The sequence below is a fragment of the Pseudomonas sp. NFX224 genome, from assembly GCF_048565165.1.
Taxonomy (GTDB): domain Bacteria; phylum Pseudomonadota; class Gammaproteobacteria; order Pseudomonadales; family Pseudomonadaceae; genus Aquipseudomonas.
Map to the genome: position 1 here is coordinate 1827284 of NZ_CP183416.1, position 115343 is coordinate 1942626.

The following is a 115343-nucleotide window of genomic DNA, read 5'->3' on the forward strand; positions in this document are numbered from 1 at the left end:
TGCGCGGCCTGATGATGCTGACCCAGAACACCGCGCAGGCGATGGGCGTGTCCAACCGTCTCGATCCCAAGCAGAGCATCATGGGCGGCGCCAAGTACCTGGCTTATATGAAGGAACAACTGGACGACTCGATCCAGGAACCGGATCGCACCTGGTTTGCACTCGCCGCCTATAACGTCGGCAGCGGCCATCTGGATGACGCGCGCAAACTGGCGGCCAAGGAAGGGTTGAACCCCGACAAGTGGCTGGACGTGAAGAAGATCCTGCCGCGCCTGTCCGAGAAGAAGTGGTACAGCAAGACCCGTTATGGCTACGCCCGGGGCGGCGAGCCGGTGCATTTCGTGGCGAACATCCGTCGCTACTACGACATCCTGACCTGGGTCACGCAGCCGCAGTTGGAGGGCGATCAGGTCGCCGAGGGCAAACTGCTTGTTCCGGGGATCGACAAGAGCAAGCCGGCGCAGGAGCCTGCGCCGCTCTAGTAAACACCCACAGTGGTTTTGTGTTGGCTTTTAAGCCTTGGCAGCCGCCGCCAGAATCAACGCCTTCATCTCCGACACCGCCGACTTGAAGCCCACGAACAACGCATGGGCCACCAGCGCATGGCCGATGTTCAACTCATTGATGCCTTTGATCGCCGCCACGGCTTCAACGTTGTGGTAGTGCAGACCATGGCCGGCATTGACGATCAGCCCCTGGGCCAGACCGAACGCTACGCCATCCGCTACGCGCTTGAGTTCTTCAGCCACTTCAGTCGGCGTCTCTGCATCGGCGTAACGACCGGTGTGCAACTCGATGGCTGGCGCGCCAACACGGCGTGAGGCCTCAATCTGCCGTTCGTCGGCATCGATAAACAGCGACACTTCAGAGCCGAGCTTCGACAGGCGTTCCACCGCGGCCTTGATCCGCGCTTCCTGCCCCGCTACGTCCAGGCCGCCTTCGGTGGTCAGCTCCTGACGGGTTTCCGGCACCAGGCAAATGTGCGCCGGGCGAATACGCTCGGCGAACTGCATCATCTCTTCGGTGACGCCCATTTCGAAGTTCATGCGGGTTTGCAGCACATCCTTGAGCACCAGAACATCGCGCTCCTGAATGTGCCGACGGTCTTCGCGCAGGTGCACGGTGATGCCATCGGCGCCCGCCTCTTCCGCATCCAGTGCTGCCTTGACCGGGTCCGGGTAGCGAGTGCCCCGGGCCTGACGCAGGGTGGCAACGTGGTCGATGTTCACGCCAAGAAGAATGCGGGTGCTGGTGGTCACGGAAAGCGCTCCAGAAGAAGAGAAAGTTCGGTGCACAGCATACGGGGAGACTACGGCTTGCGAAACAACTCGCGACTGACCAGGGGACGACCGCCCAAGTGAACAGCCAGCGCCTGACGCATCAAGCGCTTGGCCGCAGACAACGCGCCCGGTGCGCTCCAGTCCGCTTCGGCCATGGCCAGCAGCTCGGTGCCATTGAACAGTCCCGGTTGCAGCAGGTAGACCCGTTCCAGCCCTGCATCGACTTGCAAGCGGTAGAGGCCGTCCGGTGCGATGGGTTCGCCGTGGATATCGGCGCTCAGGGAGAAACCGTAACCGAGGTCATCGAGCAGCCGCCATTCAAACGAACGCAACAACGGCTCCAGCGGACGACCTTCAGCCAGCGCCAGCAAGGTCGCCGCGTAGTGATCGAATACACCGGGATGAGGATCTTCGGCGGGCAACAGGCGAATCAGCAGTTCATTGAGATAGAGACCACTGAACAGCGCCTCACCATTGAGCCAGGTGGACACACCGGCACTCTCCATGCGCCCGACATTCTTCAGCTCGCCACGCCCACGGAACTCCACTTCCAACGGCACGAACGGCCGCGCCAGCGTCCCGGCCTTGCCGCGCGCACTGCGCAACACCGCCCTCAGCCGCCCTTGCGGCGTGAGGAAGTCCACCAAGGCGCTACTTTCGCGGTAGGCGCGGGAGTGCAGGACGTAGCCGGGTTGGGCGATGGGTTGGGACATGAAATTCTCAATGAAGGAGCGCGTTTTTTTCAGGCGCCCCAAAACCAATGTGGGAGCGAGCCTGCTCGCGATAGCGGTCTGTCAGTCAACATGGATGTTGAATATCAGGCCCTCATCGCGAGCAGGCTCGCTCCCACAGTAGATCTATGTTGGCTTACAAGTCGCCATAGCCCAACGAACGCAATGCACGCTCGTCATCGGACCAGCCACCCTTAACCTTGACCCACAGGTTGAGCATGATTTTGGAGTCGAACAACAGCTCCATGTCCTTGCGCGCTTCGGTGCCGATGCGCTTGATGCGCTCGCCCTTGTCGCCAATGATGATTTTCTTCTGGCCGTCACGCTCGACGAGGATCAAGGCATGGATGTGCAGGGTCTTGCCCTGCTGCTTGAACTCTTCGATTTCGACGGTGATCTGGTACGGCAGCTCGGCGCCCATCTGGCGCATGATTTTCTCGCGCACCAGCTCGGCGGCGAGGAAGCGGCTGCTGCGGTCGGTGATCTGGTCTTCCGGGAAGAAGTGATCGTTTTCCGGCAGGTGATCGGCGATCACCCGCTCCAGCGCATCGAGGTTATGCCCGTGCTGCGCGGAAATCGGAATGATCTGCGCGTTCGGCAGCTGTTCCTGCAACCAGGAAAGGTGCGGCATCAGCTCGGCCTTGTCTTCGATGCGGTCGGTCTTGTTCAGCGCGACGATCAACGGACCGGTCACGTACTGCACACGCTCGAGCACCATCTGGTCTTCTTCGGTCCACTTGGTGCGGTCGACCACGAAGATCACCACGTCGACGTCTTTCAACGCCGCCGAAGCGGTCTTGTTCATGTAGCGGTTCAGCGCCTTCTCGCCACCCTTGTGCATGCCCGGGGTGTCGACGTAGATCGCCTGCACATCGCCCTCGGTCTTGATACCGAGCATGTTGTGGCGGGTGGTTTGCGGTTTGCGCGAAGTGATCGCCAGTTTCTGGCCGAGGATGTGGTTCAGCAGCGTGGACTTGCCCACGTTCGGACGGCCGACGATGGCAACATAGCCACAGCGAGTTGCGTTTGTATCAGTCATTGCCATTCTCCACACCCAGGGCAATCAGTGCTGCGGCGGCCGCTACCTGTTCGGCAATACGACGACTCACACCCTGACCTCGGCTTTTTTCATTCAGTAAGATGATTTCGCATTCGACGAAGAACGTCCGGCAATGCGGCTCACCCTGGATATCCACCACTTCGTAACGCGGCAGCTCGCAACCACGGGACTGCAGGAACTCCTGCAGGCGGGTTTTCGGATCTTTGTTGGTGTCGACCAGTGTCAGGCCTTCGAACTCTCCAGCCAGCCAGGCCAGCACACGCTCGCGTGCCACTTCCATGCCGGCATCGAGATAGATCGCACCAATCAGCGCTTCAAGGGCATCGGCCAGAATCGACTCGCGACGGAAACCGCCGCTTTTCAACTCGCCGGACCCCAGGCGCAGGTAATCGCCCAGGTCGAAACCACGGGCCAGTACGGCCAGGGTCTCACCTTTCACCAAGCGTGCGCGCAAACGCGACAACTGGCCTTCGCGGGCCAGCGGGAAGCGATCGAACAGCGCCTCGCCGGCGACGAAGTTGAGGATGGCGTCACCGAGGAATTCCAGGCGTTCGTTGTTACGCCCGGCAAAACTGCGGTGAGTCAGGGCCAGGACCATCAGTTCCTGATCCTTGAAGGTGTAGCCGAGCTGACGCTCTAGACGGCTTAGGGAGACGCTCACGGTTTACCCACGCTGAGTTCGTGGTTGGATTCCACCGCCACCGCCGGGATTCGGCGCAGGCTTGGGACAATTAACGCTGTGTTCAAAAATAACGTCCTGAATATCATTGTTTTCATGCATTTGGCGCCGATTGTGCCGGCTCCAGAAATGCATTCGGCGCTGTGTTCAACAGCGCCGTGTTTGATTACTTGATCAGGCCAACCCGCGAGAAATTCGGCAGGTGACTGAGTTTGGGTTCCGGCCAGCTCATCCAGACCGCAAAGGCCTTGCCGACGATATTCTTGTCGGGAACCATGCCCAGCAGGTCCTTGGGAATGCTCGGATCATCCCAGTAGCGACTGTCGTTCGAGTTGTCGCGGTTGTCGCCCATCATGAAGTAGTGCCCGGCCGGCACGGTCCACGAACGGTCCGGCGTTGCCCGGTAGCGGCTCATTTCCTTGCGGATCAGGTGCTCGGCGACACCGAGTTTTTCCTTGTAGAGCTCGGCGCTGCCCAGCGTGCCCGGCTCGGAGCCGACCAGTTGCTCGGCAATCGACTCACCGTTGACGAGCAGACGCTTGTCGGCGGTGTACCGCACCGTGTCGCCCGGAAGGCCCACCACACGTTTAATGTAGTTGACGTTCGGATCGCTCGGGTAACGGAACACCATCACATCACCGCGTTGCGGCTCACCGACTTCGATGATTTTCTTGTCGATCACCGGCAGGCGGATCCCGTAAGAAAACTTGCTCACCAGAATGAAGTCGCCGACATCCAGGGTCGGTTTCATCGAGCCGGATGGAATCTGGAACGGCTCCACCAGGAACGAACGCAGCACCAGCACGATAAACAACACCGGGAAGAACGACTTGCCGTATTCAACCAGCAGCGGTTCTTTGTTCAGCTTCTCGACCACCACCATATCAGGCTGGCTGACGCTGCCCTGATAGGAGGCGATGGCGGCACGCCGACGCGGCGCCAGGATCAACAGATCGAGCAACGCCAACAGGCCGCAGACGAACACGGCGATGACCAGCAACAGCGGGAAATTTAGTGACATAGGACCTAACTATCCAACCTGAGCACGGCAAGGAAGGCTTCTTGTGGAATTTCCACGTTACCGACCTGCTTCATGCGTTTTTTACCGGCCTTTTGCTTTTCCAGCAGCTTCTTCTTACGGCTGACGTCACCACCGTAGCATTTGGCCAATACGTTCTTTCTGAGCGCCTTGACGGTTGTACGCGCCACAATCTGACCGCCAATGGCGGCCTGGATTGCCACGTCGAACATCTGCCGCGGAATCAGTTCCTTCATCTTCTCGGTCAACTGGCGACCTTTGTAGTGCGCGTTGTCGCGGTGCACGATCAACGCCAGGGCGTCGACCTTGTCACCGTTGATCAGCACGTCCAGTTTCACCAGACTAGCCGATTGGTAACGGTCGAAATGGTAGTCCAGCGAAGCATAGCCGCGGCTGGTGGATTTCAGCCGATCGAAGAAGTCCAGCACCACTTCGTTCATCGGCAGGTCGTAGGTCACCTGGACCTGAGTGCCGAGGAACAGCATGTCGACCTGCACACCGCGTTTTTCGATGCACAGCGTAATGACGTTGCCCAGGTGCTCTTGCGGCACAAGAATGTTGGCCCGCACGATCGGCTCGCGCATGTCTTCGATCGACGACAGATCCGGCAGTTTCGACGGGTTATCGACGTAGATCGTCTCGCCGGTCTTGAGCAGCAGCTCGAAGATTACGGTCGGGGCGGTGGTGATCAGGTCCAGGTCGTACTCGCGCTCCAGGCGCTCCTGGATGATTTCCATGTGCAGCATGCCGAGGAAGCCGCAACGGAAGCCGAAGCCCAGTGCGTCGGAGCTTTCCGGGGTGTACTGCAGCGACGAGTCGTTCAGGGTGAGCTTTTGCAGCGCTTCACGGAAGTCTTCGAAGTCGTCGGAGCTGACCGGGAACAGACCGGCGTAGACCTGCGGCTGAATGCGTTTGAAACCTGGCAGCACGTCGACGTCCGGCGTAGAGCTCAAGGTCAGGGTGTCACCCACCGGTGCACCGTGAATGTCCTTGATACCGGCGATGATGAAGCCTACTTCACCGGCCTTCAGGTCAACGGTAGCGGTGTGTTTCGGGTTGAATACACCGACGCTGTCCACCAGGTGGACCTTGCCGGTGGACTTGACCAGGATCTTGTCGCCCTTCTTGACGCGGCCGTGACGCACGCGCACCAGGGACACAACGCCCAGGTAGTTGTCGAACCAGGAGTCAATGATCAACGCTTGCAGCGGATCTTCGATGTTGCCGGTCGGCGCGGGAATGGTGGTGACCAGACGCTCAAGCACCTCATCGACGCCCAGACCGGTCTTGGCAGAACACGTGACCGCGTCGGTGGCATCGATACCGATGATTTTTTCGATTTCTTCCTTGACGCGGTCCGGATCGGCCTGTGGCAGGTCGATCTTGTTCAGCACCGGCATCACTTCCAGGCCCTGCTCGATCGCCGTGTAGCAGTTGGCAACGGACTGGGCTTCCACGCCCTGACCGGCGTCGACCACCAGCAGTGCGCCTTCACAGGCCGCCAGCGAGCGGCTGACTTCGTAGGTGAAGTCAACGTGGCCGGGGGTGTCAATGAAGTTCAACTGGTAGTTGATACCATCTTTGGCTTTGTAATACAGAGTAACGCTGTGCGCCTTGATGGTGATCCCGCGCTCACGCTCAAGGTCCATGGAATCCAGTACCTGGGCTTCCATTTCACGCTCGGCCAGGCCGCCGCACATCTGGATGAAGCGATCGGCCAGCGTCGACTTGCCATGGTCAATGTGGGCGATGATGGAGAAATTGCGGATATGACTCAAATCACTCACGGATCAACACTCAAAAAGGCTGCAGGCATAGCCCGCCGAAAAATAGCCGGGAATTGTACCTGATCCACGGTGCAAGCGTCACGTTCGCAGGTCAGACGGCGCGTACAAAAACGCCCCGGTCTTGCGACAGGGGCGTTTTTTTATGAACAGCGAGGTCAGGAAGCAGCCGCCATCAACCGGCGCGGCGCAACAACCAGAACCCGGCCAAGGCACAGACACTGGCCGGCACCAGCACCGCAAACAGCGGCGAGAAACCGAACACAAGGCTCGAAGGCCCCAGCAAATCCTGGGCAATGCGGAAGGTGAAACCTACCAGAACCCCGGTAAACACCCGCTGACCGAGGGTCACCGAGCGCAACGGGCCAAAAATGAAGGAAATCGCCATCAGCACCAGGGCAGCAGTAACGAGCGGCTGCAACACCTTGACCCAAAACGCCAGCCAGTAGCGACCATTGTTCAGCCCCTGATCCGCCAGATAGTGGATATAGCCCCACAAGCCGGTGATCGACAGGGACTCTGGCGCCATGACCACGGTGCTCAGTAACTGCGGGCTCAAGGCCACATCCCAGCGTTCGACCGGGGCGCTGACCACTTCAGTGTTCTTTTCATGAAACACCGTGGTGGTCACGTCGCTCAACTGCCAGTGATCCTTGTCGAACTCCGCGCGCTTGGCAAAGCTCGAGGACAGCATGTGGCGTTGATCGTCGAAGCGATAACGGGTTACACCATACAAAATGCCGTTGGGCTGCACGGAGTTGACGTGGATGAACTCGTCACCCTGGCGGTGCCACAGACCGTGCTTGGCGCTTTGCGCGTCGCCACTGCCCTGGGCCAGCGAACGGTTGGCCTGCGCGATGTTTTCGGTTGCCGGCGCGACGTACTCACCGATCAATACCCCCACCACCATCAGGATCAGCATCGGCTTCATCACCGCCCAGACAATCCGACCAATCGACACGCCAGCGGCGCGCATGATGGTCAGTTCACTGTTGCTCGCCAGGCTGCCGAGACCGATCAGGCAACCGATCAGCGCAGCCATCGGCAGCATGTCGTACAGACGACGCGGCGCGGTCAGCAACACGTAGCCCAGAACATCCATCAGGGTGTAGGTATCGCTGACTTCGCCCATCTCATCGATGAAGGCGAACAAGGTCGCCAGCCCGAGAATGATCCCCAGAACCGCGAGGATCGCCATGAACACGCTGCTACCGATGTAGCGATCAAGCTTAACCACGGGCCACCTCCAGCGCGCTGCGGCGACTCGCCATCTTCAAGCGCAGGGGTTCCCAGTAAAGCAGGCCCAGGCCAATGACCAGGAAGATCGCGTGCACCCACCACAAGCCCAGCGCCGGCGCAATCTTGCCCTTTTCGAGGGCGCCGCGAGCGGCAATCAGGATGGTCAGGTAAGCCATATAAAGAAGAATCGCCGGCAGCAGCTTGAGGAAACGGCCCTGGCGCGGATTGACCCGCGATAGCGGCACCGCCATCAGGGTCACGATGAACACCAGCAATGGCAGGGACAGGCGCCATTGCAGCTCGGTGCGGGAACGGATGTCGTCGCTACCCAGCAAGGACGCGGTGGTCATGGCGTCGCGATCGGTCACTTCGTCGCTGACATCCGGCTTGGGCAGCAGTACGCCGTACTCTTCGTACTTGATCGCACGATAGTCGGCCTGCCCCGGATTACCGTCATAACGGTAGCCGTTGTCGAGGATCAGGTAGCGGTTGCCGTCAGGACGGATTTCCTGGCGGCCCTTCTCGGCCACCAGCACGGAGATCCCACGGTCTTTCTTATCGGAACTGACGTTCTTCTGCGAAATGAACACACCCGCCAGATTGATGCGGTCATCCGACAACTGTTCGGTGTACGTCACCCGCGTACCGTCGCGCAAAGCCTGGAAACGACCGGGTTCCAGGGTGTCGAACTCGGTCAGGGCGTCTTGCTTGTTCAGCAGCAGCTGGAACTGATTGGCACCCTGTGGCGCCAGGCTCAGGCTCAACCATGCAACCACCAGCGCCACCAGCGTGGCCGGGAACAGGGTCATGCGGAACAGGCGTTGCTGGCTCATGCCGGTGGCCGAGAGCACGGTCATTTCACTTTCGAGGTACAGGCGACCGTAGGCCAGCAGGATCCCGAGAAACAGGCCCAGCGGCAGAATCAGCTGCAGGAAGCCCGGCAGGCGAAAGCCCATGATCAGGAACAACGAGCCCGGGTCCAGTTGGCCCGAGGCCGCTTGGGCGAGGTACTTGATGAAGCGTCCGCTCATGATGATGACCAGCAACACGGCGCTCACGGCACTCAGGGTCAACAGGACTTCGCGGGATAGATAACGGAAGACGATCAAACCAGACACTCCAGGGTTGTCAGGCTAAGGCGGCCAAACAAGCAAACTATCAGACAGCCCGCAAGGCAGAGCCGCCGAAAAAGATGGCGCATTATCCTGTGATTGGGTGCGCCTGTCACTGCGCAATGCATGGACACACCTGTAGGAGCGAGCTCACTCGCGATGGTCGTCAACGATTACGCGCTAAGCCTGTAAACCCGCGTGGCTCTCAGGTTCTTCGCCAGCAGGCTCGTGCCTACAATCGTACAACCGAGGGTTGTCAGGCGCCGGTAGCGAGGTTCAAACTGCGGCCTTCGTCGCCGGTCGTGACCGGCGCCTGCCTATCTATAAGCGAGCGACGTACACACGTCGTCGAGCGCTTGCGTGTTGACCATCAAATTCAGGGAACCGGACATGGAACTGGTTGTAAAAAGCGTTAACCCGGAAACGTTGAAAACCGCCACGCTGGTGGTTGCCGTTAGCGAAGGCCGCAAGCTCGGCACCGTTGCCAAACAGCTCGACGAACTCAGCGGTGGCGCCATCAGCGCCGTTCTGAAGCGCGGCGACCTGGCCGGCAAAGTTGGCCAGAGCCTGTTGCTGCACAGCCTGCCGAACCTGAAAGCCGATCGCGTGCTGCTGGTGGGCGTGGGCAAGGATGAAGAACTGGGCGACCGCCCGTTCCGTAGAATCATCGCCGGCGTACTCAACACCTTGAAAGGCCTGGGCGGCACCGACGCAGTACTGGCCCTGGACGAAATCGTGGTGAAAGGCCGCGACAGCTACGGCAAGACCCGTCTGCTGGCCGAAACCCTGGTCGACGGCGAATACAAGTTCGACCAGTTCAAGAGCCAGAAAGTCGAACCCCGCGCCCTGAAGAAAATCACCCTGCTGACCATCAAGGCCGCCCAGGCTGAAGTGCAGCGCGCCGTGACCCATGCCACCGCGATTGCCAACGGCATGGCATTCACCCGCGACCTGGGCAACCTGCCGCCGAACATCTGCCACCCGACGTTCCTCGGTGAGCAGGCCAAAGACCTGGGCAAAGAGTTCAAGGATCTGAAAGTCGAAGTCCTCGACGAGAAGAAGATCAAGGCATTGGGCATGGGTTCGTTCTACGCCGTCGGCCAGGGCAGCGCTCAACCGCCACGCCTGATCGTCATGCAATACAACGGCGGCAAGAAATCCGAGAAGCCATACGCGCTGGTCGGCAAGGGCATCACTTTCGACACCGGCGGCATCAGCCTCAAGCCGGGCGCCGGCATGGATGAAATGAAGTACGACATGGGCGGCGCCGCCAGCGTGTTCGGCACCCTGCGTGCCGTGCTCGAACTGAAGCTGCCGATCAACCTGGTGTGCATCCTGGCCTGCGCCGAGAACATGCCGAGCGGCAACGCTTCGCGTCCGGGCGACATCGTCACCACCATGAGCGGCCAGACCGTGGAAATCCTCAACACCGACGCCGAAGGCCGTCTGGTGCTGTGCGACGCCCTGACCTACTCCGAGCGCTTCAAGCCGCAAGCGGTCATCGACATCGCCACCCTGACCGGTGCTTGCGTGGTTGCCCTGGGCTCCCACACATCGGGCCTGCTGGGCAACAACGACGAGTTGATCGGCCAACTGCTGAGCGCCGGCAAGGCTGCCGACGACCGCGCCTGGCAACTGCCGCTGTTCGATGAGTACCAAGAGCAGCTGGACAGCCCGTTCGCCGACATCGCCAACATCGGCGGCCCGAAAGCCGGCACCATCACCGCTGCCTGCTTCCTGTCGCGCTTCACCAAGAATCTGAACTGGGCGCACCTGGACATCGCCGGCACCGCCTGGACCAGTGGTGGCAAGGACAAGGGCGCCACTGGCCGTCCGGTTCCTCTGCTGACCCAATACCTGCTGGACCGCGCCAAAGCCTGAAACCAATGAACCTGGGCGGTGTTGCTTTCGGGTGACGCCGCCCCGGCTCAGGAACCGCAATGACCAAAGTCGACTTCTATATCCTGCCCAGCGCCGATCCTTCGGCACGTCTGGACTTCGCCTGCAAGCTCACCGAAAAAGCCTGGCGCATGGGCCACCGCGTCTACCTGCACTGCAGCGATGCGGCCCAGCGCGATGATCTCGATGTGCGCCTGTGGGCATTCAAGGGCGAAAGTTTCGTGCCCCACGGCCCTGCTGAAAGCGAACCGGACAGCCTGATCGTGCTGGGTTTTGGCGATGACTGCGGTCAACATCAGGATTTGCTGGTCAACCTCGACCTGAAAGTCCCGGCCTTTGCCCAACGTTTCGCCCGTGTGGCGGAAGTGGTGGTCGAAGATCCGACGATCAGAGCGGCCGCGCGGGAGAGTTTCCGTTTCTACCGCGAACAGGGCTATCCTCTGCAAGATCACCGTTTACAGCGACTCTGAGCATTCCGATGGACACTCCAAAACCGCTGCAACAGTCCGCGCACCTGCTGGACGACCTTGAGTCGATCCGCCAATTGCTCGGCGATGACAACCTGCAACCACCGCTGCTGACCGACACGGTCGAAGAAGGTGACCAGGAACAGATCCCCATGTTGTTCGACACCGTCAGCGAACCCGCGCCGACTGTCGCACCGACACCTGCGGCCAAGCCGGCTGCCGAACCGGCACCGAACGCCGACAAGAATGCCGACGCGCTGCTGTACCTCGACAGCGAACTGCGCGCCGCCGCGCAATTGATCATGCAAGACGTGATCGACGACTTCGCGCCGCACATCGAAACCGAAATCAAGCGGCGCCTGAGCGCACGGCTTGAGCGGTTGCTGAGTCAGTACAACGACTGAATGATTAAAGATCCCTTTGCAAGACTCGGCCTGGACCGCGAAGTCCTGACTGTCAGCCAGCTGAACGGCCGCGCGCGGGTGTTGCTCGAAGACGTGTTCAGCAACATCTGGGTCGAAGGCGAAATCTCCAACCTCGCCCGCCCGGCGTCCGGCCACGTGTATTTCACCCTCAAGGACAGCGGCGCCCAGGTGCGTTGCGCGCTGTTCCGGCAGAACGCGGCGCGAGTGCGCCAGGCGTTGAAGGATGGCCTGGCGGTCAAGGTGCGCGGCAAGGTCTCGCTGTTCGAAGGACGCGGCGACTATCAACTGATCCTCGACACCGTGGAGCCCGCCGGTGACGGCGCGCTGCGCCTGGCCTTCGATGCCCTGAAGGAAAAACTCAGCGCCGAAGGCCTGTTCAGTGCCGAGCGCAAAGTGCCGCTGCCGGCGCATCCGCAACGCATCGGCATCATCAGCTCGCCGACCGGCGCGGTGATTCGCGACATCATCAGCGTGTTCCGCCGCCGTGCACCGCAGGTGCAACTGACGTTGATCCCCACCGCCGTACAGGGCCGGGAAGCCACGGCGCAGATTGTTCGTGCGCTGAAACTGGCGGATGCCCGTGGCTTCGACGCACTGATCCTGGCCCGTGGCGGCGGTTCGCTGGAAGACCTTTGGTGCTTCAACGAAGAAGCCGTGGCCCGCGCCGTCGACGCTTGCGTGACGCCCATCGTCAGCGCCGTCGGCCACGAAACCGATGTCTCGATCAGTGACTTCGTGGCCGACGTCCGCGCGCCCACGCCGTCGGCCGCCGCCGAGCTGCTGGCACCGGATTCCAGCGATCTGGTGCGCCGGGTCGAAAGCCTGCACCGCCGATTGGTGATGCGCATGCGCGATCGCCTGATGCGTGACCGGCTACGCCTGGAAGGCATCTCGCGCCGCCTGCGTCATCCCGGCGAACGCTTGCGCCAGCAAGCCCAGCGCTTGGACGATCTGGACATGCGCATGCGTCGCGCCTTCGAAGGCAGCCTCAATACCCGTCGCGAGCGGCTGATCCGCCTGGAGACACGTCTGGCCGGGCAACATCCCGGTCGGCAACTGGCGATGCTCCGCCAACGCCTCGACAGCCTCGCCGAACGCCTGCCCCGCGCCATCCGCGAGGGGTTAAAAAGCCGTCGCTTGCAACTGCAAAGCCAGATGCAGACGCTGCATGTGGTCAGCCCCCTGGCGACCCTCGGTCGTGGCTACAGCATTTTGCTCGACGAACGCGGCAACGCAATCCGCAACGCCAGCCAGACTCATACCGGCCAACGCCTGAAAGCCAAGCTGGGCGAAGGCGAACTGCAAGTGCGGGTCGAAGACAATCACCTGACGCCCGTCACCCTTTCTTTACTGGATTGATCCATGCCGCGTTTTTTTGCTTCGCTGTTGCTGCTGTGCCTGACCTTCAACGCCTACGCCGACAGTTACATCACCCGCTTGCTGAACAAACCGGTGCCGGGTGGCGTGGCCGTCGTGGATCTGGGCGCTTCCGCGCAGGCACCGAAAGCGAGCTATCAGGGCAAACCGGTGTTGGTGGTCAAGGAGCAGAACAACTGGCTGGCCATTGTCGGTGTGCCGTTGACGGTCAAGCCGGGGACCCAGTCGATCAGCAGTGGCGGTCGTAACCTGAGTTTCACCGTTGGCAACAAGAAATACCCGGAACAACGCATCACCCTGAAAAACACCCAGCAGGTCAATCCGGACCCGGAGAATCTCAAACGTATCGAGCGTGAACTGGCCGAACAGATCGCCGCCTACCGCACCTTCAGCCCGAACACCCCAAGCAACCTGCTGCTGGACAAACCGGTCAATGGCCCACTGTCGAGCAAGTTCGGCGTGCGCCGGTTCTTCAACGGTGAAGAGCGTAATCCTCACTCGGGTCTGGATTTCGCCGTGGGCGCTGGCACACCGATCAAGACCCCGGCGGCGGGCAAGGTGATTCTGATCGGCAACTATTTCTTCAATGGCAACACGGTGTTTGTCGATCACGGCCAGGGCTTTATCAGCATGTTCTGCCACATGTCGAAAATCGATGTGAAGGTGGGGCAGCAACTCGCACGCGGGGGCGTGGTGGGCAAGGTCGGTGCGACTGGCCGGGCGACCGGGCCGCACATGCATTGGAATGTCAGCCTGAATGATGCGCGGGTGGATCCGGCGATTTTCATTGGAGCGTTTCAGCCTTAAGCGATCTTTTGGGGACCCCTACTCAGCGTCCAGATCCTCAATCCCATGCACCTCCCGATCCGCCAGGCAATGCTTGATCCACTCCTGGGTCTCGAGCGAGAACCCGGTCAATTCTTCCGCCGTGATCAGCTCCCGCGCGCACAACCCCAGCAAATGCGATCGCGCTTCATGGCGTGAAAACCTGAAGACGCCAAACGCCCAATACAGCTCTTTCTGCCCGGCCTTCAGCAGTTCTTCACTGGCGTCGATCCGCTCGTAGGGTGGCATGCTCTTGTCGAGCACGATCTTTTCGACGTCGGTCATGATGCGGGTGCACATCCGCTCATGGGCCACCGGGCGTAACACGCAATAGCACTTCCAATCGGACTCGTTCATTGCCGACTCCTGCTTGCCAACCGAGGCTTTAAGAATAGCCCTCGCTGTCGAGACCGATGCTCAATCCTTCGATTGCGCTTCGCTGAAACCATGCGCAAGCAACCAGAAGCTCATCACAATTCATAGCAATAAAATCTCGCAAAATATGTCCTGACGAGGATTTATCTCAATTTTTTTCGACCACTTGCCATCCTTCACCCCCAAGGTTAGGGTTGAAGGCATGAAAACCTCACACACCCTCATTCAGCTCCGCCAGCACCGTAGCTTGTGCCTTGTCAGCGCACGACTGCCGGGCTGAATCGCGGCGCCTCGTCCCAAGCGTTACCCAAGAACTTTTGATCCACCGGCAGGCCGCCTTTTTTCGGCCCACACAATAAGGATTTCCCGATGAGCATGCTCAAAGACCCGTCTTCGAAATACCGCGCGTTCCCGACCATCGACATCCCGGACCGTACCTGGCCGTCGAAAACCATCACCGCCGCGCCGATCTGGTGCAGCTCCGACCTGCGTGATGGCAACCAGTCGCTGATCGAACCGATGGACGCGGTCAAGAAGCTGCGTTTCTGGAAAACCCTGGTGCAGGTCGGCGTGAAGGAAATCGAAGCGTCGTTCCCGGCCGCTTCGCAAACCGACTTCGACTTCGTCCGCACCCTGATCGAAGACAACCACATCCCGGACGACACCACCATCCAGGTGTTGACCCAGGGCCGTGAAGACCTGATCGAACGCACTTTCGAATCCCTGCGCGGCGCGAAGAAAGCCATCGTTCACCTGTACAACGCGACCTCCCCTTCTTTCCGCCGCATTGTCTTCAACCAGGACAAGGACGGGATCAAGGCCATCGCCGTGAACGCCGCCAAGCTGTTCGTTAAATACGCGGCCATGCAGCCGAACACCGAGTGGACCTTCGAATACTCGCCAGAAACCTTCAGCGCCACTGAGCTTGAGTTCGCCAAGGAAGTCTGCGACGCAGTGATCGAAGTGTGGAACCCGACACCTGAGCACAAGATGATCCTCAACTTGCCGGCCACGGTCGAATGCGCGACCCCGAACATCTATGCCGACCAGATCGAATGGTTCAGCCGTCACATCAACCGTCGTGACAGCGTGATCATCAGCCTGCACACCCACAACGACCGTGGCACTGGCGTTGCCGCCACCGAGCTGGGCCTGATGGCCGGCGCCGACCGTGTCGAAGGCTGCCTGTTCGGCAACGGCGAGCGTACCGGCAACGTTGACCTCGTGACCGTGGCCCTGAACATGTACACCCAGGGCCTCGACCCTCAGCTGGACTTCTCCGACATCGACGGCGTGCGTAAAGTCGTCGAAGAGTGCAACCAGATCCAGGTGCACCCACGTCACCCGTACGTCGGCGACCTCGTGCACACCGCGTTCTCCGGCTCGCACCAGGATGCAATCCGCAAGGGCTTTGCCCAGCAGAAATCCGATGCATTGTGGGAAGTGCCTTACTTGCCAATCGACCCGGCCGACATCGGCCGAAGCTACGAGGCAGTGATTCGCGTCAACAGCCAGTCGGGCAAGGGCGGTATCGCTTACCTGCTGGAGCAGGAATACGGCATCAGCTTGCCGCGTCGCATGCAGATCGAATTCAGCCAGGTCGTGCAGCGTGAAACCGATCGCCTGGGCCTTGAGATGACTGCCCAGCAGATCCACGCGCTGTTGCACAGCGAGTACCTGCAAGCCAACACCCCGTACGCGCTGGTCAGCCATCGCCTGCAGGAAGAAAACGGCAACAGCGCCGTCGAAGTCGAAGTGGCCAGCAAAGGTCAGGGCGAAACCAACCTGCACTGGCGCGGCAAGGGCAACGGTGCTCTGGAAGCACTGGTGGCCGGCCTGCCGATCCCTGTGGAAATCATGGACTACAACGAACACGCCATCGGCGCGGGCACCAATGCCAAGGCCGCGGCCTACATTGAACTGCGGGTGAACGGCGAACGTGCGGTGCACGGCGTGGGTATCGATGAAAACATCACCACGGCCAGCTTCAAGGCACTGTTCAGTGCGCTGAACCGCTCGTTGAGCCAGCCGGAAGCGAAAGCGGCGTAAGCCATCGCTGAAATGCAAAAGGCCCCGGGGCGTGAACCTCGGGGCCTTTTTTTGCCTGCTGGTTTTGTGCTGCCTGCCAGGGCCCCATCGCCAGCAGGGGATCGTGCTGTGAACACGATCCACTGTGGGAGCCAGCCTGCTGGCAATGGGGCCATAACAGTCAATGCATCAATTCAGGTGAACTCGAAAGTATCCGCATCCAGATTCGCCGGGAAGCGTTCACGATAAGCCGCCAACGAAGCCGCTTCCAGAATCACCGTGAACACTCCATCAGCCTCCCCCGCACTGAGCAACGACTCACCCTGGAAATCCAGCACCTGACTGTCACCGGTATACGCAAAGCCTTTACCGTCGGTACCGATGCGATTCACCGCCGCCACATAACACAGGTTTTCAATTGCCCGAGCCGGCAACAAGCGGTTCCAGTGCTGGCGCCGCGCACCCGGCCAGTTCGCGGTGTACAGCAGCAGGTCGGTGTCCTGGGCGTCACGACTCCACACCGGGAAGCGCAGGTCGTAGCAAATCAGCGGCCGCACGCGCCAGCCCTTGAGCTCGAACTGCACCTGACGCTCACCGGGGGTGTAGTGATTGTGCTCGCCGGCCATGCGGAACAGGTGACGCTTGTCGTAATGCAAGACTTCGCCATCCGGCCGTGCCCACAACAGGCGATTGCGATGGCTGCCATCAGCGGCCTGAACGATGACGCTACCGGTGATCACCGCATCCAGCTTCGCCGCCTGAGCCCGCAGCCATTTGCTGGTGGGACCGTTTTCCGTTTCGGCGAGGGTCTCGGACTCCATGGAAAAACCGGTGGTGAACATCTCCGGCAGGATGATCAGGTCGGCACCGCGAGCCTGCTCCAGCAAGGGCTCGAAATGCTCCAGATTGGCCTGGCGGTCGTGCCAGGCCAAGGAAGTCTGGATCAGCGCGACGGTCAGGTTCGGCAGTGCACTCAGATCACGCATAGTTTTTCCGCTGCTTCACGCAGGGTCTCCTCGCGTTTGGCAAAACACAGTCGCACCAGGCGCTGGCCTTGTGGCGGCTTCTGATAGAACACCGAAATCGGGATACTTGCCACGCCATGCTCGCGAGTCATCCACAAGGCCATCTCGACGTCATTGAGGTCCGGGCGAATCTGCGAGTAATCGACCAACTGGAAGTAGGTGCCAGTCACCCGCTTAAAGCTGAAACGCGACGGCGCCAACAGATCGCAAAACAGATCACGCTTGGCCTGATAGAACGCCGGCAGTTCTTCCACGTGTTCCGGATGCTCGGCCATGAAGTCAGCCAACGCGAATTGCAGCGGTGTCACACCGCAGAAACTCACGTATTGGTGAACCTTGCGCAGCTCCGCGGTGAGTGCCGGTGGCGCGACCACGTAGCCGGTTTTCCAACCGGTGACGTGATAGGTCTTGCCGAACGAGCTGACCACAAAGGCGCGCTGATACAGCTCTTCGTGATTCAGCACGCTGACGTGAGGCACGCCGTCAAACACCAGGTGTTCGTAGACTTCATCACTGACCAGATAGATATCGCGATCACGGATCAAATCCGCCAATTGATCCAGCTCGGCCCGGCTGATCAGCGCGCCACTCGGATTGTGCGGTGAGTTCAGCACAATCATCCGCGTGCGCGGCGTGATGGCTTCAGCCAGTTTCTGGAAGTCGATCGAGAAGTCCTTCAGCCCGAGCTGCACATGCACGCAACGACCACCGGCCAGTTCCACCGAAGGCTCGTAACTGTCGTAGCACGGATCGAAAACGATCACTTCGTCGCCGCTGTGGATAACCGCCTGAATCGCGCAGAAGATCGCTTGGGTGGCGCCCGGAGTGATGGTCACTTCGTTGTCGGCATCGACAGTGACGCCGTAGCTGCGAGCGATCTTCGCCGCCACTTGCTGACGCAGTGCCGGCAGACCGGTCATCGGTGAATACTGGTTGTGGCCATTGGCAACGTGACGCCCGACCGCATCGCACAGCGCCTGTGGGGCATCGAAATCGGGGAAACCCTGGGACAGGTTGATCGCCCCGGTTTGCGCCGCGAGTTGAGACATCTGAGTGAAGATAGTGATGCCGACATTCGGCAGCTTACTGGTGATCATCGGTGATTCCCTGCTCTACACCCGGCTCTACGTCGGCGCGGGGAAGTCCGAGGATAGCCCAAACGGCAGGCATGAAAAAGGGCGCCATTGGCGCCCTCTTCTTCCCACGGAAAAACCTGAATCAGCGCTTGTCGCGGCGCTTCTTGTCGGCCTTCTTGTGGTGCGACATCAAACGACGCTTCTTGTTGACCTGACGGTCGGTGAGCGAGTTCTTGTTGCCTTCGTACGGGTTATCGCCACCCTTGAACTCGATGCGGATCGGCGTACCGACCAGCTTCAGCACACGGCGGTAAGTGTTTTCCAGATAGCGCACGTACGACTTCGGCACTTTCTCGATCTGGTTACCGTGAATCACGATGATCGGCGGGTTAGCACCACCCAGGTGGGCATAGCGCAGCTTGATCCGGCGATTGTTGACCATCGGTGGCGCGTGCTCGCCAACCGCATCTTCCAGGATCTGGGTCAGACGGTTGGTCGGCCAGCGGGTGACCGCGGACTTGAACGAGTTCTGTACGGATGCGTAGAGGTTACCCACGCCAGTGCCGTGCAGCGCCGAGATGAAGTGGATGTCGGCGTAGTCCACAAAGAACAGGCGACGTTGCAGCTCGACCTTCACGAAGTCGCGCTCGCTCGGGGTCATGCCGTCCCACTTGTTGATCGCGATGACCAGCGCACGGCCCGACTCAATGGCGAAGCCCAGGAGGTTGAGGTCGTGATCGACCACGCCTTCGCGGGCGTCCATCACGAAGATCACCACGTTGGCGTCTTTGATTGCCTGCAGGGTTTTGACCACGGAGAACTTTTCGACTTCTTCGTGAATCTTGCCGCGCTTGCGCACACCGGCAGTGTCGATCAGCGTGTACTTCTCGTCATTACGCTCGAACGGAATGTAGATACTGTCGCGGGTGGTGCCGGGTTGGTCGTAGACGATGACCCGGTCTTCACCGAGCATGCGGTTGACCAGGGTCGACTTGCCGACGTTCGGACGACCAATGATGGCGATCTTGATCCCGTCTTTTTCGCTCGGGCCAGGAATGCGCTTGGCTTCCTCGCCTTCGGCAACGATCTCTTCCTCGCCGTCTTCCGGCTCTTCTTCGTCTTTCGGGAAGTCGCTCAGGGCGATTTCCAGCATCTGGGTGATGCCACGGCCGTGAGCACCGGCGATCGGGATCGCGTGGCCCATGCCCAACGGAGCGAATTCGGCGCGGGCCATTTCAGGGTCGATGTTGTCGACCTTGTTGGCAACCACGTAGGAGCGCTTGTTACGTTTGCGCAAATGCTCGGCGATCATCTGGTCGGCGGCGGTGAAACCGGCCTTGGCATCTACCAGGAACAGAACGACATCCGCTTCTTCAATGGCCAGCAGCGACTGCTCGGCCATTTTTTCGTCCATACCGTGCTCGTCACCGGAGATACCGCCGGTGTCGACCAGAATGTAGGAACGCCCTTGCCACTTGGCCTCACCGTATTGGCGATCACGGGTCAGACCGGACAAGTCGCCGACGATGGCGTCGCGAGTCCTGGTCAGGCGGTTGAACAAGGTGGACTTGCCGACGTTCGGTCGGCCCACCAGGGCGATTACGGGAACCATGCGGCTCTCCACTTCGTTATTTCAGAAAATACAAAAGCCGCTGCGAGGCAGCGGCTGGTGCTCGGGGCAGCGCCTGTAAGCGCTGCGAGCCCCGCAGAACGGGGCCGCTTGGGGAACTAACCCCAAGCATAGTCAAACCTTTACTTGATGGTCAGGGCTTCCAGTTTGCCGCTGTTGCCATACACATAAATCGTGTCACCCACCACCAGCGGACGGGCACGCAGGCCGTCGCTGTCGATGCGTTCGCGACCGACGAATCGACCGTCCACCTGACTCAGCAGGTGCAGGTAACCTTCCAGGTCACCGACTGCAACGTAGCTGGAGAACACTTCCGGAGCCGACAGTTGACGACGGGCCAGCGAATCGTTGCTCCACAAGGCTGTGGTGGAACGCTCGTCGACACCCTCAACGGTGCCCGAAGACAGGCTCACGTAGACGCTGCCGAAACCCTGGGCGACACCGGCGTAGCTGGAAGCATCACGCTGCCACAACTGGCGACCGCTTTGCAGGTCCAGTGCCGCAACGCGACCCTGGTAGCTGGCGACGTAAATGGTCTCGCCGGACAACAGCAGACCGCCGTCGATGTCGACAACACGCTCCAGTTCCGAACGACCTTGCGGAATCGCTACACGCTGCTCCCACACCGGCACGCCGTTGGAAATATCGAGAGCGACCACTTTACCGGTCGACAGGCCAGCCACCGCGAGGCGGTTGGTGACGATCGGCGCACTGGTGCCGCGCAGGGTCAGGACCGCCGGGGTGCTGTCATACAACCAGCGCTGGTTGCCGGTCGCGGCATCCAGACCGATCAGACGGTCGTCCTGAGTCTGAACCACAACCACATCACCATTGTTGGCCGGTGGTGCGAGGACTTCGCTGGACACGCGAGCGCGCCATTTCTCTTCGCCGTTGATGGCGTCCAGGGCAACGATTTCACCCTTGAGCGTACCGATCGTCAGCAGACCGTAACCCACGCCAACGGCGCCGGAAACAGGCAGTTCGAGATCTTTCTTCCACTTGACGTCGCCGTTGCTGCGATCCAGCGCCATCACCACACCGGTCACGTCGGCGGCGTAGATGGTATCGCCATCGATCGCCGGAACCAGCATGTTGTAGGTTTCGCCCTGACCGTCACCGATCGAACGACTCCACTGCTTTTGCAGAACCACTTCTTCTTTGAAGTCGGTCAACTCGGCCGGTGGCAATTCTTTCTTGCTGTTGCTGCTGCAACCCGCGGCCAGAATGGCCAGAGCCAGCAATGCTGCATGTTTCCAACGGATCACGTCACGCATCCCCTTTGGCCAGGTCGTCCAGCTTGATTTGTAGGCCACCGACCGCCGCTTCATCCGACAGTGCTGCCTTGGCTTTTTGATACGCCGTGTGTGCTTCGTCGGTACGGCCCAGCTGCACCAGCAGGTCGCCCTTGAGTTCTTCTCGAGTGGCCAGGAACGCCTTCTCGGCATCGCCTTCAAGCAGTTTCAGCGCTTCATCGACCTTGTTCTGCGCGGCCATTACCTGCGCCAGACGCTGACGGGCAATTTCACCCAGCGCCGGGTTGGCCGGCTTGGCAACAATGGCGTTCAGTTCGCTGGCTGCGTCATCGAGCTTGCCGCTGTCGACGGCGACTTTCGCCACGAACAGGCTGCCGTACTGCGCGTAGGCGCTGCCGCCGAACTCGCTGTTGAGCTTGCCGGCCAGATCCGAAACACGGGCCGCATCAGGCTTGCCGTCAGGCGTCAGCGTGGTTTCCAGCAGTTGCTGATAGAGCACCGAGGCGCCTTGCGACTGGTTGCTCTGATACTTCTGGAACGCCTGCCAGCCGAACACGATGACCAGCGCCAACAGGCCGCCAGTAACCAGGGGCTTACCGTTGCGTGACCACCATTCCTTCAAATCCGCCAAATTTTCGTCTTCGGTACTCGACACCCCAATACTCCTTAATCGCTAATTCGGCTGTTTAAGACAGCTTCAACCCTGCACGACGCAGGTGGCCAGGTGAGCGGCAAGCGCGTCCCAGGCAATGCTTTGTTGTTCGCCCTGGCCACGCAGGGGTTTGAAACCTACCACTTGCTGGGCCATCTCGTCGTCACCGAGGATCAGTGCATACAGCGCACCGCTCTTGTCGGCTTTCTTGAACTGGCTTTTGAAGCTGCCGGCGCCGGCATTCACTTGCAGACGCAGGTTGGGTAATTGATCGCGTACACGCTCGGCCAGGGCCAGACCGGCCAGCTCGGCTTCTTCACCGAAGGCGCAGAGGTACACGTCGACTTGACGAGAGATTTCTTCCGGGATCTGCTCCAGGGTTTCCAGCAGCAGCACCAGACGCTCGATGCCCATGGCGAAACCAACGCCCGCCGTAGGCTTGCCACCCATCTGCTCGACCAGGCCGTCGTAACGACCACCGGCACACACGGTGCCCTGGGCGCCAAGCTTGTCGGTGACCCATTCGAAAACGGTCTTGCTGTAGTAATCCAGCCCGCGAACCAGCTTCGGGTTGATCACGTATGGAATACCGGCGGCGTCCAGGCGGGCCTTGAGGCCCTCGAAGTGCACGCGGGACTCATCATCGAGGTAGTCGGCCATTTTCGGCGCATCGACCAGAATCGCCTGCGTATCGGCGTTCTTGGTGTCCAGGACTCGCAACGGGTTGGTCTTCAGGCGGCGCTGGCTGTCTTCGTCCAGCTTGTCCAGGTGACCGGACAGGAACTCGACCAGAGCTTCGCGATAACGACCACGGGACTCGCTGGTGCCCAGGCTGTTGAGTTCGAGCTTGACCGCATCACGGATGCCCAGCTCGCCCCACAGGCGCCAGGTCAGCACGATCAGTTCGGCATCGATGTCCGGACCGTCGAGGTTGAACACCTCGACACCGATCTGGTGGAACTGGCGATAACGGCCTTTCTGCGGACGTTCGTGGCGGAACATCGGGCCGATGTACCAGAGTTTCTGAACCTGACCACCGCCGGTAATGCCGTGCTCAAGCACTGCGCGCACGCAAGCCGCGGTTCCTTCAGGACGCAGGGTCAGGGAATCGCCGTTGCGGTCGTCGAAGGTGTACATCTCTTTTTCGACGATGTCGGTCACTTCACCGATGGAGCGTTTGAACAGCTCGGTGAACTCGACGATCGGCATGCGGATCTGCTTGTAACCGTAGTTATCCAGCAGACGCGAAACAGCGCCCTCGAAATGACGCCACAGGGGGGTCTGTTCGGGCAGGATGTCGTTCATGCCACGAATGGCTTGCAGAGACTTGCTCACTTTAAATCCTTAAATTCGTTCGGCGCGACGTCGGTATCAGCCGCGCGCAATAACGGCAGCGTCAGCTTCGACCTTTTCGGCCGCTTTCTGGCGGATCAAGCGTTCAAGCTCATCCACCAGATTGTCATTCGTCAGTTTCTGCGACGGCTTGCCGTCGATGTAAATCAGGTTGGGCGTGCCGCCGGTCAAGCCGATATGGGCTTCCTTGGCTTCACCCGGGCCGTTGACCACGCAACCGATCACCGCAACATCCAGCGGCACCAGCAGGTCTTCGAGGCGCCCTTCCAGTTCGTTCATGGTCTTGACCACATCGAAGTTCTGCCGCGAGCAGCTCGGGCAGGCGATGAAGTTGATGCCACGGGAACGCAGGTGCAGGGATTTGAGAATGTCGTAGCCGACTTTCACTTCCTCGACCGGGTCGGCCGCCAACGAAATGCGAATAGTATCGCCAATCCCTTCGGCGAGCAGCATACCGAGGCCCACGGCAGATTTCACTGTGCCGGAACGCAAACCACCGGCTTCGGTGATGCCCAGGTGCAACGGTTGAACGATTTCTTTCGCCAGCAGGCGGTAAGCTTCGACGGCCATGAACACGTCGGAGGCCTTCACGCTGACCTTGAAGTCCTGGAAGTTCAGGCGCTCAAGGTGTTCGACGTGGCGCAGGGCCGACTCGACCAGGGCGGCCGGCGTCGGTTCGCCGTATTTCTTTTGCAGGTCTTTTTCCAGGGAACCGGCGTTGACGCCGATGCGGATTGGAATGCCGCGATCACGAGCGGCATCGACCACCGCGCGCACGCGGTCTTCGCGACCGATGTTGCCCGGGTTGATCCGCAGGCAATCGACACCCAGTTCGGCGACGCGCAAGGCGATCTTGTAATCGAAGTGGATGTCGGCAACCAATGGCACCTTGACCAGTTGCTTGATCTTGCCGAACGCTTCAGCAGCGTCCATGTCCGGTACGGAAACCCGCACGATGTCGACGCCGGCCGCTTCCAGACGATTGATCTGTGCAACGGTAGCCGCGACATCATTGGTGTCGCTGTTGGTCATGCTCTGCACAGCGATAGGCGCATCGCCGCCAACAGGCACGTTACCGACCCAGATCTTGCGCGATTCGCGACGTTTGATTGGAGATTCGCCGTGCATGACTTATTGACCCAACTTCAGGCGAGCAGTCTCGCCACTGGTGAACGGAGCTACATCGACCGACTGACCGTTGTAACTGACCTGTGCGCCACGGGCATAACCCAGACGGACAGCGAACGGCGGCTTACCGCTGACGGATACATTGTCGCCTTTACGCTTGAGACCGCTGAACAGCACTTTACCGCTACCGTCGGTCACTTGCGTCCAGCAATCAGCCGTAAACTGAATTTGAACCTGGCCTTGACCGGCCACCGGGGCAGCAGCCACCGGGGCAGGCGCTGGAGCGCTCGGGGTAACAGGTGCAGTCACAACCGGAGCCGGTACGGCAGGCACCGCAGGGGCTGGAGTCGCCGGAGTCGCGACAACCGGGGCAGCGCTGTGAACTGGCGCAGCCGGTGCCTGGGTGGTTGGCGCAACAGGTGCGACAGCCGGCGCGGTCGCCTGGGTTTCGGCCGGCGCTTCAGCCGAAGTCTCGGCCTGAGGCAATGCAAGCGCAGTGGCGCCTTCGGCCTGACCTTCCGCGACGGCCTGGTCTTCTGGCTCGTCCAGCGGATGAATCTGGGTCGTGCCGTCTGCGCCCTCTACCTCAACGTGTTCCGGGGTCAGACCGATCAGGTCCTTGGTGCGCAGCGAGGTTTGATCCTGCCACCAGACGAAGCCGCCGCCAATCACCGCCACCAGCAACAACAGGCTGACGATACGCAAAATGGTGTGGGAAACCCGTACCGGCTCTTCGATACGACCCAGGCTATGCACACTACTGCCTTGGGAGTCGGTACCGGTGGATTGGTCGAATTGCTGAACCAGGACAGCCTGATCCATGCCGAGCAATTTGGCATAGGCGCGAATATAACCGCGAGCAAAGGTATGCCCAGGCAGCTTGTCGAAAGCACCGGCTTCCAGATTGCTCAGGGAAGTGGTGGTGAGGTTGAGCTTGAGGGCCACTTCGGCCAGCGACCAGCCATTGCTTTCGCGGGCCTGGCGCAAGGTCTCACCGGGGTTAACGCGATTCGCTGCTACAACTTCGGGATGCGCCGCTTTCATCATTGCTCCGACAGGTATTGCTGATATTCCGGTGTACCGGGATAGAGTCGTTTTAATTGCAGGCCAAAACTGGCCGCCTTGTCGCGATCTTCGAACACTTTTGCCAGCCGAACGCCGAGCAATAGACTACGTGCATTTTGCTCGGTGAGCAGGCTAAAACGATCGTAATAGTCACGCGCGGGCACATAATGCCTGTCTTCGTAAGACAACTCAGCCATTTCCAGCAAGGCACGTGGTTGTTGGCGGTTCAAACGCAGGGCTTTTTCCAGCTGCTGCTGGGCCAGCTCACGCTGGCCAAGCATTGAAGCGGTCATGCCCAGGTTCTCGAACACTCGCGAACGCTCAGGATACAGCGTATCGGCGGCGGCCTGTTCGAAGCGCTCGTAGGCTTCCTTGTAACGTTTTTGCTCGAACAGAAAACTGCCGTAATTGTTGAGGATTCGCGCATCGGCGGGACGGGAGGACAGCGCCTTGCGAAAATACTCATCGGCCAGCTCAGGCTCCATTTCAGCCTGGAACACCAGCCCCAGCGCCGCGTTGGCATCAGGGTCGGAGCCGTCGAGCTCCAGCGCTTTTTTCAATGGGACTTTGGCGCGTTCGGTCATGCCTTGTTGCAGATAACCGATACCGAGTTGCACATAGGCCTCCCGCGCTTCATCACGGCCCTTGCTGGTCTTCATCGGGTTGTAGTCGCCCGAAAGCACGCAGCCAGCACACAGGCTGGCCAACAGCAAAAGCAGCGCAAAGCGCAGGGACATAGAGATCCTCTCTTGGTTATTTCGCGGCGTTCTGCGCCATATCGTTGTCGGCGCTGAGTTCACGCACGGCGATATAACGTTCGCTGCGACGGGTGCGATCCAGCACCTGCCCTACCAGTTGACCACAGGCTGCGTCGATGTCTTCACCACGGGTGGTGCGGACAGTGACGTTGAATCCGGCGTGATGAAGCTGATCCTGGAACCGACGAATGGCGTTGTTGCTAGGCCGCTCGTACCCGGAGTGCGGGAACGGGTTGAACGGAATCAGGTTGATCTTGCACGGGATATTCTTGAGCAGCTCGATCATTTCCACCGCGTGCTCGACCTTGTCGTTCACATCTTTGAGCAAGGTGTACTCGATGGTCAGCACGCGCTTTTCGCCCAGGGACGACATGTAGCGCTGGCACGACTCGAGCAGCATCTTAAGCGGATACTTCTTGTTGATCGGCACCAATTGGTTACGCAATGCGTCGTTCGGTGCGTGCAGGGACAACGCCAGGGAGACGTCGATGTGTTTGGACAGCTCATCGATCATCGGCACCACGCCGGAGGTCGACAGGGTCACGCGGCGCTTGGAAATGCCGTAGCCCAGGTCGTCCATCATCAGGTGCATGGCCGCAATGACGTTGTCGAAGTTCAGCAGCGGCTCACCCATGCCCATCATCACCACGTTGGTGATGGCACGGTCGACGGTTGCCGGGACGCTGCCAAAGGATTTGTTGGCAATCCACACCTGGCCGATGACTTCGGCGGCGGTGAGGTTGCTGTTGAAGCCTTGCTTGCCGGTGGAGCAGAAACTGCAATCCAGGGCACAGCCTGCCTGGGACGAAACGCACAAGGTGCCGCGCTTGCCCTGGGGAATGTACACGGTCTCGACGCAGCTGCCGGACGCCACGCGCACCACCCACTTACGGGTGCCGTCGCTGGAGATGTCCTCGCTGACCACTTCCGGACCACGGACCTCAGCAACAGCCTTGAGCTTCTCGCGCAAGGCCTTGCTGACGTTCGTCATGGCGTCGAAATCATCGACGCCAAAGTGGTGAATCCATTTCATTACCTGACCGGCACGGAAACGCTTCTCCCCGATTGAGTCGAAGAATTTTTCCATTTCCTGTTGAGTCAGACCCAGCAGGTTAGTTTTTACAGTCGATGTAGTCATGGATTCACCTTCACTCTTAAGCCAATGCTTAGCGAGTGGTTACTTCAGTAGCTGCGAAGAAGTACGAGATTTCGCGAGCAGCAGCGGCTTCGGAGTCCGAACCGTGTACAGCGTTGGCGTCGATGGAATCAGCGAAGTCAGCGCGGATGGTGCCGGCAGCAGCTTCTTTAGGGTTGGTAGCGCCCATCAGCTCACGGTTCAGAGCGATAGCGTTTTCGCCTTCCAGAACCTGAACGACAACCGGACCGGAGATCATGAAAGCAACCAGGTCGCCGAAGAAACCACGAGCGCTGTGCTCAGCGTAGAAGCCTTCAGCTTCAGCTTTGGACAGTTGCTTCAGTTTCGAAGCTACAACGCGCAGGCCAGCTTTTTCGAAACGAGTGGTGATCTCGCCGATAACGTTTTTTGCAACTGCGTCAGGCTTGATGATGGAGAAAGTACGTTGAACAGCCATGGTGTAACTCCAGAAACGGTAATTTGCGAAAAATTAAACCCGCGAATTATACGCGGGTTCTTGGGTATTGCCTAACCTGCAGCGTGGCTCAGTCGCGTTCTTCGATCCAGTGGGCCTGAATGGCCTCCAGGATCTTCTCGCCACAATGCTCAGGCTTGTCGTCGAACTCGGGCAATTCCATCACCCATTTGCGCAGATCGACGAAGTTGACCGACATAGGGTCCACGTCGGGCTTGCTTTCAGCCAGCTGGATCGCGATTTCCAGCACATCAGTCCACTTGAGACTCATGACAATTCCTTGAATCAGTGCGGCGCTTCGGCTGCGTGGTTGAGCGAGTATTTCGGAATTTCGACGGTCAGGTCTTCGGTACCGACCTTGGCCTGGCAGCCCAGGCGCGACTCACGCTCAAGACCCCAAGCCTTATCAAGGTAGTCCTCTTCCAGCTCGTCGGCCTCTTCCAGCGAGTCGAAACCTTCGCGGATGATGCAGTGACAAGTGGTGCAGGCGCAGACGCCGCCGCAAGCGCTTTCCATCTCGATGTGGTGCTCGTGAGCCAGTTCGAGGATGGACGTACCGGTCTCAGCCTCAACAACCATGCCTTCGGGGCAGAACTTCTCGTGTGGCAGAAAAATGACCTGCGGCATCGTTATTCCTCAATCTCATTCAGGTTGCGGCCCGCCAAAGCGGCTTTCACGGTCGAATCCATACGACGGGCGGCAAAAGCATCGGTCACTTGCGACAGACGCTTGGTCTGCTGCTCGATGGCGTAACCATCGGTGCCTTTCATCAGTTCGGTCAATTCCTGCACCTGCATGTCGATGACCATGCGCTCTTCGGCGTCGAGCAGACGCTCGCCATCGACTTCAAGCGCCGCCTGCACGGCCTCAACCAGGCGTTGGGCATCGACCTGCTGCTCGCGCAATACGCGGGCAACCTTGTCGTCGTTGGCGTGCTGGAACGAATCCTTGAGCATCTTGGCGATTTCGCCGTCAGTCAGGCCGTAGGACGGCTTGACCTGAATGCTGGCCTCGACGCCCGACCCCAGTTCACGAGCAGAAACACTGAGCAAACCGTCGGCATCGACCTGGAAGGTCACGCGAATCTTCGCCGCGCCAGCCACCATCGCCGGAATGCCGCGCAATTCGAAGCGTGCCAGGGAGCGGCAGTCGCTGATCAACTCGCGCTCACCCTGCAATACATGGATCGCCATGGCCGACTGGCCATCTTTATAGGTGGTGAAGTCCTGGGCGCGGGCGACGGGGATGGTGGTGTTGCGCGGAATCACCTTCTCCATCAGGCCGCCCATGGTTTCCAGCCCCAGGGACAACGGAATCACGTCAAGCAGCAGCAATTCGCCGCCATCACGCTTGTTGCCGGCCAGGGTATCGGCCTGGATCGCAGCACCGATGGCTACCACTTGATCCGGATCGATTTCAGTCAACGGCTGGCGACCAAAAGCTTCGGCGACGGCCTCGCGAACACGAGGTACGCGAGTCGAACCACCGACCATGACCACGGCATGCACGTCTTCCAGTTCGATACCGGAATCACGCACGGCGCGGCGACAGGCTTTCAGGCTACGAGCAACCATCGGCTCGATCAGCACATTGAACGCTTCACGGGTCAGCTCGGCTTTCCAGTCGCCATAGGCAACTTCAACGGCCGCAGCATTGGTCAGCGCCTCCTTGGCCGCACAAGCGGTTTGCAGCAAATTGCGTTGTGTACCCGGATCGAGATCGGCGGACAGACCGGCGCTCTCAATGATCCAGCCAGCGATCGCGTGGTCGAAGTCATCGCCACCCAAGGCGCTGTCGCCACCGGTAGCCAGCACTTCGAAGACACCGCCGGTCAGGCGCAGAATCGAAATATCGAAGGTGCCGCCGCCCAGGTCGTAAATCGCGACCAGGCCTTCGGCGTGCTGATCCAGACCGTAAGCCACAGCGGCAGCCGTTGGCTCGTTGAGCAAACGCAGCACGTTCAGACCGGCCAGCTTGGCCGCGTCCTTGGTGGCTTGACGCTGAGCGTCATCGAAATAGGCTGGAACGGTGATAACCGCACCGACCAGCTCACCGCCCAAGGTCGCTTCAGCGCGCTGACGCAGAACCTTGAGGATATCGGCAGAGACTTCTACCGGGCTTTTCGGGCCCTGGATCGTGTCGATGAACGGCATGTGCGACTCGCCACCGACAAAGCGGTACGGCAGTTGGTCGCCCAATTGCTTGACGTCGGACAGACCACGACCCATCAAGCGCTTGACCGACAGCACAGTGTTCAGGGGATCGGTAGCGGCAGCCAGTTTGGCGGATTCGCCCACTTCGACGCGATCAGCGTGATAGCGCACGGCAGACGGCAGGATGACCTGCCCTTCTGCGTCGGCAAGCGGCTCGGAAAGACCACTGCGCAATGCAGCGACCAACGAATTGGTAGTGCCCAAGTCGATCCCCACAGCCAGACGACGCTGGTGCGGTTGAGGACTTTGGCCGGGTTCGGCGATCTGCAGTAGGGCCATCGTTATCAGGACTTATCTGTATATCAGGCGTGCGACCGGAGCGGCACTGGGTTAATCGTCGAGGCGCTCTTCTAACTGGCGCACTTCGTAGGTGAGCTTGTCGAGGAACTGCATGCGCCGCATCAGGCGCTCGGCCTTTTCGCGTTGCGCGGCATCGTTCCAGCAAGCTGCGAAGCTTTGGTTCAGTTCATCCTGGGCAGCCTTCAGCCGACGCTTGAAGACGGCAACGCCCTTGAGGTCGGCGCTGTCCTGCAGGTCTTCGAGCTCTTCACGCAACTCCATCTGCTGCAGAAGAAACTCCGGATCATGCACCGTGACCTCCAGAGGCAGCTCGCCACCATTCAAGGCGAGCAGATAACGCGCGCGCTTGGGTGGATTCTTGAGCGTCTGGTAGGCCTCGTTGAGGCTCGCGGATTGCTCTAGCGCCAGCCGCTGCTCACGCTCGGAAGCGTCGGCAAAGCGGTCAGGATGAACACTGCGCGCCAACTCACGGTAGCGCGTAGCCAGCTGGTCGAGATCCAGATCGAAACTCGGTTGCAGCTCAAATAAAGCGAAATGACAAGGAGTACCCACGACAAGCCTCAGATGTTGAAGCTTTCGCCGCAGCCACACTCACCGCGTACGTTGGGGTTGTTGAACTTGAAGCCTTCGTTCAACCCTTCCTTGACGAAATCGAGCTCGGTGCCGTCCAGGTAAGCCAGGCTTTTCGGGTCGATAATCACTTTTTCGCCGTGACTTTCGAACACCTGGTCCTCTGCAACCACCTCGTCGACAAACTCCAGCACGTAGGCAAGGCCGGAACAGCCTGTGGTGCGAACACCCAGACGAATCCCTTCACCTTTGCCCCGCCCGTCGAGGGAGCGCCGCACGTGTCGAGCAGCCGCTTCTGTCATGCTGATAGCCATCGGTGACTCCTTACTCGTCGCCAAAACTCGAAAATCAGATCAAGCCTTTCTTCTGCTTGTAATCGCGAACGGCGGCCTTGATGGCGTCTTCAGCGAGTACCGAGCAGTGAATTTTCACTGGCGGCAGGGCCAGTTCTTCAGCCAGCTGAGTGTTCTTGATGGTTTCTGCTTCGTCCAGGGTCTTGCCCTTCATCCACTCGGTGGCGAGGGAGCTGGAGGCGATAGCCGAACCGCAGCCATAGGTCTTGAATTTGGCATCTTCGATGATGCCGGCGTCGTTGACCTTGATCTGCAGGCGCATGACGTCGCCGCAAGCCGGCGCGCCGACCATGCCGGTGCCGACATCAGGATCTTCCGCGTCCATCTTGCCGACGTTGCGCGGGTTTTCGTAGTGGTCGATGACCTTTTCGCTGTAAGCCATGATTCTCAATCCTCACTCATCAGGGCCGCTCTTGAGACCCTGTAGTTGCGCTGCGTTTACCGCCGCGCTGCTACAGGACCCGTATCCGGCGGCTTCTATAGTTAGTGTGCCGCCCACTCGATCTTCGAGATATCGACGCCGTCTTTGTACATGTCCCACAGCGGCGACAAAGCGCGCAGCTTGGTAACGGCCTCGCAGACTTTCTGCGCGGCGTAATCGATTTCTTCTTCGGTGGTGAAGCGGCCGAAGGTGAAGCGGATCGAGCTGTGTGCCAGTTCGTCGTTGCGGCCCAGGGCGCGCAGTACGTACGAAGGCTCCAAGGACGCCGAGGTGCAAGCCGAACCGGACGAAACCGCCAGATCCTTGAGCGCCATGATCAGCGACTCGCCTTCAACGTAGTTGAAGCTCAGGTTCAGGTTGTGCGGAACGCGGGCGGTCAGGCTGCCGTTGACGTACAGCTCTTCCAGATGCTCGACCTGCTTGTAAAAACGGTCGCTCAAAGCCTTGATGCGCACGTTTTCGGCAGCCATGTCTTCCTTGGCTACACGGAACGCTTCACCCATGCCGACGATCTGGTGAGTGGCCAGGGTACCGGAACGCATACCGCGCTCGTGACCGCCACCGTGCATGGTCGCTTCGATACGTACGCGCGGCTTGCGGCTTACGTACAGGGCGCCGATGCCTTTAGGACCGTAGGTCTTGTGGGCAGAGAACGACATCATGTCGACTTTCAGCTTCTGCAGGTCGATCTCGACCTTGCCAGTGGACTGAGCGGCGTCGACGTGGAACAGGATGCCCTTGGAACGCAGCAGCTCACCGATCGCAGCGATGTCGTTGACGGTGCCGATTTCGTTGTTCACGTGCATAACCGAAACCAGGATGGTGTCGTCGCGCAGTTCGGCTTCGATCATCTCCGGGGTCACCAGGCCATCGGTACGAGGCTCGATGTAGGTCACTTCAAAGCCTTCACGCTCAAGTTGGCGCATGGTGTCGAGGACAGCCTTGTGCTCAATCTTGGTGGTGATCAGGTGCTTGCCTTTGGTGGCATAGAAATGTGCCGCACCCTTGATTGCCAGGTTGTCGGATTCGGTGGCGCCGGAGGTCCAGACGATTTCACGCGGATCGGCGTTGACCAGATCGGCCACCTGACGACGGGCATTTTCGACGGACTCTTCAGCTTTCCAGCCGAACACGTGGGAACGGGACGCCGGGTTACCGAAGTTTCCGTCGACCAGCAGGCATTCACTCATCTTTTGCGCGACACGCGGATCAACCGGGGTAGTCGCAGAGTAATCAAGGTAAATCGGCAATTTCATGGACTATCTCCTAAATCAGGCTGGCTGGCGTGCCGTTAGCTCTGTGGCTGTCATTCGACGGCGGACGCTTCAATCTTGTCCAGGCGTGGCGCCTTGCTGTTGCAACGGCGTTGATCCTGACGCTGGGCTACTTCTTGCACCTCACGGCGAGTCACAAGGTCAGCCAAGCTGATACCGCTGAGAAATTCGTGGATCTGCAGGCTCAGGTCGCACCACAAGTGGTGAGTCAGGCAAGTGTCACCGGAGTGGCAATCGCCCTGGCCCTGGCATTTGGTTGCATCGACCGATTCGTTCACCGCATCGATCACCTGGGCGACCTGGATGCCCTGCATGTCGCGAGACAGCTGGTAGCCGCCGCCTGGACCGCGAACACTGGACACCAGATTGCTGCGGCGCAGCTTGGCGAAAAGCTGTTCGAGGTAGGACAGGGAGATGCCTTGGCGCTCGGAGATATCGGCCAGGGACACGGGCCCGTGCTGCGCGTGCAACGCCAGATCGAGCATGGCGGTCACGGCGTATCGGCCTTTTGTAGTCAGTCGCATGGACAATTACCACGGAGTTCGGAATGGGGCGAGTATGCAATTCCCGAGTATTTAAGTCAACTATAAGACCTAGTACTTTAGTCAGGTTTACCCGCAAAAGAGCGGCCGCATCATAGCAAAGGCTGGCTGTGAACAGCCAGCAATACCGAGTCATCGTTCATCGCGGGCAAGCCCGCGATTAAGTCAACGCAGTTTAACTGGCCTGACTCTGATCCTTGTCCTTCACACAGGCGAAATCTTCTTCACGCAGTTCAGGCAGTTCTTTCGCACAATAATTACTGCCCAGATCCTTCAACGCTCCGCACATCCCCTCCAGGCGACCATCGACTGCCTGCAAGTGATCGAGCAATTGGTTGATGGCGCGGGCCACCGGGTCCGGCATGTCTTCAGTCACACCGTAGGCATCGAAGCCGATTTTCTCGGCCATGGCCTTGCGTTTGGCATCCTGTTCTTCGTCGGGTTTGACGATGATGCGCCCCGGAATACCCACCACCGTGGCGCCCGGCGGCACTTCTTTGGTTACAACAGCATTAGAACCGACCTTGGCCCCGGCACCGACCGTGAACGGGCCAAGCACCTTCGCACCCGCCCCGACCACTACGCCATCGCCCAACGTCGGGTGGCGCTTGCCTTTATTCCAGCTGGTACCGCCCAGGGTCACGCCTTGATAAATGGTCACGTCATCGCCGATTTCGGCGGTTTCACCGATGACGATGCCCATGCCATGGTCAATAAAGAAGCGACGACCAACCTTGGCACCCGGATGAATCTCGATCCCGGTCAACCAGCGACCGAAGTTCGACACCAGTCGCGCCAGCCATTTCAGGTCCGCGCGCCACAACATTGCCGACAAACGGTGTATCCAGATGGCATGCATGCCGGGGTAGCAGGTCAGGACTTCAAAAGCGTTACGCGCCGCCGGGTCTCGGTGGAATACGCTCTGGATATCTTCACGCAAACGCTCGAACATCATTAATCCTTCCGCTTAAGGAGCTCACCACGGGCCGCTTTTTGGGTTTCCGTGAGGATGCCACGCAAAATATTCATTTCCGCCCGGCTGACCGAGCTGCGTCCGTACAACCGGCGCAGGCGCGCCATCAAGTGCCGTGGCTTTTCCGGATCGAGGAATTCGATGGACACCAGGGTCTGCTCCAGGTGCTCATAGAATCGCTCCAGCTCGTCCATGGTCGCCAGTTCAGCGCTTTTGACCGAAGCCACTTCTTCCTTCTCGACCTTGCTCGGCTGGCCTTGGGCCGCGAGCCAGGACATGCGCACTTCATAACTCAACACCTGCACCGCCGCCCCAAGGTTCAGCGAACTGAACTCAGGGTCTGATGGGATATGCACGTGATAATGACATCGCTGCAGCTCTTCGTTGGTCAGGCCGGAATCTTCACGGCCGAACACCAGGGCGATTTCCGCGCCCTGCCCGGCTTCCTCGACCACCTTCGTTCCGCATTCGCGGGGATCGAGCAGTGGCCAAGGGATTCGACGGTCACGGGCGCTGGTGCCAAGCACCAGATTGCAGCCGACCAAGGCATCTTCCAAAGTGGAGACAACTTGCGCGTTTTCAAGGATGTCACCGGCACCGGAAGCACGGGCGTCGGCTTCGTGATGCGGGAACATACGAGGCTCGACCAGCACCAGCCGCGACAGTCCCATATTCTTCATGGCACGCGCAGCCCCGCCGATATTGCCCGGATGGCTGGTATTGACCAGGACGACACGAATGTTTTGCAGCAAGGGAGGCGCTCTCGAACACGATAATCGGGAGCGGAATCTTACAGCGCTAGCTACCGTTAAGCCATGAAAGCGAACGTCGTCCTTCTCCTGTAGAAACTTTCTGATAGAATGCTCGGCTTTCTTTAACAACCTTAGGTGACACATCCATGCAGCCCATGCTGAATATCGCGCTGCGCGCCGCCCGCAGCGCCAGTGAATTGATCTTCCGCTCCATCGAGCGCCTGGATACCATCAAGGTCGACGAAAAAGACGCCAAGGATTACGTATCCGAGGTGGATCGCGCCGCTGAACAGAAAATCATCGACGCCCTGCGCAAGGCTTACCCGAATCACTCGATCCGCGGTGAAGAAACCGGCCTGCACGCCGGCACCGGCATCGAAGGCGAAGAGTACCTGTGGATCATTGATCCGCTGGACGGCACCACCAACTTCCTGCGCGGCATTCCTCATTTCGCTGTCAGCATCGCCTGCAAATACCGCGGTCGTCTTGAGCACGCCGTTGTTCTGGACCCGGTTCGCCAGGAAGAATTCACCGCCAGCCGTGGTCGCGGCGCCCAACTGAACGGTCGTCGCCTGCGCGTCAGCGGCCGCACCAGCCTGGACGGCGCCCTGCTGGGTACCGGCTTCCCGTTCCGTGACGACCAGATGGACAACCTCGACAACTACCTAGGCATGTTCCGCGCCCTAGTTGGCCAGACCGCCGGCATCCGCCGCGCCGGCTCGGCGAGCCTGGACCTGGCCTACGTGGCTGCCGGCCGCTTCGACGCCTTCTGGGAGTCGGGCCTGTCCGAGTGGGACATGGCTGCAGGCGCCCTGCTGATCCAGGAAGCTGGCGGCTTGGTGAGCGACTTCACCGGCGGTCACGATTTCCTTGAGAAAGGCCACATCGTTGCCGGCAACACCAAATGCTTCAAGGCAGTGTTGACCGCGATCCAGCCGCACCTGCCGGCCTCGCTGAAGCGCTAAGCTTCCGGCGACAGAGAAAGCACCCCTCGGGGTGCTTTTTTTATGCCTGGAATTTGCCCTTCAAAACCCCACACCTCCACTGCAGGAGCGAGCCTGCTCGCGATGGTCGCCAACGATAACGCGCGCATTCAGGATTCACGCGGCGCTTTTGAGCTCTTCGCGAGCAGGCTCGCTCCTGCAGTGGGGGTGCGGTGGCGCATAAACCGCGGGCATAAAAAAAGGTTCTTCACGGAATCCCGGGAAACACAGAAACAAGAACGCCGATTTGATTGATGATGTTCGTGCGAGCAAACACATCTAACAAACCGGCGTTCTTATGCGCGATATTAATACTTTCCTTCCGTTTTGGGAGGGCTTTTCTGTCGTCACGATCAAGCCTGAGGGTGATGCCCTACGGATCGAACTGACTCCCCACGCCACCCGATTTCCTTCCTGTGGCGGCTGCCAAAAGCCTTGTTCAACCACTCATGAGTATTGCGAGCGAACCGTTCGCGATTTGCCCATTCTCGGCCGCGCGGTACGCCTCAGCGTGCTGCTCAGGCGCGTTGGCTGCCGCGACTGTGGCAAACGCATGGAGGCCGTGAGTTGGCTGGATCGCTATGCGCGCATGACACGCCGCTTGGCTGATGCGGTTATTCAGGCCAGCGAACGCCTTCCCACCCTGCACGTGGCCCAGATGTTTGGGCTGCATTGGGACACCGTGCGGTTGCTGGAGCGTCGGGCCTTGCAAGCGGCATTGAGCGAGTTGCCGACGGCTCAACCACGACGCCTGGTGATGGATGAATTCGCGCTGTTTAAAGGGCATCGCTACGCCAGTGTTGTGTTGGATGCCGATACGCGACGAGTGCTATGGATCGGCGAAGGCCGCAGCCGGGCGGCAGTTCGGCCCTTTTTCGAAGAGCTTGGGCCAGAGGGATGTGCTCGAATCGAAGCGGTGGCAATGGACATGAACACTGCGTTTGACCTGGAGGTTCGTCAGCACTGCCCGAAAGCGCGTGTGGTCTACGACCTCTTTCATGTGGTGGCCAAATATGGCCGAGAGGTCATTGACCGGGTCCGCGTCGACGAAGCTAACCGATTGCGTCATGACAAGCCGGCTCGCAAGGTCATCAAGCAGGCGCGATGGCTGTTGCTGCGCAATCCACAGAATCTGAAAACGCCGGAACAGCAGGTTCGCTTGCAAGATTTGTTGGCGGCCAACCAATCGCTGATGACGGTGTATTTGATGAAGGCTGAGCTCAAAACACTCTGGACACCGAGTGCTGCCTGGGCTTGGCGATCGGCCTGGAAGCAATGGCTGCGCCATGCTCATGAAAGCGAACTACCGGCACTGATCCAGTTCGCCAATCGGCTGAAGGCTTACTGGCGAGGCATCGTCAGTCGGGTTCGCTGGCCGATGCACACAGGGCAGTTGGAAGGTATAAACAATCGAATAAAGGTCATCAAACGGATGGCGTACGGTTACCGGGATAGCGAATTCTTTTTCATGAAGATCAAGAGCGTCTTTCCCGGTAATCCGTGAAGAACCTAAAAAAAGCACCCCGAAAGGTGCTTCTTCTTGATCCGAACGACTTATTGACCCGGCTCGTTCTGCGACAGGATCAACTTGCCTTCCTTATCCACTGGGATCTGATTCCCTGGATCGCGATCCATTCGCACTTTCCCCTCTTTACCGTCCAGCGAGTACCGCACGTCGTAACCCACGACCTTGTCACTGATGTCATTCACCGTATTACAACGGGTCTGGGTCGTGGTGTAGGTGTCACGCTCCTGCATGCCCTCCTGCACCTTGTTACCGGCATAACCACCGCCGACCGCGCCAGCAACCGTGGCAATTTTCTTGCCGGTGCCGCCGCCGATCTGGTTACCCAGCAGACCACCAGCCAGTGCACCTACAACCGTACCGGCGATCTGGTGTTGATCTTTCACCGGCGCTTGCCGGGTGACGGTGACGTCCTTGCACACTTCACGTGGAGTCTTGATTTGCGTCTTGACCGGCTCAACAGCGAGTACTTGCGCGTACTCAGGACCGTTATTTTTAACCAGGCTGTAGGTGGCCACAGCACCACCGGCAGTCACACCGACAGCACCCAGTACCGCACCAACCAGCATCGACTTGTTCACATGAACCTCCTGACCATCACATGCGGAACATGTCCGCGCTTCTCCCAGCCTTGGAGCACAAAAAAAGGCGCGAGTTCAACTCGCGCCTTTTTGGACTACATCGCTGGAAGAAACTTCCTTCAAGGACGGTCGTCGATTTCCTTCTCGGTATTGGCCGGAGGAATCAGGTCCTCAGTGGTCAGGTTCAGCCAGATCAGCACCACGTTCGCGATGTAGATCGACGAGTAAGTACCCGCCAGAACACCGATGAACAAGGCGATGGAGAAGCCGAACAGGTTGTCGCCGCCGAAGAACAGCAGGGCCGCAATCGCCAGCAAGGTGGAGATCGACGTCGCCATGGTCCGCAGCAGGGTTTGCGTGGTCGAGATGTTGATGTTCTCGATCAGGCTGGCCTTGCGCAACACACGGAAGTTCTCACGAACCCGGTCGAATACCACGATGGTGTCGTTGAGCGAGTAACCAATGATCGCCAGTACCGCCGCCAGCACCGTCAGGTCGAAGGTGATCTGGAAGAACGACAGGATACCGATGGTCACGATCACGTCGTGGATCAGGGACACGATCGCACCGACCGCAAACTTCCACTGAAAGCGGAACGCCAGGTAGATCAGGATGCCGCCCAGCGCCATCAGCATGCCGAGGCCGCCCTGGTCGCGCAGCTCTTCACCCACTTGCGGACCGACGTACTCGACGCGCTTGACGGTTGCAGGGTTTTCGCCGCCGACCTTCTGCAAGGCCTCGGCAACCTGGTGACCCAATTGCGGGTCTTCACCTGGCATACGCACCAGCAAATCGGTGGTCGCACCGAAGTTCTGCACGATAGCTTCGTGATACCCCGATTTCACCAGCTGCTCACGCACCTGGGTGACGTCGGCCGGACGCTCGTAGGTCAGCTCGATGAGCGTACCGCCGGTGAAGTCCAGGCCCCAGTTCATGCCCTTGGTGGCGACGCTGAACAAGGCCAGCGCGGTAAGGAACAATGTGACGCCGAACGCGAAGTTGCGAACGCCCATGAAGTTGATTGTACGTAACATGGCAGCCCCTTAAATCCACAACTTCTTGAAGTCACGACCGCCGAAGATCAGGTTGACCATCGCGCGGGTCACCATGATGGCCGTGAACATCGAGGTAAAGATCCCGAGGGACATGGTCACTGCGAAGCCCTTGACCGGGCCTGTGCCCATGGCAAAGAGGATGCCGCCGACCAGCAAGGTGGTCAGGTTGGCGTCGAGAATCGCGGTGAATGCCCGGCCGAAGCCTTCGTTGATTGCACGCTGCACCGACATGCCCGCGGCGATCTCTTCACGAATCCGCGAGAAGATCAGCACGTTGGCGTCGACCGCCATACCCATGGTCAACACGATACCGGCGATACCTGGCAGGGTCAGCGTTGCACCCAGCAGCGACATCAGGGCCAGCAGCATCACCATGTTCACCGCCAGCGCGACGGTGGCGATGATGCCGAAGAAGCGGTAGATGGCGATGATGAACAGCGAGACAAACAGCATGCCCCACAGCGATGCATCAATACCTTTGGTGATGTTGTCCGCACCCAGGCTCGGGCCGATGGTGCGTTCTTCAGCGAAGTACATCGGTGCAGCCAGACCACCGGCACGCAGCAGCAGCGCCAGTTCGGACGACTCGCCCTGGCCGTTCAGGCCAGTGATACGGAACTGAGCACCCAGCGGCGACTGAATGGTCGCCAGGCTGATGATCTTCTTTTCTTCCTTGAAGCTTTGCACCGGCACTTCTTTCTCGACGCCGTTAACTACCTGCTTGGTGTAGGTGGTCACCGGACGCTGCTCGATGAAGATCACCGCCATGCTGCGGCCAACGTTTGAACGGGTTGCGCGGCTCATCAGCTCGCCACCGTGACCATCCAGACGGATGTTCACTTCTGGCGTGCCGTGCTCGCCGAAACCAGCCTTGGCGTCAGTCACTTGGTCACCGGTGATGATCAGACCACGCTCGATCAGCGCAGGAGGACGCTTGCCTTCGCGGAACTCGAATTCTTCGGAAGTGGCTTTCGAAGCGCCAGGCTCAGCAGCCAGACGGAACTCAAGGTTGGCCGTCTTGCCGAGGATACGCTTGGCTTCTGCGGTGTCCTGCACGCCCGGCAGCTCAACCACGATGCGGTTGGCGCCCTGACGCTGGACGATCGGTTCGGCAACACCCAGCTCGTTGACGCGGTTACGTACCGTGGTCAAGTTCTGCTTGATGGAGTATTCACGGATTTCCGCCAGCTTGGCCGGGGTCATCGCCAGACGCAGCACCGGCTGGCCATTGAGGTCGGCCGGAACAATGTCGAAATCGTTGAAATTCTTGCGGATCAGGCTGCGAGCCTGTTCACGGCTGTCTTCATCAGCGAAGCCCAGCTGAATGGCGCCGCCCAGTTGTGGCAGGCTGCGATAACGCAGTTTCTCTTTACGCAGCAGGCTCTTGACGTCGCCTTCATAGACTTTCAGGCGTGCGTCGAGGGCTTTGTCCATGTCCACTTCCAGCAGGAAGTGCACACCACCGGACAAGTCCAGACCCAGCTTCATCGGGTGCGCAGCGAGGTTGCGCAGCCATTGCGGGGTGGTTTGTGCCAGGTTCAGCGCGACGACGTAGTCATCACCCAATGCCTTGCGCACAACGTCCTTGGCTGGCAGTTGGTCTTCAGCCTTGGTCAGGCGAATCAGCCCGCCCTTGCCGCCGTCTGCCAGCGTGGCAGCCTTGACGTTGATCCCGGATTCCTTGAGCGCAGCGCTCACGCGATCCAGGTCAGCCTGATTGACTTGCAGCGCAGTGCTTGCACCGCTGACCTGAATGGCCGGGTCATCAGGATAAAGATTGGGAGCGGAATAAATCAGACCAATCGCCAGCACCGCCAGGATCAGAATGTATTTCCACAGAGGGTATTTGTTCAGCATCACGCCGCCCGTTTATGACGCGGGGCGCCTTGCGCGCCCCGTCGATTGAAGATGAAGTTGAAACTTAGATCGCTTTCAGCGTGCCTTTTGGCAGCGTGGCGGCGATGGCGCCTTTCTGGAATTTCATTTCGACGGTGTCGGAAACTTCCAGAACGACGAAATCGTCGGCCACTTTAGTGATCTTGCCAGCGATGCCGCCGGTGGTCACAACTTCGTCGCCTTTCTGCAGGCTGCTCAGCAGGTTTTTCTGCTCTTTAGCGCGTTTGGCCTGTGGACGCCAGATCATCAGGTAGAAGATGACCAGGAAACCGACCAGGAAAATCCACTCGAAACCGCCGCCCATTGGGCTGGCAGCAGCAGGTGCAGCGGCGTCAGCCATGGCGTTAGAGATAAAAAAGCTCATTTAGCACTCCAGTTGCAAATGTTGAATCTTGGGGTCAGAAAACTCAGTCCAAAGGCGGAACAGGTAACCCGCGTTTGGCGTAGAAGGCATCGACAAAGGCGGCCAATGTACCCTGTTGAATAGCCTCGCGCAAACCAGCCATAAGCACTTGATAATGACGCAAGTTATGGATGGTATTGAGCATGCTTCCCAGCATTTCGCCGCACTTGTCCAGGTGATGCAGATAAGCGCGGGAGAAGTTCTGGCAGGTATAGCAATCGCAGGTCGGATCGAGCGGCGAATCATCATGGCGATGGAACGCGTTTCGGATCTTCAGCACGCCGGTATCGATGAACAGATGCCCATTGCGGGCATTACGGGTTGGCATCACGCAATCGAACATGTCCACACCGCGGCGCACACCCTCAACCAAGTCTTCGGGTTTGCCAACGCCCATAAGGTAACGAGGTTTGTCAGCCGGCATCATGCCCGGCAGATAATCCAGCACCTTGATCATTTCATGCTTCGGCTCGCCTACCGACAGGCCGCCGATGGCCAGGCCGTCGAAGCCGATCTTGTCCAGGCCTTCCAGGGAGCGCATGCGCAGGTCCTGGTGCATGCCGCCCTGAACGATGCCGAACAGCGCCGCCGTGTTTTCGCCATGAGCATTTTTCGAGCGCTGGGCCCAACGCAGGGACAATTCCATGGAAATACGCGCAACGTCTTCGTCCGCCGGGTACGGCGTGCATTCGTCGAAAATCATCACGATGTCGGAGCCCAGGTCACGCTGGACCTGCATCGACTCCTCCGGGCCCATGAACACCTTGGCGCCGTCGACCGGGGAAGCGAAGGTCACGCCCTCCTCCTTGATCTTGCGCATGGCGCCCAGGCTGAATACCTGGAAACCGCCGGAGTCGGTCAGGATCGGGCCTTTCCACTGCATGAAATCATGCAGGTCGCCGTGCTTCTTGATCACTTCCGTGCCCGGGCGCAGCCACAGGTGGAAGGTGTTGCCCAGAATGATCTCCGCGCCAGTCGCCTCGATATCCCGTGGCAGCATGCCCTTGACCGTGCCGTAGGTGCCCACCGGCATGAAGGTCGGGGTCTCGACGGTACCGCGCGGGAAGGTCAAACGACCGCGACGAGCCTTGCCATCAGTGGCCAGCAGCTCGAAAGACATACGACAGGTGCGACTCATACAGTTTCCTCGGGGCCCGATTCTTTAGGGGCAGTCGGCGCAGGATTACGCGTGATGAACATCGCATCACCGTAGCTGAAAAAGCGGTACCCGTTGTCGACCGCGGCCTTGTAGGCAGCCATGGTTTCGGGATAACCGGCGAACGCCGAAACCAGCATCAACAGCGTGGATTCGGGCAAATGGAAATTGGTGACCAGGGCATCGACCACATGAAACGGCCGGCCAGGATAGATGAAAATGTCTGTATCGCCGCTGAACGGCTTGAGCACGCCATCGCGCGCGGCGCTTTCCAGGGAACGCACGCTGGTGGTTCCCACGGCCACCACGCGACCACCGCGAGCGCGGCAGGCCGCCACGGCATCGACCACGTCCTGGCCGACTTCCAGCCATTCAGTGTGCATGTGGTGGTCTTCGAGTTTCTCCACGCGCACCGGCTGAAACGTGCCGGCGCCGACGTGCAAGGTCACGAACGCGGTCTCGACGCCCTTGGCGGCAATCGCCTCCATCAGCACCTGATCGAAATGCAGCCCCGCCGTCGGCGCCGCCACCGCGCCCAAGCGCTGGGCGTAGACGGTCTGGTAACGCTCGCGGTCGGCGCCATCATCCGGGCGATCTATATAAGGAGGCAGCGGCATGTGCCCGACACGGTCGAGCAGCGGCAACACCTCTTCGGCAAAGCCCAGCTCGAACAACGCATCGTGCCGCGCCAGCATCTCAGCCTCGCCACCGCCGTCGATGAGGATCTTCGACCCAGGCTTGGGCGACTTGCTGGACCGCACATGGGCCAGCACGCGATGACTGTCGAGCACCCGCTCCACCAGGATTTCCAGCTTGCCGCCGGAAGCCTTCTGGCCAAACAGCCGCGCCGGAATCACCCGGGTATTGTTGAACACCATCAAATCGCCGGGGCGCAAATGCTCCAGCAAATCAGTGAATTGACGGTGTGCCAAGGCGCCGCTGACCCCATCCAGGGTCAACAGGCGACTGTTGCGACGCTCGGCCAAAGGATGGCGGGCGATCAGCGAATCAGGGAGCTCGAAAGTAAAGTCAGCAACGCGCATGATGGGGTGTCGTCTAGCAGGGCCGGGAAGTCTAGCCGAAATAGTGAAAATTCTCTATGTACCTGATTGACCGACGGTAATCTCATCTCTATACTTCGCCGCCATTGAGCCCTGATGGCGGAATTGGTAGACGCGGCGGATTCAAAATCCGTTTTCGAAAGGAGTGGGAGTTCGAGTCTCCCTCGGGGCACCAAAATTAAGAAAGGTCTTGCTTAGCAAGGCCTTTTTTTTTCGCCTGCAGAAAAGCACCTGACACCCCACCACCCTGTGGGAGCCAGCCTGCCGGCGATGCTTTTGCCCCTGCTACTCCACACCACCCGCACCGCCGGAACATTTCACAAGGATTCCCCCCATGGAATTGCACCTGGAAACCGTCGCCCTCTTCTCCCTCAAACTGGCTTATGAGACGGAAGATTCGAGCCCGATTTTGCGGGATGATTTGGTGATGGGGGATTACCAGCGGGATGTTTTTGAGTTGCTGGTGCGGCGGGGGGATGTTGAGGGGATTCAGGTGAAGGTGGGTGAGTGTGTGGGGTTGGCGTTGGGGGCTGTTGGGGGTGTGGATAAGCCGTTGGGGCGGGAGTTGCATAGGTTGGCGGGTGAATTTGCCGGGTTTCAGACGATGGAGGAGCTTGATGGCGCGCTCGCTGCGCTCAAGGATTATTTGAAAGATATTCAATGAATGGCCAACGCCCGATAGCAGATATTCAATGAATGAAGGGCGCGACCTAAAAAGCGGACACCCTCGCAATGATCGCACCAACGCTAATTAAATAAGCTGTAGTGAAATCTGCTGCCAAAGAAAATAATTATCCAATACAAAAATAAGCCTGCACACAGACTAACGCTCATTATTTCTCATACACCTTTCCGTTAGAGGAATTATTGACTGCAATGGTAGATAACGTACCCACTGAGAGCAGAATCAGCGACAGCGCTGGCACTGCAACCTCAAAGCCTTTGAACTCCAAAAAACTGGATCGCCCACGACTTCCATAAGGCAGCACGATGCATTTAAAATAAATTGAATACCCGGCCAATGTTAAAAAAACCAAGGAAATAACGCTGAGCAAAACCACCAACCGGATCTTGTGCGTCTTCGACACAATGATTTTTTTTGACTCATGTCTTAATTTTCTACATCCATAGCAGTAACCACTTTTAATCCCCCTTTGACCTGCTTCATTTACTGTACCGCAATTTCTGCACTTCCTTGCTATTGGCTGAATTTTCCCATGAGCCATCAGTTCGCGCCCTTCGCCATGTCTAACTTTCCAGTAACAATTTCTTACTGCCGTGGCAGTCCAGGCAAGGCCAACCAAAAACAAGAAGGACGCCTCGAACTACGCGTTAGAATCAAACGACCAAAAGCCGAAAGACGAGCATTGCAAAAAACAATATCCCCCCAGTAATCCATGGCGCCAACAACTTTCTCTTCAAATGACTCGGCAAACTCGATAATTCATTTTTCTCGACAAGACCTCGTTTCTCGCAAATCCTGGGAATCAAAAACATCAATGCAATTGAACAATTCTTCGTAACTGTACCGAGCAACCCTAAGCCCGATAAACCCTCTCGATTATTCGCCACAAACCTACTACTACTAAGATGTCTTTCAATCAAATCGGTAAACAGATAAGAGGACACAAATATCCAGCATATCGAAAGAAATAAACATGCCATTATAACCAGCCCAACGACCGCCAACGTAAGCTCACTCATGGTAAAGTGTTGTCATAAATTACGTCTCCTATCCATTCTCCGGCATTACCACCAATTTCCCCACCACCCCATCCACCTAACGCGCCCCCAATTACAGCACAAGCCAAGGCTCCAGCGCCTCCTGTGACGAATCCGAGCGCAACACAACCAATCGTAGCCGCACCGCCTCCTACTGTTCCTCCAAAGGTTCCACCAATAACATTTCCAGACAATTTACCACCTTCAACATATTTAGCTTTTCTGCACTGTACTTCGCGCCCAGTGGTACACGCGGCGTAGATAGATGTTCCTGTTGCGGCCACATTCAGACCTATACCCAAATAAGTGCCTGATTTCATGAGACGCGAAGCTTTCGCCACGCCATTAATAGTTTCGGCGTAACCTGCTATCACCCCTGAGTGCAAATAGCTTCTCGTGGATATCCCAAGCATATTTTTTATCGAGCCTTGATTGCGCAGGCCTGATCCATATCTGGCAAAACCCTTCAGTTGATTATCAAGTTTTCCAAAGAGTGCCCTGCGCTTTCCTAAAAAATCTTCTCGAGCTTGAGACGTCCCATTTCTGAGATGATCACGATGAGCCGCTTCAATGTCTTCAAGGGTTTGCTTGATTCCATCAAGGTGTTTACTTCAGGCTGCGCCAACGCTACCTACCCCTATCGATGTATACCCAAGTGTTGTTGCTATGAACTCATGATTCTCAACTAAAAACCCATCACTTTGCATTCCATTGGCCATTAGTGCCAAATGAACTTCAGATGCCTTATTCATGTAGAACGCCTCTTCGGCCGTACAGGACGGCGTCGAATTATCACCTACAATTATTATTTCGCCCGGCAGCACCACTGCATTGACAACATGTGCATTTAACACATCAAATTTTGACGCTGAGCTTTTGCCAAGTTGCAATGTCGCCTTTAAATATGAATAAGGCTGCATCCTTGAATTTACAAAGATCTCTGGCATGGATGGCGGCCTCAGGAGTATTTCTTATTGCTGATACGGTCCCAACCGCCCGCTACGTTACCTCCGCCGGCACCATCCGTTCTTTTTTGCTGGGTGTAGATCGTCTTAATACGCCCGTAGTTCAAGCTGATGCTTTCAGTAGGCACGCCATCATTTGCACTTTGTGAGTAGCTCGAAATGATGACTTCTTCCAATGTGATCTCAAAATACTTCTGCTTCTCGCCTCCGGCGCGATGCAATGTCAAAACAACTTCCTTCAGATGATCACCTGCGCAGCTGATCTCTATGAACTTACAACTGGATTTGTCCAGGTTCTTGGTGAACGTGAAGTCGCTAACGGTCGTGCGCCCCGATGAGGCGCCACCTGCAGAGCTGGCTGTAGCGGAAGCGCTTTGATGAGTGCCGAAGTTGTATCCGGTAATTTCTATCCAATCCTTATGTTGCTCGTCCAGCGCTTCGCCTGGAATACCTTCAATTTTGATAAAAGCGTCGAACGCCATGAGACCGCTCCTTGGCAGTGGGTAGTTTGTCTTTTTAAAGGAGCAGGAAATCTACGCCGTTCGGGATAAGCGTTGACTCATTCAGACATCGCCAAAAAACAGAATCAGATGCTTCCGATTCTGTTTGGGCAGACGGATGTAGGACATTTCCGCTCACTAGGCATTGGAGCGGGTTTGGGGGTGCAGCGGAAGGATCGACACATCTGCTCCGCAGAATTACCCTCGATTCTGATGCTTCTTCTCACCTAAAATGCTTGCTATACATCACCCATCGACAAGCCCTTCGGGCATTAGGTCGGTGTGTGAACGCCCTTGCGGCGCTCATCTAGACTTAATGGATAGTCGTAGACAGAACTGAACACGTCGCTTTGGTGCAGTTGAATCAATAGCCGCGTGGCAATCTGCCTTTTATGCCCTGAAAGATGTGCGACAGAGATCGCATCGGGCACAACAAGATGCCCGCCAAGGGTGCCCTGGCCACCGGCCTGAAATCCACGATACCGTGACGTGGTGTGAATGCCGCAGCCGACACTTTCGGACAACCGACGACCTTCTGGTTTGTCCGTGACCGTGAGGATTGCTGAATGCCTGATGAGATGTTGCACCTGCCTGTGGTCAACAGTCTGCTGGAGCGCCATAAGGGCACCCCGGGTGCGCTGTTGCCCATTCTTCATGATATTCAGGAGCGCATCGGTTACGTCCCCGATGCCGCCGTCCCCGAGATTGCCCATGCCCTCAACCTGAGCCTGGCCGAGGTGCGGGGGGTGATCAGTTTTTACCATGACTTCCGTACTGCACCGCCCGCCCGGCATATCCTGCGGCTGTGCCGGGCCGAGTCGTGCCAGAGCCGTGGTGCCGAACAGTTGGCCGCGCAGTTGCGTGAGCGGCTGCAACTGGATGATCACGGCAGCAGCGCCGATGGCAGCATCAGTTTGCGTCCGGTGTATTGCCTGGGTGCCTGCGCCTGTTCGCCGGCGCTGGAGCTGGATGGCCGGGTGCATGCGCGGCTCAGTGCCGAGCGGCTGGATGCGTTGCTTGATGCTTGCCGGGAGGACGCGTGATGCCGACTCTTTATCTGCCTTGTGATTCGCTGGCCCGTGCCGTGGGGGCCGATGAGGTGGCGGTGGCGCTGATTACTCAGGCTCGGGAACGCAATCTATCGCTGGAGTTGCAGCGCACCAGTTCACGTGGCCTGTATTGGCTGGAATCGTTGCTGGAAATGGACACGCCGCAGGGCCGTATCGGCTTCGGCCCGCTGACGGCTGCCGATGTACCCTCGGTGCTTGAAGCGCTGGACAATCCATCCGCTCATCCGCTGGCCTTGGGGCTGGTGGAAGAACTGCCTTATCTGAAGTCTCAACAACGTCTGCTCTTCGCCCGCGCCGGCATCACCCGGCCGCTGTCGCTGGACGATTATCGAGCCCACGGCGGTTTCGACGGTTTGACGAGGGCCGTCAGCATTGGCGGTGAACAGACTGCGACGGCGGTGTTCGACTCCGGCCTGCGTGGCCGTGGCGGCGCGGCCTTCCCGGCCGGGATCAAATGGCGCACGGTGCGCGGCACTCAGGCGGCGCAGAAGTACATCGTGTGCAACGCCGACGAAGGTGACTCCGGCACTTTCGCCGACCGCATGCTGATGGAAGGCGACCCTTTCCTGCTGATTGAAGGCATGGCGATTGCCGGCATTACCGTCGGCGCCACCTTCGGCTACATCTATGTGCGCTCGGAATACCCGGATGCCGTGGCCACCCTGCGCGCAGCGCTGAACATCGCCCGAGATGCCGGTTACCTCGGCGCCGATGTTGGTGGCAGCGGCCAAGCCTTCGATATGGAAGTGCGCGTGGGTGCCGGTGCCTACATCTGCGGTGAAGAAACCGCGCTGCTGGACTCGCTCGAAGGCAAGCGCGGGATCGTCCGCGCCAAGCCGCCGATTCCGGCATTGCAGGGTTTGTTCGGCCTGCCGACGCTGGTGCACAACGTGCTGACGTTGGCCTCGGTGCCGCTGATTCTGGCCAAGGGTGCGCAGTTCTATCGTGATTACGGCATGGGCCGTTCCCTCGGCACTATGCCCTTCCAATTGGCGGGCAATGTGCGTCACGGTGGTCTGGTGGAACGGGCCTTTGGCCTGACCTTGCGCGAACTGGTGGAAGACTACGGCGGCGGCACCGCCAGTGGCCGACCGCTGAAAGCTGCGCAGGTCGGCGGCCCGTTAGGTGCCTGGGTGCCGCCTTCGCAATTCGATACTCCGCTGGATTACGAAGCCTTCGCCGCCATGGGCGCGATGCTTGGTCACGGCGGTGTGGTAGTGGCCGACGACACCCTGGACATGGCCCGCATGGCACGCTTCGCCATGCAGTTCTGCGCCGAGGAATCCTGTGGCAAATGCACGCCTTGTCGTATCGGCTCGACCCGTGGCGTCGAGGTAATCGACCGCCTGCTGGCCGCGCCGGACCAGAACAGTCGCGATGCGCAGGTGATCATCCTCAAGGACCTGTGCGACACCCTGCAATACGGTTCGCTGTGCGCGTTGGGCGGCATGACGTCTTATCCCGTGGCCAGCGCCCTCAAGCACTTCCCTGCCGACTTCGGCCTGCACGCCTCGGAGGCCGAGCAATGATCACTCTCTTCGACCCGAAAACCGATATCGACCTGGGCACGCCCGCCCGTGACAGCCAGGTGCAAGTCACCCTGAACATCGACGGCCGCAGCATCAGCGTGCCCGAAGGCACTTCGGTGATGCGCGCCGCTGCAATGATGGGCACCACCATTCCCAAACTCTGTGCCACCGACAGCCTGGAAGCCTTTGGCTCCTGCCGCATGTGCCTGGTGGAGATCGACGGCATGCGCGGTTATCCGGCGTCCTGCACCACACCGGTCAGCGAAGGCATGAGCGTGCACACCCAGACGCCCAAGCTCGCGACCCTGCGGCGCAACGTCATGGAGTTGTACATTTCCGATCACCCGCTGGACTGCCTGACCTGCTCGGCCAACGGCAACTGCGAGCTGCAGACCGTGGCCGGTCAAGTCGGCCTGCGGGAAGTGCGCTACGGCTATGAAGGCGACAACCATCTGGCCGATGTGAAGGACACGTCCAACCCCTATTTCGACTACGACCCGAGCAAGTGCATCGTCTGCAACCGCTGCGTGCGCGCCTGCGAAGAAACCCAGGGCACCTTTGCCCTGACCATTACCGGACGCGGTTTTGAATCCCGGGTGGCCGCTGCCGGTGGCGAGAACTTCCTCGACTCGGAATGCGTGTCCTGCGGCGCCTGTGTGCAAGCCTGCCCTACCGCGACGCTGATGGAAAAAAGCGTGGTCGAACTGGGCCAGCCGGAACGCAGCGTGATCACCACATGCGCGTATTGCGGTGTGGGTTGTTCGTTCCGCGCCGAGATGAAAGGCGACCAACTGGTGCGCATGGTTCCGGACAAGAACGGCCAGGCCAACCACGGCCACTCCTGCGTCAAAGGGCGCTTTGCCTGGGGTTATGCGACTCACCCGGATCGCATCACCAAACCGATGATCCGCAAGCACATCAGCGACCCGTGGCAGGAAGTCAACTGGGATGAAGCGGTGACTTACGCCGCCAGCGAATTCCGTCGGCTGCAGCAAAAATATGGCCGCGATTCCATTGGTGGCATCACCTCCAGCCGCTGCACCAACGAAGAAACCTATCTGGTGCAAAAACTGGTGCGCGCCGCGTTCGGCAATAACAACGTCGACACTTGTGCGCGGGTTTGTCATTCGCCGACCGGTTATGGTTTGAAGCAAACGCTGGGCGAATCTGCCGGCACCCAGAGTTTCGACTCGGTGATGCAGGCCGACGTGATTCTCGTCATGGGTGCCAACCCGAGCGACGCGCATCCGGTGTTCGCTTCGCAGCTCAAACGCCGCCTGCGTGAAGGCGCGCGGCTGATCGTCATCGATCCACGACGCATTGATCTGGTGGACTCGGTGCACGCCCGCGCCGAAGTGCATCTGGCGCTGCGTCCCGGCACCAACGTCGCCATGCTCAATGCGCTGGCCCATGTGATTGTCACCGAAGGCTTGCTCAATCAGGCCTTTATCGATGCCCGCTGCGAAGGCAGCGATTTCGCCAACTGGCGCGAGTTCGTCAGCCGTGCCGAAAACTCACCGGAAGTGCTTGGCCCTGTCTGCGGTGTACCCGCTGCCGACATCCGTGCCGCCGCCCGCCTCTATGCCACTGGAGGCAATGCGGCGATCTACTACGGATTGGGCGTGACCGAGCACAGTCAGGGCAGCACGGCGGTCATGGGCATCGCCAACCTCGCCATGGCCACCGGCAACATCGGCCGCGAAGGCGTGGGCGTGAACCCGCTGCGGGGGCAGAACAACGTGCAGGGTTCCTGTGACATGGGCTCCTTCCCCCATGAGTTGCCCGGTTACCGGCACATCTCTAACGAAGGAGTGCGCACACAGTTCGAACAGGCGTGGAACGTCACCCTGCAACCCGAACCGGGTTTGCGCATCCCCAACATGTTCGAGTCGGCGCTGGCCGGCAGTTTCAAAGGCTTGTATTGCCAGGGTGAAGACATCGCTCAGAGCGATCCGAATACCCAGCATGTCACCGCCGCTTTGTCGGCGATGGAATGCGTGGTGGTGCAGGACATTTTCCTCAACGAAACCGCCAAGTTCGCCCATGTGTTTTTGCCGGGCAGTTCGTTCCTGGAAAAGGACGGCACTTTCACCAACGCCGAACGACGCATCTCCCGTGTGCGCAAGGTCATGGAGCCGCTCGGCGGCAAGGCCGACTGGGAAGGCACGGTGGCCTTGGCCAATGCCTTGGGTTACCCGATGAATTACCAGCATCCGTCGCACATCATGGATGAAATCGCCAGCCTGACGCCGACTTTCACCAACGTCAGCTACGCCGAACTGGACCGCCACGGCAGCCTGCAATGGCCCTGCAACGCGGCGGCACCGGACGGCACGCCGACCATGCACATCGAAGAGTTTGTGCGCGGCAAGGGGCGCTTCATGCTCACCGGCTACGTGCCGACCGAGGAGAAAGTCAACGCTCGCTATCCGCTGCTGCTGACCACCGGACGCATCCTCAGCCAGTACAACGTCGGCGCGCAAACCCGGCGAACCGACAACGTTGCCTGGCATGACGAAGATCGTCTGGAAATCCACCCGACCGACGCCGAGAGCCGTGGCATCAACGAAGGTGACTGGGTCGGCATCGGCAGCCGCGCCGGGCAGACCGTGTTGCGGGCGCGGATTACCGAGCGGGTCGCGCCGGGCGTGGTGTACACCACGTTCCACTTCCCGGAATCGGGGGCCAACGTGATCACCACCGACAACTCGGACTGGGCGACTAACTGTCCGGAATACAAGGTCACGGCCGTGGAAGTCAGCCGCGTTTATCACCCTTCGGAATGGCAGAAACGCTTTCAGGCATTCAGCGATGAGCAGCATCGTTTGCTGAAGGAACGTCGGCATCCCGAGAAAGCCGAGGTGCGCAAATGAGCACGGACAACCTGATCAAGATGGCCAACCAGATCGGTCAGTACTTTGCGACGCAACCGGACCAGGAACAGGCGGTGCTCAGCGTGCGCAATCACCTGCAGATGTTTTGGGCACCGAGCATGCGTAAGGAATTGCTGGCGTGGCAGACGGAGCATCAGGGGGCGGATTTGCATCCGTTGGTGCAGGCGGCGGTGAGTGGGGCGGGTTGGGAGGCTTAAACCTGGACGAATACCCTGGGCCTGCTGACTGAAAAACCTGTAGGAGCGAGCCTGCTCGCTCCTACAGGGTTCGCGTTATTTTGCAGTCAGTTCAGAGCAAGTGCTGGGAAATCAGCTTCGAGACCTCGACCATCGAGGTCTTGCCGGTGAATTCGAACTTCACTTTGCCCAGTGACGAAAAATAGATTTCCAATTCGCAATCCAGATCAAACGTCCCCGACGTTTCCACCGAGTACGCCACGATGTTTTTGTACGGCAACGAGGTGAAGTCTTTCTTGCTGCCGGTGATGCCCTGCACGTTCACCGCGATGATGCGTTTGTTGGTGAACACCACGCCGTCGCGCATGGATTTGTAGGCGTCGATGACTTTCTCACCGTCCAGCAACAGGGCGGTCACGCGTTCGGCGTATTCGTCGTTTTGCTTGAGCTTGAAGAATCCCTTGTTGTTGAAGTCGATCATGGGTCATTCCCTGTGGGTCAAAACCCGCATCTAAACACGACTTCATGGCATTGAGCCTGTCTTACTTGTCGCCACCTGTTACCCGCACCGCGATCTCGATCGCCCGCACGCTGATTGCCGCGAAGATTGCGGTCAGCAACACGCCGTTGAACCCGAGCAATATCGCCAGCAGCCGCGACAGCGCCATTTTCGGCACGAGTTCGCCATAACCAATGGTCAAGCCGGTCACGAATCCGAAGTAGATGCCGTCAAAAGGCTCCCAACCCTCCACATAGCTGATGATCAGGCCAAACGTAACGATGACAATCAGCATGGTGGACAGGATCGGCCAGACGATTCGAAGGTAGTAACCGACGGCTTTGTAGAACTCTCGACGGATGTGCGACGTGTGGACGAGTTTCATGTCTTGGGTTTCCTGTGGGCGGCAGGCGGATTGGCACCCAACAGCTTGGCACAAGAATTGGAAATCGATGGCCAGGCCCTCGACCCGGTGACGGCCGAGGGCACAGCGTTTAGTCCGCTTCAGTTTCCCGGATCAGCTTCTTGTTGATCTTGCCGACGCTAGTCTTGGGGATTTCCGCGACGAACTTGAACTGCTTGGGGATCGCCCATTTGTTGATGCGCCCGCCATCGACGAAGGCTTGCAGGTGGGTTTCCAGGTGTTTGCGGTCAAGGTACTGGCCCGGTTCGCAGACGACCATGGCCATCGGGCGCTCTCCCCACTGTTCATCGGCGATTCCCACCACCGCGACCGACATCACCGCCGGGTGCTGGCTGATCAGGCTTTCCAGCTCCAGCGAACTGATCCACTCGCCGCCGGTCTTGATCACGTCCTTGATCCGGTCCTTGATTTCCACACCGCCCAATTCATCGATCGACGCCATGTCACCGGTGTGCAGCCAGCCGTCGTGCCAGAGTTCGGCGCCCTTCTCCTTATCCTTCAAATAGCCCTGAGTCAGCCACGGCGCGCGCACCACGATTTCGCCGAGCGATTCGCCGTCGTGGGCGACATCGTTGCCTTCGGCGTCGATGATTTTCAGATCGACCATCGGCACCGTCGTGCCGGTCTTGATGCGGATCGGCAGTTGGGCTTCGGTAGATAGCTTGAGGTCTTCGTCGCGCAGGTAGGTCACGCACAGCAACGGGCAGGTTTCCGACATGCCGTATCCGGCGTGCACCACCATGCCTTTGCCGCTGGCTTCATGGGCGATACCGAGCGTCAGCGCGCTGCCGCCCAGGAGCATTTTCCAGCCATCGAAACGCGCCTGTTTGCCTTCCTCACAGTTGAGGATCATTTGCAGGATGGTCGGCACGCAGTGCGAGAACGTGACCTTCTCTTCGCGATAGAGCCGCACCAGGCTGTTGGGTTCGTAGCGGCCGGGGTAGACCTGCTTGATGCCCATCAGGGTCGCGACATAGGGCACGCCCCACGCGTGTACGTGGAACATCGGCGTGATCGGCATGTACACGTCGTCGGAGCGCAGCAGTGGCTGGCCCTGATAAACGCCCAGCGTGCCCACGGCATTCAGGGTGTGCAACACCAATTGCCGATGGGTGAAGTACACGCCTTTCGGGTCGCCGGTGGTGCCCGTGGTGTAGAACAGGGTAGCGACCGAGTTCTCGTCGAAATCGGGGAAGTCGTATTGCTCGGATGCTTTGGACAGCAGGTTTTCATACTCACCCAGCACCGGCAAAGACGTCTCGACTGGCGTGTCGTCGGTCAGCTGGAGGTAGCCTTTTACGGTGGTCAACCGCCCGTGAATCTGCTCAACCAGCGGCATGAAATCATCATGCACCAGCACCAGATCATCCTCGGCGTGGTTCATGGTGTAGAGCACCTGCTCCGGCGAGAGGCGAATGTTCACCGTGTGCAGCACCGCGCCGATCATCGGCACGGCGAAGAAGCATTCCAGGTAGCGGTGGCTGTCCCAGTCGAGCAAGGCCACGGTGTCGCCGGCCTTCACGCCAGCCGCCGTCAGCGCGTTGGCCAGACGGCGGATGCGCTTGTTGAGCGTCTGGTAGCTGTAGCGCAGTTTGTCGGCGTAGACGATTTCCCGGCCCGGCTCGTAGCGCACGCCGGACAGCAGCAATTGCTTGATCAGCAGCGGGTAGGCGTAGGCGCCGTCGGCGGGCGGAATTATTTTTGTCGCCATCATGTTGGGGCTCCTTGTCCTTTCAGAACTGGTCAGCTTGCAACGCGAACAGGCATTCGCTGCCAGCCTTGGCCGAGGCGCTCAGCGAGTGAATGCGCGGCAACAGGCGGGCGAAGTAGAAGCGTGCGGTGGCCAGTTTGCTGACGTAGAAATCGTCCTTCGAATGGGTGCTCATCGCAGCCTTGGCCATGCGCGCCCACAGGTAGGCATAGGCGGTGTAGCCGAATACGTGCAGGTACTCGACCGAGGCCGCGCCGATTTCATTCGGGTTGGTTTGTGCACGGTCAAGCAGCCACGCAGTCAGTTCGTCCAGGGTGTCGACGGCGGCGTTCAGCGGCTTGGTGAACTCGCCAAGATCGGCGCAGGCGTTGGCGGTGAAGTTGCGGATTTCCGAAGCGAACAAACGGTAAAGCGCCCCGCCGCTGCCGACGATCTTGCGCCCGGCGAGGTCCAGGGACTGGATGCCGTTGGTGCCTTCGTAGATCTGCGTGATGCGCACGTCACGCACCAGTTGCTCCTGGCCCCACTCGCGGATGTAGCCGTGACCGCCGAACACCATCTGGCCGTGCAAGGTGGTTTCCAGGCCCATGTCGGTGAGGAAGGCCTTGGCCACCGGGGTCAGCAACGCCACCAGCTCTTGGGCGCGGTTGCGGGTAACCTCATCTTCACTGAACTTGGCAGTGTCCAGTTGCAGCGCGACGTAGCTGGAGAACGCACGACCGCCTTCGTTCAGAGCTTTCATGGTCAGCAGCATGCGGCGCACGTCCGGATGCACGATGATCGGGTCGGCAGCTTTGTCCTTGTGCTGCGCGCCGGTCGGTGCACGGCTTTGCAGACGGTCACGGGCGTAGGCGACGGCGTTCTGGTAGGAGCGCTCGCCCTGCGCCAGGCCTTGAATCCCTACGCCCAAGCGCTCGTAATTCATCATGGTGAACATCGCCGCCAGGCCTTTGTTCGGCGCGTCGACGATCCAGCCGGTGGCGCCGTCGAAGTTCATCACACAAGTGGCGGACGCCTTGATGCCCATCTTGTGTTCGATGGAACCGCAGGACAGCGCGTTGCGTTCGCCCAGTGAGCCGTCGTCGTTGACCAGCACTTTCGGCACCAGAAACAGCGAGATGCCTTTGGGCCCCGCCGGTGCATCCGGCAGTCGCGCCAGCACCAGATGGATGATGTTTTCCGTCAGGTCGTGCTCGCCGCCAGTGATGAAAATCTTGCTGCCGCTGACCTTGTAGCTGCCGTCGGCCTGAGGCTCGGCGCGGGTGCGGATCATGCCGAGGTCGGTGCCGGCATGGGCTTCGGTCAGGCACATCGAACCGGTCCAGGTGCCGGCGTACATGTTCGGCAGGTACTGGGTTTTCAGCGCTTCGCTGGCGTGGGCGTTGATCGACAGGCAGGCGCCTGCCGTCAGCATCGGGTACAGGCCGAAGGACAGGCTGGCCGCGTTGACCATTTCTTCGACCTGCGCCGAAATGACCTTGGGCATGCCCATGCCACCGAACTGCGGATCACCACCCACACCGACCCAACCGCCCTCGGCGAAGGCCTGATAGGCCTCGGCAAAACCGTCTGCGGCACCGACCACGCCGCTGTCCCAGGTGCAGCCCTGTTCGTCGCTGGCGCGGTTGAGTGGCGCGATCACTTCGCCGCTGATCTTGCCGGCCTCTTCCAGAATGGCGGAAGCGGTTTCTTCGTCGATCACTTCGGCCAGGCCCGGCAATTTGGCCCACAACCGGGACACCTGGAAAACCTCGTTGAGTACGAAGCGCATGTCGCGCAGAGGAGCTTTGTAGTCAGACATTGTTGGCTTACTCGGAAGTGGTCAGGGCATGAGTCACGCCCGGACGTTCAGTGGTTTCAGTGGTTTCGGCCGGCGTGGCGGGTGCGGTTTGCGGCACCCGTTCACGCAGCAGGAAATACGACAGGGCTGGAATGAGGATCAGCGCGCCGAGCATGTTCCACAGGAACATGAAGGTCAGCAGGATGCCCATGTCGGCCTGGAACTTGATCGGCGACCAGACCCAGCACACCACGCCCGCCGCGAGGGTGATGCCCACCAGCCCGACCACCCGACCGGTGAACGACACGGCGTTGCGGTAGGCCTGGGACAGTGGCAAGCCCTGGCGCTGGAAGTGCAGTTGCACGCTGAGCAGGTACAAGGCGTAGTCGACGCCGATGCCCACGCCGAGGGCGATCACTGGCAGGGTCGCGACTTTGACGCCGATGCCCATGGCAACCATCAGCGCTTCGCAGAGAATCGAAGTCAGCACCAGCGGCAACAGCGCGACCAGCGTGGCGCGCCAGCTGCGGAAGGTGATCAGGCAGAACAGCGTCACCGCCGCATAGACGTAGAGCAGCATGGTGCGATTGGCTTCGCGCACGACGATGTTGGTCGCCGCTTCGATGCCCGCCGTACCGGCCGCCAACAGGAACTGGCGATCCTCGGTGCGGTTTTCCTTGGCGAATTTGTCAGCAATCGCCACCACGGCGTCGAGGGTCTCGGCCTTGTGATCCTTGAGGAAGGTGATCACCGGCATCAGCGAACAATCGGTGTTGAACAGCTCCGGCGAATTGACCGAGGCTTGCTGCGCGGCGTAGTTGAGTACGTCCTGATTGCGCTGGATGCTGTTGAGTTTTGGGTTGCCTTCATAGGTGCCGGCCGTGATTTGCCGCACGGCGTTGACCAGCGAAGCGGTGGCCTGCACGCCCGGATACTGCTGCAGCTCCCACGCCAGGCGGTCGGCGAGCACCAGGGTTTTGTAGTTGAGGCAGCCTTCCGGCGCGGTCTTGATCATCACCGCGAACAGGTCGCTCGACAGCGCGTAATGCTGGGTGATGTAGGCGTTGTCGCGGTTGTAGCGCGAGTCGGCGCGCAGCTCCGGCGCACCGCTTTCCAGGTCGCCGATTTTCAGGTTGAGGCTGACCATGAAACCGCCAACTCCCATCAGCACCGCGACCAATACCGCGCCGGTTGCCCACTTCGCAGTGGTGAAGCGATCGAGCAAGTCCCAGAGCTTGCCGAAGCCTTTGTGTTTGTCGGCGCGGGTGTCGATCTTCAAAGCACGCTCGGCAGCCTTGGCGCCAACGCCGACGTACGACAATGCCACCGGCATCAATAACAGCGAGGTGAAGATCAGCACCGCAACACCAATGCTGGCGGTGATCGCCAGGTCCTGGATCACCGGGATGTCGATCAGCATCAGCACGGCGAAACCCACGGCATCGGCGAGCAACGCGGTGACCCCGGCGATGAACAAGCGGCGGAAGGTGTAGCGCGCGGCGATCAGTTTGTGGGTGCCGCGAGCGATGTCCTGCATGATCCCGTTCATCTTCTGTGCGGCGTGGGACACACCGATGGCGAAGATCAAGAACGGCACCAGCACCGAGTACGGATCGATGGCATAGCCGAGCCAGGCGACGATGCCCAGTTGCCAGACCACTGCGATCAGCGAGCAGCCAACCACCAGCAATGTGCTGCGCACGCAACGGGTGTAGGCGTAGATGATCGCCAGCGAAGTGATCACCGCCAGGCCGAAAAACATCATCACTTGAATCAGGCCATCGATCAGGGCGCCCATCAGTTTGGCGAAGCCGATCACCCGCACCTTGTACTGGCCCTTGCCCTCTTCCCCGGCCTTGCGTGCAGTGCTGTCACCGGCGAATTCGATCTTGTCGCGCAACTGCTCTTCGAGCATCTGCGAGAAGGCGTGGTAGTTGATGGGTTGGCCACCGGCGGCGGCTTTGTCCAGCAGCGGCACGATCAGCATGGTCGACTTGAAGTCGCTAGCCACCAGGCTGCCGACTAGACCGGCGCGGGAGATGTTCTGGCGCAGTTGCTCGATTTGCTCAGGCTGACCGGAATAGGTGTCGGGCATCACCGGGCCACCCTGGAAGCCTTCCTCGGTGACTTCGGTCCAGCGCACGGCCGGGCTCCACAGCGATTTCATCCAGGCGCGGTCGACGCCTTCGGTGAGGAACAGTTGGTCGTTGACCTGTTTGAGAACGTCGAGGTAAGCCGGGTCGAAAATATCGCCTTGGGTGTTCTCGACCACCACGCGCACGGAGTTGCCCAGACCGCGCAACGACTGGCGGTTTTCCAGGAAGTTCTGGATATAGGGTTGGCTCTGCGGAATCATTTTTTCGAAGCTGGGGCGCAGCTCAAGGCGTGTCACGGCCATGTAGGCAAAGACGACTGTGGCGAACGCCATCAGCAGCATGAAAAACGGCCGGAAGTTGAACACCAGGCGTTCGAGGCGGTTGCCGGAACGCTGGTCGAAATCGCGTAATTCGCGGATCACCGGCATGGCGTCTTGTTTGATATTGCCCATGTCTGGGTTCTCGCTCTTAGGGTTCGAGGGCTAGCGTCTGGGCGCCACGGCTGCCCGCGACCACCAACGTGCCAGCGGCGGACTGGGTGGCACCGGCGACCGGCGTCGGCACCGGTTGGCGCAGCAGCTGCAATTGCGCGCCCGTGCCCTGGCTGACCAGCATCTGTCCGCCTTGGGTGAACAAGCGGTAATTGCCGGCGGCATCGATCAGGCCAGCGGTGACGCTGACGTGCAGGCCGGTGTCGAGCGCGGTCCAGTTCTGGCCGCCATCGATGCTGCGCAACACATTGCCGCGCAGGCCGTAGACCAGCACTTCGCCGGGCTTGCCAAGCACGCCGAAGAAGCTGCCCTGATACGGCGTCGGCACGGCGGCGAAGCGTTGGGTGTTCTCATCCCATTTGAGCAACAGGCCTTGCTCGCCAGCGATGTACAGCGCATCGCCGGTGGAGGCGATGGCGTTGAGGTGGAAACTCTGTGGGTTGTCGGTGCGGTCCTGGAATGGCGTCCAGCTCTGGCCACCGTCGTCAGTGCGCAAGATCAGGTTGAACACACCGACCACGTAGCCGGTCTTGTCGTTGGAGAACCAGACGTCGAGCAGCGGTTTGTCCGCGCCCTGCTCGACCAATCGCTGGCCCTCGGCAACCAGCAGCGGCCATTGCTCGTTGCCCGGCTCGGCGGTGGCCAGCGCGGTGTAATGCTTGACCAACAAAGCGCCGATCTGACGACCGTCGAGTTGCTTGTGCCAGGTCGCACCGGCGTCACTGCTGTGCAGCACCACGCCGTCGTTACCCACCGCCCAGCCTTGGGTGGTGGTCGGAAAATTCACCGCCGTGAGGTCGGCACTGGCCGGCACGGTGGCCTGCTTCCAGTGCTGACCGGAATCATCGGAAAACAGAATATGGCCACGCTGGCCGACGGCGATCACGCGCTCACCGGCGCGGGCCATACCGGACAACGGGCTTTTCATGGCCAAGGCGCTGACCTTGACAGGCAGGTCCAGCACATCAACGTAATCAGCCGCGTGGGTGATGCCCTGCAACAGGCCGAGCACCACGCCAAACGCCAGCTGCAACATATTATTTTTATACGAACACATACCGCGTCCTCTTCGGAAAACCGCGCCGGGACACACGTCCGTGTGCCTGACGTTGAAACCTGGCGCCGCGCAGGTCATGTGGGAGCGAGCAGGCTCGCTCCCACACTGGATCGTGGCTTAGCGAATACCGGCGCCGGCCAGGGATTCCGACGACCACTGCGCCTTGGAGAGCGGGTCGATGTACTTGATGCCGCCATACGGGCCGACCACACCGTTGATGTTGTAAGTGCCGCCGACCAGGTCGTAGATCATGAAGGGCGTGGAGTCCGGCACTTGCTTGTCATAGCTCTGGCTGAGGAAGGCAAAGGAACCGCGATAGAGCTGACCACGGGCGTCATATTGATCCGAGGCCAGAGCGGTCCAGCTGTCTTCGTCGAGGTAGAAGCGGCGCTTGGCGTAGATGTGGCGAGCACCGGCCTTGAGGGTGCCTTCGACGACCCACACACGGTGTTTTTCCCAGCGCACGAAGTCCGGTGCGAGGTGGTTGGCGGTGGTCAGCGACTTCGGATCCTGGACGTAGGTCAGCTTGTAGGTGTTGTAGGGCACGATCATTTCCTGCTTGCCCACCAGCTTCCAGTCGTAGCGATCCAGCGCACCGTTGAACACGAACACGTCATCGTAGGTGCCCGCGCCGGCGGTCCCCGGGTTCGGCGTGTCGTAGGCCAGGTTCGGCGCCAGTTTCACTCGACGCTGACCCGGCAGGTATTGCCAGGCGCGGCGTGGTTGCTGCAACGGGTTGGCCGCGTCCTTGAGCATGATCGCTTCCCCGGCACGGCGCGCAGGACCGGTGTAGGACAGCTTCATCTGGTAGTACACGTCGGCGCTGCTGATCGGCTGCGTCAGGTTTTCGTAGATCGGGTAGGAAATGAATGCCTGCCCGGTGATCGCCAGGCTCGCAATGCCGGCGGAATCGACGTTCCACGAGTCGTACTTGGTGTTGATGCTCACGCCCTGATAACGCAGCAGGAAGTTCCACATCGCTTCGTTGCCCGACTGCGGAATCGGGAACGGTGCGCCCGGCAGCACGTTGTCGATGGCCAGCCCACCTTCGAGGGACTTGGCGCCGCTGGCGTTCTTCACGCCGTTATCCAGAATGGCCTGGGGCAACGAGACGCTGCGGTGAGTCGGGAACACATCGACACGAAACGTCGGGAAGCGCTTGGCCAGTTCGACCGTGGTGGCGCTGAGCATGCTCTTGTACTGATCGACGTTCTTGCCGTCGATCACCAACAGCGGTTTTTCGCTGGCGAACGGGTCCGGACGCATGCTGTCGCCGGCTTTGAAACTGGCCGGCGGCGTGGTCAGGCCACCGTTGTAGGCGGGGATGGAACCATCAGCGTTCCCGGCCTTTTCGGCGCCCACCAGCGTCAGGCTGCTGCCGAGCTTGGCAACGTCCTGAGGTGAAACAGCGGCCTGTGCCTGCGCGGCAAGGACCATGGCCAGCGAAGCGGCCAACACGGTTTGTGCGAATTTCATGTTGTTATTCTCCTGCTTGCATTGAGCAAATCAGTGGTGAATCAAAAAGTGGTTTTCATCGTCAGGTACACGGCGCCACGGTCCTCAGTCGTTGCACCGCCACCGGAGAAGGCCGAGTAGCCTCCGGCGTAACAGGCGTAGTTTTCGTTACCGCTGAAGGCGTTCGGCGTGGAGCCGTCGCCACCGGTCGGGCCGGTGCTTGTGCCGCTGACGTTGCACTTGTCGGTCTTGCCGAAAGAGTCCACGTACTTCAGGTCGACGAAGTATTTGTTGTACACAACGGCCCCGAGGCCGACGGCGTAGTTACCGGTGTCTTTGGCACCGCCACCGGAGACCGGTGACACGCCGTCGAGACCGACGTTGACGGACATCGGCGCATTGAGGTCGACACCGGGGAATACCTGGTACCAGGTCGGTGTGAAGTTGACCGCGATGCCCCAGTTGTCCCGGGTCGGTGCGTCGATGCCGCGATAGCTGTCCTTGCCTTTGTAGAGCGCCTCGTTCTTGCTATCGAGCTTGAGCAGGTTGCTGTAGTACAACTCGCCGAGCAGGGTCGCGGAATCGAACAGCGGCGTATCGGCAATGGTCATCAGGCCATTGAGCGTCCAGTGCAAGGTGTCGCCGGTGGCAGCCATGCTGTCGCCTTTTTCCGGGGTGTCGTAGACCACACCGGTGGCGGCGGTACGCGCCGGCAGCAGGCCAAGCCCCTGGCCCAGTCCCAACGGACTGTTGGTGCTGACAATCGCCGGAATACTGGCCAGCGGCATGTTGTGGCGAATGTTCAGGTCCGAACCGACACTGACTCCGCCGACGTCCTTGGACAGGCTCAGGCCGACGATCTTGATGTTGTCGGCATAGGCCATTTGGTAGGTAGCGGTGCTCAACGAGTTGAGGGTGTTGATCACGGCTGGCACTTGCCCGGCCGGGCGGGTGCCGTTGGCGTTGGCCGAGGACAGACCACGGGCATCGAGCCAGGCTTGCGGCAGGATTTCCGAGGTTTCGCGGTAGTAAACGCCGAGGGTGCCGTCCAGCCAGGCGGGCGACCACTTGGCCATGACACCCCAGTCGCCACGCTTGTCCGGCGTCAGGTCATGGCCGCGACGCACGTTGGTCAAGCCGTTGCACGGCGCCAGGCCACAGCCCAGCGGGCTGCCCGGAACCACGGCGTTGGTGTTGCCGAGCAGGAACGACTGCGCGCCGAAACCGACCAGGTCAGAACCGCCGTAATAGGTGCCCGCTTCCGGCAAACGCGCTTCATCCCAATCGAGGAAGTACTGGGCACCGATGGTCAATTCCGGGTTGACGGTGAACGACATCGACAGCTGGTTACGCGGAACGAACAGCTCCTTGGCTTCAGTGCCCGGCGACGCCGCGAGCTTGGCCAGGTCGAGACCGGACTGGCCGTAGCTGACCGAGTGCACCGGGTTGAGAAGGGTCTCGCCCCAGAACACGTTGTGCTGACCAGCCTTGACGCTGAGTATCGATTCTTCGCCAATCTCGGTGCTGTAGAACACGAAGGCGTCGAGGATTTCGCCGGACGGGCCAGTGTAGTAGCGCTGGGCGTAGTTGCTCAGGTGAGGGCTGCCGGTGCCGACGTTGTCATTGGTCACGCCGGCCAGACGTGGGTCGTTGGCGATCAGGCCCGAGGTCGAACCGTTGCCGTTGACGAACGGGTTGGAGTTGGAGCCGGCGTTCTCGTAAGCCTTGTCGTACCAACTGGCGGCGCTGACGCGAAAGCCCGTGTGGTTCTGATAGACCACGTCCATCTCGGTCAACAGGTCGACACGATTGGTGATGTTGGTGCCGGCTTTGCGAAAGTTGTAGTCGCCGTCGTTGTTGTTCGGCGTGGCCAACATGCGCTTGTCGGCACTTTCGGTGCGCACGCCGTAGTTGTACTTCACGGTGTTATCCAGGCGAACGGTCCAGTCCGGGTTACCCGTCTCGATCTCCGCCGCATGGGCCATCGGCACCGTTGCCGCGAGAATGGCCGAGGCCAGCAAGCTGTAGCGTGATGCGGTGAACCCGTGACTCTTGTTGTTGTGCATTGCGTTGTCTCCGCCTTTTTGTATTTGTTTTAAGCGCAGCCGCCCTCTCGCAGACCTCTTCGGGTCAACGTTTCAGGAGTGAGGGCAAATGCCGGTTGGCGTAATGCCAGTCCGGTTCCTGTATTAGCGGTCCAGCTGCAGGATCAGCGCCTCGGCTTGCGCCCAGTGGCCAAATCCTGCGGCCGGATTGAGATGGCCGACATCGCCCAGATCGAGCAATTCGGCGCCCCAGTTTTCAGCCATGCGCGACACGGCGGAAAAACTGGCCAGGTGATCGTTGGTGCTGCCGGCCACAATGCTGCGGAACGGCAACGGGCCTTGAGGAAGTGGATTCCAGCCCTGACTGCTCAGGGTTTCAGAAGACGGATAGTTCGACGGCCAGACCGCATCGAGATCCGGTGGCGCGGCCAGCAGCGCACCCTTGATCGGACGGCTGTACTGCGCCGCCCAGTGCGCGACCATCAACACGCCTGCGCTGTGGGCCACCAGAATCACTGGCCCGTCGATCTGCTCCAGTTCATGCTGGATTGCCCGCACGCGAGCGGCACAGTCGAGCTTGTCGGTCTCCAGTGGTGGGACGCTGCGTACCTTGGCGAGCCTCGCTTCAAGCAACGTTTGCCAATGCTCGGCAACGTGCTCACGCAGACCCGGTACGATCAGAACGGTGGCGGCAGTTTGCAATTTGTCCACGGTCAACACCTTCGCTTTCTCGATATCTCGACTGGCTGTTTTCGCCAGGGGCTTTTTGTAGGGTCGACATTAAAGAGCGGCCAGCGGGGGCGCTTTACATTGGACGTCAGGCACTTTTCTTTTGATGACAAATTGTCCGACACTTCATCGCCGTGACCGCTGGTCGAAAAACCCCGCAGGTTGGCGTAGGGTCACTGTAATCAACGGATGAGGCTGGATTGCTCCGGCAAGCTGCGCTGATTCGACAGCGTTCAGCGCGAAAACCATCGACGACAAGACAACTGTTCAACGGTCGATGCGCTGGATATAGTCGCCTCGCTCATGCCATTCGCCATCGGCCCAGGGAAGACCCACGCATGTCCAAGCTTGTTCGCGCCGCTGTACTGACCAACTACCTAGAGGTCACCCAGTACCTGGGCTTCAACCCGCGCGATGCATTGGCCGCCGTCGGCCTGAGCAGGGCTCAATTGTCAGCCCCCGAACATCGCATCCCCATCGATTCCGCTGTGCGTCTGCTGGAAGACTCGGCCGCCGCCAGCGGTTGCCAGACCTTTGGCTTGAGCATGGCCGAGTCGCGCCAACTCTCGGACTTCGGTGTGGTCAGCCTGTTGCTCAGTCATCAACGCACGTTGCGCGATGCCCTGCAGGTGGTGGTGCATTACCGGCACTTGATGAATGACTCGCTGGCGATTTTCATCGAAGAGGCCGGCAAGATGGTGATCATTCGCGAAGAGGTGGTCACCGAATCGCCGATGCCCAGCCGCCAGGCCACCGAGTTGGCCATCGGCGTGATGTTTCGCCTGTGCTCAGCGCTGCTCGGCTCGCACTGGCATCCCTACAGCGTCAACTTCATGCACCAGGCGCCGGACAACCTGCACCTGCATCGCCGGCTGTTCGGCTGCACCCTGGAGTTCGGCAGCGAGTTCAACGGCATCGTCTGCTCCGACGCCAGCCTCGACATGACCAACCCCAACGCCGACCCGGCCATGGCCCGCTACGCGCAAAGTTACCTCGACTCGCTGCAGAGCAATCAAGGCACCTCGATGCTGTTCGAAGTGCGCAAAGCCATCTATCTGCTACTGCCCATGGGCCGCGCCACCATCGAACAAGTCGCCCAAAGCCAGGGCATGAACGTGCGCACGCTGCAGCGTCGCCTCAAGGACGATGGCTGTGCGTTCAACGATGTAATCAATGATGTGCGCCGCGATCTGGTGCTGCGTTATCTGGACAACCCGAATTATCCGCTGAGCCGGATTGCCGACATGCTGGGTTATTCGATGGCGAGCTCGTTTACGCGGTGGTTCATCAACCAGTTCGGCATGCCGCCGGCGACGTGGCGGGCGCAGAAACAGAAACCGTCCTGATAGCAAAAAAACGCAGTCCCATGTAGGAGCGAGCCTGCTCGCGATGAGGGCATGTCGGTCGACATCCATGTCGAATGTCAGACCGCTATCGCGAGCAGGCTCACTCCTACAGGTTTTGTGTGATGTCTAGAAACCCCAGCGCAGCAATAGCAGCACCAGCACGACGAGGAATACCGTCTCCCCCACCATCAGCAAAATCGGCTTGATGCCGACGGCGGCCAGCTCCTTGAGCCGCGTCTTCATGCCCAAAGCACTGATGGAAATCACCAGGCACCAGCGCGACAGTTCGTTGACCGAACCCTGCACCGCCGGGGCGACCCAACCGGTGCTGTTGATGCACGCCAGAATCAGAAAGCCGACCGCGAACCACGGCAGCAGCGGCGGACGTTTGCCGGTCGGATCGGCGCCCTGCATGCGGGTGATCATCGCGGCGGTGACGATCACCGGCAGAAGCATGGCGACGCGCATCAGCTTCACGACGGTGGCCGTATCGCCGGTCTCGGTAGACATGCTGTAACCGGCGCCGACCACCTGGGCTACGTCGTGGATCGTGGCGCCGAGAAACACGCCCGCCACCTGCGGCGACAACTCCAGCCAGTTGGCGATCATCGGATAAACAATCATCGCCATCGTCGACAGCGCCGACACGCCGATCACCGTGAACAGGGTTGCCCGCTCTTTCTGCGGATGGTTCGGTAGCGCCGCTGCCAACGCCAAGGCCGCCGAGGCGCCGCAGATGGCCGTTGCCCCACCCGTCAGCATGCCGAACAGTCGCTGAAAACCGAGGGCTTTGGCCGCCATCACCGATACGCCGATGGTCACCACCACCAGAATCACCACCAGCGCAATCGGCTTCCAGCCCAACGCCGCCATCTGCTCCAGGGTGATGCGCATGCCCAGCAGCGCCACGCCGATGCGCAGCACCGTGCGTGCGGTGAATTCGACACCGGCCTTGCACGGGCCGTCATCGGCAAGAAAATTCAGGGCCATGCCCAGCAGCAAGGCAAACAGCATGACCGGCGCACCGTAGTGCTCGGACAAAAACGATGCGGCAGCCGCCACGATCAGGCTGACGATAAACCCCGGAGCCAGTTCGCGCGTGCGACTGTGGATGCGGGTGAGAGCGATGGCGCTCATGGCGCGGCCTCCTCGGATGCAATGACGATAAACGCCTGGCCGTCGATGATCTCGACCGGGTAGCTGTTGACTTTGACCAGCGTGGAATTGAGCAAAAAACCGCTGCGCACATCGAAGCGCAAACCATGGGCGAGGCACTGGATCACCCGCCCCTCCAGGCGCCCGCCACACAACGAAGCACCTTGATGCGGACAGCTGTCGTCGATGGCAAACAGCTGCCCGTCGACGTTGAACAACGCCAGGCTTTTGTCTTCGAATTCGAACAGCGCACGACCACCGGCCTGCGGGTATTTGCCGGCAGGTACAGGAATGCGCCGGGTCATATCGGCTGCCGCTCGCGCTCGCTTTCCTTGAGGGCTTCGTTCATGGCCACGAGCAACGACTGAGCCGGTTGCGCGCCGATCACCGTCATGCGGCGATCGAACTGAAAGCTCGGTACGCCGCTGGTCGCGCCGGGGAATCCGTCAAACGCTGTAGCGTCGCCCTTCAGGCAATCGACCACCGTGTCCGGGTCGATGCCACAAGTGCGGGCAATGGCGAGCAACGTTTCACGGCAACCGAGGTTTTCGCGTCTGTGGAAATACGCGGCGAACAGGCGTTCGAGCAACATTTCACGCTGGGCAGCGTTACCCAGTTCACTGACACGCTCGAACAAACGGTGGGCGTCCGCGGTGTTGGGCATCGTCTCGATACGGCTGAGGTCGATGCTCAATCCCGCGGCCCTGGCAGCCTCCTGCACCTGAGCCTGACGCATGGTCACGGCGTCGGCATTGCCCAGGCGCTTGCGGTAGAAATCGGCGAAGGGCTCACCCTCTACCGGCAACTGCGGCAGCAACTGCACGCCATGCCACACCGTGGTGATCTGCACGTCCGGATGGCGACTGCGAAACTGCACCTGGGCATGCTCCAGTTGGCGTTTACCGATCAGGCACCAAGGGCAGATGAAATCGAAAAACACATCAATACGTAAACGACGACTCACAACTTCACCTCTATCCCGGCTTCGCTGACGGGCTCAGGCACGCTCTGACCCTGAAGACGGGCAATATCTTTGTGGTAGTGACACTTGGCATAAAAGAACACCGCTGCCGCCGCGAGGCTGACCAGTGGCACCAGCTGAAACGCGGCATGCAGGCCGATCAGGTCGGACACCCGGCCGGTGATGAACGGCCCCGGCGCCAGCCCCAGCATGTTGTTGGCCAGGGTCAGCGTGGCGAAGGCCGTACCGTGCACCGAGTAATGCGTCAGGTTGGCGACCATCGCACCGCAAGGGCCGGTGGTGCCGGTGGCGATCAACATGCCCAGGCAGATCAGCGCCAGTTGCAACGGCCCGGCCTGCAAGGCAAACGCCGCCGACAGCAACAGACAGCTGCCCAAGCAAAAGCCGATGGCCAGGCTGACCTTGCGTTCCGGTGAGTGACGGCACAGGCGATCGCTGAGCATGCCGCACAGGATCATCCCCGCGCCGCTGCACAAAACGATGATTGCCGCCATACCACCGGCTTTGTCGGTGGGCATGTCGTAGTAGCGGTTGAGGTAGCTGGGAATCCACACCATCACCGTGCCGCCGACGAACAGTTGCAAACCGCTGGCGACGTAGGTCGCCACCACCGAACGGCTGGACCACAAGGTGCGCAACGGGCGCTTGACCGTTGCGACAGCCTTGGCCGCACGCTGCGGCGCAATTCGCGCTTCCTTGACGATCAGCGGATACAGCAGCGCCAGCACCAGACCAAACAATGCCATGCCGGCAAACGACCAGCGCCAGCCCAGCTTGGCGGCAATCGCACCACCCAGCGCCATGCCCAACACCGAACCGAACATGCCGCCCGCCATGAAGGCACTGGCCAGCGTGGCGCGCATGTGTTTCGGGAACACCGAAATCACCACCGCGATGCCGACACTGCCGTAGGCCGCCTCACCCACGCCGACCATGAATCGCGCGATGAACATCTGCTGGTAATCCTGGGCCAATGCGCAGCCCAGTGTCGCCAGGCTCCAGAGCATCGCCATCAGCGCCAGGCTCTTGACCCGGCCGAAACGGTCGGCCATCAGCGACAGCGGAAACGTCAGTAGCCCGACCATCAATGCGACGATGCCGCTGAGCAGGCCGAGTTGGCCGTCGCTCAGTGACCACTCGCTTTTCAGTAGCGGGAACACCGCGTTCAGGACCTGACGCGACATGTAATCGGAAATCAACAGGCCGAACGTCAGGGCAAAGACGATCCAGGCGTATTGGCGCGCAACGCCGACGCAACCTGCGTCGTCATCGTCGGCGGCGATTGGGTGAAAGGCCATGCAGCCTCCTCAAAGCTTCGTTTTATTGTTGTTATCAAGCGTGTAACAGTGCGGCGAACGAGCGGTCACGGCCGCTCGTTCGCCGTGTCGGTCAGCCGCGTTGCGGCACGCCTTTGTGCCCAGCCTTGCGGTTGGGGGCCATGCCGTTGGCCAACAGGGTTTCCTCGATGCTGTTGTACTTCACACCGATGCGGTAGATCTCGCGGGCTTCTTTGCCCGTGGCGATTTCGCGACCCAGTTCGTGGGCGATGCGCACGGTTTGCTGGATCTGCGCCACCGAGCCGAAGCGATCGCCCTTGTGATCAATGATAGTGTCTTCATTGCCCACACGCGGGTGCAGCCCCATGGCCATCGACATGGTGTTGAACGGCATGACGTTCTTGAGCAGCGATTCGGAAGTCAGGGTGCAACCGTCCGGCGCGCGGTGGATGAAGTTGAAGAAGTTGAACGGGTTCGGGCCGTCGAAACCGCCGCCGATGCCGATCCAGGTCAGGTTCAGCGGGCCTTTGTAAACGCCACGGCGCACCAGGCGTTCGAGGGTTTCCAGGGCGTGCATGCCGGTCAGTTGGAAGTGCGGCTGGATGCCGTTGTCCATCAGGCGCTTGAGGTGCTCAGCCACCCAGGCAGGGCCGGCCGGCACGGTCATTTCGCTGTAGGCGGCGTGGATCATCGGGTTGTCCAGCGACGTACCTTTGAGGTACTCCGGGTACAGCAACTCCATGATGTTCATTTGCGTGGTATTGATTGCCACCGTGACCTGATCCGGCTTCGGCGTCAGCTCGGCCAGCATGTGACGGGTGTCGTCGGACAGCCACTTGGCCGCTTCGCCGTCACTTTCCGGGGCGAAGGAAATCGAGCCGCCAACCTGGATGATCATGTCCGGCACGGCTTCACGCACACCGGCGATCAGCTCGTTGAATTTCGACAGGCGCTTGGAGCCCTTGCCGTCCAGTTCACGTACGTGCAAGTGCAGTACGGTGGCGCCGGCTTCGTAGCAATCGACCGCTTTCTGGACTTGCTCATCCATGGTCAGCGGGATGTCTTCCGGGAAGTCTTCGGGCATCCACTCAGGGCCGTACGGGGCCACGGTGATGACCACCTTTTCCATGTTTTCCGGGTGCAGGGAATCGTCGAAGAATTGCATGAGTTACTCCAGTTCTTATGATTGTCCCGCCCACCCGGGGTCGCGCCGGGCAGGCGTGTTTACGAGAGCGAATGCAGAGGCGATGAATCAGTAAGTCTTGTCGCCGATGATCCCGGCGCGCTCCATCTTGCGATGGCACGGCGGGTAGTCCATGACGGCGTAATGCTGGGTACTGCGGTTGTCCCAGATGGCGATGCTGTTGGGCTTCCAGCGCCAGCGCACTTGATGCTCGGGGATGTACGCCTGGCTGATCAGATAGCGCAGCAACTCGCCGGCACCGGGGTTGGCGTCCTGGCCGAAGCGCACCCGCTCAGCGGTGTGGTAGTTGCTCAGATGGGTGGTGAAGGCGTTGACGAACAGCACCTTCTCACCGGTTTCCGGATGGGTGCGCACCACCGGGTGTTCGGCGTCCGGGTACATCGCCTTGAGCGCCAGACGCTTCTCGATCGGCATGGCCGCGCCGAAGCTCGCTTCGATGCTGTGACGGGCACGCAGGTCGGCGATCTTCAGCTTCACGTCTTCCGGCAAGTTCGCGTAGGCCTGGACCATGTTGGCCCACATGGTGTCACCGCCCACCGGCGGGCACTCCACGCAACGCAGCACACAACCCATCGGCGGGGCTTCGCGCCAGGTGGCGTCGGTGTGCCAGGCGTTTTCGTAGCGGTCCATCGGCTGGTCCGGACGCTTGTAGATTTGCACCAGTCCCGGATGCTCCGGATCGCTGCCGGCCACCGGGTGATCTTCCAGCTCGCCGAAGCGCCGGGCGAACGCCACGTGTTCGGCGCGGGTGATGTCTTGATCGCGCAGGAACACCACGCGGTGCTTGAGCAACTGGGCGCGGATCTCGGCAAACAGGCCGTCGTCGTGCACCGCGTCCGCCAGGTTGACGCCGATCAGTTCGGCGCCAAGGCTGCAGGTCAATTGTTCGACTTTCATGGCTGGCAGCTCCTTAAATGACGAAAATCGACGAGCCGGTTGTCTTGCGCGACTCAAGATCACGGTGGGCCTGCACCGCATCCTGCAAGGCGTAGTGCTGGTTGATCTCGATCTTGATCCGGCCGCTGCCGACATGGTCGAACAACTCACCGGCCAGCTCGGCTTTTTCCGCCGGGTCGCTGATGTAGTTGGCCAGGGCCGGACGGGTCAGGTACAGCGAACCTTTCATCGCCAGCATCACCGGGTCGAACGCCGGGATCGGCCCGGATGCGGTCCCCACGCAAACCATCAGGCCACGGGGTTTCAAGGAGTCCAGCGAACCCATGAAGGTGTTCTTGCCAACGCTGTCGAACACCACGTTGACGCCCACGCCATCGGTCAGTTCGCGAACACGCGCGGCGACGTCTTCGTGGCTGTAGTTGATCGTATGGTCGCAACCGTGAGCCCGGGCGATTTCAGCCTTTTGCTCGGTCGACACCGTGCCGATCACGTTCAGGCCCAGTAATTTGGCCCACTGCGAAACGATCAGGCCGACACCACCCGCCGCGGCGTGCAGCAGGATGGTGTCGCCGGCCTTGAAGTCGTAGATGCGGCGCATCAGGTACGAAGACGTCAGGCCGCGCATGGTCATGGCGGCGGCGGTTTCGAAGCTGATGGTTTCCGGCAGTTTGATCAGCGGCGCGGCCGGGATCAGGCGCTCGGTGCTGTAGGCGCCAAGCGTATTGAGAAAACCGGTGTACGTGACGCGGTCCCCCACCTGGACGTTGGTCACCCCTTCGCCGATGGCCTGGACCACGCCGGAAGCCTCGACGCCCATGCCGTTGGGCATCGGGATCGGGTAGGTGCCATTGCGGAAGTAGGTGTCGGCATAGTTAAGGCCGACCGCCACATGACGCAGACGGACCTGGCCGGGGCCAGGCTCGCCGACTTCGACGTCCTCATAACGTAGAACTTCGGGACCACCGGTTTCGTAGAAGCGTACGGCTTTGGCCATTTTTTCTTATTCTCCAATCTGCAATATGGGCGTGTTGCATCGAATTGCGCTGATTGGACTGTAGGACGGGGCCTGTCGGGACGCTTCTCATCAGACGACAATGGCTTTTCATTTGGTGACAGGCGCGGCGGCTCCTTCTTTTGTGTCAGGGGTCGGCGCTTTGGTTTTTTCGCCAGCGGCAGGTGCTGCGGGGTTGGTAAATCCGGCCTTGGCGTTTTCGGCCTTGGTCTTGTGGATATCACAGCCCTGCGACTCGCTGACTTGTGTACACCCGGACTTCTCCAGTTGCTTGCGGTACTTGTCGTTGATGGCATGGGCCGGGGACTGGGCCAGCAGCAAAATGGCCAGTGCTGGCAGGATGATTTTGTTCATGAGACCTCACTTCTGATCGATGCCTGATTGAAACGGCGTGGCGGGTTTACATTAGCCTGTCTCGTCGTCACCTGCGCTATCATCCCCCGCCTCTGCGCCCCAAGAGTCTGGAACCCGGATGTCCGCAACGCTGCCACTGCCCGACGATCTCCCTTCCCTGCCACCGGTCCTGGCCGGCCCGCTGCTGCGGCGCCTGGAGCCAACGCGGCTGGTGATGTGGCTGGTGGGGTCCCGAGCGCTGGCGCTGACGTTGCGCTTGCAGGATCTGGCCGACATTCGCCTTGATGACCGGCAGTGCACGGTCATTGCGGTGGGCAGCCATGCTTTTGTGCATTTGATTGATGTGCAACTGGATGCTGCCCTGCCCTCGGATACCCGAATCGATTACGACGTGCTGATCGATGGCATGGGCATCGCCGATTGGGCGCCGCATCTGCTGTATGGCGAGGCGGGTTGCCCGAACTTTGTCCTGCGCGCTCGCATCGATCAACTGCTGCACGGTTCCTGCCGCAAGCCTCATCACCCGGCGACCGACGGCTTGCTGTGTGTGGATAACTTGCTGGCGCAAGAACACCAGGCCCAGGATCGCCCCGCGCTGCTGATGATGAGTGGCGACCAGGTGTACGCCGATGACGTCGCCGGGCCGACTCTGCGGGCGATTCATGCGTTAATCGAGCGTCTGGGTCTGTTCGAAGAACACCTCGAAGGCGCCGTGATCACCGACAGCGCGGAGCTGTACGGCCACGCCGCCTGTTATTACCACCGCGCCGATTTGCTGCCGGCATTGAAAAGCAACGAAACCCTGCGCGATCGCTTCTTCGGTGGCGCACGCAAGCCGATTTTCACCAGCAGCAGTGCCGATAATCACCTGGTGACGTTTGCCGAAGTCATGGCGATGTACCTGCTGGTCTGGTCGCCAACGCCCTGGACGCTGGTCGCGCCAAAACCGCCGAAGCTGATCAAGGAACGCCGTGAGCGTTATGCGCTGGAACAGACGCGCATCGACGGTTTCAAGGCTGGGCTCGGCAATGTCGCCCGAGCGCTGGCGCATCTGCCGACGCTGATGATTTTCGACGACCACGACATTACCGACGACTGGAATCTTTCTGCGCAATGGGAGGAAACGGCCTACGGCCATCCGTTTTCCAAACGCATCATCGGCAATGCATTGATCGCCTACATGCTGTGCCAGGGCTGGGGCAACAACCCGGACGCCTTTGGTGATGTACTGGAAAAGGCCCGCGCCTTCAGTGCCACTGGGCACGACCGCTATCTCGACAGCGACGTGCAGGACGGTTTGATCGATGAGCTGTTGCGGTTCCAACACTGGCATTACGTGCTGCCCACCACGCCCGCCATGGTGGTGCTCGACACCCGCACCCGGCGCTGGCGCAGCGAGATGAACCTCAAACAGCCTTCCGGCCTGCTCGACTGGGAAGCCCTCAGCGAACTGCAACACGAGCTGCTGGATCATCCCTCAGCGATCATCGTTTCGCCGGCGCCGGTATTCGGTGTGAAACTGATCGAAACCGTGCAAAAGGTGTTCAGCTGGTTCGGCTATCCACTGTTGGTGGATGCGGAAAACTGGATGGCCCATCGCGGCGCGGCGCAGGTGATCCTGAATATCTTCCGTCACTCGCGCACACCGGGTAACTACGTGGTGCTGTCCGGCGATGTGCACTATTCCTTTGTCTACGAAGTGCTGATCCGCCACCGCAAGGCCGGGCCTCGTATCTGGCAGATCACCAGCAGCGGCATCAAGAACGAATTCCCGCCGACCCTGCTGGAGTGGTTCGACCGCCTCAACCGCTGGCTGTATTCGCCGCGCTCACCGCTGAACTGGCTGACCAAACGTCGGCGGATGCGTATCGTGCCCCACGTGCCTGAGCACGCCGAAGCCGGTGAGCGACTTTGGAACTCGGCGGGGATCGGCCAGGTGTATTTCAATGACTTGGGGCAGCCGCAGGCCATCTATCAGCACAACTCGAACGGCGCACCGAAGACCCGGATGATTGCCCCCGAGTACAGCGACTGAACCTACTGGCGATAACACGCCTGGCCATTGCCCAGGTCCACCGCCAGGCAGTCGCCCTTGACGTGCAGTTCCAGGGTTTTGAAGACGTCGGACAAGTCGCGCATCTGTGCGGGGTTAACGCGTTCATCCCACATCAGGTCGATTGCCCGGCTGCCTGTCGCGACCTCAACCCATTGCGGGCTCTGATCGCCACTCAACTTCATACCGAGTTTTTTCAGGGTCTTGCCCGCGGGTACCGGCATGAGCAGTTGCGGTTGCCGAGAATCCGTCCAGCGTTGCGACGTTTGTGAACCATCATCGAACGACCAAAAGATATCCACAGGCTTGATCGCCGGCGGTTCGGCTGTCACGCCGTAGAGCAGGGTCAGGATGTAGTTGTGATCAATCTGCGCCAGCGCTTTGGGGGCGTTGCGAAAAAACTGTTGCGACTGCGTCAGGCCAAGCTCATCCGGTTTGTCATAGGATATTTGCCCGGTCGTGCGATCAACCTTCCAGCTCAAGGACAGGGTGCGTGTCTGGGGGGCGATGGTAAACCATTGTGGCGGTTGGTCGGGACTGCTTTGCAGGCCAACCCGGGTCAGGGTTCGCTGGTCGGTGTAGGGCAGGTAAAGCTGCCGGCCCACCGCGTTACTCCACAGCAGTTGAGCGGCGGGCCCCTGGTTGAACTCAAACGACACCATCACCGGAGGAATGCTGGGCACAGGGGCTGACCGGGCGTAACTCAGGTTCAGCACATAGTTGCTTTGCGCCTGTTTGAACGTGTCGCCGCCGTCAGGCTGACGGGCATCTTGCAGGTCTGCCAGACTGTGGGTACGACTCAAATTGAACAGCAGGTTCTCAGCAGGCGGCACGACCGCGTCACTGTTCAAGGTCAGGGTATTGTCGACCAGTTTCCAGCGGCCTTTGGCGGAGCCTTCGGCACCGGCATACTCGATCCTGGCTTCAAAGGTGTTGTCCGGCGCCAGCGACAGCCTGGAGACGATTTCCCTCGCCTGCAGCGTGTAGTGCCCGGCAATGCCCGGTTTCTCGGTCGCCGCATTTACGCCTGAAACCATCCCCAGCAACATGAACAACAGATTTCGAATCCGCACTGTTGGAGCTCCGTTCCCTTGAGTGAGCACCGATTCTGTGGGTTCTTACGGTGGGATGCCAGCGAATGAAGATGAAATTTCGAAGTGCACACGAACTGGATCTAACCCGGACGCTGATCATCGGTAATTCAGGTTCCGGCAAGAGTTGGCTGGCACAACGGCTGGCGGAGCGCTTGCAACTACCCTGGACCGATCTGGACCGGATTCACTGGCTGTGCGACGAACACAGCATCCCCCGCCCCCGCGCCGATGCATTGGGCATGGCACGGATCTCGGCCGAAGAGGAGCGCTGGGTGATTGAGGGGGGTTACGGCTGGATCGTCTGCGAACTCCTGCCACGGGCGACCACGCTGATCTGGCTGAGCGTCGGGGACGAGGATTGCGTGGTCAATATTCATCAACGCGAAGCCGGGCGCGATGAGCAGGACCGGTTGCTGATCGCCTTGCTGGAGTGGGCGGGCAGTTATCGTCAGCGGCAGGGGTCAAGTGGGTTTGCGGCGCATCAGCGACTGTTCGAGGCGTTTTGCGGTGCGAAAGTCCGTCTGCTGAATCGGGAGGAAATCGCGGCGCTGGTTCATCACTCGTAATTTTTTGAAGCTGTGGTCGGACAATCCTGATGGATGGCGTGTAGCTCAGAATGGGATTACATCAGTCACGGAAACGTCCTGAGTAACATTGGGCGATACTCGATACAAGCGTGGATGCACTTTCCACGCAACAACCACTCGTAGGTATCGCCTTGCTAACATGTACTCATTTCTGTACGTTCTCTGCATCAAGCGAGGGCAATCACATGGAAACCATCAACTACACCAACGCTCGGGCACACTTGGCGAAAACCATGGACCGGGTGAATGAAGATCGCACCCCGCTACTGGTAACCCGTCAGAAAGGCGAGCCGGTAGTGATGATGTCATTAGCCGAATACAACGCTCTCGAAGAGACAGCTTATCTGTTGCGTTCCCCAGCCAACGCCGAACGCCTGATCAAATCAATCGGTAACCTGCGAGCGGGCAAAACCAAAACCAGGCAACTGATTGAAGAATGAATATCGAGTTCACACCTGAAGCCTGGGACGATTATCTCTGGTTCCAGCAGAACGATAAGGCGGGGCTCAAACGCATCAACCTGTTGATCAACGCTATCCAACGCGAGCCTTTCGACGGTTTGGGAAAACCCGAACCGCTCAAGCATAACTTGAGCGGATTCTGGTCACGCCGGATTACGGCTGAACATCGTCTGATCTACGCCGTTGAAGATGGCGAAATACGCGTTGTGATGTGCAGATATCATTACTGAGCAGAACTTCAACCCACATTCACCACCCGACTCACCCCCCTGACAATCATCCCCACCTCCCGCTCATCAAGGGTCAGCGGCGGCAACAGCCGAATGATCTGCCCCCGCGTGACATTGATCAGTAACCCGTGATCCCGGGCGGCGATCAGGCTCAGATCGCGGATCGGTTGTTTTAGCTCGATGCCGATCATCAGGCCTTGGCCGCGAATCGCCAGCACATTGGGATTGTCGGCCAACTCCATGCGCAATCTGTCCAGCAGCCGCTCGCCCTGAAGCTGGGCGTTTTCCAACAGGCCTTGTTCTTCGATGATTTCCAGCACGGTGCACCCGACCCGGCAGGCCAGCGGATTGCCGCCGAAGGTGCTGCCGTGGCTACCCGGCGTAAACAGTTCGGCGGCCTTGCCGCGGGCCAGGCAGGCGCCGATGGGCACGCCGTTGCCCAGGCCTTTGGCCAGGGTCATGACGTCCGGGACGATGCCTTCGTGCTGGAACGCGAACCACTGGCCGGTGCGGCCGATGCCGGTCTGGATTTCGTCGAGCATCATCAGCCATGAGCGCCGGTTGCACAGTTCGCGCACGGCCTTGAGATAGCCCGGTGGCGCCAGCTGCACGCCGCTTTCGCCCTGGATCGGCTCCATCAGGATCGCGACGATGCGCGAGCCGTGAGCCTGTTGCACGTTGTCCAACGCCTTGAGGTCACCAAACGGAACCTTGATGAAGTCGCCCGGCAATTTATTGAAACCCAGGCGCACGGCCGGACCATCGCTGGCAGACAAGGTGCCGAGGGTGCGACCGTGGAAGGCGTTCTCCATGACCACCACCAACGGCTGCTCGATGCCTTTGTGCCAACCGTACAACCGAGCGATTTTCAGTGCGGTTTCGTTGGCTTCGGCCCCGGAGTTATTGAAAAACGCCCGGTCCATGCCCGACAACCGAGTGAGTTTCTGCGCCAGTTGCTGTTGCCAGTCGATGCTGTAGAGGTTCGACGTGTGCAACAGCAAACCGGCCTGCTCAGTAATGGCGGCAACGATTTTCGGGTGGGAATGGCCGACATTGGTCACCGCCACACCGGCCACCGCGTCCAGGTATTCACGACCGGCCTGATCCCACAGGCGCGTGCCCAGACCTTTGTTGAAATTCAAGGCCAGTGGTTGGTAAGTGCTCATCAGGCAAGCGGCGGTCATGGCATCAAGCTCCATCAATTGTCGGTGTTTTTGCAGTATGGTTAGCCACCTGAGCTGGATAAACGCTGTAACGCTTCAATCATTTTAAAGTCGGGATTGATAATGGATCTGTTCCAGGCAATGAGCGTTTACGTGAAAGTGGTGGAGACCGGCAGCATGACCGCCGCCGCGTTCCAGTGCGAAATGTCCACGACCATGGTCGGCAACCATCTCAAGGCGTTGGAGCAACGGCTGGGCGTGCGCTTGCTTCACCGCACCACGCGGCGCCAGCGGCTGACGGAATTCGGCAGCGCGTATTACCAGCGTTGCCTGGAAGTGCTGGGACTGGTGGCGGACTCTGAACGTCTGGCCGAACAGGCACTCGACGAGCCGAGCGGCAACTTGCGCATCACCGCCCCCTTGACCTTCGGCACCGAGCGCCTGGCGCCGGCACTGAGTGAGTTCAGTCTGCAAAACCCGCGAGTGAAGCTCGATGTGGTGCTGACCAACCGCCGCCCGGATCTGCTGGAAAACGGTCTGGATGTCGCCTTTCGCCTCGGCGCACTGGAACCCTCCAACCTGATCGCCCGTCCGCTGATCGACTACACCCTGACCATGTGCGCCTCACCGGAATACCTGGCCCGTCGCGGTACACCCCAAACGCCCGAAGACCTGCGCCACCACGACTGCCTGTCCTTCGCCTATCCGGCCGGGGACGACTGGCAATCGGTGCAAAAGGAATGGCGTCTGGCCGGGCCTGACGGCGAAGTCAGCGTGGGGGTCGGCGGGCCGATGCTGATCAACAGCTCAGCCGGGTTGCATCAGGCGGCGCTGACCGGCATGGGCATCGTGATGATGCCCGACGCGCTGGTCGAACAGGATCTGCGGGAAGGAAAGCTGCTGGCATTGATGCCGGATTTCTGCCCGCCCAGCCGGCCGATGCACCTGGTCTATGCACAGGATCGCCACCGCCTGCCGAAATTACGTCGTTTCGTCGACTTCGCCATGCAGAAATGGGGCAAGCACTAGCAGGCCGAATGCGCCATGCACTAATCTGCGAGCTGACGAGTCAGTGACAGGGAAAGCGCAGATGGGCGAGGCATCGAATATCGAGCCGTTGAAGTTCAACGCGGCTGACATGAATGACGACATGTTGCACACCATCCTGGAACTGGTCAGCGACGGCATCTGGGACTGGAACGCCAACACCGGTTTCGTCTACCGCACGGAGCGCTGGTACGAGATGCTCGGCTACACGCCGCACTCCCTGGACAACAATGTGCTGACCTGGGAGAACGTCATCCACCCCGACGACTACCCGCGGGTCATGTCCCTGTTTGACGACTACCTGAGCCAGCGTGCCCCCGGCTATCAGGCCGAGTACCGTTGTCGCATGCAGGACGGCAGTTACCTGTGGATCGAAGATCGCGGCCACATCCTGGCGCGCAATGGCGACGGTTCAGTGGCGCGGATGATCGGCGCGCACCGCAGCATTGAAGACAAGCGACGCCTGTTCGAACAACTCGAACGGCGCAATCTTTCCCTGGAAGCGTTGATCGAAGAGCGCACCCAGGAGTTGTCCCGAGTCAATCAGCAGTTGCAGCTGCAACTCGAAGAAAACCGCAAACTGGCGCAAACCGACACCCTGACCTCCATCGCCAATCGCTATCGCCTTGAACAGGTCTTGCCTCAGGCCTGCGAGCGCGCACAACGGTTTCGCGAACCACTGTCGCTGATCGCCATGGACATCGACGACTTCAAGACCATCAACGATCACTACGGCCATGCCTTGGGCGATGCCGCGCTGGTGCAGGTGGTCGAGAACGTCAAACGCTTTGTGCGCGAAGGTGACCTGCTGGCCCGTTGGGGCGGCGACGAGTTCATCATGACGCTGCCCAACACCTCATTGGCTGAAGCCCGGACTCTCGCTGAAAAAATCCGTCATGGTCTTTCGCAATTGCTGCCCGTGGGCGACTTCCACGTGACCATGAGTTTCGGCGTGGTCCAGCGTTTTGATGAAGAGCAACAGACCGGTCTGATGGCGCGAGCCGATCAGGCACTGTACCGCTCGAAAATCGCCGGCAAGAATGTGATCTCGGGATAAATCCTTAGATCCCGTCCTTCACCAGCACCGGTTTGTCCTGATAGCGGTCCGGGTACAGCTGCTTGAGCTGCGCCACTTTCGGCAGATCGTTGATCACGATGTACGGATAAGTCGGGTGCTCGGTCAGAAAGTCCTGATGTTCTTCCTCCGCCGGGTAGAAACCGTTGTAGCTTTCCAGCTTGGTCACGATCGGCTTACTGAACAATTTGGCGGCGTCGAGCTGGGCAATGTAAGCCTCGGCGACTTTTTGCTGCTCCGCGTTTTTGGTGAAAATCGCCGAGCGATATTGCGTGCCGGTGTCCGGCCCCTGACGGTTGAGTTCGGTCGGGTTGTGCGCCACGGAAAAGTAGATTTGCAACAAGGTGCCGTAGCTGACCTGACTCGGGTCAAACGTCACTTCCACGGACTCCGCATGGCCGGTATTGCCATTGCTGACACGCTCGTACTGCGCCGTATTGGCCGCGCCACCGGCATACCCGGAGACGGCTTCTTTCACGCCTTTGACGTGTTGAAACACCCCTTGGACGCCCCAGAAACATCCGCCGGCAAAGACGGCGGTTTCGCTGCGGGCCTGAGTGACTTCGTCGAGCGTCGGCGGCGGGATCACGACGGCCTCTTCTGCACCACTGAAAGAGAACGCCGAGCATTGGCTGATGACGCCGGCCGCGGCCAGCCCCAATAACGTACGGCGCCAGGTGAACAGGGTTTTCATGATGTGGACTCCTGAATAATTGAAAGGCAATCAGCCGAAGGTAAAGGCGTAGGCCGATGCGCCCGGATCAAGAAACTCGATGCTGAAGGTTCGGTCAGTCACGCCGCCGTTCTGCCGCACCAGTTGATACAAACGCTGGTCAGTCACGGTGCCGCTGCCATCAGGGGCCACGTCCATGCCGTGGTCATCGCCCGGGGCCTTGCCGTCGATCAGCACCTTGAAACGCACCGGTTTGCCATCGACGCCGGGGCCGAGCACCAGATGCAAATCCCGGGCGTGGAAGCGATAAACGATGCGACTGTCCGCAACGCTGGCGGTGGCACGCTCCGAGCCGACATGCCATTGGCCGCCCAGGCTCCAGTCGTTGAGCGCCAGTTGTGCCGGTGGGTTGTAAGCGGCGACTTTGTCGGGCACCAACGCGGTTTCCGGTACGAAATGCTCGGCACGCTGGTAGCCGACATAGGTTTCCGGCGATTGCACTTCGTTGCGGTCCGGCGCCATTTGCACACCGTCGGCCTTGGCATTGATCAGCCCGTCCGAAACCTTGGCGGCGCCAGCCTCGCGCAACAGTTGCTGGATGACCCGTTCCGATTCGTCGTAGGCGCCTTCGCCGAAATGGTGGTAACGGATGCGGCCCTGGGCGTCGGCAAAATAGTGCGCCGGCCAGTACTCGTTGTTGAAGGCACGCCAGATCTTGAACTCGTTGTCGATGGCCACCGGGTAGTTGATGCCCAGGTCCTTCATGGCTTTGGTGACGTTCTTGATGTCGCGTTCGAAGGCGAACTCCGGTGCGTGTACACCAATCACCACCAGGCCCTGATCACGGTACTTCTCGGCCCAGGCTTTCACGTAAGGCAGCGAGCGCAGGCAGTTGATGCAGGAGTAGGTCCAGAAATCCACCAGCACGACCTTGCCCTTCAAGGCCTGGGCGTCGAGCGGTGGTGAATTGAGCCACTGCACGGCGCCGTCCAGCGGCGGCAGGTTGCCTTCGACCGGCAAGCTGCCCGTGGTTTTTTCAGCCACTTGCATTGCGCCTGATGCAGCCGGGTTTTGCGCCATCATCGCCCCGCTGCTACGCGGCGATTTACCGGCCAACTGTTCCACCAACACTTGCTCGATGCCGCCGGTGGAAGCCGTCGAAACCCGCGCCAGAATCCCGGTGTCCAGTCCCAGCGCAATCGCCGCCACACCAGCCAGCATCGCCGCGCCCAAGCCACGCCGCACCCACTCACCGGCACCGATCGAGCGTTTCATTGCGGTGAAGACTTTACCGCCCAGCAGCAACGCCAACGCCAGGGACGTCGCCGCACCGGCAGCGTAAGCCAGCAGCAACAAGGTGGTCTGGATGCTTGCGCCTTGCAGCGCCGCACCGGTCAGCAGCAAACCGAGAATCGGTCCGGCACATGGCGCCCACAGCAGCCCTGTGGCTACGCCGATCAGGAACGAAGCCCCGGGACGCGGCCGCGCATCGGCACCCGCCGCTTCCGACAGGCGACTGCCCGCCGCGACCAAGGGCCGGGTCAGGCGCTCGGCCAGTTGCGGCAGCATCAGGGTCAGGCCGAACAGCGCGACGAACACCAGCGCCAGCCAGCGCCCGTACTGATTGAGCTGCACCACCCAACCGCCACCCACCGCCGCCAGCGTGGCGACCAGCGCAAAGGTCAGCGCCATCCCCGCCAGCAGCGGCAAACCACTCTTCATGAACGGCTGCCCGGTGCGGGCGAAGACAAACGGCAGTACCGGCAGAATGCACGGGCTGACAATCGTCAGCACACCACCGAGATAGGCGAGGATCAGGAGCCACATGGCGTTTACCTGCTAAAAAGTGAGTGGAGCGGATCAGACGGTCTTGGGCTCGAACTTCATCGCCAACCCGTTCATGCAGTAGCGCAGGCCGGTGGGTTTCGGGCCGTCATCGAAGACATGGCCCAAATGCCCGCCGCAACGCCGGCAATGCACTTCTTCACGGACCATGCCGAAGGCGCGGTCCTGACGGGTGGCCACGGCCTTGTCCAGCGGCGCCCAGAAACTCGGCCAACCGGTGCGGCTGTCGAACTTGGTCGCCGAGGAAAACAGCGGCAGATCGCAGCCGGCGCAGGCGAACGTGCCGTCGCGGTGCTCGTTGTTCAGCGGGCTGCTGTAGGCGCGTTCGGTGCCTTCTTCGCGGAGGATTTCGTACTGTTCGTCACTGAGGATTGCGTGCCATTCGCTGTCGCTGTGGGTCACTTCGAACACCTGCGCTGCGTCGGCCTCGCTGATCAGCGCCGAACCTGTGGAAAACTTCGGCAACAGGCCGATCGCCAGGGCCGCCACCCCCAACCCGCCGCTTGCTACAAGAAATTGCCGTCGTGAAAACATGTGTGCCTCCAAAAATCCAGGGTGTTTCATGGAACACAGCCTAGGCTTGGGGTGATCGCCAAATCCTCACGGGGAGTTAAACAATTCGTGATAACTCGGGCTGCGAAAAAACCGCACAATGCGTATGCCGCGCCTACAGTGGCATTACGAGCATTGCGCAGAAGGATTGAGCAGGATGGAACAGACCAAACGCGTCCTCGTGGTCGAGGACGACATGCACATCGCCGACCTGATCTGCCTGCATCTGCGTGATGAGCAGTTCGAGGTGGTGCACAGTGCCGATGGCACTGAAGGCATGCGCCTGTTGCAGCAAGGCAACTGGGACGCCTTGATCCTTGACCTGATGCTCCCCGGCGTCGATGGCCTGGAAATCTGCCGCCGCGCCCGGGCCATGGCGCGCTACACGCCAATCATCATTACCAGCGCCCGCTCCAGCGAAGTGCACCGGATTCTCGGCCTCGAACTGGGGGCCGATGACTACCTGGCCAAGCCGTTTTCCATGCTCGAACTGGTGGCCCGGGTCAAAGCCCTGCTGCGCCGGGTCGAGGCCATGGCGCGTAACCTGAAGATGGACGCCGGCAGCCTGCTCCTCGATGGCCTGGCCATCGACCCGATCACCCGCGAAGTGGCCCTCGACGGTCGGCGCCTGGACCTCACGCCCCGGGAGTTCGACCTCCTGTACTTTTTCGCCCGTCAGCCCGGCAAGGTGTTTTCGCGCATGGACCTGCTCAATGCCGTGTGGGGCTACAGCCACGAAGGCTACGAGCACACGGTCAACACCCACATCAATCGCCTGCGCGCCAAGATCGAGGCCGATCCGGCGCAACCGGTGCGCATCCTCACGGTGTGGGGCCGCGGCTACAAATTTGCCACCGGTGAGGAGTCGCCGCCATGAGGCTGACCCTGACGCAGCGCCTGTCGCTGGTGTTCGCCGTGTTGCTGCTGGTGTGCTGCGGCACCTCGGCATGGATGCAAGTGCGCTCCAACCAGATGCATGAGCAGGAAGTGGTGCAAGGCTTGTCCCGCGACCTGGCGCAACACATCGCCCGCGACACCGTACTGATGGACACTCAGGGGCTGATGCCCAATGCCGTGCGTGATCTGTTCAGCAAGCTGATGCAGGTCAACCCGAGTGTCGAGGTGTACCTGCTCGACACCGAGGGCAAGATTGTCGGCAGCGCCGCACCCGAAGGCCGGATTCGCCGGGAGAAGGTTGACCTGGCACCGATCCAGCGCCTGCTACGGGGTGACCCGCTGCCGATTCCCGGCGACGACCCGCGCAGCGTCGATGCACGCAAGGTGTTCAGCGCCGCGCCGTTGAAGGTCGACGGCAAACCGGCCGGTTATCTCTACGTGGTGCTGCTCGGTGAAGACCATGATCGACTGGCCGAGCGCGGTGCGACCAGCGCCGCACTCAACACCGCCCTGCTCTCCATCGGGCTGGTCGCGCTGCTGTGCCTGATTGCCGGTCTCACCGCGTTTGCCCTGATTACCCGGCCATTGCGTCGCCTCACCGAAACCGTCAGCCAGTTCGACATCGACGGCGTCCCGGTGACCCCGGCCCTGCCCCTCCCGCCGGAAAAAACCGCCAGCCACGATGAAATCGCCATCCTCGACGCCACGTTTCGGCAGATGCAGGCACGCCTCGGTGAGCAATGGCGCTCGTTGACCCGCCAGGATCAGGAACGCCGTGAACTGGTGGCGAACATTTCCCACGACTTGCGCACGCCATTGGCCTCACTGCACGGTTATCTGGAAACCCTGTCGCTCAAGGACGCCACGCTGTCCCCCGCCGATCGCCGCCGCTACCTGGGCATCGCGCTGGATCAAAGCCGCAAGGTCGGTGGCCTGGCGCAATCGCTGCTGGAACTGGTGCGACTGGAGCATGGTTTTGTGCAACCGGTGCTGGAACGGTTTTCCCTGACCGATCTGGCTCAGGACATTTTCCAGAAATTCGAACTCACCGCCGAAGCGCGTCAGGTCGAACTGAAGGCCACGTTCGCGCCGAACGTTTCAGCGGCCTGCGCCGATCTGGGACTGATCGAACGGGTACTGACCAACCTGTTCGACAACGCTTTGCGCCATACCCCGCTGGGCGGAGAAGTCGAACTTGGCTTGCGCCCGCAAGGGTCGTTTATTGAGGTGACCGTCAGCGACACAGGGTCGGGGATTGCCCCGCAATTGCGTGAAGGGTTGTTCTTGCGGCCATTCAACATTGGCGGTGCGCGGCGCGATGGCGGGTTGGGATTGCGCATCGTGCATCGCATCCTGCAATTGCATGGGCTTGAGATTCAGTTGATCGATGTGCCGGGGCGCGGCGCGACGTTCCGGTTTTCGTTGCCGGTTGATGAAGAAACCGCTTCGGCACTGGCGGTGCGATCCATGAACCTGAATACACCGGGGCAGGCCTGAAAAGGTGTGGTGCCCCATAAGGCCCTATCGCCAGCAGGCTGGCTCCCACAGGGGATTTGTGTCGATCACAGGTCAAGTGTGGGAGCTAGCGATAGCGTCAGCTGACGCACCACAGAGCCACTGATCAATCCCGATAACCCGGAGCCACCCGCTCCAGCAATCTCAACAACGCCGCCCAAGCCAGTTGCATCGCATCCGGATCAGCCAGCTCACCCTCATCCAGCGGTCGCCCCGGATCATTGAACTGGCGTTCGGTATGCGCACACACCTGCGCCGGCGGCAGCACCAACTCCCCCGCCGCCATGGCCGCCAGCTGAATGTCGCAGGCCTTTTCCAGGTAATACATGCGCATGAACGCCTGCCCCACCGTCTCCCCCACCGTCAGCAAACCATGGTTGCGCAGCATCAATACCGGCATGTCACCAATGTCCGCCACCAAGCGTTGCTGCTCACTCATGTCCAGCGCCACGCCTTCGTAGTCGTGGTAGGCAACCCGGCCGTAGAACTCCATGGAAATCTGGTTCACCGGTAACAAACCGCACTGCAACGCCGCCACCGCGCAACCGGATCGGGTGTGGGTGTGCAGCACGCATTGCGCGTCTTCGCGGGCGCCGTGGATCGCACTGTGAATCACGAAACCAGCCGGATTCACCGGGTACGGCGACGACTCGACGGCTTGACCGTTGAGGTCGATCTTTACCAGATTCGACGCGGTGATCTCATCAAACATCAGCCCGTAAGGGTTGATCAGAAAATGATGTTCAGGCCCCGGAATGCGCACAGAAATGTGGGTGAAAATCAGGTCAGTCATGCGGAAATGCGCCACCAGCCGATAGCAGGCAGCGAGTTCTTCACGCAGACGTTGTTCGGTCGGGCTCATGCGGCCACCTTCACAGTGCAAGCCTCAAGCCCTTGCCCCAATGCTTCCCAGCCGTCGAAGCCACGGCGGGCAATGAACACCAGCCGCGTGGCAGTGGCCTGCGCTTCATCCGTGGCCGGCAGAAACTGACTGCGCGTGCCGACGTGTTGCAACCAATGCGCCTTGTTGCCCTGCGCCAGCTTCACCAGTCCCTTGACCCGGAACACATCACTCGGCAACGCCTGCAACCAGCCACGCAATCCTTCGGCATCGAGCGCCGAATCGCTCTGCCACAACCAACTGCTGAACATCTCGCCGTGATCGCCATCGGACACCCGTGTCAGCGGTTTCACTTTGCGCGGCTCAAGCTCCAGATCGGTGTCGAGCCACAGCGCATCCGGCAGTTGCGCCTGCACGCTTTCATGCACGCGCGTCCTGAGGCTCAAGGCCTCGCGCAACGCCTGCAACTGTGGCTCGTCGACCAGATCGGTCTTGTTCAACAGCAGCAAGTCGGCAGCGGCTACCTGCGCCCGGGCCAGTCGCGCGTACTCGCCATCGAGTTGCAGATGGCGAGTGGCGTCGACCACGGTGATGACCATGTCCAGTTGCATCTGACTGCGCAGTTGCGGGTAGGCCAGGGTCTGCACGATGCGCTGCGGGTCGGACACGCCGCTGCACTCGATGACGATGCGTTCCAATCTTGGTTCAAGCTGCGCCAGGCTGGCGAGCTGGGCCAGCAAATCTTCCTGCACGGTGCAGCAGATGCAGCCGTTTTGCAGGCTGTACACGGCATCCGTCACTTCGGAAACGATCGCCGCATCGATGTTCAGCTCGCCGAAGTCGTTGACGATCACCGCCAGCCGACTGCCTTCGGCACGGCGTACCATGCGGTTGAGCAACGTGGTTTTACCGGCGCCGAGGAAGCCCGAAACGACGGTCACAGCGATGCGTTGGGAAGTCATTCTGCCTTGCCCTCCAGTACCGGTGGTTCGCCCTGCCACACGGCTTTGAGTCCGACATCGGCCAGCGTCGAATGGCGGTCGTAAACCAGTTGCCCTTCAACGAAAGTCAGCAGCACCTGGGTCTTGTGGATGTAGTTGCGCGCTGGCGCAGCGAACAGGTCGCGATCGATGACGATCAGGTCCGCCGCCTTGCCCACTTGCAGGCTGCCGGTGCTGTGTTCCAGGCCCATGGCGATGGCGCCGTTGCTGGTGATGACGGTCAGTGCCTGTTCGAGGCTGATCGGGTCGCCGAAGCAGGCAGGGTCGTCGTTCCACGGGTTCTGTCGGGTGATCATGGTTTCCAGCGCCAGCCATGGGTCGATGGACGCCACCGGCCAATCGGTGCCCATCACCGCCGTACCGCCTGCGGCGAGCACGCCTTTGAAATCGTAGATGCGCTTGAGGCGTTCCTGGCCGTAACCGGAGCGTGCACCGCTGGCGAACGGCGTCGGATACCAGGCAGCTGGAGAGAATTCGGCGATGACATTCAGTTCCTTGAAGCGTGGCAAGTTGCCCGGATGCAACAAGGTGCTGTGGGCGCACTGGTGGCGCACGCCGCTGAAACCGTTGCGCCGACGGGCCTCGGCCACGGCATCGAGGAACACGTCTGACGCGCCGTCACCGGTGCAGTGGGCAATCACGCGGATGCCTTTGCGGTCCATGTCCACCACCATGTCTGTGATGTGTTCCGGGGTCAGGTTGAGCTTGCCGCGCCAGCTCTTTTCCTCTGGCCACGGGGTCAGCAGGTAGGAAGATTTCGGTTCGACGGTGCCGTCGAAGTGGAACTTCACCGCGTTGGCGCTCAGGCGCGCGCTGCGGTAGTAGTGACGCTCGCCGGCCAGCAGTTCCCAGCGGCGACGCACAGGGAAAATATCGTCCTGCCAACTGATCGCGGCTTCGATGCGCACGGTCAGTTCGCCGCTGTCGTCGAGTTCCTTCAGGGCTTGCAAACGTTGTTCGCAGACGTGCACGTATTTGCTCGCCGTGACACCGCGCGAGCTCTGGAAATGCACACCGTCTCGATAGGCGCGACGCAGCACGCTGACCGGGGTCGGCGGCATCGCGGCGTGGATCATCGCGTAGGCGCCGTCGATCATCAGGCCGGTGGGTTCGCCGGTCAGCTCGTCGCGCTCGAAGTAGCCGTTGCGCGGATCGGAGGTGTTGCCATCGATGCCGGCCAGTTCCAGGGCCTTGGAGTTGACCATCATGGTGCCCCACATGCGGTCGAGCAGCGCCACCGGACGGTCCGGCATCACGCTGTCGAGCCAGGCGCGGCCCGGCGTCAGGCCGGCTTCGCGGAAGGTGTAGCGCACCCAGTATTGACCGTAGATCCAGCCGTCGCCCGGATGGCTGTCGGCATAGGCGAGGATGCTTTCGCGCAGTTGTTCCGGGGTTGGGTCTTCGATGCCGACATCGAGGTCATCGGCGTAGCGCGGCGCCAGCGCGAGGTCGGGGTGCGTGTGCATGTCGTGCAGGCCCGGCATGCAGAACGCGCCTTGCAGGTCATGCACACGGGTGTTCGGGCCCTTGAACATTTCGATCTGGGTGGCCCCGGCGACACCGATCAACTTGCCATTGCGAATCGCCACCGCTTCGGCCCATGGGTTGGCAGGGTCCTGGGTGTAGATACGACCGTTGGCGAGGATCAGATCAGCGTAGGTCCCCTGCACGGAATGGGTAGAGGAAAAGTTATCGGACTCAGCCATGTAAGCCACCTTCGGGTTCAGGGAGATTGAAAGGTCCGCCGTTCGTGATGCGAGTCGGGGACCTGAAAAAATTATTGTTGTTTTAGTCAGCCAGAAACGCCGCGGCGTCGACCTCGACCATGACCGGTTCGTTGATGTTGCCGAGTAGCTCCAGCAGCTCGCGCAAGCCGTGCAGGTTGTTCACCCGGTGATGGCTGACGTGGCAGCTTTGTGCGAGCGCGGCGAAGTCCGGCGCGAGGATGTCCACGCCCAGCAACGGCACTGCTTTGGCATTCATGTAGTCGCGGATTTCCGCGTAGCTGCTGTTGTTCCATAGCAGCAGGATCACGCCGACGCCGGCTTCTTTGGCGGCGATCAGTTCGGCGCTGGAGAACTGCAAGCCACCGTCGCCGACCAACGCCACCACCGGGCGTGAGGGTTGAGCGAGCCTGGCGCCGATGGCGGCGGGCAAACCGTAGCCGAGGGTGCCGTAGCCGCTGCCGGCGTTGAACCAGCTGTTGGGTGTCGGTGCTCTGTAGCCGAGGGCGCCCTGATACACCGGTTGCGTCGAGTCGCCGACGATCAGCGGCTCCGGCAAGTGATCGCGCACCGTGTCGAGCAGCCGTTGCATGCGGTGTTGCCTGGCGCTCCAGCCAGCGCGTTCGATCGCGTTGACACGGCTCACTCGTTCAGCGGCCCAGGCTGGATCGGCCTGGCGTTGTGGCAGTCGATCGAGCAACGTGAGCAGTCCCTGTTCGGCATCGCCAAGCAAGCCGACGGTTGCCGCTTGTACCCCGATTATTTGCAGGGGATCGATGTCCAGGCGAATCAGCGGTGCCTTGAACTGCACAGGGCCAAGACCGAAAAAGTCGTAGTCGGTTTCTCCCAGTTCAGTACCGACCGCCAGCACCACATCCGCCTCGGCGATGAGTTCGCGACCATGGGCCGAGGACTGCACGCCGTCGAGCAACAACGGATGTTCGGGAGCCAGCAAACCCCGGGCATTGGTGGTCAGCGCCACCGGTGCTTGCAAGCGTTCGGCGAGCGCGCTCAGCGCTTCAGCGGCCCGGCGTGCACCGCCACCGGCCAAAATCAATGGACGTTGCGCGCACTTGATTAAATCGACAGCGGCGTCGATAGACTCCGGGGCCGGGGCCGGAGCTGCCGGCAGCGCGCGAGGACGCAAGTCCAGCCCCTCGGCGGACATCTCCAGCACATCCAGCGGAATCTCGATGTGCACCGGCCGTGGCCGCGTGCAGCCAAACAGGGCAAAGGCCCGCGCCAGCACTTCCGGCAATTGCGAAGGGTGCTGCAATGTGTGGCTGAAGGCGCAGACCCCGGCGACCAGCGCGCGCTGATCCGGCAGTTCATGCAGGTGACCATGACCCAGGCGCAAGTGCTCGCGACGGTTGCAGGTGGAGATCACCAGCATCGGCACCGAGTCCGCATAGGCCTGGCCCATGGCGGTGATGATGTTGGTCATGCCCGGGCCGGTGATGATGAAACACACACCCGGTTTACCGCTGGCGCGGGCATAACCGTCAGCCATGAAACCGGCACCCTGCTCGTGACGCGGGCTGACGTGCTTCAGGCGACTGCCGTGCAAGCCGCGGTACAGCTCGACGGTGTGCACGCCGGGAATGCCAAAGACGGTTTCAACGCCATAGCCTTCCAGCAACTGAACGAGCGCCTGGGCACAACGGGTCATGCAGCACCTCTTTTGATGACGGGCCTGACTGACCCAGTGACAAGTGGGGCTAGTATTGTTGAACCAACCGATACAACAATCGATTTTTTTTGGCCTGACTGTTCGATTTACGTCACCATACGAACCACCCACAACAAGAACGGGATGATTTATGCGTTTTCCTTCGATGACCGCCCTTCGCGCACTGGACGCGGTTGCCCGCACAGGCAGCGTGTCGATCGCCGCCCGTGAACTGAACCTGACCCGCAGCGCCATCAGTCACCAGATCAGCAAGCTTGAGGAATGCGTGGGCTTCACTCTGACCGAGCGCATTGGCCGAGGGATCGGCCTGACGTATCAGGGAGAGCGCTATGCGCGGGAGGTACACGGGATTTTGTTGAACCTGCTCGATGCCGGACAGTTGATCGACGATCAGGAAATCTCCGGACGGCTGTGCGTCAGTTGTGCGCCGGGGTTCGCGACTTATTGGTTGTGTCACCACATCGGCGCGTTCTTGCGGCAGTACCCGCAAGTGCAACTGCAGCTGATCTCGCCGCGCACACCGGACGACGTCAACAACCCCGGCGCCGATCTGTTCATCGCCTATGGCATTGGTGACTGGCCGGAAATGATTGTTGAAGAAATCGTTGCACTGCGCTTCTTCCCGGTGTGCAGTCCGCGCCTGATCAACGCGTTGAGCGGCCTGAAAAACCCGCAGGAGCTGAGCAACTTCCCGTTGCTGCACATGACCGATTACTCCGACTGGCGCGTCTGGCTGACCGCCGCCGGCGCCTCGGGCGTCAACGCGGTGAGCGGCATCCTGTTCTCCGATGCGCACTGCGCGCAGTCGGCATGCATCGCCGGCCAGGGCATCGCCATTGGCGACAACCTGATCAGCGGTGATGCCTTGTCCAAAGGGCTGCTGGTGCGACCGTTCGACATCACCATCGATTTGCACCGTGGCTACTACCTGGCGGCCGATCCGCAGAAGGCTGAGCGTGCGGTGGTGCAGGCGTTCAGCAACTGGGTGAAGACGCAGCTTCAGTCGTCGCACCAGACGTGGCAGGACACGCTCTGAAACACGCGGCATATCCCCTGTAGGAGCAAGCCTGATCGCGATAGCGTTGTGTCAGCAGCATCACGGTTGAATGGCATGGCCTCATCGCGAGCAGGCTCGCTCCTACAGGGTAAAGCTCTATCTCAGGGCATTGCGCCAGAGCTGAAACAGGCTCTGTATTTGTTCAATAAAACTAACCAATACGCGCAAAATAATTCCATTGATGTAGCGATATTTTTAACAATAATAGGCCCAAAGCCCATTTCGGATTTGCATCCGTCCTCGTACGTTATATGGGCAATAAAAAGAGGAACCTCATTGTGTCCAGCCGTTCAGCGATTCAGCTCAGCGCTCAAGGTATCAGCCAGTATTACGGCCGTTTCGCGGCGCTGGATAACGTCGATCTGGATGTTCGCCAAGGCGAATTCCTGACCCTGCTGGGCCCGTCCGGCTCGGGCAAAACCACCTTGCTGATGATCCTGGCCGGCTTCCTCAGCCCGACCTCCGGCAAGCTGATGGAGCAAGGCGTCGACATCATCCGGCGCTCCGCCGAGAAGCGGAACTACGGCATGGTGTTCCAGGGTTATGCGCTGTTCCCGCACATGACCGTCGCCGACAACGTGGCCTACCCGCTGCGCATCCGCAAAGTCCCGACTGAAGAACGCAACCGCCGGGTCAAGCACATTCTCGAAGTGGTCGGCCTCGGTGCACACATGCACAAGAAGCCCGCCGAGATGTCGGGCGGACAGCAGCAGCGCGTGGCGATTGCCCGGGCGCTGGTGTTCGAACCGGAATTGCTGTTGCTCGATGAACCGCTGTCGGCACTGGACAAGAACCTGCGTGAACAACTGCAAACCGAGCTGCAGCGCATCCACCGACAGGTCGGCACCAGTTTTGTGTTTGTCACCCACGACCAGAACGAAGCCCTGGCATTGTCCTCGCGTATCGCGATTTTCAATCACGGAAAGCTGACCCAGGTCGACACCCCGGAAAACATCTACAACCGCCCCGAGAGCCGTTTCGTCGCCGAATTCCTCGGCAAGATGAACCTGTTCCCGCTGGACAACCTGACCCGCAACGGCCAAACCGCCAGCGGCCGCTGCGGTACCAGCGTCCTGCACGCCGTCGCGCCGAACGCGTTGAGCACCGCTCCGATCGTACTGGCGGTGCGCCCCGAGCACATGGAGTTGCACAGCGACTGCCCGACCATGGAGGGCTACAACGTGATGCCGGCACAGCTGACCGACAAGGTTTATCAAGGCTCCAGCACCCATCTGGCCTTGAAGGTTGGCGGCGACACGCTGCCGATCAACCTGTCCGTGCCGGGTAATCACCCTGGCGCGCAGATGCCCAGCGGTGCGCCGGTGTGGCTGAGTTGGCCAGTGCAACAAAGCTTCCTGCTACAGGCCTGACCCCCAAGAATTTGCGACACAAAGCTCTCTTCCAATGACAACAAAAAGGCCGGAGCCCATGCAGGCACCCGCCGACTGAGGACTTGCCCATGCGCCAGGATCACCAACAAGACTGCATCGAAGTGCTTATCGAAAAGGCCCGCGATGGTCAGATCAACCGTCGCACCTTCATCCAGGCCATGGGCCTGTTGGCGGCCGTGCCTTTGGCGCTGCGCAGCGGCATCAGTTGGTCGGCCGACAAGCCGCTGGTCGTGGTCAACTGGGGGGGCGATGCGCTGAATGCGTTCCGTTCGGCATGGACCGACACCTTCACCAAGAACACCGGCATTCAAGTGCGCATCGACGGCGCCGGCCCGACCGAGGGCGCGATCCGCTCACAACTGGCCAGCGGTCAACCGAGCTGGGACGTAGTCGACGTCGAAAGTTACAGCGCCATCGTCCTGGGTCGCGAAAAAATCCTGCAACCGCTGGACTACAACGTGATCAAACGCGATCAGGTTGCCCCGGCACTCGCGTCGGACTTCGGCATCGCCAGCTACCAGTTCAGCTACGTGATGGCCTGGGACAGTGAAAAGTACGGCGACAACGGGCCGAAGACCTGGGCGGATTTCTGGGACGTGAAGAAATTCCCCGGCAAACGCACCCTGTACAAATGGATGAACGGCATGCTCGAAGCGGCGCTGCTCGCTGATGGCGTTCCGGCTGATCAGCTCTACCCGCTGGACGTGCCTCGGGCGATGAAGAAAATCGACGAGATCAAGCCGCACGTGTTGTCGTTCTGGAGTTCGGGCGCCGAGAGCCAGCAATTGATGGTCGACGGCGAAGTGTCGATCGGTGCGATCTGGCACACCCGCGCCAAGCTGCTCAGCGAAGACACCGACAACCGCGTGCGCTGGAGCTTCGACAACGGCTTCATCAACTCCAGCAGCTGGGCCGTGCTGAACGGCAACCCGGCCGGCGCGCAACCGGCCATGCAGTTCATCCAGCTCGCCTTGCAGCCGGAAGGCCAGCTCAAGCTGTTCGAATTGCTGGGCAACGGCCCGTCCAACAGCGCCACTGAAAAGCTGATGTCGGCCAAGCAACTGGAAGCCAACTGCGCCTCCGAAGAGAACCTGAAAAAACAGATCGCTCTCAACGCCCAGTGGTACGCCGACAACTACTCCAAAGCCCTGGAAGAGTATCTGACGCGGTTGTCCAAGTGAGCCTGTGACCATGACTACGACCCTGACCTCAACCCTGACCAGACCCAAGCCCCGCTTCAGTTCGCCGGGCCTGGAGCGCAGCTTGCTGCTGTTTCCGCTGCCGGTGCTGCTGTTGGTCTTCTACGTGCTGCCGTTTCTTGGCGTGGTCGGCTGGAGTTTCTCGCTGCCGACGCCGGGCATCGAGCAGTACCAGCGCATCGCCACGGATCCGGCGATCCACGAAATGCTCTGGCGCACCTTGCGTCTGTGCATGACGGTCAGCTGCCTGGCCCTGGTGATCGGTTATCTGCTGGCGTACTGCTGGGTGTTCAGCCCACCGTTCTGGCAGCGGGTGGTGGAGATCTGCATCTTCATCCCTTTCTGGATTTCCGTGCTGGTGCGCGCCTTCGGCTGGCTGATCGCCCTGCGCAGCAACGGCGTGCTCAATAACGGGCTGATGGGCATGGGTCTGATCGATCAGCCGCTGCAACTGAGCCGCAATGAAATCGGCGTGGTCATCGGCATGCTCCACGTGATGATCCCGTACGCGGTGTTCCCGCTGCTGTCGACCATGCGTCAACTCGATCAGCGCGTGCTCATGGCGTCACGCGGTCTGGGTGCCGGTGCCTTGCGTACCTTCTGGCAAGTGCTGCTGCCGCAGACCCTGCCGGGCATGCTGGGCGCGTTCATCATGGTCTTCGTGTTCTGCCTCGGCTTCTTCATCACGCCGGTGCTGTTGGGCGGCGGGCAAACGGTGATGATCGCCGAATACGTGTTCCTGCAAATGTTCCAGACCAGCAACTGGGGCCTGGGGGCGGCACTGAGCGTCGTGCTGTTGGCTTTGGTCAGCGCCTTGATCTGGGTGCTGCTGAAAATGACCCGCGTCAACCGACTGGTAGGCTGAGACGACTATGAATACCCATCGCACTAGCCTGAGTACCCGGCTGCTGGCCGTGGTCGCCATGGCCTTCATGCTGTTCCCGCTGCTGACGGTCATTCCGGTGTCGTTTACCAGCAAACGCTTCCTGTCGATGCCCGAAGGCAACTGGTCGCTGCGCCATTACGAGGCACTGGTCAGCAACCCTGACTGGTTCCACGCCATCAGCCAGAGCCTGACCATCGCCTTCGCCACCAGCATCATCGCCACCTTGTTTGCGGCGAGCTTCAGCCTCGGCATCTGGTACATGCGCTCCAAATGGGCCACGGCGCTGATGGGCCTGGTGCTGTTGCCGATGGCCATCCCGCCGGTGATCTCCGCACTGGTGCTGTACTTCATGGAAACCAAGCTCGGCCGTTACGCACCGGGCATGGGTTACGACACCCTGACCGGCGTGGTGATCGCCCACGTGATCATGGTCGTGCCGTACGGCGTGGTGACCATGCTGGTGGCGTTGAGCAACATCGACCGACGTATCGAACTGGCCTCGCGCAATCTCGGCGCCAGCCTGATGCAGACCACGTTCATGGTGATCCTGCCGAACCTGAAACTGGGCCTGGCCTCCACCGCCCTGCTGGGTTTCGCCCTGTCGTGGGAAGAGGTCGCGGTGACGTTGTTCATCACCAGCGTCAACGTCGACACCTTGCCCAAACGCATCTGGAGCGGCTTGCGCGATAACGTCGACCCAAGTGTCGCGGCGATTTCGGTGTTGTTGATCAGCCTGACCCTGTTGGTGCTGATTGGCCGGTTGGTGGTTCAGCATCTGGCGGACAAGCGTGCGCAGAAATTGCTGCACCCGTAAGCGTTCCCGAGCCAGAGAAGCCCCGCGTTTGTCATGAACGCGGGGCTTTTTTTGAATTGAAGGAAATCGCCCGTTGGCCTGTTGGGTCGTGACAACGCCGCCCCGGTCCAATAGATTAGGCGACCTGAAAAAGCCCCCGTGCTTTCTCGCCCCAATTCAAGCTAAAAGAAGTAGTGAAATTTCAATGTCCGATTCCAATACCGCTGAATCCGTAGTCACCTTGTCGTCCAAAGCGGAATACGAAAACTCCATCAATCTTTCACAACACGTGTCCCAGGCGAAAACCATCAGCGAGATGGTGCTGGACGCTTTCCAGTCCACCCGCGAAAGCGACCAGATCCGCGAATTGCGCGCCGCGATCCGCCAGGCCCACGACAGCTTCGACGATGACAAAGCCTACGAACTGATGGGCGAACTCAAGCAACTCAAGGACGCCGAGGCCGCCGACATCGCCGCCCTGGAAGACCTGAGCAGCAAATTCTCGATCGGCCGTATCCTGTCCAGCTTCAAGGATGACCCGGCGTTCCAGGAAATCGTCTACGGCCTGGCCCTGAAAGTGCTGAACCAGACGCACCAGGCGATCAGCAACCCGAGCGGCGGCAAGAGCAAGGCCGCCAAGGCCAAGAAAGAAGTCGAAGTGTTCACCATCAGCAAGGACGGCATCAGCGTGACCTTGCCGCTGCGCACCCCGCGTTCGCGCCTGAGCGTCGACCGTGAAGCCCTGGAATTCCTCGGGTTCACCTTTGTCGGTGAAGGCGATGAAGCGGAGCTGGAAAGCGAGACGTTCCTGGACAATGCAGGGGCCGAACAAGCCGTCAACCGCAAGAACATCATCACCGCCCTGCAACAGCAGACCGCGTTCGACGGCTACAGCATCGCCACGCCGTAGTTTCCGCCAGCGCATCCAGCGCCGCAACACCCGGAGCCCCGCCCCAGAGCGGGGCTTTTTATTGCCCGCGATTCCGGCGAATCCCCGATTACTCTTCCAGTATCAACGCCAGAACAACACTTCCCTTCCCCCATCAGCATCACGGGTCCGCCGGTCCTGATAACGGTCGTGGAGCGACAATTCACTTTCCAGCCAGGGACCTCAGTGGTGCGACTGCCGAGGTCATCATGAACACGCTCCCGCTCTACCGTCAGTTAGCCAATCATTACCTGGACGCTATCCGCAGCGGCACCCTGAAAACCGGCGAACGCATGCCCTCGATACGCTTGATGATGGAGAAACACGCCGTCAGCCTGTCGACCGCCGTGCAGGTGTGCCGGGAGCTTGAGGACTATGGCGTGCTGGAAGCGCGGCCGCGCTCGGGCAACTACATCCGCCAGCCCGACACACCGGGCAAACCCGCGCTGATCGCCGTGCCGCCGCCACTGGATACGGGTGTCTACGTCGGCATTCATGAACAGGTTTCTTCGGTGCTCAAGGCCAGTCAGCGGGCGACGGTCAAGGTCAATTTCGCCAGCGCCTACTGCGCGCCGCCGCTCTATCCGCTCAAGACGCTGCAGGACAACATGATCAAAGCACTGCGCCAGGACCCGCATGTATTCGATACCACGGGTTCGACCAGCGGCAACATTGCGCTGCGCAATGTCCTGGCCCGTCGGATGCTGACCGCCAAAACCAACCTGACGACCGAGCGCATCGTGATCACCAACGGCGCCACCGAAGCGATCAATCTGGCGCTGCGTGCGGTAACCCGCCCCGGCGACACCGTGGCCGTGGAGTCGCCGACCTTCTACGGCCTGCTGCAAATCCTCGAAAGCCTGAACCTGCGGGTGCTGGAAGTCCCGGCCTCGACCCATGCGGGAATCCATCTGCCGGCACTCGAACATCTGCTGCAAGGGCCGGAACAGATCAAGGCATTGATCGTCATGCCCAACCTGCACAACCCGCTGGGTAGCATCATGCCCGACAGCCACAAGGCCCGGCTGGTGAAACTGTGCGCCGAGCACGACACGGTGCTGATCGAGGACGACACCTACGGTGATCTGGTGGACACCGAGCAACCGCTGTCGACCCTCAAGCACTGGGACCGCACCGACAACGTGATCTATTGCGCTTCGCTGAACAAAACCCTGGCACCGGGCCTGCGCCTGGGCTGGATCAGCGCCGGGAAATGGCACGACCGCGTGGAGATGCTCAAGCACACCCAGTCCCGTGGCTGCGAAGCGTTGTCGCAATTGGCGGTCAGTGCGTTCATGGGCACGCCCTCCTACGAACGCTACCTGCGACGCTTGAGGAAAACCCTGACCGGGCAGCGTCAGCAGATGAGCGCGGCGATCACGCGCTACTTTCCCGACGGCACCCAAGTCAGCCATCCGCGGGGCGGCACGTTGCTATGGGTGGAATTGCCTGCGCAGCATTCGGCCATGGCGCTTTTTCATGAAGCGTTGAACGTCGGCATCCAGATTTCACCTGGGGATATCTTTTCCAACGCCAAGCGCTTCGGGAATTTTGTGCGTATTGGTTGTGGGGCGCCGTATTCACCGAGGATTGATGGGGCGCTGGAGACGTTGGGGCGAATCCTGAAAAATCAGGACTGACCAAAATCCTGCAGGAGCTGCCGCAGGCTGCTCCTGCAGGGGCTTTGTGTTAAAGGGGATGTTGGTGCAGGCAGATAATATGCGGGTCATCATTCCAGTGCGGAAAACGCTCGGCGATCAACGGATCGTGGCCGGGAATGACGTGGTCTTCACTGTCGGCCAAACGGTCGATTTCGCTGAACGCTTCAAGGCTTTGCGCCAGGTCGTCGATAATCGGAAACGGGCTACGCTCCCGAATATTGACCCACAGGTGTGCGGCATCCGACGCCAGCACAATCCAGCCCCGCTCGGTATTCACTCGCACCACCTGACTGCCCGGGGTGTGCCCACCCACCGCATGCAGCGTCACGCCGGGCATCACTTCAACCGTGCCGTTGTGCAAACGCATCCGCCCTTCGAACAGCGGTGGCAACGCCGACATCACGTCCTCGACCTCGTAGGTTTTGTTCACCGTGCGATGGCTCATTTTCGGCCCGGTGCAGAAACGCAATTCGGCCTCCTGCAAATGCACGGTCGCCTTGGGAAACAACCCGAGATTGCCGGCATGGTCCCAGTGCAAATGCGTGAGGATCAGCTGCTCGACCTGCGTCGGATCGATGTCCAGTTGCCGCAGGGACTCTTGCGGCAGGCGATACATCTGGCGGTTGCGCCGATCCGCTGTGGCCGGTTGAAAACAAGTGTCGACCACGATCACCTGTTGCTCATGGCGAATGACCCAGAAGTAATAGTCCAGCGGCATTGGCGCATTCGGATCACCGCAGCAGGCGTCGTAGAGAAAATTCTCCCTGGCGGTGCGCTGGGCATTGGCGCCGACACGGATGGCGAACACTTCGTACACGGGAACGGACATGGACACCTCCGGGGTCAGGCTGCTGCGGTGGCTTTGAGGGTCGGACGAAAATCGAAATCGATCTGCTCGCTGATGCCCAGGTCGTGCGCCAGTTTGTGCAGGCCACTGTAGTCACGCATGATCGTCGCGTTCTTGTTGCTCTCGCGGGTGTCGGCGATGATCGCCGCCGCATCCTCGACGCCCAATTGCGTCAGGATCGCCTCCCACATCGAGTAGTCCTGGGCGATAAAAGCACTCAGCGCTACCGACAGATTGCGTGCGAAAAACTCCCGCTGGGTCGGCTGCATGTTGGCGTACATGACCTTGGCCACCTCGGCCAGCACCTTGCTGTGCGCATACTCGTCGCGATTGTGCAGTTCGGCGACGCGGCGGTTTTGCGGCTGAATGGTCTGGTCATCCGCCAGCAGGTCGAGATAGGCGTTGACGCTGATCTCGGCCACCACCGCAAAGGTGATCGCCGCCAGGTCGCGCTGCCACTGCTCTGGCAGTTCTTCACGCAGCGCCTTCAGGCGCAGGTAAGTGACGGATGGCGGCAAGTCCAGATCCCGATCCAGTGCGCGATCGAGTTTGGTCCGCTCGATAGCCCGCAGGTGCATGAGCGTGTGGTAGTGCTCGTCGATCAGGGTTTGCTGCATGGCCTCGCGAAAATGCCAGTCGTCCTTGCCCAGGTACTGGTTGGCGATAACGCTCAGCGCCGGGTTTACCACGTGCTCCTCGGCAGTCACCGTGCGCAGGTTGTAGCCGATCCAGCCCCAGGTCACCACGCTGCTTTTGAGTTCATCGCCTAAGGCCTGGAATTTCGGATGATGAAAAAACGGCACCATGCACTCCGGGTAATCCGGGCGCGTCGGGTCGAACACTTCGTTGACCTGGGCCTTGTCCGGCGAACACACCGTGGCGCGTTTGGTCCAGGCCTGATTGAGCCGCACGATCAGTTGATGATCGACCTGGGCGATCTCGATTGCTGTTTGCATGACGCAATACCTGTAAGACGCGTACCCGCGAGGGGTACGCCAAAAGAATGAAGGGCGACGGAAAAATCAGGCCAGCCAGTAGCGGGTCAGGTTGCGCGCCGGGTCAGTGTATCGGCTGCGGGCGTGAATCATCCGCCAGTTGTCCCAAATCAGCAGGCATCCGTCGGGAATCAGCAGCGGAATGTTGTGCTCGACGAAATACGCTTCACCCAGCACCGCAAACCTGGCCAGTGGAGAGGTGTTGTTGGCGACTTGCGACTGCTGCAAAGCTTCCTCCGACGGATTCACATCGCCGTAGTGAAACTGGTTGTAGCTGAAGCGGAAAATGTCCCCGTCTTCTGTAGGCGTCAGGATGTACTCCCTGACCCGGGTCTGCGCCGGTTCACCAGGCTTGGCGGTGGCGACGAATTCCACGGGCGTGTCATCGAGCCATTCGCGTAGTTCCGGTTCGGTGTGCTCAAGCGACTTCAAAAACTCGTAGCCGTCCACCAGTCCCGTATGCCCGCCGCCGCACGTGGCCTGTTTGTGGCAGTGCAAGGCCAGGTAGCGTGGCGGCGGGCCGTACACCGGCGCCTCGGTGTGCGGGCCGATGCCGTTCATGCTCTGGGAATACGGCAGGGCTTCGTAACCCGGCTTGCGGGTAATGGCAAACGCTACCTGCCCGTTGAACTGCGGAATGACCGGACCGAACTCGTGCAATGTGCCTACAACATCGTGGGCAAATTCCCCCGGCGTAAGGACCGTCCAGCCACGACGCGACAATTCTTCATGGCGATGGCCCAGCGAAACATAAGGTTTGGACGCAACAATCCCTTGATCTGACATGGTGAGATTCCCGGCGGTTTATCAGGCGTTGACGGTTGAGGTGTAAGCGGCAATCAAATCGCGGCAGGCATTGCCCGGTGAGTAGTGCTGCTCGTCGATGCTCTGCACCGGGGTAATTTCGGCAGCGGTGCCTGTGAGAAAACACTCGTCGAAGTTGCCAAGCTCCGAAGGCAAAATCGTGCGTTCGAGCACCTGATAGTCCAACGCCTTGGCCAGTTCGATCACGGTCTGGCGCGTGATGCCGTTGAGAAAACAGTCTGGCGTCGGCGTGTGCAGCGTCCTGCCTTTGACGAAGAACACATTGGCACTGGTGGCTTCGGCGATGCGTCCGCGCCAGTCGAGCATCAAGGCGTCGTGGTAACCGTTGTTTTCCGCGTCATGCTTGCTCAGCGTGGCGATCTGGTAATGCCCTGAGGCCTTGGCTTCAAAGGGGCTGCTGCTCGGTGGCGGACGGCGCCACGTCGCCGTCTTCAAGCGAATACCGGCCATGCGCGCCGCCGGGTCGAAATAGCTCGGCCATTGCCAACAGGCGATCGCCACATGCACGCGGTTGAAACGCGCCGAGGTGGAAATCATCTCGCTGCCGCGCCAGGCCACCGGTCGCAAGTAACCGTCGGCCACGTTATTGCGCTGCAGCAATTGGTGACTGGCGGCCTCCAGTTCGGCGGGTTCAAACGGGATGGCAAAATCCATCAGTTGCGCCGAGCGATACAGGCGCTCGGTGTGTTCGCGCAGCTTGAATATTTTGCCGTTGTACACGCGCTCCCCTTCGTACACCGTACTTGCGTAATGCAAGCCGTGGGTCAACACATGCAGGCGCGCCTCGGACCACTCGACGAACTCGCCGTCGAGCCAGATCAATCCTTCGCGCTGATCAAACGGGATACCGCTCATGTCCTTATCTCCCCAGTAATCAAGATTCGTCCTACGCCGTTTGCAGCAGGACCGGTATCAATTCCGGCGCTGTTGCCAGCAAAAGCTCAGGCTCGGTCTGAAAGAAAAATGCTCGTTCGCCGAAGGCCGGGCGCAACTGGTCGAACCAGGTCGCCTGCGGGTCGAAGCGTGCATAGAAGGTGCGCAACACCCATTGCGGATCGCGGGCCTGGAGGAACTGCAGCACGAAGACTTTTTCCCCGGCGACGGTCTCGATGCCGTTGATCAACACCTTGCCGTAGAAGGTGCTCATTGACGGCCCACGCACCGTGCGCGCCAACCCGGACACCGTGCGGTACGCCGCCTGAAAGATCTCGAACGCCCGGGCCAGCGGCATCGCGAAGTAGTGGCTGGGGCCGGTGTCACGCTCGACGAACATGTAATAGGGCACCGCACCGAGCCGTACGCCTTCGGTCCAGAGGTCCGCCCAATCGACGGGGTTTTCGTTGATGTGGCGAATCACCGGCGCCTGCATGCGCAACGTTGCACCCGTGGAGCGAATACGTTCGACAGCCTGGCGGGCGATGTCCTGGCGGATTTCCACCGGGTGGTTGTAGTGCCCCATGACCGAGAGGTTTTTCCCCGCCGCGACGATCCGGCGGAACAGTTCGAGCAACTCGGGCGCGTCCTTGTCGCTGACAAAACGCTGCGGCCAGTACGCCACGGATTTGGTGCCGATGCGGATACTCTTGATGTGCGGCAATGCCAGCAGCGGCTCGATGTAACCGGCCAGCGAGCGGGTGTTCATGATCATCGGATCGCCGCCGGTGATCAGCACGTCGGTGACTTCGGTGTGCACCCGCAGGTAACTCACCAGCTCCTGGGACTCACGGGCGTTGAACTTGAACTCTTCCTCGCCGATGAACTGCGCCCAACGGAAACAGAACGTGCAGTACGCATGACACGTCTGACCGGCACCGGGGAAAAACAGCACGGTCTCGCGGTACTTGTGCTGAAGGCCCGCGAGGACTTTTCCGTCGAGGGTCGCGCTGTTGTGCGTCAGTTGCCCGGCCGGATGCGGGTTCATGCGTAACCAGATCGCCTCGATCCGCCGTTTGATCGCGACGGCGTCATTCTGCTCGATCAGTTGCTTGAGCGATGCATATTCATCGGCCAGCAACATGTCCTTGTGGGGAAAGGTCATGCGGAAAATCGGATCGTCCGGGATGTTGCTCCAGTCGATCAGCGTCCCCAGTACGTATTCATTGGTGCGGAACGGCATGACCCGGGCCACGACGGTCATGGCTTCCTGCAATGCCGGGGTCAACTTGTCCCAGTAGGGTGTGTCGCGAATGGTGCGTGCGTTATAGGGTTTGTAGCGTTCGTGCTCCGACAGTCCTTGCATGGCAGCGCTCCTGATGGTCGTTTACGCGACGGCCGGCGCTTTGCGCTCTATGTCCATCCATGCCCGAACGCTGTCGCGATCCCACTGACGACGGACATACGCCGCCAGTCGCGCAGGCACCGGGTCACCGTTGGCCACCAGTCGGTTGAGCATGATTGCCAGGTCGGTGTCGGCGATGCTCCAGTCACCGAACAGGTGCTCGGCGCCCTCTTCCAGCAAGCGGTCGGCCACGAACAACAGTCGATCGACAGCGGCCCGGGCGTCGTCGGACAGCGACGTGTCTTTCTTGCCGAAATAGACCAGATCGAACGGGCGCTCCTTGCGCACCACCAGCAGATCGCTGCGCAACCAGGCCTGAAGTTGGCGGGCACGAGCACGCTGTTTGATGTCTTGCGGGTAAATTCTTTTTGAACCTGGAGCGAGTTCTTCCAGGTATTCGGCAATGGCTGAAGATTCCGACAGCGCAAAACCTTCGTGAACTAATACTGGAATTTTGCAGGTCAACGAAAGATCGCGATAATTCGCCTGATAGTTTTCGTGCGCTTTCAAATCCACCGTCACAAGTTCAAACGAAAGTTGCTTTTCCTTAAGCGCCACAAAAGCCGACATCGCAAAAGCGCTGACATAATCCGCGCCGAGATACAGTTTCAACTTTGTACTTTCCATGGAACGCTCCCTTGCACTAAGCACATTAATCCGTTGCATTTGAAGCGATCGTATTAAGTTGATTAGCCGCTGAACAGATACAGAAATTATCTGTTTTTATCGATACAGAAATCCGAACCTGCCAATCCCCAGGAGGCCTTTTTGCGGGCGCGACAGAAACGAAAAAGGGAGTCAGCGAACGCGGACTCCCTGGTGTGCAGCAGAGGGGAAATTACCGTTGACGGGGGATCAAGCCAACGTTGTCGACATGGTTGGACAGCAGCGCCATTTGCGGCATGTTGCTGAGGTTGAGCATGGCCAGCGGCTCGCTGACGCTGGTGTTGATGAAGCCGTGCCGGGTCCAGGCCGGCACCAGCAATACGTCGCCGGGGCTGACGCTCACCTCTTCGGCATCGCCCAGTGTCAGCGCGCCGCTGCCGGATTGAATGATGAACAGATGCCACCAGGCATGAGCATGACCGGTGAGCGTCGAGCCAGGCACCAGCCACTGCATGGACACCGCCATTCCGGGCGTCAATTGGCAACCTTCGAGGTTGTTATCGTGGGCCAGCGCAACAATATCGATGTCGCTGGCCTCAAGGGTCTGACGCATATCGGTAAGTTCAGCAGCCTTCCACACCCGTGGTTTGATTGGCTGCCGATCTAAACTCTGGCGAAAGTCTTTATATGAAAAAAACGCACCCTGAACGTTATTCATCTGCTGATTCCAACTTATTCTGCCGACTTGAGTTACCAGACCTTAGGCGAACCCTTCAACAGTGTAAAGCCGAACAACTCTGCTTATAACGCCGAAGGGCGCAGCGCCACGATCATATCAACTTCGATCGCCGCATTTTTTGGCAACTGGTAAACACCCACGGTAGTGCGTGTATGTTTCCCGGCATCACCCAGCACGTGACTGAATACATCCGACGCACCATTGGCGACTTCGCTGAGATCGATAAAATCCTCGGTGCACCTCACATACACCGTCACCCGGATCAGCGACTTGATCTTGTCCAGCGAACCGATGGCATCGACTATCAGCGCCAGCCCGCGCATCGCACTGATGCTGGCGGCCGCTTGCGCATCCGCCATGCTGAGGTCCCGCCCCACCCGGCCCGGATAATGGATCTTGCCGTCCATGCGCGGCACCAGACCGCTGATGTACAGTTCATCGTGGTGACGAATCAGCGGCGCGTAATGCCCGCCAGCGGTGTTCTCGCCGTAGATGTCATAACCGAACTCCTGTGCCAGCGCGATGAAGCGTTCGTCACAGGTCATGTGCTCAATCATTTACCAACCCCTCTAGATCAATACTGCAAAAAACATCGATCGCTACTGCTAAAACCACGGCTCAGCCCACGGCCCTTGCGGACGGTGCCAGGCTGGTGATGCCGACGCGTGATTCGATGGCTTCGGCCAGCCGCAACAGGTCGCGGCTGAGCCGTTCGTAGTCCTCGTTGAACAACACGATGTGGCCGATGAACGAGAAATTGTCTTTCACCAGGGCGGTGACTGAATCACCGATACGCTTGCTCAGCACCGCTTCCACCAGTTCGATGTCCAGCGACCGGGCCAGGGCCTGGATGTCCGGTACATCGCGCAAGATGCCGCCGGTGCCAGCCCGCAGCAGGCGAATGCCGCAGTAGCCGCGAGGCACCGGGTCATGGCTATCGACCTGGCCTTCCACGGCCCAGCGGACCCAACGCTCCCACGGGTTGAAATCAACAAACGCCTGACGCGCCAGATCCCAGATCTGCATGCCACCGGGGCGCATGTTGGTTTCCACGGCCGAGGTACGATAATTGGCCCTGTGGAAAACTTCGTTGTGCCAGGCACCGTTGTCCTGCGCCACCAGACCCGCCATGTGCCGGCCGGCCGCCATCAATCGAGCCTGAGCGTCCGCCGCCAACGGTGCGGGAACCACTTGCTGGATCTCGGCGCGGTAGGCACCTTCGGTGGTGGTTTTTTCAGTGATCCAAGTGCTTCCGGCGACATAATCCCAGCTGTATTCCCGGGCGTTCTGGATCAACTCTTCGAGCACGATGCCCCCCTCGCGATAGGGCTTGAGCGCTAGCCACGCCTCGTCGCATTCGGTCGGGTGACGGATGACGCGGCAGCCGCGGCTGGCGCCTTCGCAGGCAGGCTTGATGAACGCCTTGCCGCCCAGTTCGATCACCCGCTGGCGCAGCTCCGGCAGGCTCTCGATCCGTACGGAAAGCACCGGGCGATAATCATCGGGGGAGGTGCTGGCCGCCGCTTCGAGCTGGCGGAAAATCTGCTTGTCCAACCCCGCCCGCGCCTCGGCAGGCGTAATGCCGGGCAAGCCGAAATGGCTGGCCAGCGCCGCACCGAGTAACACGCCGCGATCAGAAAACGGCAGCACGCCGATCAGTTTCCAGCGGTCAGCATTCAGGCAGCCGACTACCAACTCCAGCGAAGTCGCGACGTCTTTTTCCGCCAGCGAGGTGCTGCAAACGTGATCGGCAACCTGTTCGTCAAAAGGCTGGATCTGCTCGACCAGCAGGATCAACCGGGCGTTGTAGAGCGACTTGCACAGTTCACGCAACTTCGGGATATCGTGGACCCGACTGCCGTTGTACCCCACCACTACTACGCATGAAGTCGTATTCATAATGTCCCCGACTTGCAAAGTGAAAACCGAAACGGCGATGACTCAGTCATGCAACGACGCAATGGATTTTCGGTTGAGCCCGTACCAGACCAGGATCCCGGCAGCGCCAATGGCAGCCAGTACCAAGGCGTTGTAGGGCGGCGGCATGACCCGCATGATCAACACGGTCAACCCGGCACCAACACCCAGGGACACTTCCTTGACGAACATGTTGTTCTGCTTGACCGAGAAGTAATCGAGGTGGCTGAACGCGCACTCGGCGATGGACAGCAGCGCCACCCAGATCAGCGCGCCGACCAGGGTTTGGACGTGGAACGCCGCCGGCGAAGACAGCACGGCAAAACCGCCGACGATGATCCCGATCACCGTCAGGACCTTGAAGCGCCCGGTGCTCTCGATCAGTTTCATGACCGGCACTTGCGCGAACACCACCACGGCGCTGTTGAGGATCAGCATCAAGCCGTACCAGGCGGGCAATTCGCCGGTTTCGAGCAGGATCGCTTGCGGCAGGATCGAGAACACACCAAACAGCTTGATGCCCATGATGATCCCGGCGATCACCCACGGCAGCTTGTTGCGCCAGCCGCTCCCTTCCTGGCTGACCGGGCGGGCCACGGCGGCTTCGGTGGTGAACGTCGCGCCCATGGCGATGGGCAGGCACAGCAGGACGAAACTCGCGGCACCGAGGAAGAACATGCTCGGCGTCAGCAGCGGCGACAGCAGGATCAAACCGGCCAGCAGGCTGCCCATGTTCATCGCCACGCGGTTATAGGCAGCCCCTTCCTTGGTCTGCGCCGCTTCGCTCTTGATCAGGTAACCGGCAATCGCAATGCCGTAGGCAAACAACGCCGCGGCAAACATGACAACGCCCTGGTTGCTGGTGACGGCCAGCAGCACCAGACCGGCGGCCGCGCACAGCAACGTGACGCTTAGGGAACGGCGACCGAGGACCAGCAACGTCAACGGCAACAGTAGCAACAAGGCCCGATAACCAAGGGCCAATATGCTGTTAGTGGCGGTGTCGAGCCAGACGTTGGCCTTGCCCAGCACCGCGAACAGCGCCACGGCCGTGATGATCCGAATGGTGAACAACCGCAGGTTGATCACCGGTTTCGCCACGACGGCGGTTGTCTCTAAACTCATTGCAACACCTCATACACCTGGGTGACTGATCGACCGACAAAACGGTCGACAATCCGAAAACACTCCAAAGCGATAGTAGAAAGAGATGCTTGTCTTGATCAGAGCAAGTTCGTATAGAATCCAACGAACTTTACTGCCAGAGAGACCAGTAAAATGCAGGTTCAGCGCGCAGTGATCGCCGCCATCGAGTTCCAGCCGGGTGTACCGCTGGTGCAGCAGATCGTCGATCAATTGACCGTAGCGATCAGCCAGGGCGGCCTGCCCCATGGCTCAAGGCTGCCGCCGATTCGCGAACTTTCCGACTTGATGAACGTGGGCAAGTCCACGGTGGTCGATGCTCTGGACCGCTTGCGGGCCAAGGGTCTCGTGGTTTCGCGCCAGGGTTCCGGGCACTACGTGCACCGCTCCAGCGCCACGATCCAGACCGATGCCGGCCCGGACCTGCTTCCGCAAGACACCCTCAGCGTGGTCCGCCGCGCGGTGCTGCTGGACAATGGCGCGCTGCGTCCGGGGGCCGGCTTTCTGCCTTCCTCCTGGTTGCCGGCCGAAGAACTGCTCAAAGCCGTGCGCGGGACGCTTCGCGCGACCACCCTGCGCATGGGCGAATACGGTGACGCCAGCGGTTACCCGCCATTGCGCCAGGCCTTGCGGGTCAAGATGGCGACCTTGGGCATCGAGGCGCCGGTGGAGCAGATCATCACCACCGCCAACACCGTACAAGCCATCGACATGCTGATGCGCCTGCTGGTCAAACCCGGCGACACGGTGCTGCTCGACGACCCTTGCTACTTCACGATGCACACCAACCTTGCGTGGCACGGCGTCAAGGTCATCACCATCCGCCGCGAATGCGACGGCATGGACCTGGACGCGTTCGAGCAATTGCTGATCGCCCACCGTCCCGTGCTCTACATGACCAACAACGCCTTGCACAACCCGACCGGGCACTCGTTCACATCGGCGCAGGTGTATCGCTTGGTGGAGCTGAGCCATCGCTACAACTTCCACATCCTCGAAGACGACTTGTACTGCGACATGCAGCAACGCCGAACGCCACGCCTGGCCGCGAGCGGGCTGGACAATGTCTCTTACGTCTCCGGGTTCTCCAAGACCCTGACCGCCAACAGCCGCGTCAGCTTCGCGGTGCTGTCGCCGCAACTGGCGGCGCGGATGGTGACGCTGAAAATGGCCTGCGGCGGCATGACCTCGGAAATGGCCGAGCAGATCATCTGCACCATGCTCAGCGACGGCAGCTACACCAAACACATGCGACGCACGGTGGACCGGCTCTACGAGTCGAACAGCCGGGTAGCGGCATGGCTGGGCGAAGCCGGGTGTTCGGTGTCGTCACTGCCGGGGGAAGGGTTGTACATCTGGACGCGATTGCCAGAGGGATTCAAAGCAGAATGCCTGGCCAGAAAGGGACTGGAAATCGAACTGGTACTGACGCCGGGCACCATGCTCAGCAAGGCGGCGGATGCCAATCAATTCCTGCGGTTCAACGTGGCCCACAGTGATCACGTGCAGGTACGGGAGCGGTTTTTCCGCTTGCTGGACAAGCCACAAAAATAACCGACACCGCCTATCCCTGTGGGAGCGGGCTTGCCCGCAATGCGCCGGGGTCGCGCTCGACCGACCCGGTCCACCAGAAAGCCCCCAACAAAAAGCCCCGCGCTTCTCTCGAAGGCGGGGCTTTTCGCTACAGCGTCTGAATCTTAAGGCGCGTACGTCAGCAGCAACTCGGCCGGCACTTTGAAGTCCAGGGACATCATCACGCTCAACGCGGTAATGGTGAAGATCGAGAATACGAACAGCTTGCGTGCCCAGACCGTGTCATCCACTGCCTTGTAGCCGGTCCAGGCCATGTACAACCAGTACATGCCCATGGCCGCGGCGACGGCGAGGTAGCTCATGCCGGCATAGCCGCTGAAGGTCAGCATCAAGGTCGCCACGAGGAAGGCCAGGATGTAGATCAGGATGTGCTTCTTGGCCACTTGAATCCCGCGCTTCACTGGCAACACCGGAATCGATGCGGCCAGATAATCGTTGAAGCGGAAGATTGCGATGGCGTAGGAATGCGGCATCTGCCACAGGCTGAACATCACCAGCAAAGTCAGTGCGGCCATGTCGAAGGTGTTGCTGACGGCGACATAACCAATCACTGGCGGCATGGCGCCCGACAGGCTGCCCACCAGCGTGCCGTGAACCGACTTGCGCTTGAGGTACAGGCTGTAGAAGCCGACGTAGATCACGAAGCCGATCACCGCGAACAAAGCGGCCAACGGGTTGGCCACCTTGTACAACAACGCAACGCCGAGAACACCCAGGACGGTCGCATAGATCAGGGCCAGTTTCAGGGAGATCAAGCCCTGTACCAGCACCCGGTTCTTGGTGCGTTCCATCTTGATGTCGATGTCGCGGTCGATGCAGTTGTTGAACACGCAACCGGAGGCGACGACCAGGGATGTGCCGATCATGGCGGCCAGAAACACGGCCAGATCGACATGCCCTTTCGAGGCCAGGAAGAACCCGCCTGCCACAGAAAGCACGTTACCGAAAATGATCCCCGGTTTGGTGATTTGGATAAAGTGCTTGAGCGACATCGGGTCTACCTCACTTCGCCATCATGTACGTGTGGATGCTGAACATGATCCACAGCGACAGGCCAACCAGCAGGACGATTACGATCGCGGCGAAGACAAACGCAATCACGTTGTTACGCTGCGCGGCCGAACGGTCCAGGTGCAGGAAGTACACCAGGTGCACCAGCACCTGGACGATCGCGAACGCGAGGACGATCAACAGGGTGATCGACTTCGGCAGCGTCGGGTACATCACCAGACCGAATGGAATGACAGTCAGGATCACCGACAGGATGAAACCGATGGCGTACGACTTGTAGCTGCCGTGACCGGCGTCATCGTGGCCGTGGGAATGAGCTGGGTTAGCCATTTACATAGTCCCCATCAGGTAAACAACGGTGAATACGCAGATCCAGACAACGTCCAGGAAGTGCCAGAACAGGCTCAGGCAGCTCAGACGGGTCTTGTTGGTCGACGTCAGGCCATGCTTGTTGACCTGATACATCATGATCGCCATCCAGATCAGACCGCTGGTCACGTGCAGACCGTGGGTGCCGACCAGGGTGAAGAAACCGGACAGGAAGCCGGAACGGCTAGGGCCGTAGCCCTCGGAGATCAGAACGTGGAATTCGTTGATCTCCATGCCGATGAAGCCGGCGCCGAACAGGAAGGTCATGGCCAACCAGCCCAGGACCTGCTTCTTGTTGCCACGGTAGAACGCCAGCATGGCGAAGCCGTAGGTGATCGAACTGAACAACAGCAGAGCGGTTTCGCCCAGCACGTATGGCAGTTCGAAGATGTCGTGGCCCGACGGACCACCGGCTACGTTGTTAACCAGTACCGCGTACACCGCGAAGATCGACGCAAACAGAATGCAGTCGGTCATCAGGTAGAGCCAGAAACCGTATACGGTCATCTCGCCCGAGTCGTGGTGATGGTCATCGTGCCCATGGTCACCATGGGCGTGTCCAGCATTGGTCACTAAGTTCGACATGGTTTAAGCCTGTTCCAACGAGGTTTCAACACGGGTGGCGGTGGCCGGGATTTTCCCTGCCGCTACCAGACGCTTGTGCTGCTCGGCTTCGATGCGCTCGATCGTTTCAACCGGGACCATATAGCCCTGGTCATCACGTGCAGCGTGGATCGCGAAGTAGACGACAGTGCCTACCAGGCTCGCGATTGCCAGCCACCAGATGTGCCAGATCATCGCGAAACCGAACACGGTCAGCAGAGCACCCATGACCACACCGGTCGCGGTGTTGTTTGGCATGTGGATCGGCTCGTACCTGGCCGGAACCTTGTACGCGGTGCCGTTTTCCTTGGCTTCGGTGAACGGATCGACGCAGTCAGCCTTAGGCAGCACGGCGAAGTTGTAGAACGGAGGTGGCGACGAGGTCGACCATTCCAGAGTGTGGGCATTCCACGGGTCACCGTGTTCGCACATGTTCTCTGGCTTGTTGCGGTCACGCACACTGACGTACAGCTGGATCAGTTGGCAGGCGATACCGACAGCGATCATCACCGCACCGAACATGGCGACGTACAGGTACGGCACCCACTCAGGGTTGGTGGTGGCGTTCAGACGACGGGTCATGCCCATGAAGCCCAGTGCATAGAGCGGCATGAAGGCGACGAAGAAGCCCGAGATCCAGAACCAGAACGCTGCTTTACCCCAGCCTTCGTGCAGCTTGAAGCCGAACGCTTTCGGGAAGTAGAACGCGAAACCAGCGATGTAACCGAATACCGCACCGCCGATGATCACGTTGTGGAAGTGCGCGATCACGAACAGGCTGTTGTGCAGAACGAAGTCAGCACCCGGGATGGCCAGCAGTACGCCGGTCATGCCGCCGATGGCGAAGGTCACCATGAAGCCCAGGGTCCACAGCACCTGGCTGGTGAAGCGCAGACGACCTTGGTAAATGGTGAACAGCCAGTTGAATAGCTTCACACCCGTCGGGATGGAAATCAGCATCGTCGCCAGACCGAAGAAGGCGTTGACGCTGGCACCCGACCCCATGGTGAAGAAGTGGTGCAGCCAAACCATGAAGCCCAGTACCGAGATCGCGCCCGAAGCGTAGATCATCGACTTGTGGCCGAACAGTTTCTTGCCGGTGAAGGCCGAGATGACTTCCGAGAAAATGCCGAATGCCGGCAGGATCAGGATGTATACCTCAGGGTGGCCCCACGCCCAGAACAGGTTGACGTACATCATTGGATTGCCACCAAGTTCATTGGTGAAAATGTGGAAATCCATGTAACGGTCAAGCGTCAGCAGTGCCAGGGTAGCGGTCAGGATCGGGAACGAAGCCACGATCAGGACGTTGGCCCAGGTGCAGGTCCAGGTGAAGATCGGCATGTCCATCAGTTTCATGCCAGGGGTACGCATTTTCAGCACGGTAGCGAGGAAGTTAACCCCCGTTAGCGTTGTCCCCAGACCCGATAGCTGTAGCGCCCAGATGTAGTAATCCATCCCCACGCCAGGGCTGTATTGCAGGCCCGACAGCGGCGGATAGGCAACCCAGCCGGTCTTGGCGAATTCGCCGACGCCCAGGGACAGGTTGATCAGCACAACGCCGGAAACCAGCAGCCAGAAGCTCAGGGAGTTCAGGAACGGGAAGGCAACGTCACGCGCGCCGATCTGCAGCGGCACTGCAAGGTTCATCAGGCCGGTGAAGAATGGCATCGCCATGAAGATGATCATGATCACACCGTGAGCGGTGAAGATCTGGTCATAGTGTTCAGGTGGCAGGTAGCCAGGCGAACCCTCGGTGGCCATGGCCAACTGGGTACGCATCATGATGGCGTCGGCAAAACCGCGCAGCAGCATGACCATGGCGACGACGATGTACATCACGCCGATTTTCTTGTGGTCGACCGACGTCAGCCACTCGGTCCACAGGTAGGTCCACTTCTTGAAGTAAGTGATACCGGCGAACAGTGCCAGACCGCCGAGCGCGATCATGGCGATGGTCACCATTACGATCGGCTCGTGGAACGGGACCGCTTCCCAACTTAATTTACCAAACATCGTTTACTCCTCTGCCCCGGCAGCTGAATGCGAGTTCATGTCCGTAGCGGCCACTTCTTTCTCTTTCTTCTCGTGCTTCACCTTAGGGCCCGGTTTCATGCCTTCGTACTTGTCGACGATGGTCTGGAACAGGTTCGGCGTTACCGAGGAGTAGAGCTCGACTGGGTTGTTCTGGCTCTGCTTGGAAAGGGCTGCGTATTCAGCTTGTTCAAGCTGTTTAGGTGCCTTTTTGACTTCACTTACCCAGGCGTCGAAATCTTCCTGGGAAGTTGCGATAGCCTTGAATTTCATACCGGTGAAACCGGCACCGCTGTAGTTGGCGGAGATGCCTTCCATTTCAGCGTTGCGGTCAGCGATCAGGTGCAATCTGGTCTGCATGCCGGCCATTGCGTAGATCTGGCCGCCCAGACCCGGGATGAAGAACGAGTTCATCACGGCATCGGAGGTGATCCGGAAGTTGATTGGCGTGTGCGCCGGGAACACGATCTTGTTGACCGTGGCAATGCCTTGTTCCGGGTAGATGAACAGCCACTTCCAGTCCAGCGCGACCACTTCGATGGTCACAGGCTTCACGTCGGATTCGATCGGACGGTACGGGTCCAGCTCGTGGGTCGACTTGTAGGTGATGTAACCCAGGGCAATGATGATCAACACCGGAACAGTCCACACCGCGATCTCGATCTTGGTGGAGTGGTTCCATTTAGGCGTGTAGGTCGCCT

At 60.1% G+C, this 115343-nt stretch carries 110 protein-coding genes, 1 tRNA gene and 1 pseudogene (2 of these 112 running past the window's edge); 32 read left to right on the plus strand and 80 right to left on the minus strand.

Annotation, left to right across the window (positions count from 1 at the left end):
* Nucleotides 1–482 carry the 3' end of a membrane-bound lytic murein transglycosylase MltF gene (gene mltF / locus ACNYC6_RS08215; protein WP_419711872.1) on the plus strand. Its footprint begins 979 nt before the window's first position, so only the last 482 of its 1461 coding nucleotides appear in the window; the start codon falls outside the window, past its left edge; it ends in the stop codon at nt 480–482.
* Between the two features lie 30 nt (nt 483–512).
* On the opposite strand, the gene pdxJ is transcribed toward mltF, so the two are convergent.
* The 8 genes from pdxJ to lptF form a co-directional block, all read right to left on the minus strand.
* Nucleotides 513–1259 (minus strand): pyridoxine 5'-phosphate synthase, encoded by a 747-nt coding sequence (gene pdxJ, locus ACNYC6_RS08220; protein WP_419711873.1) that lies wholly within the window; start codon nt 1257–1259, stop codon nt 513–515.
* Between the two features lie 50 nt (nt 1260–1309).
* Complete coding sequence (gene recO, locus ACNYC6_RS08225; RefSeq protein ID WP_419711874.1) at nt 1310–1993, minus strand: DNA repair protein RecO; 684 nt, start codon at nt 1991–1993, stop codon at nt 1310–1312.
* Between the two features lie 154 nt (nt 1994–2147).
* Nucleotides 2148–3050, minus strand: a complete 903-nt coding sequence (gene era, locus ACNYC6_RS08230; RefSeq protein ID WP_053162286.1) for a GTPase Era — start codon at nt 3048–3050, stop codon at nt 2148–2150.
* The gene (gene rnc, locus ACNYC6_RS08235; RefSeq protein WP_338584914.1) at nt 3043–3732 is read right to left on the minus strand and encodes a ribonuclease III; all 690 of its coding nucleotides are present in this window, start codon (nt 3730–3732) and stop codon (nt 3043–3045) included. The genes era and rnc overlap by 8 nt, the downstream gene beginning before the upstream one ends.
* Before the next feature lie 184 nt (nt 3733–3916).
* Nucleotides 3917–4771 (minus strand): signal peptidase I, encoded by an 855-nt coding sequence (lepB, locus tag ACNYC6_RS08240; protein WP_419711875.1) that lies wholly within the window; start codon nt 4769–4771, stop codon nt 3917–3919.
* A 5-nt stretch (nt 4772–4776) separates the two neighbouring features.
* The gene (gene lepA, locus ACNYC6_RS08245; RefSeq protein WP_419711876.1) at nt 4777–6576 is read right to left on the minus strand and encodes a translation elongation factor 4; all 1800 of its coding nucleotides are present in this window, start codon (nt 6574–6576) and stop codon (nt 4777–4779) included.
* Nucleotides 6577–6748: 172 nt separating this feature from the next.
* On the minus strand, nt 6749–7810 hold the full coding sequence (lptG, locus tag ACNYC6_RS08250; protein WP_419711877.1) for an LPS export ABC transporter permease LptG: 1062 nt from the start codon (nt 7808–7810) through the stop codon (nt 6749–6751).
* Nucleotides 7803–8921, minus strand: coding sequence for an LPS export ABC transporter permease LptF (gene lptF, locus ACNYC6_RS08255; protein ID WP_419711878.1), 1119 nt, complete (start codon nt 8919–8921; stop codon nt 7803–7805). Before lptF ends, lptG begins: the two co-directional genes overlap by 8 nt.
* Nucleotides 8922–9314: 393 nt before the next feature.
* On the opposite strand from lptF, the gene ACNYC6_RS08260 reads away from it, so the two are divergent.
* From ACNYC6_RS08260 to ACNYC6_RS08280, 5 genes are read left to right on the plus strand one after another with little or no spacing between them, the layout of a single operon-like run.
* Nucleotides 9315–10805 (plus strand): leucyl aminopeptidase, encoded by a 1491-nt coding sequence (locus ACNYC6_RS08260; protein WP_419711879.1) that lies wholly within the window; start codon nt 9315–9317, stop codon nt 10803–10805.
* A gap of 59 nt (nt 10806–10864) precedes the next feature.
* Nucleotides 10865–11293: a DNA polymerase III subunit chi gene (locus ACNYC6_RS08265; protein WP_419711880.1), complete on the plus strand. Its 429-nt coding sequence runs from the start codon at nt 10865–10867 to the stop codon at nt 11291–11293.
* Between the two features lie 8 nt (nt 11294–11301).
* On the plus strand, nt 11302–11694 hold the full coding sequence (locus ACNYC6_RS08270; protein ID WP_419711881.1) for a DNA polymerase III subunit chi: 393 nt from the start codon (nt 11302–11304) through the stop codon (nt 11692–11694).
* Nucleotides 11695–13074: an exodeoxyribonuclease VII large subunit gene (xseA, locus tag ACNYC6_RS08275; RefSeq protein WP_419711882.1), complete on the plus strand. Its 1380-nt coding sequence runs from the start codon at nt 11695–11697 to the stop codon at nt 13072–13074.
* A 3-nt stretch (nt 13075–13077) separates the two neighbouring features.
* Nucleotides 13078–13899 (plus strand): peptidoglycan DD-metalloendopeptidase family protein, encoded by an 822-nt coding sequence (locus ACNYC6_RS08280; RefSeq protein WP_419711883.1) that lies wholly within the window; start codon nt 13078–13080, stop codon nt 13897–13899.
* An 18-nt stretch (nt 13900–13917) separates the two neighbouring features.
* On the opposite strand, the gene ACNYC6_RS08285 is transcribed toward ACNYC6_RS08280, so the two are convergent.
* Nucleotides 13918–14274 carry a hypothetical protein gene (locus ACNYC6_RS08285; protein ID WP_419711884.1) on the minus strand — a complete coding sequence of 119 codons (357 nt, stop codon included), beginning with the start codon at nt 14272–14274 and terminating at the stop codon, nt 13918–13920.
* 387 nt (nt 14275–14661) lie between these two features.
* On the opposite strand from ACNYC6_RS08285, the gene leuA reads away from it, so the two are divergent.
* On the plus strand, nt 14662–16341 hold the full coding sequence (leuA, locus tag ACNYC6_RS08290) for a 2-isopropylmalate synthase (protein ID WP_419711885.1): 1680 nt from the start codon (nt 14662–14664) through the stop codon (nt 16339–16341).
* Between the two features lie 173 nt (nt 16342–16514).
* Here the strand turns inward: leuA and ACNYC6_RS08295 are convergent, their stop codons facing one another.
* The 21 genes from ACNYC6_RS08295 to trmJ form a co-directional block, all read right to left on the minus strand.
* Complete coding sequence (locus ACNYC6_RS08295; RefSeq protein ID WP_419711886.1) at nt 16515–17306, minus strand: amidohydrolase; 792 nt, start codon at nt 17304–17306, stop codon at nt 16515–16517.
* Complete coding sequence (locus tag ACNYC6_RS08300) at nt 17294–18442, minus strand: pyridoxal phosphate-dependent aminotransferase (RefSeq protein ID WP_419711887.1); 1149 nt, start codon at nt 18440–18442, stop codon at nt 17294–17296. The genes ACNYC6_RS08295 and ACNYC6_RS08300 overlap by 13 nt, the downstream gene beginning before the upstream one ends.
* A 121-nt stretch (nt 18443–18563) precedes the next feature.
* Nucleotides 18564–20033, minus strand: a complete 1470-nt coding sequence (gene der, locus ACNYC6_RS08305) for a ribosome biogenesis GTPase Der (protein WP_150718710.1) — start codon at nt 20031–20033, stop codon at nt 18564–18566.
* 140 nt (nt 20034–20173) lie between these two features.
* Complete coding sequence (gene bamB / locus ACNYC6_RS08310; RefSeq protein ID WP_419711888.1) at nt 20174–21325, minus strand: outer membrane protein assembly factor BamB; 1152 nt, start codon at nt 21323–21325, stop codon at nt 20174–20176.
* A complete protein-coding gene (locus ACNYC6_RS08315) occupies nt 21318–21959 on the minus strand; it encodes a tetratricopeptide repeat protein (RefSeq protein WP_419711889.1) in 642 nt (213 codons plus the stop codon). The genes bamB and ACNYC6_RS08315 overlap by 8 nt, the downstream gene beginning before the upstream one ends.
* 42 nt (nt 21960–22001) lie before the next feature.
* On the minus strand, nt 22002–23291 hold the full coding sequence (gene hisS / locus ACNYC6_RS08320) for a histidine--tRNA ligase (protein ID WP_419711890.1): 1290 nt from the start codon (nt 23289–23291) through the stop codon (nt 22002–22004).
* Between the two features lie 36 nt (nt 23292–23327).
* Complete coding sequence (gene ispG / locus ACNYC6_RS08325; RefSeq protein ID WP_103394292.1) at nt 23328–24437, minus strand: flavodoxin-dependent (E)-4-hydroxy-3-methylbut-2-enyl-diphosphate synthase; 1110 nt, start codon at nt 24435–24437, stop codon at nt 23328–23330.
* 3 nt (nt 24438–24440) lie between these two features.
* Nucleotides 24441–25481: a RodZ domain-containing protein gene (locus tag ACNYC6_RS08330; RefSeq protein ID WP_419711891.1), complete on the minus strand. Its 1041-nt coding sequence runs from the start codon at nt 25479–25481 to the stop codon at nt 24441–24443.
* Nucleotides 25481–26239, minus strand: coding sequence for a type IV pilus biogenesis/stability protein PilW (gene pilW / locus ACNYC6_RS08335; RefSeq protein ID WP_419711892.1), 759 nt, complete (start codon nt 26237–26239; stop codon nt 25481–25483). Before pilW ends, ACNYC6_RS08330 begins: the two co-directional genes overlap by 1 nt.
* 16 nt (nt 26240–26255) lie before the next feature.
* On the minus strand, nt 26256–27398 hold the full coding sequence (rlmN, locus tag ACNYC6_RS08340) for a 23S rRNA (adenine(2503)-C(2))-methyltransferase RlmN (RefSeq protein WP_056855164.1): 1143 nt from the start codon (nt 27396–27398) through the stop codon (nt 26256–26258).
* A gap of 28 nt (nt 27399–27426) precedes the next feature.
* Nucleotides 27427–27852, minus strand: a complete 426-nt coding sequence (ndk, locus tag ACNYC6_RS08345) for a nucleoside-diphosphate kinase (protein WP_007916882.1) — start codon at nt 27850–27852, stop codon at nt 27427–27429.
* Nucleotides 27853–27940: 88 nt separating this feature from the next.
* Nucleotides 27941–28141, minus strand: a complete 201-nt coding sequence (gene iscX / locus ACNYC6_RS08350) for a Fe-S cluster assembly protein IscX (protein WP_017123703.1) — start codon at nt 28139–28141, stop codon at nt 27941–27943.
* Nucleotides 28142–28155: 14 nt separating this feature from the next.
* Complete coding sequence (gene fdx, locus ACNYC6_RS08355) at nt 28156–28497, minus strand: ISC system 2Fe-2S type ferredoxin (protein ID WP_060543107.1); 342 nt, start codon at nt 28495–28497, stop codon at nt 28156–28158.
* A gap of 2 nt (nt 28498–28499) precedes the next feature.
* Entirely contained in the window at nt 28500–30362 is a 1863-nt protein-coding gene (gene hscA, locus ACNYC6_RS08360) for a Fe-S protein assembly chaperone HscA (RefSeq protein ID WP_419711893.1), read from the minus strand.
* Between the two features lie 51 nt (nt 30363–30413).
* The gene (gene hscB / locus ACNYC6_RS08365) at nt 30414–30935 is read right to left on the minus strand and encodes a co-chaperone HscB (protein ID WP_110660597.1); all 522 of its coding nucleotides are present in this window, start codon (nt 30933–30935) and stop codon (nt 30414–30416) included.
* An 8-nt stretch (nt 30936–30943) separates the two neighbouring features.
* Complete coding sequence (gene iscA, locus ACNYC6_RS08370) at nt 30944–31267, minus strand: iron-sulfur cluster assembly protein IscA (RefSeq protein ID WP_003227904.1); 324 nt, start codon at nt 31265–31267, stop codon at nt 30944–30946.
* Between the two features lie 34 nt (nt 31268–31301).
* Complete coding sequence (gene iscU / locus ACNYC6_RS08375; protein WP_007974006.1) at nt 31302–31688, minus strand: Fe-S cluster assembly scaffold IscU; 387 nt, start codon at nt 31686–31688, stop codon at nt 31302–31304.
* A gap of 101 nt (nt 31689–31789) precedes the next feature.
* The gene (locus ACNYC6_RS08380) at nt 31790–33004 is read right to left on the minus strand and encodes an IscS subfamily cysteine desulfurase (RefSeq protein ID WP_034150842.1); all 1215 of its coding nucleotides are present in this window, start codon (nt 33002–33004) and stop codon (nt 31790–31792) included.
* 50 nt (nt 33005–33054) lie between these two features.
* Nucleotides 33055–33546, minus strand: coding sequence for a Fe-S cluster assembly transcriptional regulator IscR (gene iscR / locus ACNYC6_RS08385; protein ID WP_003227911.1), 492 nt, complete (start codon nt 33544–33546; stop codon nt 33055–33057).
* Nucleotides 33547–33739: 193 nt separating this feature from the next.
* Nucleotides 33740–34516 carry a serine O-acetyltransferase gene (cysE, locus tag ACNYC6_RS08390; protein ID WP_419712933.1) on the minus strand — a complete coding sequence of 259 codons (777 nt, stop codon included), beginning with the start codon at nt 34514–34516 and terminating at the stop codon, nt 33740–33742.
* Between the two features lie 2 nt (nt 34517–34518).
* Nucleotides 34519–35289, minus strand: a complete 771-nt coding sequence (gene trmJ, locus ACNYC6_RS08395; RefSeq protein WP_419711894.1) for a tRNA (cytosine(32)/uridine(32)-2'-O)-methyltransferase TrmJ — start codon at nt 35287–35289, stop codon at nt 34519–34521.
* Nucleotides 35290–35435: 146 nt separating this feature from the next.
* On the opposite strand from trmJ, the gene suhB reads away from it, so the two are divergent.
* Nucleotides 35436–36254, plus strand: a complete 819-nt coding sequence (gene suhB / locus ACNYC6_RS08400; RefSeq protein ID WP_016984379.1) for an inositol-phosphate phosphatase — start codon at nt 35436–35438, stop codon at nt 36252–36254.
* 316 nt (nt 36255–36570) lie between these two features.
* A complete protein-coding gene (locus ACNYC6_RS08405) occupies nt 36571–37776 on the plus strand; it encodes an ISL3 family transposase (RefSeq protein ID WP_419709226.1) in 1206 nt (401 codons plus the stop codon).
* A gap of 50 nt (nt 37777–37826) precedes the next feature.
* On the opposite strand, the gene ACNYC6_RS08410 is transcribed toward ACNYC6_RS08405, so the two are convergent.
* From ACNYC6_RS08410 to queA, 6 genes are all read right to left on the minus strand, one after another.
* Nucleotides 37827–38378, minus strand: coding sequence for a glycine zipper 2TM domain-containing protein (locus tag ACNYC6_RS08410; RefSeq protein WP_419711895.1), 552 nt, complete (start codon nt 38376–38378; stop codon nt 37827–37829).
* Nucleotides 38379–38497: 119 nt separating this feature from the next.
* Nucleotides 38498–39412, minus strand: coding sequence for a protein translocase subunit SecF (gene secF, locus ACNYC6_RS08415; RefSeq protein WP_419711896.1), 915 nt, complete (start codon nt 39410–39412; stop codon nt 38498–38500).
* Between the two features lie 9 nt (nt 39413–39421).
* On the minus strand, nt 39422–41290 hold the full coding sequence (gene secD / locus ACNYC6_RS08420; RefSeq protein ID WP_419711897.1) for a protein translocase subunit SecD: 1869 nt from the start codon (nt 41288–41290) through the stop codon (nt 39422–39424).
* A gap of 64 nt (nt 41291–41354) precedes the next feature.
* A complete protein-coding gene (yajC, locus tag ACNYC6_RS08425) occupies nt 41355–41693 on the minus strand; it encodes a preprotein translocase subunit YajC (protein ID WP_016773317.1) in 339 nt (112 codons plus the stop codon).
* A gap of 43 nt (nt 41694–41736) precedes the next feature.
* Nucleotides 41737–42852: a tRNA guanosine(34) transglycosylase Tgt gene (gene tgt, locus ACNYC6_RS08430; protein WP_419712934.1), complete on the minus strand. Its 1116-nt coding sequence runs from the start codon at nt 42850–42852 to the stop codon at nt 41737–41739.
* 14 nt (nt 42853–42866) lie between these two features.
* Entirely contained in the window at nt 42867–43931 is a 1065-nt protein-coding gene (queA, locus tag ACNYC6_RS08435) for a tRNA preQ1(34) S-adenosylmethionine ribosyltransferase-isomerase QueA (RefSeq protein WP_419711898.1), read from the minus strand.
* A 108-nt stretch (nt 43932–44039) separates the two neighbouring features.
* On the opposite strand from queA, the gene ACNYC6_RS08440 reads away from it, so the two are divergent.
* Nucleotides 44040–44124: transfer RNA gene (locus tag ACNYC6_RS08440), tRNA-Leu, on the plus strand.
* Nucleotides 44125–44283: 159 nt separating this feature from the next.
* Nucleotides 44284–44613 (plus strand): hypothetical protein, encoded by a 330-nt coding sequence (locus ACNYC6_RS08445; RefSeq protein ID WP_419711899.1) that lies wholly within the window; start codon nt 44284–44286, stop codon nt 44611–44613.
* A gap of 169 nt (nt 44614–44782) precedes the next feature.
* On the opposite strand, the gene ACNYC6_RS08450 is transcribed toward ACNYC6_RS08445, so the two are convergent.
* From ACNYC6_RS08450 to ACNYC6_RS08460, 3 genes and pseudogenes are all read right to left on the minus strand, one after another.
* Nucleotides 44783–45259, minus strand: coding sequence for a hypothetical protein (locus ACNYC6_RS08450; protein WP_419711900.1), 477 nt, complete (start codon nt 45257–45259; stop codon nt 44783–44785).
* Nucleotides 45260–45649: 390 nt separating this feature from the next.
* Nucleotides 45650–46618, minus strand: a pseudogene (locus tag ACNYC6_RS08455) (hypothetical protein).
* Nucleotides 46619–46629: 11 nt separating this feature from the next.
* A complete protein-coding gene (locus tag ACNYC6_RS08460; protein ID WP_419711901.1) occupies nt 46630–47118 on the minus strand; it encodes an Hcp family type VI secretion system effector in 489 nt (162 codons plus the stop codon).
* Nucleotides 47119–47702: 584 nt separating this feature from the next.
* Here ACNYC6_RS08460 and ACNYC6_RS08465 point away from each other — a divergent pair.
* Genes ACNYC6_RS08465 through ACNYC6_RS08480 form a run of 4 tightly spaced genes read left to right on the plus strand, consistent with a single transcriptional unit; the run spans nt 47703 to nt 52826 of the window.
* The gene (locus ACNYC6_RS08465) at nt 47703–48179 is read left to right on the plus strand and encodes a formate dehydrogenase subunit gamma (RefSeq protein WP_419711902.1); all 477 of its coding nucleotides are present in this window, start codon (nt 47703–47705) and stop codon (nt 48177–48179) included.
* Nucleotides 48179–49735: a formate dehydrogenase beta subunit gene (locus ACNYC6_RS08470; protein ID WP_419711903.1), complete on the plus strand. Its 1557-nt coding sequence runs from the start codon at nt 48179–48181 to the stop codon at nt 49733–49735. Before ACNYC6_RS08465 ends, ACNYC6_RS08470 begins: the two co-directional genes overlap by 1 nt.
* Entirely contained in the window at nt 49732–52608 is a 2877-nt protein-coding gene (gene fdhF / locus ACNYC6_RS08475; RefSeq protein ID WP_419711904.1) for a formate dehydrogenase subunit alpha, read from the plus strand. The genes ACNYC6_RS08470 and fdhF overlap by 4 nt, the downstream gene beginning before the upstream one ends.
* The gene (locus ACNYC6_RS08480) at nt 52605–52826 is read left to right on the plus strand and encodes a formate dehydrogenase subunit delta (RefSeq protein ID WP_419711905.1); all 222 of its coding nucleotides are present in this window, start codon (nt 52605–52607) and stop codon (nt 52824–52826) included. The genes fdhF and ACNYC6_RS08480 overlap by 4 nt, the downstream gene beginning before the upstream one ends.
* Before the next feature lie 91 nt (nt 52827–52917).
* On the opposite strand, the gene ACNYC6_RS08485 is transcribed toward ACNYC6_RS08480, so the two are convergent.
* The 9 genes from ACNYC6_RS08485 to ACNYC6_RS08525 form a co-directional block, all read right to left on the minus strand.
* The gene (locus ACNYC6_RS08485) at nt 52918–53286 is read right to left on the minus strand and encodes a PH domain-containing protein (protein ID WP_419711906.1); all 369 of its coding nucleotides are present in this window, start codon (nt 53284–53286) and stop codon (nt 52918–52920) included.
* A gap of 61 nt (nt 53287–53347) precedes the next feature.
* A complete protein-coding gene (locus tag ACNYC6_RS08490; protein WP_419711907.1) occupies nt 53348–53689 on the minus strand; it encodes a potassium channel family protein in 342 nt (113 codons plus the stop codon).
* Nucleotides 53690–53798: 109 nt separating this feature from the next.
* Nucleotides 53799–55442: a fatty acid--CoA ligase gene (locus ACNYC6_RS08495; protein WP_419711908.1), complete on the minus strand. Its 1644-nt coding sequence runs from the start codon at nt 55440–55442 to the stop codon at nt 53799–53801.
* Nucleotides 55443–55461: 19 nt separating this feature from the next.
* Entirely contained in the window at nt 55462–57240 is a 1779-nt protein-coding gene (locus ACNYC6_RS08500) for an acyl-CoA dehydrogenase C-terminal domain-containing protein (protein ID WP_419711909.1), read from the minus strand.
* A gap of 7 nt (nt 57241–57247) precedes the next feature.
* Nucleotides 57248–59767: an efflux RND transporter permease subunit gene (locus tag ACNYC6_RS08505; RefSeq protein WP_419711910.1), complete on the minus strand. Its 2520-nt coding sequence runs from the start codon at nt 59765–59767 to the stop codon at nt 57248–57250.
* Between the two features lie 16 nt (nt 59768–59783).
* Nucleotides 59784–60863 (minus strand): WD40/YVTN/BNR-like repeat-containing protein, encoded by a 1080-nt coding sequence (locus ACNYC6_RS08510; protein WP_419711911.1) that lies wholly within the window; start codon nt 60861–60863, stop codon nt 59784–59786.
* A gap of 117 nt (nt 60864–60980) precedes the next feature.
* Nucleotides 60981–62339, minus strand: coding sequence for a DUF1329 domain-containing protein (locus ACNYC6_RS08515; protein ID WP_419711912.1), 1359 nt, complete (start codon nt 62337–62339; stop codon nt 60981–60983).
* Nucleotides 62340–62380: 41 nt separating this feature from the next.
* Nucleotides 62381–64384, minus strand: a complete 2004-nt coding sequence (locus ACNYC6_RS08520; protein WP_419711913.1) for a DUF1302 domain-containing protein — start codon at nt 64382–64384, stop codon at nt 62381–62383.
* 123 nt (nt 64385–64507) lie between these two features.
* A complete protein-coding gene (locus tag ACNYC6_RS08525; protein WP_419711914.1) occupies nt 64508–65074 on the minus strand; it encodes an RBBP9/YdeN family alpha/beta hydrolase in 567 nt (188 codons plus the stop codon).
* Between the two features lie 356 nt (nt 65075–65430).
* Here ACNYC6_RS08525 and ACNYC6_RS08530 point away from each other — a divergent pair, with 356 nt between their 5' ends.
* Nucleotides 65431–66438 carry an AraC family transcriptional regulator gene (locus ACNYC6_RS08530; protein WP_419711915.1) on the plus strand — a complete coding sequence of 336 codons (1008 nt, stop codon included), beginning with the start codon at nt 65431–65433 and terminating at the stop codon, nt 66436–66438.
* Between the two features lie 126 nt (nt 66439–66564).
* On the opposite strand, the gene ACNYC6_RS08535 is transcribed toward ACNYC6_RS08530, so the two are convergent.
* The 8 genes from ACNYC6_RS08535 to ACNYC6_RS08570 all read right to left on the minus strand — a co-directional run bounded on the left by ACNYC6_RS08535 (nt 66565) and on the right by ACNYC6_RS08570 (nt 73319).
* A complete protein-coding gene (locus tag ACNYC6_RS08535) occupies nt 66565–67575 on the minus strand; it encodes a YeiH family protein (RefSeq protein ID WP_419711916.1) in 1011 nt (336 codons plus the stop codon).
* On the minus strand, nt 67572–67898 hold the full coding sequence (locus tag ACNYC6_RS08540) for a Rieske (2Fe-2S) protein (RefSeq protein WP_419711917.1): 327 nt from the start codon (nt 67896–67898) through the stop codon (nt 67572–67574). The genes ACNYC6_RS08535 and ACNYC6_RS08540 overlap by 4 nt, the downstream gene beginning before the upstream one ends.
* Entirely contained in the window at nt 67895–68557 is a 663-nt protein-coding gene (locus ACNYC6_RS08545; RefSeq protein ID WP_419711918.1) for a DsbA family oxidoreductase, read from the minus strand. The genes ACNYC6_RS08540 and ACNYC6_RS08545 overlap by 4 nt, the downstream gene beginning before the upstream one ends.
* Complete coding sequence (locus ACNYC6_RS08550) at nt 68554–69873, minus strand: MFS transporter (RefSeq protein WP_419711919.1); 1320 nt, start codon at nt 69871–69873, stop codon at nt 68554–68556. The genes ACNYC6_RS08545 and ACNYC6_RS08550 overlap by 4 nt, the downstream gene beginning before the upstream one ends.
* Nucleotides 69874–69964: 91 nt before the next feature.
* Nucleotides 69965–71017, minus strand: coding sequence for a 3-keto-5-aminohexanoate cleavage protein (locus ACNYC6_RS08555; protein ID WP_419711920.1), 1053 nt, complete (start codon nt 71015–71017; stop codon nt 69965–69967).
* Between the two features lie 87 nt (nt 71018–71104).
* A complete protein-coding gene (locus tag ACNYC6_RS08560) occupies nt 71105–71953 on the minus strand; it encodes a TauD/TfdA dioxygenase family protein (RefSeq protein WP_419711921.1) in 849 nt (282 codons plus the stop codon).
* A gap of 13 nt (nt 71954–71966) precedes the next feature.
* Nucleotides 71967–72947, minus strand: coding sequence for a quinone oxidoreductase family protein (locus ACNYC6_RS08565; protein ID WP_419711922.1), 981 nt, complete (start codon nt 72945–72947; stop codon nt 71967–71969).
* 108 nt (nt 72948–73055) lie between these two features.
* Nucleotides 73056–73319 carry a hypothetical protein gene (locus ACNYC6_RS08570; protein ID WP_419711923.1) on the minus strand — a complete coding sequence of 88 codons (264 nt, stop codon included), beginning with the start codon at nt 73317–73319 and terminating at the stop codon, nt 73056–73058.
* Nucleotides 73320–73437: 118 nt separating this feature from the next.
* Here ACNYC6_RS08570 and ACNYC6_RS08575 point away from each other — a divergent pair, with 118 nt between their 5' ends.
* On the plus strand, nt 73438–75354 hold the full coding sequence (locus ACNYC6_RS08575) for an alkaline phosphatase D family protein (protein WP_419711924.1): 1917 nt from the start codon (nt 73438–73440) through the stop codon (nt 75352–75354).
* A 2-nt stretch (nt 75355–75356) separates the two neighbouring features.
* Here the strand turns inward: ACNYC6_RS08575 and ACNYC6_RS08580 are convergent, their stop codons facing one another.
* Nucleotides 75357–76445: a hypothetical protein gene (locus tag ACNYC6_RS08580; RefSeq protein WP_419711925.1), complete on the minus strand. Its 1089-nt coding sequence runs from the start codon at nt 76443–76445 to the stop codon at nt 75357–75359.
* A 95-nt stretch (nt 76446–76540) separates the two neighbouring features.
* Here ACNYC6_RS08580 and ACNYC6_RS08585 point away from each other — a divergent pair, with 95 nt between their 5' ends.
* The 3 genes from ACNYC6_RS08585 (at nt 76541) to ACNYC6_RS08595 (ending at nt 77744) form a co-directional block, all read left to right on the plus strand.
* Nucleotides 76541–77032, plus strand: coding sequence for an adenylate kinase (locus ACNYC6_RS08585; protein ID WP_419712935.1), 492 nt, complete (start codon nt 76541–76543; stop codon nt 77030–77032).
* A 206-nt stretch (nt 77033–77238) separates the two neighbouring features.
* Nucleotides 77239–77493, plus strand: coding sequence for a type II toxin-antitoxin system Phd/YefM family antitoxin (locus ACNYC6_RS08590; protein WP_419711926.1), 255 nt, complete (start codon nt 77239–77241; stop codon nt 77491–77493).
* Nucleotides 77490–77744, plus strand: a complete 255-nt coding sequence (locus ACNYC6_RS08595; RefSeq protein ID WP_419711927.1) for a Txe/YoeB family addiction module toxin — start codon at nt 77490–77492, stop codon at nt 77742–77744. The genes ACNYC6_RS08590 and ACNYC6_RS08595 overlap by 4 nt, the downstream gene beginning before the upstream one ends.
* Before the next feature lie 8 nt (nt 77745–77752).
* Here ACNYC6_RS08595 and ACNYC6_RS08600 read toward each other — a convergent pair whose 3' ends face one another.
* On the minus strand, nt 77753–78928 hold the full coding sequence (locus ACNYC6_RS08600; RefSeq protein WP_419711928.1) for an aspartate aminotransferase family protein: 1176 nt from the start codon (nt 78926–78928) through the stop codon (nt 77753–77755).
* 102 nt (nt 78929–79030) lie between these two features.
* Here ACNYC6_RS08600 and ACNYC6_RS08605 point away from each other — a divergent pair, with 102 nt between their 5' ends.
* Together ACNYC6_RS08605 and ACNYC6_RS08610 are read left to right on the plus strand one after the other, a co-directional pair.
* Nucleotides 79031–79936, plus strand: coding sequence for a LysR family transcriptional regulator (locus ACNYC6_RS08605; RefSeq protein WP_419711929.1), 906 nt, complete (start codon nt 79031–79033; stop codon nt 79934–79936).
* A 61-nt stretch (nt 79937–79997) separates the two neighbouring features.
* Nucleotides 79998–81011, plus strand: coding sequence for a sensor domain-containing diguanylate cyclase (locus ACNYC6_RS08610; protein ID WP_419711930.1), 1014 nt, complete (start codon nt 79998–80000; stop codon nt 81009–81011).
* A 4-nt stretch (nt 81012–81015) separates the two neighbouring features.
* On the opposite strand, the gene msrA is transcribed toward ACNYC6_RS08610, so the two are convergent.
* Genes msrA through msrB form a run of 3 tightly spaced genes read right to left on the minus strand, consistent with a single transcriptional unit; the run spans nt 81016 to nt 84081 of the window.
* Nucleotides 81016–81723 (minus strand): peptide-methionine (S)-S-oxide reductase MsrA, encoded by a 708-nt coding sequence (gene msrA / locus ACNYC6_RS08615; protein ID WP_419711931.1) that lies wholly within the window; start codon nt 81721–81723, stop codon nt 81016–81018.
* Nucleotides 81724–81753: 30 nt separating this feature from the next.
* Nucleotides 81754–83529: a cytochrome c biogenesis protein DipZ gene (locus ACNYC6_RS08620; RefSeq protein ID WP_419711932.1), complete on the minus strand. Its 1776-nt coding sequence runs from the start codon at nt 83527–83529 to the stop codon at nt 81754–81756.
* A 33-nt stretch (nt 83530–83562) separates the two neighbouring features.
* Nucleotides 83563–84081 carry a peptide-methionine (R)-S-oxide reductase MsrB gene (gene msrB, locus ACNYC6_RS08625; protein WP_419711933.1) on the minus strand — a complete coding sequence of 173 codons (519 nt, stop codon included), beginning with the start codon at nt 84079–84081 and terminating at the stop codon, nt 83563–83565.
* Nucleotides 84082–84256: 175 nt separating this feature from the next.
* Between msrB and ACNYC6_RS08630 the strand changes: the two genes are divergently transcribed.
* Together ACNYC6_RS08630 and ACNYC6_RS08635 are read left to right on the plus strand one after the other, a co-directional pair.
* Nucleotides 84257–84976 carry a response regulator transcription factor gene (locus tag ACNYC6_RS08630; RefSeq protein WP_419711934.1) on the plus strand — a complete coding sequence of 240 codons (720 nt, stop codon included), beginning with the start codon at nt 84257–84259 and terminating at the stop codon, nt 84974–84976.
* Entirely contained in the window at nt 84973–86493 is a 1521-nt protein-coding gene (locus ACNYC6_RS08635; RefSeq protein WP_419711935.1) for a HAMP domain-containing sensor histidine kinase, read from the plus strand. The genes ACNYC6_RS08630 and ACNYC6_RS08635 overlap by 4 nt, the downstream gene beginning before the upstream one ends.
* A gap of 124 nt (nt 86494–86617) precedes the next feature.
* Here the strand turns inward: ACNYC6_RS08635 and ACNYC6_RS08640 are convergent, their stop codons facing one another.
* From ACNYC6_RS08640 to ACNYC6_RS08655, 4 genes are all read right to left on the minus strand, one after another.
* The gene (locus tag ACNYC6_RS08640) at nt 86618–87373 is read right to left on the minus strand and encodes a class II aldolase/adducin family protein (protein WP_419711936.1); all 756 of its coding nucleotides are present in this window, start codon (nt 87371–87373) and stop codon (nt 86618–86620) included.
* Nucleotides 87370–88314, minus strand: coding sequence for a CobW family GTP-binding protein (locus tag ACNYC6_RS08645; protein ID WP_419711937.1), 945 nt, complete (start codon nt 88312–88314; stop codon nt 87370–87372). Before ACNYC6_RS08645 ends, ACNYC6_RS08640 begins: the two co-directional genes overlap by 4 nt.
* Complete coding sequence (locus tag ACNYC6_RS08650; protein ID WP_419711938.1) at nt 88311–90059, minus strand: amidohydrolase; 1749 nt, start codon at nt 90057–90059, stop codon at nt 88311–88313. The genes ACNYC6_RS08645 and ACNYC6_RS08650 overlap by 4 nt, the downstream gene beginning before the upstream one ends.
* A gap of 82 nt (nt 90060–90141) precedes the next feature.
* On the minus strand, nt 90142–91746 hold the full coding sequence (locus ACNYC6_RS08655; RefSeq protein WP_419711939.1) for a 5-guanidino-2-oxopentanoate decarboxylase: 1605 nt from the start codon (nt 91744–91746) through the stop codon (nt 90142–90144).
* Between the two features lie 151 nt (nt 91747–91897).
* On the opposite strand from ACNYC6_RS08655, the gene ACNYC6_RS08660 reads away from it, so the two are divergent.
* From ACNYC6_RS08660 to ACNYC6_RS08690, 7 genes are all read left to right on the plus strand, one after another.
* Nucleotides 91898–92803 (plus strand): LysR substrate-binding domain-containing protein, encoded by a 906-nt coding sequence (locus ACNYC6_RS08660; RefSeq protein ID WP_419711940.1) that lies wholly within the window; start codon nt 91898–91900, stop codon nt 92801–92803.
* A 299-nt stretch (nt 92804–93102) separates the two neighbouring features.
* Entirely contained in the window at nt 93103–94194 is a 1092-nt protein-coding gene (locus ACNYC6_RS08665; protein ID WP_419711941.1) for an ABC transporter ATP-binding protein, read from the plus strand.
* A gap of 89 nt (nt 94195–94283) precedes the next feature.
* Nucleotides 94284–95396: an ABC transporter substrate-binding protein gene (locus tag ACNYC6_RS08670; protein WP_419711942.1), complete on the plus strand. Its 1113-nt coding sequence runs from the start codon at nt 94284–94286 to the stop codon at nt 95394–95396.
* 10 nt (nt 95397–95406) lie between these two features.
* The gene (locus ACNYC6_RS08675) at nt 95407–96279 is read left to right on the plus strand and encodes an ABC transporter permease (protein ID WP_419711943.1); all 873 of its coding nucleotides are present in this window, start codon (nt 95407–95409) and stop codon (nt 96277–96279) included.
* A gap of 7 nt (nt 96280–96286) precedes the next feature.
* The gene (locus tag ACNYC6_RS08680; RefSeq protein WP_419711944.1) at nt 96287–97114 is read left to right on the plus strand and encodes an ABC transporter permease; all 828 of its coding nucleotides are present in this window, start codon (nt 96287–96289) and stop codon (nt 97112–97114) included.
* A gap of 184 nt (nt 97115–97298) precedes the next feature.
* Entirely contained in the window at nt 97299–98003 is a 705-nt protein-coding gene (locus ACNYC6_RS08685) for a hypothetical protein (RefSeq protein ID WP_419711945.1), read from the plus strand.
* A gap of 227 nt (nt 98004–98230) precedes the next feature.
* Entirely contained in the window at nt 98231–99661 is a 1431-nt protein-coding gene (locus ACNYC6_RS08690) for a PLP-dependent aminotransferase family protein (RefSeq protein ID WP_419711946.1), read from the plus strand.
* A 49-nt stretch (nt 99662–99710) separates the two neighbouring features.
* Here the strand turns inward: ACNYC6_RS08690 and ACNYC6_RS08695 are convergent, their stop codons facing one another.
* From ACNYC6_RS08695 to ACNYC6_RS08740, 10 genes are all read right to left on the minus strand, one after another.
* Entirely contained in the window at nt 99711–100511 is an 801-nt protein-coding gene (locus tag ACNYC6_RS08695) for an N-acyl homoserine lactonase family protein (RefSeq protein WP_419711947.1), read from the minus strand.
* Nucleotides 100512–100525: 14 nt separating this feature from the next.
* Nucleotides 100526–101485, minus strand: coding sequence for a diiron oxygenase (locus ACNYC6_RS08700; protein ID WP_419711948.1), 960 nt, complete (start codon nt 101483–101485; stop codon nt 100526–100528).
* A gap of 66 nt (nt 101486–101551) precedes the next feature.
* Nucleotides 101552–102310 (minus strand): TauD/TfdA family dioxygenase, encoded by a 759-nt coding sequence (locus ACNYC6_RS08705; RefSeq protein WP_419711949.1) that lies wholly within the window; start codon nt 102308–102310, stop codon nt 101552–101554.
* A gap of 21 nt (nt 102311–102331) precedes the next feature.
* The gene (locus ACNYC6_RS08710) at nt 102332–103204 is read right to left on the minus strand and encodes a branched-chain amino acid aminotransferase (RefSeq protein ID WP_419711950.1); all 873 of its coding nucleotides are present in this window, start codon (nt 103202–103204) and stop codon (nt 102332–102334) included.
* A 31-nt stretch (nt 103205–103235) separates the two neighbouring features.
* Nucleotides 103236–104588, minus strand: a complete 1353-nt coding sequence (locus ACNYC6_RS08715) for a KamA family radical SAM protein (protein ID WP_419711951.1) — start codon at nt 104586–104588, stop codon at nt 103236–103238.
* 21 nt (nt 104589–104609) lie between these two features.
* Complete coding sequence (gene yfcF, locus ACNYC6_RS08720) at nt 104610–105254, minus strand: glutathione transferase (protein WP_419711952.1); 645 nt, start codon at nt 105252–105254, stop codon at nt 104610–104612.
* A 211-nt stretch (nt 105255–105465) separates the two neighbouring features.
* A complete protein-coding gene (locus tag ACNYC6_RS08725; RefSeq protein ID WP_419711953.1) occupies nt 105466–105951 on the minus strand; it encodes a cupin domain-containing protein in 486 nt (161 codons plus the stop codon).
* Between the two features lie 83 nt (nt 105952–106034).
* Entirely contained in the window at nt 106035–106529 is a 495-nt protein-coding gene (locus ACNYC6_RS08730) for a RidA family protein (protein ID WP_419711954.1), read from the minus strand.
* A gap of 61 nt (nt 106530–106590) precedes the next feature.
* On the minus strand, nt 106591–107871 hold the full coding sequence (locus tag ACNYC6_RS08735; protein ID WP_419711955.1) for an ATP-grasp domain-containing protein: 1281 nt from the start codon (nt 107869–107871) through the stop codon (nt 106591–106593).
* Between the two features lie 42 nt (nt 107872–107913).
* Complete coding sequence (locus ACNYC6_RS08740) at nt 107914–109014, minus strand: hypothetical protein (RefSeq protein ID WP_419711956.1); 1101 nt, start codon at nt 109012–109014, stop codon at nt 107914–107916.
* A 153-nt stretch (nt 109015–109167) separates the two neighbouring features.
* Here ACNYC6_RS08740 and ACNYC6_RS08745 point away from each other — a divergent pair, with 153 nt between their 5' ends.
* Complete coding sequence (locus tag ACNYC6_RS08745; RefSeq protein WP_419711957.1) at nt 109168–110586, plus strand: PLP-dependent aminotransferase family protein; 1419 nt, start codon at nt 109168–109170, stop codon at nt 110584–110586.
* A gap of 143 nt (nt 110587–110729) precedes the next feature.
* Here ACNYC6_RS08745 and cyoE read toward each other — a convergent pair whose 3' ends face one another.
* The 5 genes in view from cyoE to cyoA are tightly spaced (at most 10 nt apart) and all read right to left on the minus strand, a layout consistent with a single transcriptional unit that may run on beyond the window.
* Nucleotides 110730–111617: a heme o synthase gene (gene cyoE / locus ACNYC6_RS08750; RefSeq protein ID WP_338584830.1), complete on the minus strand. Its 888-nt coding sequence runs from the start codon at nt 111615–111617 to the stop codon at nt 110730–110732.
* A 10-nt stretch (nt 111618–111627) separates the two neighbouring features.
* Nucleotides 111628–111966, minus strand: a complete 339-nt coding sequence (cyoD, locus tag ACNYC6_RS08755) for a cytochrome o ubiquinol oxidase subunit IV (RefSeq protein ID WP_419711958.1) — start codon at nt 111964–111966, stop codon at nt 111628–111630.
* Nucleotides 111967–112590 carry a cytochrome o ubiquinol oxidase subunit III gene (locus ACNYC6_RS08760; RefSeq protein WP_419711959.1) on the minus strand — a complete coding sequence of 208 codons (624 nt, stop codon included), beginning with the start codon at nt 112588–112590 and terminating at the stop codon, nt 111967–111969. It lies immediately after the preceding gene.
* Between the two features lie 3 nt (nt 112591–112593).
* A complete protein-coding gene (gene cyoB, locus ACNYC6_RS08765) occupies nt 112594–114624 on the minus strand; it encodes a cytochrome o ubiquinol oxidase subunit I (protein ID WP_419711960.1) in 2031 nt (676 codons plus the stop codon).
* Between the two features lie 3 nt (nt 114625–114627).
* Nucleotides 114628–115343 carry the 3' portion of a ubiquinol oxidase subunit II gene (cyoA, locus tag ACNYC6_RS08770; RefSeq protein WP_419711961.1) on the minus strand. The gene runs 220 nt beyond the window's last position, so only the last 716 of its 936 coding nucleotides appear in the window; its start codon lies off the right edge, out of view; it ends in the stop codon at nt 114628–114630.

Bases quoted from the DNA above. Each gene is read 5' to 3' on its own strand.
- secD (WP_419711897.1), bottom strand. From the start codon at position 41,290: ATGCTGAACAAATACCCTCTGTGGAAATACATTCTGATCCTGGCGGTG.
- ACNYC6_RS08645 (WP_419711937.1), bottom strand. From the start codon at position 88,314: ATGACTTCCCAACGCATCGCTGTGACCGTCGTTTCGGGCTTCCTCGGC.
- ACNYC6_RS08605 (WP_419711929.1), top strand. From the start codon at position 79,031: ATGGATCTGTTCCAGGCAATGAGCGTTTACGTGAAAGTGGTGGAGACC.
- lepB (WP_419711875.1), bottom strand. From the start codon at position 4,771: ATGTCACTAAATTTCCCGCTGTTGCTGGTCATCGCCGTGTTCGTCTGC.
- cyoD (WP_419711958.1), bottom strand. From the start codon at position 111,966: ATGGCTAACCCAGCTCATTCCCACGGCCACGATGACGCCGGTCACGGC.
- ACNYC6_RS08495 (WP_419711908.1), bottom strand. From the start codon at position 55,442: ATGATGGCGACAAAAATAATTCCGCCCGCCGACGGCGCCTACGCCTAC.
- ACNYC6_RS08520 (WP_419711913.1), bottom strand. From the start codon at position 64,384: ATGCACAACAACAAGAGTCACGGGTTCACCGCATCACGCTACAGCTTG.
- tgt (WP_419712934.1), bottom strand. From the start codon at position 42,852: ATGTCTTTCGAGCTGCTGGCCACTGATGGCAAGGCTCGTCGCGGTCGT.
- msrA (WP_419711931.1), bottom strand. From the start codon at position 81,723: ATGAAAACCCTGTTCACCTGGCGCCGTACGTTATTGGGGCTGGCCGCG.
- fdx (WP_060543107.1), bottom strand. From the start codon at position 28,497: ATGCCGCAGGTCATTTTTCTGCCACACGAGAAGTTCTGCCCCGAAGGC.
- ACNYC6_RS08515 (WP_419711912.1), bottom strand. From the start codon at position 62,339: ATGAAATTCGCACAAACCGTGTTGGCCGCTTCGCTGGCCATGGTCCTT.
- ACNYC6_RS08575 (WP_419711924.1), top strand. From the start codon at position 73,438: ATGTCCGCAACGCTGCCACTGCCCGACGATCTCCCTTCCCTGCCACCG.
- ndk (WP_007916882.1), bottom strand. From the start codon at position 27,852: ATGGCTGTTCAACGTACTTTCTCCATCATCAAGCCTGACGCAGTTGCA.
- ACNYC6_RS08610 (WP_419711930.1), top strand. From the start codon at position 79,998: ATGGGCGAGGCATCGAATATCGAGCCGTTGAAGTTCAACGCGGCTGAC.
- ACNYC6_RS08680 (WP_419711944.1), top strand. From the start codon at position 96,287: ATGAATACCCATCGCACTAGCCTGAGTACCCGGCTGCTGGCCGTGGTC.
- ACNYC6_RS08570 (WP_419711923.1), bottom strand. From the start codon at position 73,319: ATGAACAAAATCATCCTGCCAGCACTGGCCATTTTGCTGCTGGCCCAG.
- ACNYC6_RS08690 (WP_419711946.1), top strand. From the start codon at position 98,231: ATGAACACGCTCCCGCTCTACCGTCAGTTAGCCAATCATTACCTGGAC.
- ACNYC6_RS08675 (WP_419711943.1), top strand. From the start codon at position 95,407: ATGACTACGACCCTGACCTCAACCCTGACCAGACCCAAGCCCCGCTTC.
- fdhF (WP_419711904.1), top strand. From the start codon at position 49,732: ATGATCACTCTCTTCGACCCGAAAACCGATATCGACCTGGGCACGCCC.
- xseA (WP_419711882.1), top strand. From the start codon at position 11,695: ATGATTAAAGATCCCTTTGCAAGACTCGGCCTGGACCGCGAAGTCCTG.
- ACNYC6_RS08695 (WP_419711947.1), bottom strand. From the start codon at position 100,511: ATGTCCGTTCCCGTGTACGAAGTGTTCGCCATCCGTGTCGGCGCCAAT.
- rlmN (WP_056855164.1), bottom strand. From the start codon at position 27,398: ATGACTACATCGACTGTAAAAACTAACCTGCTGGGTCTGACTCAACAG.
- iscA (WP_003227904.1), bottom strand. From the start codon at position 31,267: ATGGCTATCAGCATGACAGAAGCGGCTGCTCGACACGTGCGGCGCTCC.
- ACNYC6_RS08600 (WP_419711928.1), bottom strand. From the start codon at position 78,928: ATGACCGCCGCTTGCCTGATGAGCACTTACCAACCACTGGCCTTGAAT.
- ACNYC6_RS08295 (WP_419711886.1), bottom strand. From the start codon at position 17,306: ATGCGTGATCTGAGTGCACTGCCGAACCTGACCGTCGCGCTGATCCAG.
- ACNYC6_RS08470 (WP_419711903.1), top strand. From the start codon at position 48,179: ATGCCGACTCTTTATCTGCCTTGTGATTCGCTGGCCCGTGCCGTGGGG.
- ACNYC6_RS08510 (WP_419711911.1), bottom strand. From the start codon at position 60,863: ATGTGTTCGTATAAAAATAATATGTTGCAGCTGGCGTTTGGCGTGGTG.
- ACNYC6_RS08650 (WP_419711938.1), bottom strand. From the start codon at position 90,059: ATGGCTGAGTCCGATAACTTTTCCTCTACCCATTCCGTGCAGGGGACC.
- msrB (WP_419711933.1), bottom strand. From the start codon at position 84,081: ATGTTTTCACGACGGCAATTTCTTGTAGCAAGCGGCGGGTTGGGGGTG.
- cyoE (WP_338584830.1), bottom strand. From the start codon at position 111,617: ATGTCGCTCAAGCACTTTATCCAAATCACCAAACCGGGGATCATTTTC.
- ACNYC6_RS08630 (WP_419711934.1), top strand. From the start codon at position 84,257: ATGGAACAGACCAAACGCGTCCTCGTGGTCGAGGACGACATGCACATC.
- recO (WP_419711874.1), bottom strand. From the start codon at position 1,993: ATGTCCCAACCCATCGCCCAACCCGGCTACGTCCTGCACTCCCGCGCC.
- leuA (WP_419711885.1), top strand. From the start codon at position 14,662: ATGAGCATGCTCAAAGACCCGTCTTCGAAATACCGCGCGTTCCCGACC.
- bamB (WP_419711888.1), bottom strand. From the start codon at position 21,325: ATGCGTGACGTGATCCGTTGGAAACATGCAGCATTGCTGGCTCTGGCC.
- ACNYC6_RS08700 (WP_419711948.1), bottom strand. From the start codon at position 101,485: ATGCAAACAGCAATCGAGATCGCCCAGGTCGATCATCAACTGATCGTG.
- ACNYC6_RS08590 (WP_419711926.1), top strand. From the start codon at position 77,239: ATGGAAACCATCAACTACACCAACGCTCGGGCACACTTGGCGAAAACC.
- ACNYC6_RS08380 (WP_034150842.1), bottom strand. From the start codon at position 33,004: ATGAAATTGCCGATTTACCTTGATTACTCTGCGACTACCCCGGTTGAT.
- hscA (WP_419711893.1), bottom strand. From the start codon at position 30,362: ATGGCCCTACTGCAGATCGCCGAACCCGGCCAAAGTCCTCAACCGCAC.
- ACNYC6_RS08635 (WP_419711935.1), top strand. From the start codon at position 84,973: ATGAGGCTGACCCTGACGCAGCGCCTGTCGCTGGTGTTCGCCGTGTTG.
- ACNYC6_RS08620 (WP_419711932.1), bottom strand. From the start codon at position 83,529: ATGTGGCTCCTGATCCTCGCCTATCTCGGTGGTGTGCTGACGATTGTC.
- suhB (WP_016984379.1), top strand. From the start codon at position 35,436: ATGCAGCCCATGCTGAATATCGCGCTGCGCGCCGCCCGCAGCGCCAGT.
- ACNYC6_RS08735 (WP_419711955.1), bottom strand. From the start codon at position 107,871: ATGAATACGACTTCATGCGTAGTAGTGGTGGGGTACAACGGCAGTCGG.
- ACNYC6_RS08730 (WP_419711954.1), bottom strand. From the start codon at position 106,529: ATGATTGAGCACATGACCTGTGACGAACGCTTCATCGCGCTGGCACAG.
- ACNYC6_RS08540 (WP_419711917.1), bottom strand. From the start codon at position 67,898: ATGACCCGGCGCATTCCTGTACCTGCCGGCAAATACCCGCAGGCCGGT.
- ispG (WP_103394292.1), bottom strand. From the start codon at position 24,437: ATGCACGGCGAATCTCCAATCAAACGTCGCGAATCGCGCAAGATCTGG.
- cyoB (WP_419711960.1), bottom strand. From the start codon at position 114,624: ATGTTTGGTAAATTAAGTTGGGAAGCGGTCCCGTTCCACGAGCCGATC.
- ACNYC6_RS08480 (WP_419711905.1), top strand. From the start codon at position 52,605: ATGAGCACGGACAACCTGATCAAGATGGCCAACCAGATCGGTCAGTAC.
- ACNYC6_RS08725 (WP_419711953.1), bottom strand. From the start codon at position 105,951: ATGAATAACGTTCAGGGTGCGTTTTTTTCATATAAAGACTTTCGCCAG.
- ACNYC6_RS08265 (WP_419711880.1), top strand. From the start codon at position 10,865: ATGACCAAAGTCGACTTCTATATCCTGCCCAGCGCCGATCCTTCGGCA.
- ACNYC6_RS08685 (WP_419711945.1), top strand. From the start codon at position 97,299: ATGTCCGATTCCAATACCGCTGAATCCGTAGTCACCTTGTCGTCCAAA.
- ACNYC6_RS08670 (WP_419711942.1), top strand. From the start codon at position 94,284: ATGCGCCAGGATCACCAACAAGACTGCATCGAAGTGCTTATCGAAAAG.
- ACNYC6_RS08270 (WP_419711881.1), top strand. From the start codon at position 11,302: ATGGACACTCCAAAACCGCTGCAACAGTCCGCGCACCTGCTGGACGAC.
- pilW (WP_419711892.1), bottom strand. From the start codon at position 26,239: ATGTCCCTGCGCTTTGCGCTGCTTTTGCTGTTGGCCAGCCTGTGTGCT.
- iscU (WP_007974006.1), bottom strand. From the start codon at position 31,688: ATGGCTTACAGCGAAAAGGTCATCGACCACTACGAAAACCCGCGCAAC.
- ACNYC6_RS08565 (WP_419711922.1), bottom strand. From the start codon at position 72,947: ATGGCCAAAGCCGTACGCTTCTACGAAACCGGTGGTCCCGAAGTTCTA.
- ACNYC6_RS08260 (WP_419711879.1), top strand. From the start codon at position 9,315: ATGGAACTGGTTGTAAAAAGCGTTAACCCGGAAACGTTGAAAACCGCC.
- ACNYC6_RS08280 (WP_419711883.1), top strand. From the start codon at position 13,078: ATGCCGCGTTTTTTTGCTTCGCTGTTGCTGCTGTGCCTGACCTTCAAC.
- cysE (WP_419712933.1), bottom strand. From the start codon at position 34,516: ATGTTCGAGCGTTTGCGTGAAGATATCCAGAGCGTATTCCACCGAGAC.
- ACNYC6_RS08705 (WP_419711949.1), bottom strand. From the start codon at position 102,310: ATGTCAGATCAAGGGATTGTTGCGTCCAAACCTTATGTTTCGCTGGGC.
- ACNYC6_RS08460 (WP_419711901.1), bottom strand. From the start codon at position 47,118: ATGGCGTTCGACGCTTTTATCAAAATTGAAGGTATTCCAGGCGAAGCG.
- ACNYC6_RS08655 (WP_419711939.1), bottom strand. From the start codon at position 91,746: ATGACCCGTTGTGCCCAGGCGCTCGTTCAGTTGCTGGAAGGCTATGGC.
- era (WP_053162286.1), bottom strand. From the start codon at position 3,050: ATGACTGATACAAACGCAACTCGCTGTGGCTATGTTGCCATCGTCGGC.
- ACNYC6_RS08465 (WP_419711902.1), top strand. From the start codon at position 47,703: ATGCCTGATGAGATGTTGCACCTGCCTGTGGTCAACAGTCTGCTGGAG.
- iscR (WP_003227911.1), bottom strand. From the start codon at position 33,546: ATGCGACTGACTACAAAAGGCCGATACGCCGTGACCGCCATGCTCGAT.
- ACNYC6_RS08330 (WP_419711891.1), bottom strand. From the start codon at position 25,481: ATGAAAGCGGCGCATCCCGAAGTTGTAGCAGCGAATCGCGTTAACCCC.
- ACNYC6_RS08640 (WP_419711936.1), bottom strand. From the start codon at position 87,373: ATGAGCCCGACCGAACAACGTCTGCGTGAAGAACTCGCTGCCTGCTAT.
- secF (WP_419711896.1), bottom strand. From the start codon at position 39,412: ATGTTACGTACAATCAACTTCATGGGCGTTCGCAACTTCGCGTTCGGC.
- ACNYC6_RS08710 (WP_419711950.1), bottom strand. From the start codon at position 103,204: ATGAGCGGTATCCCGTTTGATCAGCGCGAAGGATTGATCTGGCTCGAC.
- ACNYC6_RS08715 (WP_419711951.1), bottom strand. From the start codon at position 104,588: ATGCAAGGACTGTCGGAGCACGAACGCTACAAACCCTATAACGCACGC.
- queA (WP_419711898.1), bottom strand. From the start codon at position 43,931: ATGCGCGTTGCTGACTTTACTTTCGAGCTCCCTGATTCGCTGATCGCC.
- ACNYC6_RS08445 (WP_419711899.1), top strand. From the start codon at position 44,284: ATGGAATTGCACCTGGAAACCGTCGCCCTCTTCTCCCTCAAACTGGCT.
- ACNYC6_RS08505 (WP_419711910.1), bottom strand. From the start codon at position 59,767: ATGGGCAATATCAAACAAGACGCCATGCCGGTGATCCGCGAATTACGC.
- ACNYC6_RS08745 (WP_419711957.1), top strand. From the start codon at position 109,168: ATGCAGGTTCAGCGCGCAGTGATCGCCGCCATCGAGTTCCAGCCGGGT.
- ACNYC6_RS08405 (WP_419709226.1), top strand. From the start codon at position 36,571: ATGCGCGATATTAATACTTTCCTTCCGTTTTGGGAGGGCTTTTCTGTC.
- yajC (WP_016773317.1), bottom strand. From the start codon at position 41,693: ATGAGCTTTTTTATCTCTAACGCCATGGCTGACGCCGCTGCACCTGCT.
- ACNYC6_RS08740 (WP_419711956.1), bottom strand. From the start codon at position 109,014: ATGAGTTTAGAGACAACCGCCGTCGTGGCGAAACCGGTGATCAACCTG.
- ACNYC6_RS08555 (WP_419711920.1), bottom strand. From the start codon at position 71,017: ATGCAATTCTTCGACGATTCCCTGCACCCGGAAAACATGGAAAAGGTG.
- ACNYC6_RS08300 (WP_419711887.1), bottom strand. From the start codon at position 18,442: ATGATCACCAGTAAGCTGCCGAATGTCGGCATCACTATCTTCACTCAG.
- ACNYC6_RS08660 (WP_419711940.1), top strand. From the start codon at position 91,898: ATGCGTTTTCCTTCGATGACCGCCCTTCGCGCACTGGACGCGGTTGCC.
- ACNYC6_RS08535 (WP_419711916.1), bottom strand. From the start codon at position 67,575: ATGAGCGCCATCGCTCTCACCCGCATCCACAGTCGCACGCGCGAACTG.
- ACNYC6_RS08760 (WP_419711959.1), bottom strand. From the start codon at position 112,590: ATGTCGAACTTAGTGACCAATGCTGGACACGCCCATGGTGACCATGGG.
- ACNYC6_RS08595 (WP_419711927.1), top strand. From the start codon at position 77,490: ATGAATATCGAGTTCACACCTGAAGCCTGGGACGATTATCTCTGGTTC.
- der (WP_150718710.1), bottom strand. From the start codon at position 20,033: ATGGTTCCCGTAATCGCCCTGGTGGGCCGACCGAACGTCGGCAAGTCC.
- ACNYC6_RS08530 (WP_419711915.1), top strand. From the start codon at position 65,431: ATGTCCAAGCTTGTTCGCGCCGCTGTACTGACCAACTACCTAGAGGTC.
- ACNYC6_RS08285 (WP_419711884.1), bottom strand. From the start codon at position 14,274: ATGAACGAGTCCGATTGGAAGTGCTATTGCGTGTTACGCCCGGTGGCC.
- ACNYC6_RS08560 (WP_419711921.1), bottom strand. From the start codon at position 71,953: ATGAAAGTCGAACAATTGACCTGCAGCCTTGGCGCCGAACTGATCGGC.
- ACNYC6_RS08490 (WP_419711907.1), bottom strand. From the start codon at position 53,689: ATGAAACTCGTCCACACGTCGCACATCCGTCGAGAGTTCTACAAAGCC.
- ACNYC6_RS08485 (WP_419711906.1), bottom strand. From the start codon at position 53,286: ATGATCGACTTCAACAACAAGGGATTCTTCAAGCTCAAGCAAAACGAC.
- ACNYC6_RS08500 (WP_419711909.1), bottom strand. From the start codon at position 57,240: ATGTCTGACTACAAAGCTCCTCTGCGCGACATGCGCTTCGTACTCAAC.
- iscX (WP_017123703.1), bottom strand. From the start codon at position 28,141: ATGAGTCTCAAGTGGACTGATGTGCTGGAAATCGCGATCCAGCTGGCT.
- yfcF (WP_419711952.1), bottom strand. From the start codon at position 105,254: ATGGAAAGTACAAAGTTGAAACTGTATCTCGGCGCGGATTATGTCAGC.
- ACNYC6_RS08550 (WP_419711919.1), bottom strand. From the start codon at position 69,873: ATGGCCTTTCACCCAATCGCCGCCGACGATGACGACGCAGGTTGCGTC.